The sequence below is a fragment of the Ruegeria sp. YTSA075 genome (assembly GCF_059610245.1).
The window spans coordinates 1-111,031 of the sequence record NZ_JBXWNG010000003.1; the positions used below are offsets into that span (position 1 = coordinate 1).

Consider the following 111,031-nt stretch of genomic DNA (forward strand, 5'->3'; position numbering starts at 1 on the left):
CGGTTGTAGCTCAGTTGGTTAGAGTACCGGCCTGTCACGCCGGGGGTCGCGGGTTCGAGCCCCGTCAACCGCGCCATCACTGCCAGCCTTTGATCCGGGCAAACGGATCGGACATAGACCCAAAATGCGCGGTTGTAGCTCAGTTGGTTAGAGTACCGGCCTGTCACGCCGGGGGTCGCGGGTTCGAGCCCCGTCAACCGCGCCATTTTCCTTCGATCATATCATGTCATCAAAACGCAGGCCGCGCCCTGCGCGTTTGCATTGCATCCTGTCAGGATGTGTCGGCAATAATCCGAAAGTTCTACCTTTGTTCTAACTTTTCTGTTGGAGACTCAGCGCCGCTCGCCTATTTCTAGGACACTTATGTGGTTGGGGGCCTGAATGGCTGAGCTGAAGAACATCGAAGTGCGCGGTGCGCGCGAACATAACCTCAAGGGGATCGACGTCGATATCCCTCGGGATCAGCTGGTGGTGATCACCGGCCTGTCCGGTTCGGGCAAGTCCTCACTGGCCTTTGATACGATCTATGCGGAAGGGCAGCGCCGGTATGTCGAAAGCCTGTCCGCCTATGCGCGTCAGTTCCTGGATATGATGGAAAAGCCGGATGTGGACCACATCAGTGGTCTTTCGCCGGCAATCTCGATTGAGCAGAAGACCACGTCGAAAAACCCGCGTTCGACCGTGGGGACCGTAACCGAGATTTACGACTATCTGCGCCTGTTGTTCGCTCGGGCAGGGACGCCCTATAGCCCCGCAACGGGTCTACCGATCGAAGCACAACAGGTCCAGGACATGGTCGACCGGATCATGACGATGGAGGAGGGGACGCGGGGATACCTGCTGGCCCCCATCGTGAGGGACCGGAAAGGCGAATATAAGAAAGAGTTTCTGGAACTGCGCAAGCAGGGCTTTCAGCGTGTAAAGGTCGACGGTGACTTTTACGAGCTGGACGAACCACCCACATTGGACAAAAAATTCCGTCACGATATCGACGTGGTGGTTGACCGTCTGGTGGTCCGCGAAGGGATGGAGACCCGGCTGGCCGACAGTCTGCGCACCGCTTTGGACCTGGCGGATGGCATTGCCGTTCTGGAAACGGCTCCGCGTGAAGGTGACCCAGAGCGTATCACGTTCAGCGAGAATTTTGCCTGCCCGGTTAGTGGCTTCACTATCCCTGAGATCGAACCCCGGTTGTTTTCCTTCAACGCGCCGTTTGGCGCTTGCCCGGATTGTGACGGCTTGGGGGTGGAGCTGTTCTTTGACGAACGGCTGGTTGTGCCGGACCAGACATTGAAACTGTATGATGGAGCCTTGGCCCCGTGGCGGAAGGGTAAGTCTCCGTACTTTCTGCAAACTATCGAGGCCATCGCACGGCATTATGAGTTCGACAAGAACACCCCCTGGAAAGATTTACCTAAGAAGGTGCAACAGGTGTTCCTGCGAGGATCGGGGGATGAGGAGATTCAGTTCCGCTATGATGAAGGCGGGCGGGTTTATCAGGTCACCCGTAGTTTTGAGGGCGTGATCCCGAATATGAAGCGCCGCTATCGCGAGACCGACAGTGCATGGATTCGCGAAGAGTTCGAGCGGTATCAGAACAATCGTCCCTGTGGCACCTGTGAAGGCTATCGCCTGCGCCCCGAAGCGCTGGCCGTGAAGATCGCCGGTCTGCACGTGGGGCAGGTTGTTGAGATGTCAATCCGAGAGGCGCTGGCCTGGGTTGAGGATGCACCAAACCATCTTTCCGCCCAAAAGAATGAGATCGCGCGGGCTATTTTGAAGGAAATCCGTGAACGGCTGGGGTTCTTGAATAACGTCGGTTTGGAATACCTTACGCTGTCACGTTCAAGTGGAACTTTGTCCGGTGGTGAAAGCCAGCGTATCCGGTTGGCCAGCCAGATCGGCTCGGGCCTGACCGGCGTTTTGTATGTGCTGGATGAACCCTCTATCGGGTTGCACCAGCGCGATAATGATCGGTTGCTGGGGACGCTCAAGAACCTGCGGGATCAGGGCAATACCGTGATTGTGGTCGAGCATGACGAAGAGGCCATCCGCGAGGCGGATTACGTCTTCGACATCGGCCCTGGTGCTGGCGTTCATGGCGGACAGGTTGTCAGCAAAGGTACTCCGGGCGAAATTGCGGCAGATGCGGCCTCGGTCACCGGGCAATATCTGGCTGGAACACGCGAGATTGCGGTCCCGACCGAACGGCGCAAAGGCAACGGCAAGAAACTGACCGTTGTGAAAGCGACGGGCAATAACCTCCAGAATGTGACCGCAGATTTTCCACTGGGCAAGTTTGTCTGTGTCACGGGCGTGTCTGGCGGGGGGAAGTCGACACTGACGATTGAGACATTGTTCAAAACCGCCTCGATGCGGTTGAACGGCGCGCGGCAAACTCCGGCCCCTTGCGAGACGATCAAAGGGTTGGAGCATCTGGATAAGGTTATCGACATTGACCAGCGACCGATTGGGCGTACGCCGCGGTCCAATCCAGCGACCTACACCGGGGCGTTCACCCCGATCCGTGATTGGTTCGCCGGACTGCCTGAGGCGAAGGCCCGCGGGTACAAGCCAGGGCGGTTCAGCTTCAACGTCAAAGGGGGGCGGTGTGAGGCCTGCCAGGGCGACGGCGTCATCAAGATCGAGATGCATTTTCTGCCTGATGTCTATGTCACCTGCGAAACCTGCAAAGGCGCACGGTACAACCGCGAGACGCTGGAGATAAAGTTCAAAGGCAAATCCATCGCTGATGTACTCGATATGACCGTGGAGGATGCGCAGGAGTTCTTCAAGGCGGTGCCATCGATCCGGGACAAGATGGACGCTCTGGCGCGCGTGGGGCTGGGTTACATCAAGGTTGGTCAGCAGGCCACAACCTTGTCGGGCGGCGAGGCACAGCGGGTGAAGCTGTCAAAAGAACTCAGCAAACGCTCGACCGGGCGGACGCTGTATATTCTGGATGAACCGACGACAGGTCTACATTTCGAGGATGTGCGTAAGCTACTGGAAGTGCTGCATGAATTGGTTGATCAAGGGAACACCGTTGTCGTGATCGAACACAATCTGGACGTTGTGAAAACCGCAGACCACATCATTGATATCGGCCCTGAAGGCGGCGATGGGGGGGGTGAGATCGTGGCGACCGGTACACCGGAAGACGTGGCCGAGGTGAAACGCAGCCATACAGGGCGGTATCTAAAGCCTATGCTGTCTGGGACACGTGTGGCGGCCGAATAGGGCGCGCGTTTCTTTGAGAGGGAAGGCAGCGAGGCTCTGCCTCGCGCTCCGGGATATTTTTGGCCAGATGAAGAATGGATCGCAGCAGTTAACTGCGACCTCGTTTTTCAAATCGCGGTAGCATGGCTGAGAAATCCTGGCCAAGGCCGTTTTCTGCTTCGACAAATTGCTCGTAAAGGGCGGTGGCGGCTTGGCCCATTGGGGTATCCGCATCGGCGTTGTCGGCGGCTTGCTGACTGAGGCGCAGGTCTTTCAACATCAGCTCGGCAGCAAAGCCGGGTTGGTAGTTGTTATCGGCAGGACTGGTCGGGCCGACGCCGGGGGCTGGGCAATAGGCGTTCATGGTCCAGCTGTAGCCGGATGAGGTGCTGACCACGTCGAACATCTTTTGACGGTCCAGTCCCAATTTGTCGGCCAAGGCAAAGGCTTCGCAGGTGGCGATCATGGTAACGCCAAGGATCATGTTGTTGCAAATCTTGGCTGCCTGTCCGGCCCCGGCCTCGCCGCAATGCACCGCCTTTTGACCCATTATGTCGAATAGAGGGGCGGCTTTGGCAAAGGCGTCATTGGTTCCGCCTGCCATGAAAGTAAGCGTACCGGCTGAGGCGCCGCCGATCCCGCCTGAAACGGGCGCATCGACCGATAGCAAGCCAGCGCTACCGGCTTGATCAGCCACAGCGCGCGCGCTGTCGACATCAACGGTGGAGCAATCGATCAGAGCAGCGCCAGATAGCATATGGGGGATGATTTGATCGGCAACAGCCCGCAGGATGGTGCCGTTTGGTAGCATCGTTATGACAGCATCGGCTCCAGACACGGCATCGGCGGCGGTTTCTGCCTTTGCCACACCATCGACACTGACCCCGGCGGTATCGAACCCGCGCACCTGATAGCCTGCTTTGGCCAGATTGGCCGCCATGGGCGCGCCCATGTTGCCCAGCCCGATGAACCCGATTTGCATGTCTTATTCCTCCTCGAAAGTCAGGGCGTCCTTGCCCAAGGGCTGCAACATCTTTGAAACCGCGACCGCAGGCACGATCATATCCGCGTATTGCCAGCGGGGGTTGCGATCCTTGTCGATGATCTGCGCCCGAATGCCTTCCAGAAGATCACCGTGCTGCATGGCGCGGAAGGTGAAGCGGTATTCCATTTCCAGCGCCCGATGCATGGTCAGCGCGGCCCCGCGCAGGCGGTGCAGCATCTCGACCGTGCAGGCGGTTGACAGCGGCGCGTTGCGCTCGAGCTTGGCAAGCGCTTTCGCCGCGAACTCTGATCCGTTTCCACGCAGGTTGGTGAGGATATCGCCAAGTGTTTCACCGCCAAAGCTGTCATCGATTTCGGATTGCAGATCGGCAAGGTCGCCGTTGGGCGGTGTTACCGCGTGTTCTGCGATCAAATCGGTATTGCCGGAGGCTTCCAGCATTTCGATCAGGTCTGCCCACTGATCCTGTGGGATGAAGTGATCGGCGAAGCCTGCAAGGATCGCATCGGCAGGCCCCATGCGATGGCCTGTGGTGCCCAGGAACTCTCCCAACCGGCCAGGGGCGAGAGCCAGCATCAGGGTGCCGCCAACATCAGGAACCAGCCCGATAGAACATTCCGGCATAGCGATCTGGGAACTTTCGCCAACAATCCGGTGGCTGCCATGGCAGCCAATGCCAACGCCGCCGCCCATGGTGAACCCTTGCAGGAAGCTGACGACAGGTTTGGGATATTCAAAGATAAGTGCGTTCAGCCGGTATTCATCACGCCAAAAGGTCTGTCCATAGGTGAAATTGCCCTGCGTTCCTGTCTGATAAAGTTCGGCAATGTCCCCGCCCGAGCAAAATGCTTTGTCACCCTCGGCATCGAAAATGATCAGATCAACCGCATCATCCTCACGCCAGTTGCGCAGGGCAGTGTCGATGGCCATGCACATGTCATAAGTCATGGCGTTCAGCGCCTTAGGGCGGGTCAGTGTGATGCGCCCGGCGCGCCCGGTTGTGCGAATGTCGATATCGGACATAGACCCTTTAGCCTTATGCAATCATCTGGCGCGCAACGATCACGCGCATGATCTCGTTCGTGCCTTCCAATATCTGGTGCACCCGCAGATCGCGCACAAGCTTTTCGATGCCATAGTCGGCCAGATAGCCGTAGCCGCCATGAAGTTGCAGACATTGATCCACGACCTTCGACCCGGTCTCGGTCACGAATTTCTTGGCCATGGCGCAGAACTTGGTTGCGTCAGGCGCGCCCTGATCCAGTTTCCAGGCTGCTTGGCGCAGAAAGGTGCGTGCGGCCTGCAGTTCAATCTCCATATCCGCAAGGCGGAATTGCAGGGCCTGAAACTGATCGATGGATTTTCCAAAGGCCTTGCGTTCTGACATGTATTGCAAGGTCATGTCCAACCCGGCCTGTGCCGCGCCCAGGGAACATGAGGCGATGTTCAGACGACCACCGTCCAAGCCCATCATGGCATATTTAAACCCGTCGCCTTCGACCCCGACCAGATTGCCCGACGGGATTTTGCAATCGTCGAACTGAACCTGTGCAGTGGGCTGACTTTTCCAACCCATCTTCTGCTCCAGCGCGCCAAAGCTAAGACCCGGTGTGCCATCCTCGACATAGACGGTAGAGATTCCCTTGGGGCCGTCCTGACCGGTGCGGACCATGCAGACATAAGCATCTGAATACCCTCCGCCTGAAATGAATGCCTTAGTGCCGTTCAGCGTGTAGCCTTCGTTCGTGCGTTCTGCGCGGGTTTTCAAGGCGGCGGCGTCCGAACCCGAACCCGGCTCGGTCAGGCAGTAGCTGAGGACTGTGTTGAGGCTTAGCACCTCGGGCATGATGCGGGATTTCAGGTCATCGCTGGCAAAACTGTCCAGCATCTTGGCGCACATATTGTGGATCGAGAGGAACGCAGCAACCGAGGGGCAGGCCATCGACAAAGCCTCGAACACCAGCGTGGCGTCCAACCGGGTCAGGCCCGAGCCGCCGCTATCCTCGGACACATAGAGCGCGCCGAATCCAAGTTCGCCGATCTGGGGCCAAAGCTCTTTTGGGATGGTGCCGTCGCTTTCCCATTGCCGTGCGAATGGGGCGATGTTTTCCTGCCCAAACCCATAGGCCATATCGAAAATCGCGGTCTGTTCCTCGGTCAGCCCGAAATCCATTGCTACCCTCCCGTCGGCATTGAATTGAACGGTTGTTTATTTCTCAATCGTTACAGAAATTTTTCAAGATCGGCAATCGCTCAGGCGTTAAGCCACATCGGCGCAGCGTGGTTTCACAGGTCCGCGTGGAATTCTTCGATCAGGTGCCGCACAACCGCCTGGCCTGGGTCCTCTCCCTTGGCGACAGCCTCGGCATGGACGCGGCGCTGGCGGGTGGCTGAGGTTCCGGTTTCGGCGACCTGACGCAAACGGGCAAGTTCGGTCATGGTGCCTAGGGCCTCGGCGTCTTCGGCCAGCAGCCCCATCAAATCTCCCACCAGATCAGCCATGGGTTTGATGGACCGATCCCCAAAATCGATCAGGCCCTCGCCGACCCCATAGCGTTGTGCCCGCCAGCGGTTTTCGCCGATCAGGAAACGATCATATTGCCGCCAGCGCAGATTCCGTGCTTTCAGGCGGCATAGCATCCGGGTCAGGGCCTGAACCAAAGCGGCCAAAGACAAGGTGTGTTCCAGCCGTGGCTGCACATCCATGATCCGTGTTTCCAACGTAGGGAACCGATGCGAAGGGCGCAGATCCCACCAGATTTTCGACGTGTCCTCGATAACGCCCAGTTCAACCAGAACACCGGTTGTCCGCTCGTATTCCGACCAGCCGCTGAAATCCGGGGGCAGGCCAGTTCGCGGCAGGTTGTCAAAGACCGTCAACCTGTACGAGGACAGGCCAGTATCTTCGCCATTCCAGAACGGCGACGAGGTTGAAAGCGCAAGAAGATGTGGCAGGAAGTAACACAACTGAGGCATCAGATCGGCTCGCAACGCTTGATCTTCGACCCCGACATGCACATGCATTCCGCAGATCAGCATGCGCCGCGCCACGCCGCCCAGTGCGTGTTGAAGGGCATCATAGCGCTCTTTCCGCGTGTGATGCTGGTCTTTCCAATTGGCGAACGGATGACAGGATACGGCGATTGGGCTGAGATTGTAGTGCGCCGCATGTTCCGAGACGCAGGATCGTAAGCGTCTAAGGTCCTCTCGCGCGCTTTTGATGGTGGTATGTGGTCGGGTTCCAACTTCGATCTGGCATTGCAGGAATTCGGGGCTGACCTGACCTTCGAAATCGGTCTGGCAGGCCTCCATCAGGGCGGCGGGTGCCTCGGTCAGTTGCAGGCTGTCGCGGTCGACCAACAGATATTCTTCTTCGATGCCCAGCGTGAAATCCTGCTGCATGGGCGGACCTCTCTTTATCGTGTTGATCCAGTGAATACGGAAATTGGCCTTTTGCCAAGGGTTTGGGGTTCTGCCGCTTGCAGAGGTCGGCCCTGCACAGGTAAGGAGCGGTAACTACCCCTCAGACCGGAGCCCGCCGCGTGAAACCCAGAAAATTCCCCCGGATCAATGCCGCGTTGGACCGTTTTGGCGTCAAACTGATCGACAAGGTCACCGAGCGGGAGGAGCGTGCACGGCTCGAAACCTTTGAACGGGCAGGGGGTCTGACCCGCCCGGCCTATGCCTTATCGCCGGGAATGGAGATGTTTGATATTGAGCCGCTGAAACAGGAATTTGCGCAGCATCGGGAGGCTTTGGCCGCGCTGAAAGACCCCGCGCGCAACACAACCGGCTATCGCATCGGCAATGGCTATTACGACAGCCCGGATGCGGATGCTTTGTATCTGATGATCCGTCGGTTCCAGCCAAATCGGGTGATCGAGGTCGGGTGCGGGAACTCAACCCGTGTGACGCGGCAGGCGATCATCGATGGTGATCTGGACACAAAGATCACGGCCATTGACCCCTATCCCCGCGCCGATATCGCTCATGTGGTCGATGCGTTCGAACAAAAACGGCTGGAGGACGTGGACCCGGCGCTGTTCGACCAGCTTGAGGCAGGAGATGTCCTGTTTATCGATTCCAGCCATGTCGTGCGGATGTCCAACGACGTAGCGCACCTGTTCTGTCGGGTCATTCCTGCTCTGAAACCAGGTGTCGTGATCCACGTGCACGATGTTTTTTTGCCCTATGAATATCCCAAGCGGTTCTTTTATGACTGTCCGGGCTGGGGTGAGCAGTACATGCTACACGCAATGCTGCAATCGGGCGCGTTTTCAATGCTTTGGCCGGGGTATTACCTGCAACAGGATCGTCCCGATGCGGTCGAGGCACTGCCGTTTCTGGCCGATGGTAGGGCGCAGAGCATTTGGGTTCAGATCAAGGAACGGTGATCGCAAAGTGATCCGGCTTGGAACAAGGCCCGTACCCCTTTCCATAACAAGCTGGAGAGGAGAAGACAGCCATGTTTCGTCGTACGTTTATGGGCGCTGCCGCCGCAATCGCACTTGCCATGCCGCTAAAGGCCCAAGCTGCTGACATTGTCGACACCGCCGTTTCGGCCGGATCGTTCAGCACTTTGGTTGCAGCCGTTCAGGCCGCCGGACTGGTCGATACGCTGAAGGGGGATGGCCCGTTCACTGTATTCGCACCAACCGATGAAGCATTTGCTGCGCTGCCCGAAGGCACCGTTGAAAGCCTTCTGTTGCCCGAAAACAAGGATCAACTGGTCGCGATTCTGACCTATCACGTGGTTCCGGCCAAAGTCATGTCGGGCGATATCGCAGGCAAGCGCGCGAAGGTTCTGACCGTGCAGGGCGACCGCCTGAGCGTGAATGCCAGAAACGGCGTCAAGGTCAACGGCGCCGAGGTGATCCAGGCAGATATTGAGGCCAGCAACGGTGTGATCCACGTGATCGACGAAGTGATGCTGCCGGAGTAATCGCCACCACTCACGAAAAAGCCCCGGTCCTGATGGCCGGGGCTTTGCTGATTCTTGGGTATCGCGTTTCAGACCAGACGCACCTGCGTGCCGACCTGCACCAGCGGATACAGTTCTTCAACATGCTGGTTGTAAAGACCAATGCAGCCGGACGAGCTCTGACGTCCGATCTTACGCGTGTCATGCGTGCCGTGCACCAGATAGGCGGGCCAACCCAGATACATTGCGCGGGTGCCCAGTGGATTGCCGGGATCACCGCCATCCATTCGTACAGGCAGCGACGGATCTCGTTCCCGCATTGATGCAGTCGGGGTCCAGCTGGGGTTTTCGGCTTTGCGCACCACTTTGGTATAGCCGCGTTTTGTCAGTTCTTCGCTCATAGGAACGGAGCTTGGGTACAGCTTATAGGTCCCGTCAGGCCCCCAGTAATGCACAGCGCGGCTGGTGATATCCGCCAGTAAGCATCCAGAGCCCAATTCGTCAAAGTGATCCTGCCAATTCTGCTGTGAGAATGAGGATACATTGCGGCGCACCGGGGGTTGCGTGCTGATCGGGTCTTCGGCCTGCGGAAAGGCATCCAGGCTTTGGGCGCGCAACAACGCGGGCGTCGCCAGGACGGACGCTGCGCCCAACAGGGCAGAGCGGCGGGTCATGCGGGAATTGGACAATTCGGCCTCCGATTATTCAAACTGCTCGATCAACAAATCGCGTGTAAGATATTTCCGCAGGGCTTTGAATTCCAGCCCAAGTGGCTTGAATTTATCGTGAGGGCACAGGACTATCCCAATAGTTCGGCAAGTCTTTGCACAAAAAAAACCGGTCCTGATGAGGCCGGTTTCTTTTTTTCGGGATAAACTTTAAAGGCTTAGTCCATGGCCTTGAAGTTAAACTCGCCACCTTCCTTGATTCCCGACGGCCAGCGCGCGGTCACGGTTTTGGTGCGGGTATAGAACTTGAAGCTGTCCGGGCCGTGCTGGTTCAGGTCACCAAACATGGATTTCTTCCAGCCGCCGAAGGTGTGATAGGCCAGTGGAACAGGGATCGGCACGTTGATGCCAACCATCCCGATATTGATCCGGCTGGCAAAATCACGGGCGGTGTCACCATCACGGGTGAAGATCGCGGTCCCATTGCCGTATTCGTGATCCATTGCCAGGCCAATCGCCTCTTCGTAGGAACCGGCGCGGACAGTCGACAAAACCGGGCCAAAGATCTCTTGTTTGTAGATGTCCATGTCGGGCGTCACGTGGTCAAACAGGTGCGGGCCGACAAAGAAGCCATCTTCATAGCCCTGCAGGCTGAAATCACGATTGTCGACAACCAGCTTCGCGCCTTGCTCAACGCCCGAGTTGATCAGGCCGAGGATACGCTCTTTTGCCGCACCGGTTACAACCGGGCCCATATCGACGTCGTCACCCGCAGTGTAAGGGCCAACTTTCAGCTTTTCGACACGCGGGATCAGCTTTTCGATCAGGCGATCCGCGGTTTCTTCGCCAACGGGGACGGCGACTGAAATTGCCATGCAGCGCTCGCCTGCCGCACCAAAACCAGCGCCGACCAGCGCGTCTGCCGCCTGATCCAGGTCAGCGTCTGGCATGACGATCATATGGTTCTTGGCACCGCCAAAACACTGCGCACGTTTGCCGTTGGCGGTTGCGCGACTGTAGATGTACTGCGCGATCGGGGTCGAGCCCACAAAGCTGACGCCTTGAATGATTTCGCTGTCGAGGATGGTATCGACGGCTTCCTTGTCGCCATTGACCACCTGGAATACACCTGCGGGCAAGCCAGCCTCGATGAACAGTTCGGCCAGCATCAGAGGGACAGAAGGGTCACGCTCGGACGGTTTAAGAACCACGGCATTGCCACAGGCCAGGGCGGGACCCACGTGCCACAGAGGCATCATTGCCGGGAAGTTGAACGGCATGATTGAGCCGACAACGCCCAGAGGTTGACGCATCGAATACATGTCAATGCCGGGGCCTGCGCTGTCGGTAAACTCACCCTTCAGCATCTGAGGCGCGCCAATGCAGTATTCAATCACTTCCAGACCACGCTGCAGATCGCCCTTTGCATCCGGAATGGTCTTGCCGTGCTCGCGGCTGAGCGCTTCGGCCAGCTTGTCCATGTCACGGTTCATCAGGCCGACCATAGCCATCATGACACGTGCGCGTTTCTGAGGGTTGGTCGCACCCCATGCCGGTTGCGCTGCGGCGGCGGCCTCAATCGCCGCCGTGGTTTCGGCCGCACTGGCCATCGGGCATTTGTATTGAACTTCGCCGGTTGCAGGATTGAAGACATCGTCAAACCGGCCCGAAGTACCGGCAACATACGCGCCATTCAGGAAATGGGTCAGGTCTTGCATCGAAAACTCCTCTGAATCTGTTGCGCGCAGAATAGGCTTGCAGAAATCACCTGAACAGAGGCAATGTTTCAAAAGGGCTTTGCAAAAATGCAAAAGGTAGATCATGAACCCAAACTGGGATGATATGAGGATTTTTCTGGCCGTTGCACGCGAGGAAAGCCTGTCATCAGCTGGCCGTATTCTGAAAATTGATCCCGCAACGGTTGGGCGCCGCATCGCGCGGCTTGAGGCCAGTCTGGATGCACCATTGTTTACCAAATCTCAGCAAGGCTACATGTTAACGACCGCAGGGGAACGCTTGCTCGATCATGCACAACAGGCCGAAGAGGCGATGCGCGCCGCCACAGGGGCCGTGGTCGGTTCCACCAAATCGCTCAGCGGACAAATTCGGATCGGTGCACCGGATGGATCAGCCAATTATCTGTTGCCTCAGGTCTGTGCACAAATCAGCGATGCGAATCCTGACCTGGATATTCAAATCCTTGCATTGCCTAGGATTATCAACCTGTCCCGGCGCGAGGCGGATATGGCTGTCACGGTCAGCGCGCCGACAGCTGGGAAATTGCTGGTTCAGAAAATCTGTGACTACCAGCTGCACATGGTGGCCGCGCAGGACTATTTGGACCGTCACAACCCGATCTGCTCGGTTGCTGACCTGCAGGGCCATCGCCTGATCGGGTACATACCGGACATGATCTTTGACCGAGAGCTGGACTATCTGAACGACATAGGTATCGACCGCGTTGCGCTGGCGTCGAACTCGGTCTCTGTTCAGTTGCGGCAGGTGTCACTGGGAACCGGTGTGTGCGTCGCGCATGATTTCACGTTGCCGTTCCACCTCAACTTGCGGCAAATCCTAAAGGATCAGGTGAGTTTGACGCGCAGTTTCCACCTGGTTCGGCATCAGGGCGATCAGCGGAATGAGCGTTTGAATCGGTTCGCCGAGGCCCTGACCCAGGGCATTCGAGAAGAGGTCGCCCGGCTAGAAGCTGCCACAGCAGCTTGACAGGTTGCCCTGATCGCGCAACGCTTTGGAACAGATTATTATTCCGGAGGTGTTCTATATGCTCGTTCAGGCCATTCTGAAGTCAAAAGCCACGGAAGGCGTTGTTACCGTCAAACCTTCGGCGACGGTTTCTGACGCGTCGAAAATTCTGGCAGAAAAACGGATCGGTACTGTTATTGTCTCGGAAGATGGTGGTCAAACGGCGGCGGGTATCCTGTCTGAAAGAGATATCGTCCGCGAACTGGCTGCCAGCGGCAGCGGATGTCTGAACGAACCCGTCAGTTCGTACATGACCAAGGAACTGGTGACGACGACGCGACAGGCGACCGTGCAGGACATCATGTCCCGTATGACCGAAGGTCGCTTTCGCCATATGCCGGTGGTTGAGGATGGCAAGCTGATCGGGATTGTCACGCTGGGCGATGTGGTCAAGGCACAGCTTGCAGAACTGGCCATGGAGAAAGACGCCTTGCAAGGGATGATCATGGGTCACTAACGGGATAGGGGTGCTTCAAGCCCTTGCACCTGCGGCAAAGTTATGTTTGCTAGCGCAGAAATTTTATTGCGCGGGAGAGCCTGATGCGGGTTGGATTATATCCAGGAACTTTTGATCCGATAACCTTGGGTCATATTGATATCATCCGTCGGGCCGCTGCGCTGGTGGACAAATTGGTGATCGGTGTCGCGATCAACCGTGACAAAGGACCGTTGTTCACCTTGGAAGAACGTGTGGCCATGATCGAGGCGGAATGCGCCCAGTTGACCCAGCAGACCGGGACCGAGATTGTTGCGCATCCGTTCGAGAATCTGCTGATCGATTGTGCTCGCGATGTCGATGCGCAGATCATCGTGCGCGGGCTGCGGGCCGTTGCGGATTTTGAATATGAATTCCAGATGGTTGGTATGAACCGGGCGCTGGATGATACGATTGAAACCGTCTTCCTGATGGCCGAAGCACGGCACCAAGCGATTGCCTCAAAACTGGTGAAGGAAATCGCGCGGTTGAACGGGGACGTGTCGAAATTCGTCACGCCCCGCGTGAATGACGCTCTGAAAGACCGTTTAGGATAGCGCGCCCATTGCGGCGGCGGTGTCCAGCATACGGTTTGAAAAGCCCCATTCATTGTCATACCAGGCCAGCACGCGCACCAAAGTGCCGTCCGTGACTTTGGTTTCATCCAGCGACACGGTCGAGCTGTGGGCATCGTGGTTGAAATCGATCGAGACCAGCGGGCGAGATTCCGCAGCCAGGACGCCGGGGATCTTTGCTGCTGCCTCGACGAACAGGGCATTCACTTCTTCTTCGGTGGTTGGACGTGACACTTCGGCCACCAAATCAACGACCGAGACATTCGGCGTGGGGACCCGGATCGCCTGACCGGTCAGTTTGCCTGCAAGCTGCGGTAGCACCAGACCGACAGCCGAAGCCGCACCGGTGGTGGTCGGGATCATCGATAGGGCAGCGGCGCGTGAAAGGTAAGGGTCTTTACCCGCGTTATCATGAACGGGTTGACTGGCCGTGTAGGCGTGTACAGTGGTCATATTGCCATGCACAATGCCCAGCCCAGCATCCAGTGCCGCAGCGACCGGAGACAGGCAGTTGGTGGTGCAGGATGCGTTCGAGACGATCGTGTCTGCTGCCGTCAACTCGTGATCATTCACGCCGAAGACGACGGTTTTGACACCCCCATCACCGCGTGCGGGGGCCGAAATCAGTACTTTCTTCGATCCGTTCTTCAGGTGACGTTCTGCCGCCTCACGGGTACGGAAGACGCCGGTGCATTCCAGAACCACGTCGACGTCAGACCAGTTCAGCGCTTCGGGATCGCGCTCGCTGGTCAGGCGGATGGGGCCTGCACCAACATCCAGGCCTGCTTCGGTCAGCGTGACTTTGTTTGGATAGCGGCCATGCACGCTGTCGAATTCGAACATATGCGCGTTCATTTCCGGTTTTCCCAGATCGTTGATTGCGACGATCTGCACATCTGTGCGGCCTGTTTCCATCAAGGCCCGCAGAACACCGCGCCCGATCCGTCCAAAGCCGTTGATTGCCAGTTTGAGTGTCATGTCACGCTCCGTTCGTCAGCTGGCCCCGATACGGGGCTTGGTTAGCGCTAACAATGGCAGATTGGCACGAATGTCAAGCAAAACATCCGTCACCGCCAGAAGGCAATCCAGTCCAGAAACGCGTAAAGCTTTTTGCTGAGAAACACCAAATGTTCAGGGCCGAACAGTGCGTAGTCCAGAATCACCGCGCCAAGGAGCAGAAGCCCAAGCCATATAGCGAGTTGATTTGTCATTCTTTCCCCGAACGAAAAAGGCCCACCCAGATAACCTGAGCGGGCCCGAAGGTACAAGCGATGTGCAAAGGGTCAGTTAAGACGGCCCATTGCAACGGCCACATCGGCCATGCGCACCGAAAAGCCCCATTCGTTATCATACCAGGCCAGCACACGCACCATGCGGTTGTCGACCACGCGGGTCTGATCCGGCGCGAAGATCGAGCTTTCTTCGGTATGGTTGAAATCGGTTGAAACCAGCGGGGCGGGCTCAAAGCCCAGAACGCGTTGCATCGGGCCCTTGGCGGCTTCTTCGACGATGGCGTTAACCTCTTCGACGGTGACATCGCGCGCGGCGCGGAAGCTCAGGTCTACGGCCGAAACATTCGGGGTTGGAACGCGGATCGCCGAGCCGTCCAGACGGCCTTTCAGATTGGGTAGAACTTCACCCAATGCTGCAGCGGCACCGGTCGAGGTCGGGATCATCGACATGGCGGCTGCACGCGCGCGGTACAGGTCGCTGTGGCGGCGGTCCAGCGTCGGCTGGTCACCGGTATAAGCGTGGATCGTGGTCATGATACCATGTTCGATGCCAACACCTTCGTCCAAGACCTTGGCAAGCGGAGCAAGGCAGTTGGTGGTGCAGGAGCCGTTCGAGACCATGTTGTCATTGGCGGTCAAAGTGTTGTGGTTCACACCGAACACGATGGTCTTGTCGACGTTCTTGCCGGGCGCAGACAACAGGACCTTTTGTGCACCACGTTCGAGATGCGTTTTTGCTTTGGTGCCATCGTTGAACTTGCCGGTGCATTCCAGAACGACATCACAGCCTTCCCAGTCCAGTTCGTTCATGTCGTAGGTCGAGAACATCTGCATCGGGCCGCGACCCAGATCCATGGTGTTGCCTTCGATCGAGACGTCGCGGGGGAAACGACCGTGAATACTGTCATATTTCAGAAGATGCGCCGAGGTTTCCAGCGGGCCGGTGGCGTTGACTTTGATTACTTCGATATCGTTGCGTCCCGAGGCGGCGATATGCGATAGGGTACAGCGGCCGATGCGGCCAAAACCATTAATCCCGACCTTGATGGTCATAACATGTCTCCAGAATGCGCTTGCGTTGTTGGGCATATAGCGGTGAAACCCGAGTCTCAAAAGGGCAAAAATAGCATATTTTGAAGGTGTTAGCGCAAACCTGTCCCGATTGCGCTAACGCTTGCGCTAGCTGTTGGATCGGGTAGGGTCCGAAACGCGACAGGTGACAGGAAAGGAAGCGCGATGAGCGGTCTGTTGGCCCTTTTGGACGATGTGGCGGGGATCGCCAAGGTTGCGGCAGCTTCGGTTGACGATGTTGTAGCTGCCGCAGGTAAGGCTGGGGCCAAGACGGCGGGTGTGATTATTGATGACGCGGCGGTGACACCGAAATACGTTCAGGGTTTTGCCCCCGCACGCGAATTGCCAATCATCTGGCGCATTGCGCGCGGGTCTTTTTTCAACAAGCTGATTCTGTTGCTGCCCGTCGCATTGTTGTTGGCCAATTTTGCGCCGTGGCTGATTACGCCGTTGCTGATGATCGGTGGCTCATACTTATGTTTCGAAGGGGCCGAGAAGATATTCCATGTGCTGTTTCCCCATGGCAGCCACGTCATCGACGAGGATATGAAGAATCGCGACCCTGGCCATTTAGAAGAACAAAAGGTCAAAGGCGCGATCAAGACTGATTTCATTCTGTCCGCCGAGATCATGACCATCGCGCTGGCGGCGATTGAGGCCCCCAATCTGTGGATGCAGGCCGCGACCTTGGCCGTTGTCGGGATCGGGGTGACCGTGGCTGTCTATGGTTCGGTCGCACTGATCGTGAAGATGGACGACGTGGGGCTGTTTCTTGCGAGGAATGCGCCAACGCCGATTGGCCGCGGCATCGGTCGCGGATTGGTCAAGGCCATGCCTGTGGTGATGAAGCTGCTGTCGATCATCGGCACTGCCGCGATGCTTTGGGTTGGTGGGTCGATTGTGATTCACGGGCTTGAAGTGCTGGGCTATGGCTGGCTGGGTCACCATATCCACGATTGGGCTCATGCGATTGGTCATATGGTGTCCGAGCAATGGGTCGGAGCAGTGGAGTGGATCTCCAAGGCAACAATGGATGGCATTTTCGGATTGGTCTATGGGCTGGCGCTGATCCCGGTGGCAACCAGGATCGTTGCTCCGTTGATGGGGATGGTTTCAGGGTCGAGCAAACAGCACTGAAAACCCTGTTTGTGACGTTGGGTCGTTGTGGTCGCAAGCCGAACGGCAGATACGCTGTGACCTGAAACACAAGAACTGGAACTCAAATGTCGTCTCATACCCTAACCGAGGTTCTTGAGAGCCGAACGCCGGAGGGCGATGGTCTAAGCTATCCTGTGCCAGTCAACTGGATGCAGGGCCGGACCACTTTTGGCGGGTTCTCTTCTGCGCTTATGCTGGATGCGGTTCGCGCGCTGCATAAGGATTTGCCACCCTTGCGCTCGGCGTTGGTGAATTTTACCGCACCGATTGGAACCTCACCGATCATCGGAACAGAGGTGCTGCGACAAGGGCGGAATGTGACCATCGTCAATGCCCGCGCTCAGATCGACGGGAAAGTCGCAGCCATGGCGACGTTTTCCTTTGGTCATCCTCAGGATAGCCACGTTGCGTTTGACTACCCGGCCAAACCTGCGGAAGACCCTGAGGACACAGGGGCTTACTTCCCGCCAGATTTGCCCAGACCTCCTATCCCGTTCCTTCAGAATTTCGATGTCCGGCTGGTCGAGGGCGCGTTGCCGTTCTCGGGTGCCGAGAAAGGGTACCTGCGCCTTTGGGCCCGACATAAAGACCCGCGTATGTGGGGCCGGATGGAAGGGTTGATATCGGTGGCTGATCTGCCGCCACCTGCCATCTATCCAACGCTGAAGAAACCCGGCCCAAACTCGTCAATGAATTGGATTTTCAATGTGTTGGCCGAAGATATTCAAACACGTGACGGCTGGTTCATGCTGGAGCATCAACTGACCGCCGGGCGCGATGGCTATAGTTCTCAGGTCATGCGGGTCTGGAATACTGACGGTGCTCTGGTCGTTGACGGGATGCAGTCGGTTATCATTTTCGTCTAACAAAAAAGCCCCGGTCTGGACCGGGGCTTTTGACGTTTTCAGGCGGGGATCAGCCCAGCAGATCTTTGACCTTCGCAACTGTCGCCTCAGCCGTAATGCCGAAATGCTTGTACAGCTCACCCGCAGGGGCCGAGGCGCCAAAACTGGACATGCCAATGAAGCCCGCCTTGGCTTCGCGGCCACGTTCACCCAGCAGCCAGCGGTCCCAACCACCGGCACGCACGGCGGCCTCGATACCGACGCGCACAGGGCCCGCAGGGAGAACGCGCTTGCGATAGGTTTCATCCTGCTGCGCGAACAGCTCCATGCAGGGCATCGAGACGACGCGGGTGCCGATACCTTCGCCTTCAAGCAACGCTTTGGCCTCCATCGCCAGCGAAACCTCGGATCCGGTGGCGATCAGGATCGCCTGACGCTTGCCTTCGGCCTCGGCCAGAACATAAGCGCCTTGGGCGGTCAGGTTCTTGGTCTTGTGATCCGTCCGCACGGTCGGTACGCCCTGACGGGTCAGCGACAAGACCGAGGGGCTGTCCTTGAAGGTCAGCGCCAATTCCCAGGCTTCAGCGGTCTCGACCGTGTCGGCGGGGCGGAACACATAGGTGTTCGGTGTCGCGCGGCTGATCGCCAGATGCTCGACCGGCTGGTGGGTCGGTCCGTCTTCACCCAGACCGATCGAGTCATGGGTCATCACAAAGACTGACGGGATTTTCATCAATGCGGCCAGACGCATGGACGGGCGGGCATAGTCGGTGAAGGCCATGAAGGTCCCGCCATAGGGGCGTATGCCGCCATGAAGCGCCATACCGTTCATCGCAGCGGCCATGCCGTGTTCACGGATGCCGTAGTGGATGTAGCGACCCTTGCGGTTTTCGGGCAGGAACACACCCATATCAGCCGATTTGGTATTGTTTGATCCGGTCAGGTCAGCCGAACCACCAACGGTCTCGGTCATGATCGGGTTTACAACGTTCAGAACCTTCTCGGACGAAGCGCGAGTGGCCAGTTTCGGCTGGTCTTCCGACATCTGTTTCTTGAACGAACGGATCGCCCCGGCCAGTTTCTTGGGCGCTTCAAACGCATAGGCCCGGTTGAATTCGGCCTGCTTGCGTTCGGAAAGCTGCGCGAAACGCTCTTCCCAGACGGCACGCTCGGAGGCCCCGCGAGCACCAATGGCTTCCCATGCGGATTTCACATTGGCCGGGATTTCAAACGCATCATGGGGCCAGCCATAAGCTGCCTTGGCCGCCTTCAACTGCTCTTGATCCGTTAACGCGCCATGACCTTTGGAGGTATCCTGCGCCGCATGACCCAGAGCGATATGGCTTTCGCAGGCAATCATGGTAGGCTTTTTTGATGTTTTGGCCTTGGTGATGGCCGCATCGATTGCCTCGGGGTCGTGCCCGTCGATCTCAATCACCTGCCAGCCCGAAGCGGCAAAGCGTTTCACCTGATCGGTGCGATCTGCGATATCAACGGTGCCGTCGATGGTGATGTTGTTGTTGTCCCAGAAGACGATCAGCTTGCCCAACTCGTGACGACCGGCGAGAGTGATCGCTTCTTGGCTGACGCCTTCCATCAGACAGCCGTCACCTGCGATCACATAGGTGTAGTGATCCACAACTTTTTTGCCGTAATGGGCGCGCTGGATTTCCTCGGCCATGGCAAAGCCCACAGCGTTCGAGATACCCTGACCCAGCGGTCCGGTGGTGGTTTCGACACCGTTGATCAGAAAATTCTCCGGGTGGCCCGCAGTTTTGGCACCCAACTGTCGGAAGTTCTTGATCTCATCCAATGTCACATCTGCATGACCGGTCAGATAAAGCAGAGAGTAGACCAACATTGAGCCGTGACCAGCAGACAGGATGAAGCGGTCGCGGTCGGGCCAGCTGGGGTTTGTGGCGTCGAATTTCAGGTGCTTTTCGAACAGCACGGTCGCAACATCAGCCATGCCCATTGGCATGCCGGAATGGCCGGAATTTGCGGCGGCGACGGCGTCAAGGGTCAGGGTGCGTATGGCCGCAGCTTTGTCCCAGTGTTCGGGGTTTGCATTGCGCAGCGCAGTCAGGTCCACGGGCGTTGTTCCTTTGGATTACATGCAGATTGCGGCTCAATACCATCCAGCCCTCAAAGTGCAAGTAGAACCGGGTTTTGCATAGGGTTTGTGCTTCAACAGCGCAGTCCAAGTTGTTGAAACCAAACAGTGGGTATTTTCCATCGCATTCCGCTAGACTAGGCGCAGGCCGGGCGTGATGTTGATTCGGATCGCCCTGCAACAGAACGAACCTTGATAAAGAGGTGACAGGGGCATGAGCCAAATCGAGGAACTACAGCATCGCATCATCGCCGCGATGGAACGTATCGGCGCAGGTGTCGATGCCATGCAGCACGCGGCCCCCGGCGGCGAACCGGTGGATGACAGCCTGAAGATCGCGCTTGAGGAGGAGCGGGTCGCCAATGCCCAATTGCAGGAACGATTGAAGTCCCTGAAAGAACGGCATGATCAGGAAATGGACAGCCTGCGCGCTGAACTGGATCAGGCGCAGGCATCGTCTGGTGACAACGCCGAGGTCGAGGGGCTGCGTGAACAGCTGGCGGAAGCATCGACCAAACTTGCAAGCGTTGAGGCCGCCCGGTTGGAACTGGCCGAGGCCAAAGAGGCGCTGGAAAACTCAGAAGAGCTTGACGCTTTAAAATCCGAGAATGCGCAGCTTCGATCAGAAATGGACATGCTGGCCGATACTGCGCCCATCCAGGCCGAGTTGGATCAGTTGCGGGTGCTGGTGGAACAATCCAAACAGATTGAGGCGGAAAATAGCCGGCTGCGGTCAGAACTTGCCGATACCGAACGGGTGGATGATCTGAACGCCGAACTTGATATGCTGCGTGCCGAACGGGCCAGCCATGGGGCGGCAATGTCGCGTCTGGACAGCGATCTGCAACGGATGCGCAAGGCGAACGCGATGCTGCAAAGCTCGCTCGATGAATTGCGCGGGGCAGCAGAGCAGGGGCTGTCGGTCGTTGAATTGCTGGATCAGGCCACGGCTGCTGAACTGGAGGCGACCCGCGCGGAGCAGGCCTCGGATGCGTCCGAGGCACATGCCATTCTCGCCCGGCTTGAGCCCTTGCTCAGCAAAGCGGAACTGGCAGAAGGTGAGGTAGAGTGATGCCCGAAGTGACCATTCATATCGGCGGACGCGGCTTTGAAGTGTCCTGTCAGGACGGGGAAGAGGCGTTTCTGCACAGCGCCGCCAAGATGCTGGATGACGAAGCGCAGGTTCTATCAGATCAGATTGGCCGGATGCCCGAGGCACGGATGCTGTTGATGGCAGGGCTGATGCTGGCCGACAAAACCGCAGCGACGGATGACAAGGTCAAGGCACTGGAAAGCAAACTGGCCGAGGTTCAGGCCGAGCTGAACACGTTACGCGCCGCACCTGCGCCAGAGCCGGAACGGGTTGAAGTAGCCGTGGTGCCCCCGTCGGTAACTGACACATTGGCCGAACTGGCCGCACGGGCCGAAGCCTTGGCTTCCGTGATCGAGGAGAAGAAATCCCAATGACCATTATGCGATCTTTGGCCTGTACCGCCGTTCTGACCCTGTCTGCATCAGGTGCATCCGCAGAAATCGACATTCTGACCGTGAGCTTCACCTGTGAGAATGGCGTGCCACTGCCTGTGACCTACTTTAACGCCGCAGATGGGTCTGGCGCTGCGGCGACGGTCTTGGACAACACCCTTGTCTCGATGCGTCAGGTCGAAAGCGGGTCGGGCATTCGCTATGAATCCGTCAATACCAACGGGACGTATATCCTGCGCTCAAAAGGATGGGATGCAAGCATAAGCTATGCGGCGACAGAAGGTGCCGCCGACGAGCAGATTATCTATCAGAACTGTACCAGCCGTTAAGGATGGATCAGGCGTTTGCGTCGCGGATTTTGTCTGCGGCGTCTTTGTTGTAGTCAACGCCGTTTTCGTCAAACAGTGTGTCCAGCTCACCTGACAGGGTCATTTCGGTGATGATATCGCAGCCACCGACGAATTCGCCTTTGACATAAAGCTGAGGAACGGTCGGCCAATCGGAATAGTCCTTGATGCCTTGGCGCACCGCTTCATCGGCCAGAACGTTCACATCCGCATAATCGACGCCCATATAATTCAGCACACCGGCCACGCGGGACGAAAACCCACATTGCGGCATCTCTTTGGTGCCTTTCATATACAGCACAACATCATTGGCTTTGACGGTTTCGTCGATCTGGGTTTTAACATCGGTCATTTTGCGTTTCCTTCAAAGATCGCGTCTATGGCTGTCGTTTAATCCTTGTCGCCACGCGTTTTCGTCGTTTGTTTTCTTTACTAGGTCTAGGTCAGTCGCTTCCATTCCCAATGGTGGTTTCTCATCGGGATCGGGCGGATTCCAGCCATCCATTGATTTCAGAACCTTCCAAAGAAACTTGATCACTCCGGCACTTTTGTGGTCAGCGCCAGCGCGTGCAGATCTCCATCTGGACCGTCCATCTTGCCTTTCAAGGCAGCGTAGACAGCGCGTTGCTGCTGCACGCGGTTTTTTCCGCGAAAGCTCTCATCCACGATCATGGCGGACATGTGAACGCCATCGCTGCCGCCAACCTGTATTTCCGCATTCGGAAAGCTCTCGCGCAGCAGGGTTTCAATTTCGTGGGCGCTCATCGGCATGTAGGTTTCTCCTGAAGGTCTTTCCCAAGATGTAGAGCGGCATGTGAGCCCGCGCAAGACGTGCTGCGCAGGATCAGGCGACAGCAGCCGCGAAACTGGTACGGAACGTTTCGGTCAACTCCGCCAACGGCGCTTCAGAGCCGCCAATTTTCACGGTATCGCCGGTAAAGCGCCCGACCGACACCAGCGCCACACCGGCCTGACCGGCGGCAATCATCAGCGCCTCGGCCTGATCAAAGTTGCAGGCGACCAGATAGCGCGCCTGATCTTCGCCAAACAGGAACTCGGTCGGGGCCTCGTCGAGATGTACGCCGACACCGACGGCTTCGGCCAGTTCGAACGCGGCGAGTGCAAGACCTCCATCGCCGAGATCGGTGCAGGCCTTGATCATCTCGCGATTGGCGCGGATGAAATCACCATTGCGCTTTTCGGCATCCAGATCGACATGCGGCGCGTCGCCGTCTTCGCGGTTGAACACCTCGGCCAGCAGGGCGGATTGGCCCAGATGGCCCTGGGTTTCACCAATCATCAGAGCCACATGGCCCTCACGAACCTCGTTGCCGATGATTTCATCACTGTGGCTGAGCAGGCCAACCGCACCGATGGTCGGCGTGGGCAGGATCGCCTGACCGTCTGTCTCGTTATACAGAGAGACGTTGCCTGATACGATGGGCACGTCCAGTGCGCCAACGGCGGCACCGATGCCTTGAATGGCACCGACGAGCTGGCCCATGATCTCGGGTTTTTCGGGGTTGCCGAAATTCAGGTTGTCGGTGGTCGCCAGCGGTTTGGCCCCGACAGCAGTCAGGTTGCGATAGGCTTCGGCCACCGCTTGCTTGCCGCCCTCAACCGGGTTGGCGCGCACATAGCGTGGGGTCACGTCGCTGGTGAAGGCCAGAACCTTGTCGGTACCGTGCACGCGGACCATCCCGGCCCCCAGACCGGGCGTGCGGGCGCTGTCGGCCATGACCATGGTGTCATATTGTTCATAGACCCATTGCTTGCCGGCATAATTCGGTGAGGCGAGCAGGGCGCGCAGACCATCGATGGGATCGATCTGGGGCACATCTGCCAACTCCTCTGCTTCGGGCGTTGGTTCCCATGGGCGGTCGTATTCCGGCGCGGTTGAGGAGAGTTTCGACAGGACCAGATCGGCTTTGACCTCGCCATTATGCATAATCAGGAAGCGGTCTTCGGCGATGGTTTCTCCGACGATGGCGAAATCCAGATCCCATTTTTCGAACACGGCGCGGGCCTCGGCCTCAAGTTCGGGCTTTAGGACCATCAGCATGCGCTCCTGCGATTCCGACAGCATCATCTCATACGCCGTCATGTTCTCTTCACGCTGGGGGACGTTCTCCAGATCCAGACGCACGCCCAGACCACCCTTGTCACCCATCTCAACAGCGGAACAGGTCAGGCCCGCAGCCCCCATATCCTGAATCGAGATCACGGCACCGGTTTGCATCAGCTCCAGCGTGGCTTCCATCAGGCGCTTTTCGGTGAAGGGATCGCCGACCTGAACGGTGGGGCGTTTTTCTTCGATTGTGTCGTCGAATTCGGCCGAGGCCATGGTCGCGCCGCCAACGCCATCGCGCCCGGTTTTCGCGCCCAAATAGACGACCGGCATACCGACGCCCGAGGCGGCGGAGTAGAAAATCTTGTCGCTATCGGCCAGTCCGGCTGCAAAAGCGTTAACCAGACAGTTGCCGTTATAGGCTGGATGGAACCGAACCTCGCCGCCCACGCACGGGACGCCGAAGCAGTTGCCATAACCACCGATGCCCTCGACCACACCATTGACCAGCTGGCGGGTCTTGTGATGGCCGGGCTCGCCAAAGGACAGAGCGTTCATCGAGGCAATCGGGCGCGCGCCCATTGTGAAGACGTCGCGCAGGATGCCGCCGACGCCCGTGGCTGCACCTTGATAGGGTTCGATGTATGACGGGTGGTTATGGCTTTCCATTTTGAAAACCACCGCCTGACCGTCACCAATATCGACCACACCAGCATTTTCGCCCGGTCCACAGATGACTTGGGGCCCCTCGGTCGGAAGGGTGCGCAGCCATTTTTTGGATGACTTGTAGGAACAGTGTTCGTTCCACATGGCAGAAAAGATGCCCAGCTCGGTAAAGGTGGGTTCCCGTCCGATGATGTCGAGGATCATCTCATACTCCTCGGGCTTGAGCCCGTGTGCAGCAATCAGATCGGGTGTGATGGCGGGCTCTTGCATCGTCTGTCCTGTGTCCAAATGGGCTGAGATTGGGCGCCTTTTAGGGCAAGGGGCCGCCTGTGGAAAGGGCCAAGTGGGCGCACCCGAATATGTCCAAAGAAAAACGGAACCGGTATCGCAACCGGTTCCGTCCAGATCCCCTGGTCCCAGAGGTCGAAAGCAATGGCTGTTTGATCGGCTTAGGGCTGCTTCTGTGCGGTGTTGGCCGCATCTGCCGCAGCGGCCCCAACGGCTGCTTTTTGCTCCTCGGTCAGATTTTCAACCTCTTCCAGTCCTGGGATCGCAACGCGCACCTCGCGGCGAGCAAAGTCGATACCGTTTTCCTTGAACGATGCCTTGACCCGGTTGAAGATTTCCTTGCGCAATGTGAACTGCTTGCCCGGCTTGGCCATGAACTTGCCGCGGATGATCATGCCCACATCATCAAAGTCAAAAACGCCCTGAGACTTGAACGGCTGCAGGAAGCCATCCTTGTGGGTCTCGTCCTCCATCATCTCTGCACCGATCTTTTTGAAGATCTTCTTGACCTTGTTGGGGTCGGTATCGAAAGGCACGGTGAATTTCAGTTTCATAATGACCCAGTCGCGGCTGTAATTGGTCAGTTTCTGAATCTCACCATAGGGAATGGTGTGCACCGGCCCGCGGTGGTGGCGCAGCTGCATCGACCGGATCGAGATTTTCTCGACCGTGCCGGTTGTTCCGCCCACGTCCACATATTCGCCGACCCTGAAGGCATCATCGACCAGAAAGAAGATGCCGCCGACGATGTCGGAAACCAGTTTCTGGGCGCCGAAACCGATGGCGAGACCCAGGATACCAGCACCGGCCAGAAGCGGCGTGATATCCAGCCCCAGGGCCCCGAGTGCCAGAAGCGCGAAGATGACCGCGATCGCCACCTGCGCTGTCACACGCAGAAGCGGCAAAACGGTCGCCAGACGAGAGCCACCCGCGCCACCGCCTTCGCCGGCCTCTTCATCCGGGCTCTGCTCGGATGCGGTCATCTCTTTCGCCAGGCGGCGGTTGATCCAAAGCGAGACACCTTCGTTCAGGATGTAACCCACAGCGATGATGATAAAGAACTGGATGACACGACTGCCTTCTTCCCCGCCGCCACCAGCGATTTCACTTAGGTTCAGGTTCCAGGCACGCGCGATCATCAGGATCACGAAAATTCCCGCCACAACACGGCCAATCCGAATGTAGCTGCGCTTGGTGGATTTATACGCTCGTTCCGCTACAGGCCCATCGCCCAGCATTGGTGGCTGAAGGTGGCGGACCAAACCCCTGATCAATGTGTCTAGCGCCGGAGCGATCAACAACCAGAACATGGTCGTGAAATGAGCACCTTGCAGCAAGATAAGTCGGATCGCCGGATCGCGCTGAGCGGCAAGGAATTCCACCAGGAGCCAAATCACCGCCGATACACCGATTGCGAAGTAAGGATAGTAGTGGGCGACTTCCTCGTCGAACTTGGTGTGATCCGGGTCAGTACCCAGCATCATCTGAGATAAGCCTTCGCGCGCTTTCCATGCGATCACACCGATGTAGATGTGGGTGCCAGCATTCAACCAGAAACCGATACGTGTTTCGCCGCTTGTCACGCCGTTCAGGCCGTTGAAATGCAGCAGGAACAAAGTGAAGCCCACGAGGATCAATAGTCCGATCAAATTGCGATGCAGGAATTTCGCCCAATGGTCGTCAATATTGACCAGCCGGAATTCCGCTTTGTTTGGTGCAAGAACGAACCGTGATGCCGCGGCGCCAAGACGTGGGACCCAGATCAAATAGAACACGAACGGAGCAGCGTAGGTTATTTGCTCGGGTGTCAAAAGCCCACGGCCGGCGGCTCGAATAACAACATAGAAGACGACAAGGCCGGCGATTTCCTTGCAGAATCGGACGAAAAGATAGCTGACCGCGCCCCAAAGATCGTTTTCATCCGCGACCTCTGCTTTGGGTTGCCATTTTCGCGTGAGCAAACCAAACAATTTTTCAGCCACAAATCCAACGACCAGAACGCTGGCAATGAGACCGATCAGCAGTAACGCACCATTGCCACCAAACTTCTCGATAAAATTCTCGACTGCATGCGCCTGTGCGCTGAACAAATTCGGTATTGTGGCAATAACATGAGTCCAAGATGCGACCATCTCGGCCCAGATCTCGTTAATCTCGGTGATCGGGTCTTCGTGCTCTTCAGCGTTGGCTGCGTTTTTCTCAGCAACCGCGTCCAGACGTTCCAGCAGGATTGACCTGACCTGATCATCCGACATGCGCGCAACCATATCATCTACCTGTTCCGGTGTCAGGTCGTCTGGGATTGTCACGCTGGTCGGCGTATCCGTTGATGGGGTCCCAGGAACCTGCGCATGAAGCGGGAGGGTGAGGAACACGATTGAGGCCAGCGCCAAAATCAGGCGGAGTGGGTGAAGCATGAATTTTCCCTCGATCTTAGATATGCGATCATTTTTTTGTGATCATAGGGTGCACCTGCCTGTTTTCCCAGATTTATTCGCGCCTTGAGGGATGCAAATGCCGTCAAACCAAAAAAAAGGCCGAGCACTAAGCTCGGCCGTAGTCCAACAGGGAGGTATGAAGATGATGAGCGTTTCAGCATCACCGCCTTCGAGAGATCATTTAGGTGGCAGTTTGCAAACGTTCAAGGAATAACACCCTGTGCATTCAGCATGTCCGATATGCCATCAGCGCATATCTAGAGTTTACCCATCTTTTTCAGCTGTTTACGCTGTTCGATGATCTCGTCCTGTACAAAGTCGCGGAAGGCCGCGACGCGTTTGGAATGCCGCAACTCCTCGGGGTAGGCGAGATAGACAGGGACATCCGCGGTTTCGATATCCGCCAGAACAGGAAGCAAGTGCGGGAAGTCTTGCGTGACATAATCCGGCAGCACGCCGATCCCGAGATTGTGCAAAACACCCTGAAGCACGCCGAAATAGTTGTTCACAGTCAGCAGTGAATGTGGATTGCAGGTCATCAAATGACGCACCATTGCAGCGCTTGCGCCTACCTGCGGGGCGGCTGGGGTCTGGCAGATCAGGCGGTGATCCTTGATGTCCTCCAGCGAACTCAGCATGCCGCCATGTGTTTCAATGTATTCCTGCGTTGCATACAGCATCATCTGAACAGTCATCAGGCGCTTGCGTACCAGATCGGCCTGGCTGGGCTCTTTCATGCGAATGGCTACGTCAGCCTCGCGCATGGGCAAGTCCAGTACACGTTCTTCCAACATCAGGTCGATGTTCAGGTCGGGATATTCCTCGTAAAGCTTGGGAAGACGCGGGGCGAGCCACAATGTGCCAAAGCCAAAGGTCGTGGTGACGCGTAAAACGCCAAAAACTTCTTCTTCGCTGTCGCGGATACGGGCAGCTGCTGTATCAAGACGTTTGGACATGGCCGAGGTGGCGTCAAACAGCAACTCGCCCTGTTCGGTCAAGATCAGGCCGCGGGCATGGCGGTGAAACAGGGTTGCGTCGAGTGATTCTTCCAAAGCGCGGATTTGGCGGCTTACGGCGGATTGAGACAAATTGAGTTTGTCGCCCGCATGGGTCAGACTGCCTGCGTCTGCAACTGCGTGAAATATTCTAAGCTTGTCCCAATCCATCGCCGCAACTTTCGTTATCCTCGGGAAGACCTATATGAAATAGGTAACAAGTTCCACAAACAAACCATGAAATGCTTAGGTTTCAGTGGATAAACTCTATACAGGTCAGTAATTATGACCTAATATGCGCGAAGATAAAGCACACTGATCTGACGAAGGGAGACGTCTGATGAGTCAGCCACAGATTTCGCTGAATGACCGGTTTGATCTTGAGAAATCACCTGTTCTTTTGAACGGGACGCAGGCGCTTGTGCGGCTGATGTTGATGCAGAAGGCGCGCGATCGGCATGCGGGCTTAAATACAGCGGGTCTGGTGACCGGCTATCGTGGTTCGCCGCTAGGCGCGGTCGATCAGCAGATGATGCGCGCGCAAAAGTATCTGAACAAAAGCGATGTGACCTTTCAATTCGGATTGAACGAGGATCTGGCCGCGACCGCGCTATGGGGCAGTCAGCAGGCGGGTCTGCGTGGCGATGGCAAATTCGATGGGGTTTTTGGCCTTTGGTATGGTAAGGGCCCGGGCGTTGATCGGTCCGGCGATGTAATGCGTCACGCGAATATGGCGGGTACAGCGCAGCATGGCGGCGTGTTGATGGCCATGGGCGATGACCACACGGGCGAAAGCTCGACCGTGTTGCACCAATCGGAATGGTCTTTGGTCGATATGTATATGCCGGTGGTCAGCCCGGCGGGCGTTCAGGAAATTCTGGATTACGGCATCTATGGCTTTGCGCTTAGCCGTTTTGCGGGTGTCTGGGTCGGGTTGAAGACCATGAAAGACACGATTGAGGTCACCTCGGTTGTGGATGGCAACCCAGACAGGATGAGGTTGGTTCGCCCGGAATTTGACATGCCCGAGGGTGGGTTGAACATCCGGCTGGGCGATACACCCCATCTGCAAGAGGCACGTGTCATCGACTATAAACGCTTCGCGGCAGAGATGTTCTGCAGGGCCAACAAGCTGGACAAACGGGTTTGGGGCAAGCCCGGTGCCAAGATCGGCTTTGTCGCGGCAGGCAAAAACTGGCTGGACCTGACCCATGCGCTTTCGCTGTTGAATATCGATGAAGCCGAAGCAGTACGTCTGGGCATTACGACCTACAAGATCGGTCAAACCTTCCCGCTGGACATGACCAGTTTCCATGACTGGGCAGAGGGGCTGGACTTGATTGTGATCGTTGAAGAAAAACGAAAACTGATCGAGGTTCAGGTCAAAGAGGCCATCTTTGACGATCGTCGCGGTCGGCGGGTCTATGGCTGGTACAAAGGCGGCGCAGGGGCGTTGCATCGGGAAGAGTTGTTCCCGACCCGGGATGCGCTTGATCCGATCATGATTGCAGAGAAGTTGGGCGAAATCTTGATCGAAGAAGGCCGCGACACAGACGGTGTACGCGCAGGCCTTTCAAAACTGTCCGAGGCGCGCCGGGCTGATAATGCGCAGGAAATCGCAACGCGCCTGCCGTATTTCTGTTCGGGCTGTCCGCATAACAGCTCGACCAAAGTACCTGAGGGCAGCCGCGCTTATGCAGGCATTGGTTGTCACTACATGGTGCAGTGGATGGACCGTCAGACGACCGGTTTCACCCAGATGGGGGGTGAGGGCGCGAACTGGATCGGCGAAGCCCCGTTTTCGACCATCAAACACGTGTTCCAGAACCTGGGCGATGGGACGTATAACCATTCGGGCGTCCAGGCGATCCGCGCGGCTCTGTCGGCGGGTACGAATATGACGTTCAAAATCCTCTACAATGACGCAGTCGCCATGACTGGCGGGCAGGGGAACGAAGGCGATCTGACCGCCGAACGGATCGTGGCCGAGGTCAAGGCCATGGGCGTTCAGCATGTCGCGCTGGTCTATGACGAAAAGGAAGACGTGAATTTGGGCGCTCTGCCTGCGGGCGTGGGAAGTTTTGAACGCGCAGAGTTGATGAAGGTTCAGGACCGGTTCCGCGAGATCGAGGGTGTCTCGGTCATTGTCTATGTGCAGACCTGTGCTGCCGAGAAACGTCGCCGGCGGAAGCGGGGCGAGTTTCCGGATCCGGACAAACGTGTGTTCATCAACACCGATATCTGCGAAGGATGCGGTGATTGCGGGGTGCAATCCAACTGCGTTTCAATCGTGCCGAAAGAGACCGAACTTGGCCGCAAACGTGCGATTGACCAATCCAGCTGTAACAAGGACTTCTCGTGCCTGAACGGGTTCTGCCCGTCCTTCGTGACGCTGGAAGGTGCGAAAATCCGAAAAGAAGCCACGAAGCAGCTTGATCTACCCGATCTGCCAATGCCGAAGCTGCCCGAAATCAACGGGACCCATAACGTTGTTATCACTGGCGTCGGAGGCACCGGGGTTGTCACGCTGGGGGCTATCCTTGCTCAGGCCGCACAGATCGACGGCAAAGGGGCTGGTATGATGGAGATGGCCGGTCTTGCCCAGAAAGGCGGCGCGGTCCACATCCATTGCCGTCTGGCGAACACACCTGAGGATATTAGCGCAATACGCGTGGCCACAGGTGAGGCGCATGCGCTGATTGGCGGCGATCTGGTTGTCTCTGCCGGGGCCAAGACGCTGGGCTTGACACGGACGGGTCAAACCGGCGCTGTAGTGAACAACCACGAAACTGTAACCGGTGATTTCACCCGAGATACCGAATTCCGCATCCCCAGCGATCAGCTGGAACTGGCGTTGCAGGCACGTCTAAAGGATGGGGTGAGCCTGTTTGACGCGACCGATCTGGCCAAAACCGTCATGGGGGACTCGATCTACTCAAACATGATGGTATTCGGGGCCGCCTGGCAGCGGGGCATCTTGCCGGTTAGCCATTCCGCGATCATGGCAGCGATCGAACTGAACGGCACAGCGGTCGAACGGAATAAACGCGCCTTTGATATCGGCCGTTGGGCGGTTCTGTTCCCAGTCGATGTTCAATCCATCCTGTCACCCTCTGTTGCTGAGATGCCAAAGACGCTGGATCAAATGATCGATTTCAGGGCCCAGCACCTGACCGACTATCAATCAGCGCGTCTGGCCAAACGCTATCGCAAGCTGGTCGACGACATTCAGGATGAAACGGTGCGTGAATCCGTGGCAAAAGGCTATCATAAGCTGTTGTCCTATAAGGATGAATATGAGGTCGCGCGGTTGCTGCTGAGCAGTCGTGACAAGGCCACGGCAGAGTTTGATGGCGATTTCAAAATGACCTTCCACCTGGCTCCTCCAATCCTGGGCGGGACGGATGGCAATGGCAGACCCCGCAAACGTGCCTTTGGCGAATGGATGATGGGGCCATTGAAATTGTTGGCCCGAATGAAAACGCTGCGCGGCACGCCGCTGGATATCTTTGGCTATACCTCTGAACGCCGGATGGAGCGTGCGCTGATCAAGCAATATGAAAGTGACATGAAACAAGTTCTGCCTCTTTTATCGCAGGACACGCACGACGCCATCGCAGACTTGGCGCGTTTACCGCTGGACATCCGTGGTTTCGGCCCCGTTTTGCTAGAAAATGAGGCCAAAGCCGCAAAAAGGCGCGAAGAATTGCTGGCAATCATCCGCAGCGGAGGTCCAGAATTGCGCGCTGCGGCGGAATGAGGCGTCACAAATCTGTCACAAGAGCTAGGCAAAAGTGTCGCTTAACTTATAATGCAGGCGAAACAACGGAGTCCGTAAATGCCCTCGCGCCGTCATGTCGTTCGTGACATTTCCTATGCCCATTCTGCCGAAACCAAGGGTGGCCGAATGGTCATCAAGCTTATGGAAAACACAACTGGTCGGATCCGTCTGATCAAACGCGCGGATGGGTACGAAAAAGACGTGGCCAGCGGGCGCGACTTCTGGGCTGTGATGGTTGAACGCTATGGTCTGACCTTGGATATTGTTGGCGGAGCGTTGTCGAACATCCCTAAAGACGGTCCGCTGATCCTGATTGCCAATCATCCCTATGGTATCCTTGACGGGTTGATGATGGGGCACATGCTATCCGAGATGCGTGGTGATTTTCGCATTCTGGCGCATCGGGTTTTTCGCAAGGCGGAAGAGCTGAATCGCATCATCCTGCCTATCTCTTTCGACGAGACGAAAGAGGCGATGAAGCTGAACCTTGAAACCCGTAAAACCGCGCTGAACTATCTAAGCGATGGCGGGGCGATTGGCATTTTTCCGGGGGGTACGGTGAGCACGGCGGTCAACCCGTTTGCCTATCCGATGGATCCGGGCTGGCGTGGGTTCACCGCGCGGATGGTGGCCAAATCAAATGCCACCGTGGTGCCGGTATTCTTTGACGGCCACACTTCGCGCATGTTCCAGATCGCCAGCCATTTGCACAACACTTTGCGCATGGGTCTGCTGATCAAAGAGTTCAAAAAACGTGTGGATACTCCTGTCAAAGTGGTGATTGGCGAGCCCATCGGGCGTGACGTTCTGGACCCGTTGGGCAAGGATACGCGCAAGATGATGGATTTCCTGCGCAAAGCCACGTATGAGCTGTCTCCGAAGCCGTTGAAGTCTTATGACTACGGCTATGAATTCGAGGAACGGCATCGCGCCTGAAGGGGCAAATGGCAGTAGGCATCTTTGATTCCGGTTTGGGTGGTCTGACCGTCCTGAACGCCGCGCAGAAACACCTGCCGGACGTTGATTTCCTGTATTATGCGGACAGTGCGCATGCGCCTTATGGCGTGCGCGATCCCGACGATATCTATCAGCTGACCCGTAAGGCCGTGCACGACCTGTGGGATCGCGGCTGCAATCTTGTGATTCTGGCCTGCAACACCGCAAGTGCGGCGGCGCTGCGGCGGATGCAGGAGGCCGGTGTGCCCGAGGGCAAGCGCGTTCTGGGCGTCTTTGTGCCCTTGATCGAAGCCCTGACCGAACGGCAATGGGGCGACAATTCACCCCCGCGTGAAGTGGCGGTTAAGCATGTGGCGCTATTTGCCACGCCTGCGACCGTGTCCAGCCGTGCGTTTCAGCGGGAACTGGCGTTCCGGGCGATTGGTGTCGATGTCGAAGCACAGGCCTGCGGCGGTGTGGTCGATGCCATCGAAGATGGCGATATGATCCTGGCCGAAGCACTGGTGCGCAGCCATGTGGATGCGCTCAAACGCAAGATGCCAGAGCCTCAGGCCGCCATTCTGGGGTGTACACATTATCCCCTAATGGCCGAGGCTTTTCAGGCCGCATTGGGCCCGGACGTACAGGTGTTCAGCCAGGGCGACCTGGTTGCCGAAAGTCTGGCGGACTATCTGCAGCGCCACCCCAATATGCTGGGCAAGGGCGGCAGCGGGTTTCTGACCACGGGCAAGCCAGGGTTTGTTAGTGACCGCGCGACACAGTTCCTCCGACGACAAATCAAGTTCGAGGCAGCCTGACTTAGGTCAAGGCGTATCCTTTACGATATTCTGAGAATAAAGACCGTCACATCGGCGGTCACATCCTGTGACACATGTAAAGAAGAGGTCTGATATGACCCACAAAATCGCAATTCTGGGCGCTTCCGGTTACACGGGCGCTGAACTGGTGCGGCTGATCTCCGAGCACCCGAATATGGACATCGTTGCCCTGGCAGCCGAGCGCAAGGCAGGATTGTCTATGGCGCAAGTGTTCCCGCATCTGCGCCATATGGACTTGCCGGATCTTTGTAAAATCTCGGAGATCGATTTTTCTCAGATCGATCTGTGTTTTTGTGCGTTGCCGCATAAAACCAGCCAGGAGGTAATCCGGGATCTGCCGAAGGACTTAAAGATTATCGATCTGTCTGCAGATTTTCGGCTGCAGGACCCGAATGAGTACGAGAAATGGTACAGCAACCCTCACAGTGCGTTGGAACAGCAGGAAGAGGCTGTCTATGGCCTGACCGAGTTCTACAGAGACGATATCCGCGCCGCGCGACTGGTCGCTGGCACCGGTTGCAATGCGGCAACCGGCCAATATGTGCTGCGGCCGCTGATCGCCGCCGAAGTGATCGATCTGGATGATATCATTCTGGACTTGAAATGCGCAGTGTCTGGGGCCGGGCGGGCGCTGAAAGAAAACCTTTTGCATGCCGAGCTGAGCGAGGGCGCAAATGCCTATGCTGTCGGGGGAACGCATCGGCATCTGGGCGAGTTCGATCAGGAGTTTTCGAAGCTTGCTGGCCGGACGGTGCACATACAGTTTACGCCCCATCTGATCCCGGCCAACCGGGGGATTCTGGCGACCACCTATGTGAAGGGCGACCCGCAGAGCGTCTATGAGACATTGGTCAAGGCCTACGCCGATGAACCCTTTGTCGAAGTGCTGCCAATGGGCGAGGCACCATCGACACACCATGTGCGCGGCTCGAATTTCTGCCACATAGGTGTGGTTGCGGATCGGATCGAGCGGCGCGCGATTGTTGTTGCGGCACTGGATAACCTGACAAAAGGTAGCAGTGGCCAGGCCTTGCAGAACGCCAATCTGATGTTAGGTGAGGACGAAACCAAAGGCCTGATGATGGCCCCGCTTTTCCCGTGAGGATCGTATGAAATCGCTCAAGAAACGTCGTCGGATACAGGTCATTCTGGTGGCCGCTGTTGCGTTGGTTGCCTCAACGGCGTTGATTGGATGGGCCTTGCAGGACGGAATCAATTTTTTCCGGTCCCCCAGCGATGTGATCGCCGAGCCGCCAGAACCTACGGAAGTTTTCCGGATTGGTGGTCTGGTCGAGGAAGGCTCGATCCTGCGGGGGCAGGGCGAGACTGTACGGTTTATCGTCACCGATGGTGGCGAAAGCGTGCCGGTGGCGTTCACAGGGGTTTTGCCCGATCTGTTTTCGGAAAATCAGGGGATGGTTGGTACGGGTCGCTATGTGAACGGTGTGTTCGAAGCGACTGAAATCCTTGCTAAACATGACGAGACCTATATGCCGAAAGAGGTGATGGACGCGCTGAAAGAACAAGGCGTTTATCAAGATCCCAGCGACAGCTGAACGCAGCGCCGCTGCGTGCCTCCGGCGGAGGTATTTTTGAACAGAAGAACAAGGGGTGTTGCACGTAAAGGGCGGGCAGCGCCCTGTGTCGTTTGGGGATATTAAGTTTACTGCCCGACCGTTTCACCTGACAGAGCATTCAGGGGACGACATGCAGACGGTTCGGGAGATAGCGACAGAGATTGTGGCGCGGGAAGGCGGATTTGTGGATGATCCGGATGATCCCGGTGGCGCGACGAATTTTGGTGTGACCATTCACACCATGCGACGACTGGGGCTTGATCTGACGGGTGACGGTCAGATTGACACAGGTGATGTGCGCGCGCTGAGCAAGCCGCAAGCGATTGACATCTTTGTACGGCATTACTTTGAAAAACCTCGGATTTCAGCATTACCTGCCGTGCTGCACGCGTCGGTTTTTGACATGTATGTCAATGCGGGCAGCCAGGCCGTTAAGATCCTGCAGCGTTTGTTGCGCGAGATGGGGTTTGACGTCGCAGTGGACGGTGTCATCGGGCCGCAGACGATGCGCGCCTGTGCGCAGGCAGCGATACCGGGTGAGGTTGCCTTGCGCGATGCCTATGGGGTGGCGCGGCGGAACTATTACTTTCGTTTGGCAGATCGCAGACCCGCCTCGCGCAAATATGCGCGCAGCCGTGCGGGTGGCAAAGGGGGCTGGATCAAACGGGCCGAGGAGTTTTTGTCGCCAAAATACCACCTGAGCGCGGCGCAGTTTCAAAAGAGGGTCGCGGCATGGGGCTGATATCGGACATCCTGGGTTTTCTGTTTGGTGGCGGGCGAAATGTTGTGCGTGAAACGGCCGAAGTTTTTCAGGAAAACGCCGAAGAGGGTGCGCAGCGGGCATTGACGGTTCAAAGCCAGGCGATGGCGCAATTCGGGGCCGAGTTTCAGGTGCCGCGCAAGGGCGCGTTTGACCGGTTCATGGATGGTTTGAACCGTTTGCCCCGCCCGGCGCTGGCTTTGGGGACGTTGGGCTTGTTCGTGGCTGCGATGATCAATCCCTTGTGGTTTGCGGCCCGAATGCAGGGCATTGCGCTGGTGCCGGAACCGCTATGGTGGCTATTGGGTGTGATCGTTTCATTTTACTTCGGCGCGCGTCATCAGGCCAAGGCGCAGGAGTTACAGCGCGAGATTTCTGATACGATGATACGAGCGCCCAAGGTGCTGGCCAATTTGCGTAGTCTGGCGCAGATGCGTAGTGACAGCCCAGGTATCGCCGATCCGGGCCCGGATGCGGGTTTGCAGATCGAGGTCACACAAGCGGATGACAATCCGGCATTGACCGAATGGCAGCGACTGCAGCGCGCCTGAGCCGCGACACTATGTGCAGAAGAAATAGGCGAAAGTGATTGGCGAACCGCCTGCTTGAGGGATATATCCCGAAGCATGATTACAGAGCTCGGTCACTTCGCCCTCATCCTCGCTTTTATGATCGCGATCGTGCAAAGCGTGGTGCCCCTGATCGGGGCAGCAAAACGCTGGACCGGTTGGATGGTCTTCGCCGAACCTGCGGCGATTTCGCAGTTTTTGCTGACGGCGTTGTCTTTCGGTGCGCTGGTCTGGGCGTTTACGACGTCGGACTTCTCGCTTCGGATCGTGGTGGAAAACAGCCATTCGGCGAAACCGATGATCTACAAGATCAGCGGGACCTGGGGCAATCACGAAGGCTCGATGCTGTTATGGGTTCTGATCGTGACCTTATTCGGCGCCATGGCCGCGCTGTTTGGCGGAGGGCTTCCACCAACCTTGAAAGCGCGGGTTCTGGCGGTGCAATCGGCTGTCGCCGTGGCGTTTTTTGCCTTTATTCTCTTCACGTCGAACCCGTTTGACAGGTTGGCCGTGGCGCCGTTCGATGGGCGCGATCTAAATCCGCTGCTGCAGGATCCCGGCTTGGCGTTTCACCCGCCGTTCCTGTATCTGGGATATGTGGGCCTGAGCATGGCGTTCAGCTTTGCCGTTGCAGCGTTGATCGAAGGCCGTGTCGATGCAGCCTGGGGCCGGTGGGTGCGGCCCTGGACACTGGCAGCCTGGGTGTTTCTGACCATCGGCATCGCACTTGGGTCCTGGTGGGCCTATTACGAGCTTGGCTGGGGCGGGTTCTGGTTCTGGGACCCGGTCGAAAACGCTTCGTTCATGCCGTGGTTGCTTGCAGCCGCATTGCTGCATTCGGCCATCGTTGTTGAAAAGCGTGAGGCGTTGAAAAGCTGGACCATCCTTTTGGCGATCATCGCCTTCGGCTTTTCGCTGATCGGGACATTCATTGTACGTTCGGGTCTTTTGACCTCGGTACACGCCTTTGCCACTGACCCAGAGCGGGGCGTGTTCATCCTGATGATCCTTGTCTTCTTTATTGGCGGCGCACTGACCTTGTTTGCGGCCCGCGCTCAGACGATGGAAGCCAAGGGTGTGTTTGGCGTTGTCAGTCGCGAAAGCGCACTGGTGGTGAACAATGTCCTGCTGGCAGTCAGCTGTTTTGTCGTCTTCGTGGGAACGATGTGGCCGATGGTGGCCGAGATGATGTTTGACCGGACACTTTCGGTCGGGCCGCCCTTCTTCAACTTTGCCTTCACGCCATTCATGGTTCTGCTGGGTCTGGTTCTGCCGATCGGGTCACTGCTGCCTTGGAAGCGCGGCAAGCTTGGGAAAACCGCCTGGTCGTTGCGCTATGCGTTTCTGCTGGCGCTGGCCGTGGCGCTTTTGGTTTGGGCCATGCAGACGGGGCGCAGTGCGCTGGGGCCGGTCGGGCTATTTCTTGGGGTCTGGATTACCTGCGGCGCGATCCTTGATCTTTGGAGCCGAACTGGCCGCAAAGGCAGCTTCAGACGGCTGTTCCGTCTGCCCGGTGCGGATTGGGGCAAGGCCGTTGCCCATACCGGCTTGGGTGTCACGATCTTTGCGATTGCCGGTCTGACCGCGTGGGAGGTTGAAGACATCCGTGTTGCTCAGCCCGGAGCACCCTTTGAGGTTGGACAGTTTACTTTGACGTTGGAAGATGTGCGGCGTGTTCAAGGGCCGAACTATTTCTCGACCACCGCTGATGTTTCAGTCGAGACAAACGGGCGGTCATTGGGGATGCTGCATCCTGAAAAGCGGGACTATCCCGTCGCACGTATGCCCACGACCGAAGCCGCGATTGACTATCGCATTCTTCGGGACCTCTATGTGGTGATCGGGGATCAACAGGCCGATGGGGGCTGGGTCGTGCGGACCTATATCAAACCGTTCGCCAATTGGATTTGGGCAGGATGTATCATGATGGCGCTGGGAGGTGTTCTCAGCCTGTGCGATCGCCGTTTCCGTGTCGCTGCCGGCGCGCGTAAAACGCCAGCGGCCGGGGTGCCGGCGGAATGAAACGCCTGATCCTGATCATGATGCTGTTGGCCGCCCCGGCATATGCTGTGCAGCCTGACGAAGTCCTGGACGATCCGGTACTTGAGCAGCGGGCGCGTGATCTGAGCGCCGAATTGCGGTGTCTGGTGTGCCGGAACGAAAGCATTGATGAAAGCAATGCAGACCTTGCCCGCGATCTGCGCCTTTTGGTGCGCGAACGGCTGGTTGCCGGGGATAGCGACGAAGAAGCGATGGCCTTCATCGTCGACCGCTATGGCGAATATGTGCTTCTTCGCCCACGGCTTTCGGGTTCGAACCTGATGTTGTGGCTTGCCGGCCCGATCATGCTGCTGATCGCGGCAGGCATGGGTTGGAACTTTGTGCGCAACCGCTCGAAAGCCCATGCCTCCGAGGTCAGCGATACCCTCAGCGATGAGGAAAAAGAGCGGCTTAACAAGATTCTCAGCGACTGACGTTCGGTTCTACTTTCCCTTGCGATGTGAATAGTTCAGGTTTCGCAAAATCTGGCGTGAGGAGAGACTTTATATGAACTACGAAACGATCCTGTTGGATATCACGGACGGTCTGGCTGTTCTGACATTCAACCGCCCGGACAAAATGAACGCACTGACCACGCAGATGCGGGCCGAGATTACACATGCGATGAAAGAGGCCGCTCGCAATGCGCGCTGCGTGGTGCTGACCGGGGCTGGACCGGCTTTTTGCTCGGGACAGGATCTGGGCGACGCCTCATCAACCGGAAAGATCGACCTGGAACGGTCCTTGCGCGACGAATATGAGCCGATGCTCGACTCGATCCACGATTGCCCGGTGCCGACCATTGCGGCAGTGAACGGCGCGGCTGCGGGGGCAGGGGCGAACCTGGCCTTATGCGCCGATGTGGTGATCGCAACCGAAAGCGCCTATTTCCTGCAGGCCTTTGCCCGGATCGGTTTGTTGCCGGATGCCGGTGGCACTTGGTTCATGCCGCGCCAGATGGGTTTGGCCAAGGCGATGGGCGCAGCGCTTTTTGCTGAAAAGATCAGTGCCCGTCAGGCCGATGATTGGGGCCTGATTTGGGAGGCGGTCGCCGATGACGATTTCGCCGCGCATTGGCGCAAGCGCGCCGAGTATCTGGCAAATGGCCCAACGGCTGGATTTGCAGCCATAAAAACGGCGCTGCGCGGCACTTATGAAAACACGCTGACGCAGCAGTTGAAGACCGAGGCGAGCCTTCAGGGAGACTGCGGGCGTTCGCGTGACTTTGCCGAAGGTGTCGTAGCCTTTCTGGAAAAGCGCCCCGCCAAGTTCGAGGGGCGCTGAGCCCGATCAGGCCCGGCGGCGCCGACGCGTGCGCCGTTCCGGGGCTGTGTCTTCTCCGGTGCCGTCGGAGGCCGACGAAAATGGCCCCAACGCATCAGCGATCTGATCCAGCGTTGGGCGCTCGGCCCGTGCGGTTGTGTCCAACGCCTCACGCATTTTCTCGACATGGGCAGGCATTGTGCCACAGCAACCACCGATGATCTTCGCGCCTGCATCCCGCGCCATGACGGCGTATTGGGCCATCAGTTCGGGGGTGCCATTGTACTTGATGTTGCCATCTACATACTTCGGGATGCCTGCATTGCCTTTCGACACCAGCGGGCGTTGTGTGCCCTGCGCGACAAAGCCCAGAACAGTGCGCATGATATCCGATGAGCCAGTGCCGCAATTGGCGCCAAAGGCCAGTGGCGGGTTCTCAAAAGTTTCGACCAGTTGTGCCAGATCGGCCGAGGTTACACCCATCATCGTGCGACCGGCGGTATCAAAGCTCATGGTGCCGCACCATGGCATGTCGGCCAGAGCAAACGCCTCGGCCGCGGCGCGGAATTCTTCGGGGGCGCTGATGGTCTCGACCCACAGGACGTCTGCGCCGCCTTCTTTCAATGCGGCGGCCTGTTCGTGGAACATCTCGACCGCGTCGCTGTGTGATAGGCTGCCGACCGGTTCCATGATCTCGCCCGTGGGCCCGACAGAACCGGCCACAATAACGGTGCGCCCGGACGCATCGGCCACTTCGCGGCCAAGCTCGGCCCCGATCCGGTTCAGCTCGGTCACGCGGTTCTGCGCATCATGCAGTTTCAAACGCGCCGCTGTTCCGCCGAATGTGTTGGTCAGGAACAGATCGCTTCCAGCATCGACCCAGCCCTGATACAAAGCCCGGATCTTGTCAGGCGAATCCACGTTCCACAGTTCAGGCGCATCACCCGATTGCAGTCCCATGTTGAACAGGTTGGTCCCCGTCGCACCGTCGGCCAGAATTACATCAGCGGTGTTCAGCAGGTCAGTCAGCGCATTTGTCATGAAAAAAGCCCGAAAACTGGCGCAAAGCGCCATTGTGAATAACAGACGCCCCGTGTCACATGACCGGGGCGTCAAATCAAATTCATAATACTCATGAAGATCATGAGTGGCGCTGCAAAGAGACTTAGATGTCGGCCTCGGCCATCACCTGTTCTTTGGCTTCGACCAGAAGTTCCGCCATCTTCGCACGAATTTTGGCTTCATCGGCAAGATCGCCCAAGTAGCTTTTGACTGCATTGACGACGTCATCTTCATTGACGTGCTTCAGGTCGGTTTGGACCAGTTCCTGACCGTATTTGCGCGCCTGTTCTACGGTTTCACCCTTCAGGGTCGAGGCCCAGACAGCCATGAACCGGTTGCGGCGCATACGGGCGATGAATTGCATTTTTTCGTCATGCGCAAATTTCGTTTCAAACGCATTTTCACGTTCGTCAAAGGTGGTCATGAGACAGGGACCTCTTGGGTTGCGATTACTCTGATGATGATATGACCATACGGCAGCACGGGTGCAAGAGATTTGCGCTGTGTCAAAGTCTCGCTGCCTTGCAAACTTGCGGGGAAGGGGGGCATGGACTATGAGGGCGCCAAACGGCGGGACTCATTTCCGCTGCTCAGACTGGAAAGGTCGCTCATGGCGCGTCGCAAAAAGATCTACGAAGGCAAAGCCAAGATTCTGTATGAAGGTCCGGAACCGGGCACAATCGTGCAGTATTTCAAAGATGACGCCACCGCGTTCAACGCGGAGAAGAAAGACGTGATTGATGGCAAGGGCGTTCTGAACAACCGCCTATCTGAATTCTTCATGAACGGCCTGAACCAGATCGGTGTACCCACGCATTTCATCCGTCGCCTGAACATGCGGGAACAGCTGGTGCGCAATTGCGAAATCGTGCCGCTGGAAATCATCGTGCGCAACTATGCGGCCGGGACGATGTCCAAACGTCTGGGCATTGCCGAAGGCACGCAGTTGCCGCGCCCGATTGTCGAATATTGCTACAAAGATGATGCCCTGGGCGATCCTTTGGTCACCGAGGAACATATCGCCGCCTTTGGCTGGGCCAGCCAGCAGGATATGGACGATATCCTCAGCCTTGCCCTGCGCGTGAACGATTTCATGAGCGGTGTCATGATGGCCGTTGGAATTCGCCTGATTGACTTCAAGATCGAAATCGGCCGCGTCTTTGATGGCGACTATCAGCGCCTGATCGTCGCCGATGAGATCAGCCCCGACAGTTGCCGCCTATGGGACATCGAAACCGGCCAGAAACTGGACAAGGACGTCTTCCGGCGCGATCTGGGCAATCTGACAGACGCCTATTCCGAGGTCGCGCGTCGTTTGGGCGTTCTTCCCAAAAGCAATGTGACCAAGCCGACGCTGATCAACTAGGCGATACTGGTCTGAATTCCGTGAGAGCGCCGCTGATCCTGAGCGGCGCTTTTTCTTTCCAGAGAGTTTGACAGCTTATGCGTTCCTGATCATGTTTGGATCTAAGCAGCCAAATTGCTTGCGGTCGGGGTGATCTAACGAATGACGGAATTGTTTGATCAGGCAGTTTTCCTGAAGTTTTTGGCCGCTGTGCTGGCGATTTTCAACCCTCTCTACAATATCCCGATCTTTCTGAGCATGACCAAGACCTGTTCTGCATCGGAACGGCGTCATGTTGCGATTGTTGTGATGATTTCTGTCACGATAATTGCGTTAGCCGCTGTGCTGATAGGCGAAGAAATTCTTGGGGTTTTTGGCATAGATGTGCCGTCTTTTCGGATCGCGGGCGGTATCATCATTTTCGGAATAGGTATGTCGATGCTGAAATCCGAGGATCGCGCGCCAGGGGATCAGGCCGCCGTAGCGGACGGACATCAAAGAAAGCTGAATTTCGCGGTTGTTCCACTGGCGATCCCTTTGACCATTGGTCCCGGCACGATTGCGATAACCATTGTGTTTTCTCATCAGTTGTCTGACGGCGCGGAAATCCTGACGCTGGGTGCTGCGATATTGATTGCCTGTGCAATTGTCGGGTTGGGATTGTTGTTCGCGGATCAAATCTCGCGCCTTGTAGGCGAGACGATGATCAACGTTGTGACCCGTATCATGGCGATATTGTTGGTGGCCGTTGCAGTCGAAATGGTTTTGACCGGCACATTCCATGCGATTGATGCGCATTATCCTGCTTTATCCAAGGGCGACGGCTAGGAAACCACCTGCGGCAAACTGCGGATCATACAGGGTTGTTCAACGCACCCAACCACGCTATCCCCCGCGCAACGGAATAGGGCCGGCCAGCGGCCCCCAGGTGGAGTTGCGAAAATGAAAGCACGGGTGCATGTGATGCTCAAGAATGGGGTGCTTGACCCTCAGGGTGAGGCGGTACGGCACGCACTAGGCGCCATGGGCTTTGATCAGGTCGAAGGTGTTCGGCAAGGCAAGGTGATCGATCTGGAGCTTGCAGAGGGCGCGACCGAAGCGGATGTGACCGAGATGTGTGAAAAGCTGTTGGCCAATACGGTCATCGAGCGTTACGAGATCGAACTGGTCTGATCCAGACCCAGCAGGAGGGTTCGCCATGCGCGCTGCCGTTATCGTCTTCCCCGGATCGAATTGCGACCGGGATCTTGCCGTGGCTTTCAAGCAAGCCGGTTTTCAGGTCGATATGGTCTGGCACAAAGATGCGACGCTGCCGGACGGCGTTGATATCGTCGGTGTTCCGGGCGGATTTTCCTATGGCGACTATCTGCGCTGCGGAGCCATCGCGGCCCAGTCGCCGATCTGTCAGGCGGTGGTCGATCATACCAAACGCGGCGGGTATGCAATGGGGGTCTGCAATGGATTCCAGATTCTCACCGAAACCGGCATTCTGCCAGGAGCATTGCTGCGGAATGCGGGCCTGAAGTACATCTGCAAGACGGTGGGCCTGAAGGTTGAAACCAGCAGCAGCCCGTTTACCGAAGGCTACAACGCAGGTGACGTGATCGGAATCCCGATTGCCCATCATGACGGCAACTATTTCGCCGATGACGATACATTGTCCACGCTGCGGGACCAGGACCGCGTTGCGTTCACCTATACCGAGAATCCGAATGGTTCGGTCGGGGATATCGCTGGCATCCTGTCGGAAAATCGTCGCGTTCTCGGGATGATGCCGCATCCGGAACGGGCCGCGGATCAGGGGCATGGTGGCACCGACGGTACGGCATTGTTCCGCGCATTGTCGGGCGTTCTGTCGCCAGCGTGACTTGAGGTCAGATCATAGCGCGCGTACCTTCTGGGGATGAGTACAGAGGTTCGCACTGGCTGGTCCAAACTTTTAAGACCCTTTCGCGGCGCGCCGCTGGGCTGGAGATTGCGACTGGCCGTTTTCGTGCTCTTGGCCGCCACTGTTGTGACGGTCTGGACAACGAACCGTTTGCTGACGGATCGCTTTACCGAAGATACGCGAAACAGGGCCGAGCTCAGGCTGACGCTCGACTCAGGCAACCTGGTCAGTGAGCTGCGCCGCAATGCCATCGTGCCGCAATTGCTGGCGCGGGATCCGACGCTGATTTCTGCCCTGCGCTCCAGCGACTATACGCTGTCGACCCAGCGCTTGATTTCATTTGTCGAAGAGATTGGCGCTGCGTCGCTGATGCTGCTGGATAGCGATGGGCGGTCTGTTGCCGCCACTGATCGTAACCGTCTGGGCGAGGCGCATCGTAACGCGCCTTATTTTGTGGATGCGATACGGTCAAATTCGACGATTTTCTCGGTCATCCCGCGTGAGGCCGGTGGCTATAGTTTTGTCTATTCACGCCGTATCCAGGGCAACTCGGACATACTCGGCGTGATCGTGGTCGAGGTCGATCTGCAGAAATTCGAAACTGCCTGGGCGCGGATTGCGCATGCAGTGCTGGTCACCGACAGCACGGGCAACATCATCCTGTCGACCGAACCACAATGGCGCGGATTGAATGAAGAGGCGGCGATGCTGCGTCAACCGCCGCTCAGCGCCATTCAACGCGCGATCCGCGTGACCACGGATTGGACCGCGCTGCCGCCGGATGCCTATCTTCAGGGTGAGGCGGTGATGCGGATGGAAAAACGCATTCCGTTTCGGGGCTGGCAAATGACATCTTTCACCACATTCGAGTCGGTGCGCGAGCGGGTGAACAGTGTTTTGGCGCTCGAGATCATGGGATTTGCGATTCTATTGGCGCTGGCCTTCTATGCGCTCAGCCGTCGGGCCACCTTGCGGATGACGTTGTTCCAGCGCGAGTCGGCAGAGCTTCGCGCATTGAACGCAAGGCTACAGCGGGAAATTGCTGAACGGGAACGGGTTGAAAAGACGCTGGATTTGGCCGAACAGACGCTTGCCCAAAGCTCGAAACTGGCCGCGTTGGGAGAGATGTCGGCAGCGGTGAGTCACGAGTTGAATCAACCTCTGGCTGCAATGAAAACTTATCTGGCCGGTGCACGGCTGCTGTTGCGCCGAAATCGGCCCGAAGAGGCATTGGCCAGCTTTGGCCGCATCGACGGTCTGATCGAGCGGATGGGCGCGATTACCCGGCAACTGAAATCCTATGCGCGCAAAGGGGCGGATGCGTTTTCACCCGTAAATCTTGGAGAAGCACTAGCTTCGTCACTGTCGATGATGGAACCTCAGTTGCGCCAAAGGCATGTGAAGATCACTCAGATCCTGCCCGAGGAACCGGTGCTTGTGAATGGGGATCGGATGCGCATCGAACAGGTCATGGTTAACCTGTTGCGCAATGCGCTCGACGCTACCAAATCGGTGGCTGAGCCGGATGTGGAGATTATCCTGGCTGCAGGCGATACGGCGGTGCTGACCGTGCGCGACAATGGCTATGGGATCGATGATATCGAGAACCTGTTCGAGCCGTTCTATACTACCAAGCAGCCCGGCGATGGCGTCGGGCTGGGGCTTGCCATCTCGTCCGGGATCGTGAACGACCATGGCGGACGGCTGACTGCGCGCAACGGCCAGCACGGCGGCGCGGTGTTTGAAATGCAATTGCCCATTTTGGGCAGTGACGGCCTTGAGGCCGCAGAATAAAAGGGAAGACTATGGCCCAAGCCATGAAGATCGCCATTGTGGATGATGAACAGGACATGCGCCAGTCGATCAGCCAATGGCTGGCATTGTCGGGGTATGACACCGAAACCTTTGCCAGCGCCGAGGACGCGCTGAAGGTTCTGGGCCCCGAATATCCGGGGATTGTGATCTCGGACATCAAAATGCCGGGCATGGACGGCATACAATTGCTGAAGAAGTTGATGGGGGCAGACAGCACTCTGCCGGTCATCATGATCACCGGTCACGGGGACGTGCCCATGGCGGTTGAAGCGATGCGCGTTGGCGCGTTCGATTTCCTTGAGAAGCCCTTTAACCCGGACCGTATGTCGGAATTGGCGAAGCGGGCCAGCAATGCCCGCCGTTTGACCTTGGACAACCGGGCCCTGCGTCGAGAGCTATCAGGCGGCACGCAGATCATGAACAAACTGATCGGGGCCAGCCCCGTGATGGAGCGGTTACGCGAGGATATTCTGGATCTTGGTCAAGCCGATGGTCACGTGCTGATCGACGGAGAAACCGGGACAGGTAAAACCCTTGTTGCGCATGCTTTACATGCGGTGGGTAGCCGGGCGGGCAAGAAATTTGTTCTGGTTTCCTGCGCGGCACTGGAAGAAGAGGCTTTGTCCAAACGCCTGTTTGGCCCGATGATGCCCGAGGACGCCCAATTGCCCGCGATTGAAGAGGCGCGCGGTGGAACACTGGTTCTGGAAGACGTCGAAGCGTTGAGCGATACGCTGCAGGCGCGCTTACTAAGCGTGATGAACGAACAGGGCACCCCGGCAGAAACGCGCATCGTAGCGATTTCGAACCTGCAAGAGGCTGGAAAGACCAGCGAAGACGTGCTGCGCCCTGATTTGTTTTACCGGCTGGCAGCTCTGCGGATCACTATGCCGCCTTTGCGCCAGCGGGGTGAGGATATCCTGACTCTGTTTACCCGTCTCAGCGAGCAGTTTGCCGAGGAATATGGCTGTGATTCACCGCAGGTCAGTGCACAGGAAGCCGCGCAACTGTTGCAGGCCCCTTGGCCAGGGAATGTGCGTCAATTGATCAACATTGCTGAGCGTGCGGTGCTGCAATCGCGGCGGGGGTCGGGGACGATTGCGTCATTGTTGATGTCGGATCACGAGGAAATGCAGCCGGTGATGACCACCGAAGGCAAGCCTTTGAAGGAATATGTCGAAGCGTTTGAGCGGATGCTGATCGACAACACGATGCGCCGCCACAAGGGATCGATCGCGTCGGTCATGGATGAGCTATGCCTTCCGCGCCGGACGTTGAACGAGAAGATGGCGAAATACGGTCTTCAACGATCGGATTATTTGTAAAGGAAGAGAGGGGGCCAGCCCCCTCTTGAGCCTCCGGCTCAATTCACCCCCGAGATATTTTTGGCCAGATGAAGGGGATCCTGCGCTGTGTTGGCGGGCGGGATGCAGTTTGCCCATTGTGTTTTCCACAGGACTGCTTTTATTGTGTCCGGACGGGCCGGACCTTTTTCGTGTCTTTAAGCCCCGATTTTTTGAGTTTCGCTGTTTTGCCAAAGGTGAACGTTGGTTTTCATCGCAAAGCAGACCGATTGTGCCCCGTTACATGGGGCAGTGGAGTGCCTGAGCCCGATGCGTCGGGCGAAAGGAATAAATGGGCAGGCAGCGGTGAGCCGCGCCTGTCGGAGAAGAACCGCGATGACGCGCGCGCAACGTTTGAAAGACCGGGCAGGGGGCCAAAGCGCCAGACCCTGCCGCGCGCCGTCTGATATCGCTCTGACAAGACACCTTCCCAAATGCGCCTGTCCGCCTGGACAGGTCAGGACAACGCGTTTGGCGCGGTGCACCAAGGACACATGGCTAAGAAAATGCTTATCGATGCCACCCACGCGGAGGAAACCCGCGTCGTGGTGGTCGACGGAAACAAGGTCGAGGAGTTCGACTTTGAATCCGAGAACAAACGCCAGCTTGCTGGCAACATCTATCTTGCAAAAGTAACACGGGTCGAGCCTTCGCTGCAGGCGGCCTTTGTGGATTATGGTGGGAACCGGCATGGTTTCCTGGCGTTTTCCGAGATTCATCCCGATTACTACCAAATCCCCGTCGCCGACCGTGAGGCGCTGATGGAGGAAGAGCGCGCTTATGCCGAGGCCATGAAGGCCCGGGATGAGGCGGAGGAGGTCAAGCCGAAAAGGCGCCGTCGCTCGCGGACCAAGGCGGCGGATGTGAAATCCGACGATGCGGTCGAGTCGATTGAAGTGTCGAACGAACCGACCGGCATGGAAACCATCGATCTGGAAGACGGTGAAGAAGCGGATCTGTCGGTTGAGGAAGGAACTTCGCCGGCGGATCGTGTTACCGAAACACCCGTTGAAGAACCGGTTGATGACGTTGAGACCTCTGATGACATGGCTGTCGAAGAGGCTGCGCAAGAGGTGGTGGAAGACGCTGCGCCGGAGGAGGTGTCCGAGGGTGAGGCGGTAACGGATGTCGAGGAGCCCGCGGAACCCGAACAGGCGGAGCCTTCCAGCGAAACCGAAGAGGAAAAAACTGACTCGGATACCGATGAAGGTGAAGAGGGTGAGGCGCGATCGGATGCGACTGAAAAAGACGCATCCATCGAATCTGTGGCTGACGAGGATGACAGCGAAGATATTCGACCGCCACGCAAACCCCGCCCGCGCCGGTACAAAATTCAGGAAGTCATCAAGGTCCGTCAGGTTCTGCTGGTTCAGGTTGTCAAGGAAGAGCGCGGCAACAAGGGTGCGGCGCTGACCACCTACCTGTCGCTGGCCGGTCGTTACTGTGTTCTAATGCCCAACACGGCCCGTGGCGGCGGCATTAGCCGTAAGATCACCAATGCACCTGATCGGAAAAAACTGAAAGAAATCGCCGCTGAGATCGACGTGCCAACAGGTGCTGGATTGATCATCCGGACCGCGGGGGCCAAGCGCACGAAGTCCGAGATCAAACGCGACTATGAGTATTTGCAGCGTCTGTGGGAGCAGATCCGCGAGCTGACGCTGAAATCCATCGCGCCTGCGAAGATCTATGAAGAAGGCGACCTGATCAAACGGTCGATCCGGGATCTGTATAACCGCGATATTGATGAGGTTCTGGTCGAAGGCGAAGGCGGTTACCGCATCGCTAAGGACTTCATGAAGATGATCATGCCGTCTCACGCCAAGAACGTGAAACGGTATGAGGATGCGCTGCCGCTGTTCGCGCGCTATCAGGTGGAAAGCTATCTGGCGGGGATGTTCAACCCGACCGTGCAGCTGAAATCGGGTGGCTATATCGTGATCGGCGTAACCGAAGCGCTGGTGGCGGTCGATGTGAACTCAGGGAGGGCGACCAAGGAAGGCTCGATCGAGGAAACGGCGCTGAAGACCAATCTTGAGGCTGCGGAAGAGGTGGCACGCCAGTTGCGCCTGCGCGACCTGGCGGGTCTGATCGTGATCGACTTCATCGATATGGACGAGCGCAAGAATAACTCGGCTGTCGAGAAGCGCCTGAAAGACAAACTGAAAACCGACCGTGCACGCATTCAGGTGGGCCGCATTTCTGGTTTTGGACTGTTGGAGATGTCGCGCCAGCGTCTGCGCCCCGGCATGCTGGAAGCGACCACGCAGCCGTGCCCGCATTGTCATGGCACCGGTCTGATCCGGTCGGACGACAATATGGCGCTGTCGATCCTGCGTCAGATCGAAGAGGAAGGCACCCGCCGCCGCTCACGCGAGGTTCTGGTGCGCTGCCCGGTTGGCATTGCCAACTTCCTGATGAACCAAAAGCGCGAGCATATCGCTCAGATCGAGGCCCGTTATGGCCTTTCGGTGCGTATCGAAGGGGATCTGCATCTGGTCAGCCCGGATTTCTCGATGGAGAAATTCAAGACGGCCAGTCGGATCGTGCCCGAGGCGACAGCCCCGGTTGTATCCGTCGATGCGTCGCTGATGGATTTGGTCGATGAGACCGATGAGGACGAGGTCGAGGAAGAAACCGTTCAGGCCGAAGAAGAGGTCAAGCCCAAGCGCAAACGTCGCCGCCGTCGCCGTAAGAAGGGCGGCAGCACATCCGAGCAGCAGGATGGGGATAATGACGCGTCCGATGCAGCCGCCGATGACGCGCCTTTGGAAGACAGCACCGAGGAAAGCGCTCAGGAAGACTCGGAGACCACAGGTGAAGAGGAAAAACCGGCCAAGCCGAAGCGCCGCCGGTCGCCACGCCGCAAGAAAAAAGACGTCGAACCTGTTGCGGCGGAGGTCGAGGTAGCGGATGCTGGGGTTCAGCAAGATCCTGAAGTGCAATCGACAGAGGATACATCGGTTGAGCCATCAGAACCTGCGACAGAGCTAGAAGTAGCCGAAGTAGTGGTCGAAGACGCGCCTGCTCCGGCAGCGCCTGAGCCGGAACAGGCTGAAGCTGAAATGGAAGCTGAAGACCCCGTTTCTGCCGAAGAGGTCACAGAACCCGCGGCCGAAGAAGTCCAGGCCGAGCCCGTTTTGGAAACCGTTGCGGAAGAGCCAGAGCAACCGAGCGACCCTGCCAAGCCCAAACGGCGCGGCTGGTGGTCGCTGGGCGGCTAAACCAAACAGAAAAGGCGGGCAATGTGCCCGCCTTTTTCATTGCCGGGGCCGGGCTATAATCAGCCTTGTTTCCGAATCAGATAGACCTGCTGCCCGTCCTCTTCACCTTGTGAGATCAGCTTATGGCCGCTCTCGGCACAGAAATGAGGAATGTCGATGACTGCGGCCGGATCATCGGCCAACACGCGCAGCACCGCGCCATCTGCCATGAATTTCAGCCGCTTGCGTGCCTTCAGCACGGGCAACGGGCAAAGCAGCCCCAAGGCATCAAGGGTCTCGGTTGGATGTGACATATGGGTCAGATATTTCGACTTTGTCATGGTGTCCAGCATGCAACCACGAGGTTGTGACCGAATGGCCCCGTGACGAAGCCGCCTGCATAACATATGTGCTGGTCTATGTTCGGAATAGATATCATCGACGCGGGACTTCTACCCGCCATGTTCATCGCCATGATCGGCGGGTTGATCAGCTTTTTGTCGCCCTGCGTATTGCCGATTGTGCCACCCTATCTGGCCTATATGAGCGGTGTGACCATCAACGAGATGCAGGATGAGGCGCGTGCCCGGCGCAAAGCCACGCTATCTGCGCTGTTCTTTGTGTTGGGTTTGTCGACCGTCTTTTTGTTGCTGGGGTTCACCGCTTCGGCCTTTGGGGCATTTGTTCTGAAGAATCAGGAGCTTTTTGCCAAAGCTTCGGGCGCGGTGGTGATCATCTTTGGCCTGCATTTCCTGAACGTGTTCCGTATCCCGCTTCTGGATCGTGAGGCGCGGGTCGAAACAGGTGATTCCGGAGGATCCGTGTTTGGGGCCTACATATTGGGTCTTGCCTTTGCCTTTGGCTGGACACCCTGCATCGGCCCGCAGCTTGGCGCGATCCTGTCGCTGGCCGCGTCCGAGGCTTCGGTGGCACGCGGCACGCTTCTGCTGGGCGTATATGCGGCGGGCCTGGGTATTCCGTTCTTGTTGGCCGCGATGTTCCTGAACCGCTCGATGAGCGTGATGAACCGGATCAAACCCTATATGGGTACGATTGAGAAAGTGATGGGTGGGCTATTGCTGTTCGTCGGAATCATGCTGATCACCGGTCTGTTCACCGAATTCAGCTGGTGGCTGCTGGAAACCTTCCCGGCGCTGGCGGTACTGGGCTGATCCATCTTACCTTGGCCGCAATGCTGCGTTAACCTGCGCAGCAGAAGGTAAGGCCATGAGCAGTCAGACAAAACAGCCACAGGTGCGCAGGCGGCGGGTGTTCTACATCCCTGGCTACGACCCGATTCCTGCCCGACGCTATCGAGAGCTGTATCGGACCGAATCCCAGCAGCAGGCCGAGATTTCGGGATATGACATCGCAATTGCGCCGAAATCGGGCGATGGGCCTTTTGGCTGGCAAGTCACCTCAACTCAAGACGGGGTTGAAGTAAAGACAGAGTTCGAGGTTCTGGTCTGGTCCGATATCGTTCGTGACAGCATGTCCGGGTCGATCTTGGAGACCTATCTACAGCTTGCCAGCACGGCCTGGATTTACATTTCGACTGGTACATTGCGGCGTCTGCGCAAGCTTCGAAAAGGGCCGGTGATTGCAGCGCTTTATCCTGTCGGGATGCTGCTTTTGCAACTGCTTGCTGCATTTGGCGTTGCGGCCGTTACAATCGCGCTGCTGCAGATCTGGATTGGTGCGTGGGCGTTATTGCCCGCACTTGCAGTCGCCTATGCGCTGCTGCGCTGGTTCCGAAAGATCGACAATCGCCTGTTTGCCTACTACCTGATGCATGACTACGCTTATTCCGCGCGGTTGAACGGGGAAACACCGGCCGAGTTGCAACAGCGTCTGGATGAATTCGCCGCGTTGATCAGTGCTTCCTTGCAGGACGATGTGGATGAGGTTCTGATCGTCGGCCACAGCTCCGGAGCGCATTTGGGCGTGTCAGTCCTGGCCGATGTCATCCGTACCAACCAGGGCGCGCGGCGCGGTCCAACTCTGTCATTCCTGAGCCTGGGGCAGGTGGTCCCTATGGTTTCTTTCCTACCTGATGCCACGAAACTGCGGGGCGATCTGCGGTTTCTTTCAACGCAAGACACGGTGACCTGGGTGGATGTCTCGGCCCCCGGAGATGGGTGTTCCTTTGCGCTTTGTGATCCGGTCGCGGTCAGCGGCGTTGCCGGGCCGGATAAGATCTGGCCTTTGGTCCTATCAGCGGCCTTCACACAAACGCTTTCACCCGCGCGCTGGCACGCGCTGCGCTGGAGGTTTTTCCGACTGCATTTTCAGTATCTCTGCGCGTTCGACCAGCCCGGCACCTATGACTACTTCCGCCTTACCGCCGGGCCACAGACGCTGGGTGCGCGGTTCGCAGACCGACAACCATCGAAAACCCGCATCGAAACCCCTGTTTCCAAATACAGAAACGTCACTCCATGACGCCGCCCAAGCCAAAATCCCGCCCGGATCGCGTCTCGCTATGGCGTTACCTAAAACTGTTTCGGCAGGATTTGCTCTCGGCGCAACCTCAACGCCTCTATCGAGCCTGGATGGCTGAGTTTCGCACGCCGTTCTTCCGATCCTACATGATCAACCAGCCTGATCTGGTTGATACGGTTCTCAAAAAGCGACCGGATGATTTTCCGAAATCCAGCCGGATCAGCGAAGGGTTAAAGCCCTTATTGGGGAACTCAGTATTCCTGACCAATGGCGAGACGTGGAAACGCCAGCGACGCATTATTGATCCGGCCTTTGAAGGTGGCCGTCTGAAAGATACCTTTCCGGCGATGCGCGCTGCGGCTGAGGCTTGCGTGGATCGGCTGCGCAACCACACAGGTCAGCAGATCGAATGTGAGGAAATCACCAGCCACGCCGCAGCCGATGTGATTTTTCGCACGTTGTTTTCCGTGCCGATCGAGAATGAAATCGCCACAGAGGTCTTTCAGAAGTTCCGCGCCTATCAACGTGCACAACCTTTGTTGAACCTGGCCGCCTTTGTGCCTTTGCCGCGTTGGCTGCCACGGTTTCATTCCAGGAGCACCCGCCGTAATGCGCGGGATATACGCGCTCTGATTGGTCGGCTGACATCAGAACGGGCCAACGCGATCAAACAGGGGCAGGCCCCGGATGATCTGGTCACGAAAATCATGACCACATCTGATCCGGTCACGGGTGAGCGGTTCAGTACTGATGAAATGGTCGATCAGGTTGCGATCTTCTTTCTGGCGGGGCATGAAACCAGTGCCTCGGCCCTGGCTTGGGCTCTCTACCTGATGGCGCTTTATCCCGAATGGCAGGAGAAACTCGCATCCGAGGCCAAGGCGCTGGACGATGCTACATTCTCGGCCATGTCACGCCTCAAGATCAGCAGGGATGTCTTTCGCGAGGCGCTGCGCCTTTATCCGCCTGTCCCGATGATGGTGCGACAGAACACGTGCCCCGAACAGTTCCGCAACCGCGAGGTTCGCAAAGGCTCACAAATCGTCATCAGCCCCTGGCATCTGCATCGACAGGAAAGGTTATGGGACAATCCGGATGCGTTCGACCCCGCCCGCTGGAACACCGAGAATGGCAAGACCTGTCAGCGAGAGGCTTACATTCCCTTTTCGGCCGGTCCCCGCGTTTGCACAGGTGCCGGGTTTGCGATGGTCGAGGGGCCGTTGATCCTGTCTATGCTGCTGCGCACCTACAAATTCGAAACAATCCCCGGCAAAACGCCTGTTCCCGTCGCACATCTGACCGTCAGATCAAAGGATGGTATCTGGTTGCGCTTGGTTGAGCGCTAACAAACTACCATCCCCCTACGCCGTACTGTATTCGAAGGACAACGGAATCAGGTTTGAACGGGAAAGCATTATGTCCAAGGCAGAACAGCGCGCGCAGATGTCCACAGGCGCAGGGTTTATCGCAGCACTGGATCAAAGCGGTGGATCAACACCAAAAGCGCTGGCGCTTTATGGCGTGGATGCTTCGCACTATGGTTCGGACGAAGAGATGTTCGGGGAAATCCAGAAGATGCGTGCGCGGATCATTCTGGCGAATGATTTCACCAAGGACAAAGTGATTGGCGCGATCCTGTTTGAACGCACGCTGGGTGAGCAGATCGAAGGCCGGAAAGTGGCTGATTACCTGTGGTCGGTCAAAGGCATCGTACCGTTTTTGAAAATCGACAAAGGCCTGGAAGATCAGGCAAACGGTGTTCAGTTGATGAAACCGATTCCGGGTCTCGCTGAAACTCTGGGCAAGGCAGACGGTGTGTTCGGCACCAAGGAACGATCGGTTATTCATGAGGCAAACGCCGAGGGTATCGCAGCCGTGGTCGCGCAGCAATTCGACGTTGCACGCGAAGTTCTGGCCGCTGGAATGGTTCCGATCATCGAGCCCGAGGTGAACATCCATTCCGAGACCAAGGCCGAGGCCGAAGACCTTCTGAAGGCTGAAATCTTCAAGAACCTCGACCAGCTGGATGTAGGTCAGGATGTGATGCTGAAGCTGACGATCCCCAGCGTTGCGGGTTTGTATGATACGGTCGCGGATCACCCGCGTGTTGTACGTGTTGTTGCCCTGTCTGGCGGCTACTCGACCGAACAGGCCTGTGATCTGCTGGGGCAGAACGGTAAGATGATCGCGTCCTTCTCGCGCGCGCTGACCGAAGGGCTGTCAAAGCAACAGTCTGATGCGGAGTTCAACGCAGCCCTGAGCGGGAACATCGACAAGATTTTTAACGCTTCCTGCTAAGTACTAGATATGTTTGACAAAATCGCGGCGCATCTGCGCCGCTTTTTTGCGCAAGGCGCAGCCTTCGGCGTGATCATTGATCAATCCCATCGCCTGCATAAACGCAAAAACTGTCGTGGGCCCCACGAATTTCCATCCGCGTTTCTTCAAATCCTTCGACATAGCGATGGATTCCGCTGATGTTGAGGCGGTTTGCGGTGGCGGAGGGGTCTGAGGCTCGAACCGCCAGACATAGGCCGCAAAGGAGCCTTCGGAGGCCACCAGTTCCTGCGCGCGGCGGGCGTTGTTGATCACGGCTTCGATTTTGCCACGATGGCGGATGATGCCAGTGTCTTGTATCAGACGCTCGACATCTGCATCAGAAAACGCCGCCATCTTGTTGAAATCAAAGCCACAAAAAGCCGCGCGAAAATTCTCGCGCTTGCGCAGGATCGTCAGCCAGCTGAGGCCAGATTGAAAGCTTTCGAGGCAGATTTTTTCGAACAACCGTTGGTCATCGGCCACGGGGTATCCCCATTCATTGTCGTGATACTCCAAAAACTCCGGCGCGGCCTTGGCCCAGGCACATCTGGGATTACCATCCGGGCCGATAAATGTGTCGCTCATGCATGTACTCTTTTTGTTCCTATCTGACGCTATACCGATTAGCGCAGGGCTGGCAAGGATCAAAGCTTGTTGCGATACCAGTTGAGGATAAATACGCGAATGGCCGAAGCGAGACCCGTTTCCGGGTCACGCTCGACATCAATATCGGCCGCCAAGGCGTTGATTGGTTGATTTTTTTCAAGCGCAATGTCCCGAAAGGCACGCCAGAATTCATCTTCTAAAGACACCGATGTGCGGTGCCCTTTGAGAGTCAAAGAGCGTTTGACGGGGCGACCGCTCATTCATCCAACTCATGATTGTTATGATCGCGTTTCTGCTTATCCTGCTGCAGTTTCACGACCTCTTTTTCAGCTTTGGTGCGCCCAAAGGCGACTGCGTCTTGATCTGCACGGGCCTTTTTCTCGGCCCGTGCTTTCTCTTTCCGATACCGGTTCAGATTGACCGGCTTACCCATCAGTCTTTCGGGCCAATCATCTGTTCGGGCCGCACGACGGCGTCAAAGGTTTCTTCATCGACAAAGCCCAGCGCGATGGCCTCTTCCTTAAGCGTCGTGCCGTTCTTATGCGCGGTTTTCGCAACCTTGGTGGCGTTGTCATAGCCGATCGTCGGGGCCAATGCCGTCACCAGCATCAACGATTCCTTCATCAGCTTGTCGATCCGCGGCTCGTTGGCCTTGATGCCCAGCAGCATACGCTCTGTAAAGCTGTCGGCGGCATCGCCCAGCAATTGGATCGACTGCAGAAGGTTGTAAGACATCATCGGGTTGTAGACGTTCAGTTCGAAATGCCCCTGCGATCCGGCAAAGGTCATCGCGGCGTTGTTGCCCATCACATGGGCCGCGACCTGTGTCAGTGCCTCGGCTTGTGTCGGGTTTACTTTGCCAGGCATGATCGACGAGCCGGGCTCATTCTCGGGCAGGATCAGCTCACCCAGACCGGACCGGGGGCCAGAGCCCAGAAAACGGATGTCATTGGCGATCTTGTAGCAGCTACCGGCAATCGTCGCCAAAGCACCGGACAAGAAGACCATGGCGTCATGGGCGGCCAGCGCCTCGAACTTGTTCGGAGCGGTTACAAAGGGCAGGCCGGTGATCTCGGCCATATGCCCGGCCACTGCCTCACCCCAGCCGTTCTGCGTGTTCAGGCCGGTGCCAACCGCCGTTCCGCCCTGCGCCAGCTCATAAATCCCGGGCATCGCGGCATGAACGCGGGCAATACCCTGACGGATCTGATGGGCGTACCCGCCAAATTCCTGACCCAATGTAAGGGGCGTCGCATCCTGTGTATGAGTCCGGCCGATCTTGATGATGTCTTTGAATTCTTCGGCCTTTTGTTCCAAGCCCGATGCCAGCTTCTCAAGGCCGGGCAGCAGAACATCACGCACGCTCATGGCCGTGGCGATATGCATGGCGGTGGGGAATGTATCGTTCGACGACTGGCCCATGTTGCAGTGATCGTTCGGGTGCACAGGGTCTTTCGAGCCGATAATGCCGCCCAGAATCTCGATGGCGCGGTTGGCGATGACCTCATTTGAGTTCATGTTCGATTGCGTGCCCGATCCAGTCTGCCACACGACCAAAGGGAAGTTGTCGTCAAACTTGCCTTCAATCACCTCACCTGCGGCCTGGATGATCGCATCGGCGATCTTGGCATCCAGCTTGCCGGTTGCCTTATTCTCGGTTGCGCAGGCTTTCTTGATCACGCCCAGCGCCCGCACGATGGCCACGGGCTGTTTTTCCCACCCGATGGGGAAGTTCATGATCGAGCGCTGCGTCTGTGCGCCCCAATATTTGTCGGCAGGAACCTCAAGCGGGCCAAAGCTATCGGTTTCGGTGCGGGTCTGAGACATCGGGTACTCCGTCTGGTATGCAGTCGTATGCCGTTTAGCTGCCATAAGCGTATCGCGCAATCGGCCAGTTGCGCGCACCTTAGCCCTATGGCTGCCAAAGGTATAGCGCCGGACTGCGTCATTTTGTTTATGCCCCGTGGTTTTGTGCCATTGTGCCCTGGGCCTGCTTAGCTAGAATAAACAGGCTTCGGTCGAGGAGGACGAGATGCCCGGTTCCATACGGTTTATGCCCTTGAAATCCATCGCGGCGGCTTTGGTCGCAACACTGTGGTTCGCGCTATTCAGCAGTGTCGCTCAGTCCGCTGAAATCGAGCCCTTCATCGGTGACTACATCGGATCCGCAAATGTGGTCGATACAGATGGCACATCAACCCCGCGCGATATGAGCGTTTCCATCCATGAGACCAGAAACGGTTTTAATGTCAGTTGGAAAACCACGACCTATAAGCTTGACGGGCGCGTGAAGGAGCAAAAATTCTCGATCGATTTCCGTGCCTCGGATCGGCCGGATGTGTTCTCAGCTGCGATGAAACGCAATGTGTTCGGGCATGAGGTGCCATTGGATCCGATGCAGGGCGAGCCCTTTGTCTGGGGTCGGATCGAAGGCGATACTCTGACTGTGTTTTCACTGTTTATCAATGAATCCGGCGGGTACGAACTTCAACAATATGACCGGACACTTGCTGAAGGCGGTCTGAACCTGTCATTCTCGCGCTTTATCGATGGTCAGAAATCTCGCTCGGTTGAAACCTTCCTGAAAAAGCAGTAAACCCCGCGTTGCGGCGGGGTTTAGAAGACTATTTACGGAAGCTGTCCAGCGAGACCACATCAGCGTTGTGATGTTCTTCGAGGTCTTCAACCTCGATCGATTCTTCGACCAGATCATCCTCATCCAGCTCATCCTCGGGGCTTTCAAAGCGCAGGCCAAATTCAACCGAAGGGTCAACAAAGGTTTTGATCGCCGCATAAGGGATATACAGCGGTTCGGGCGCGTCGCCGAAATTCAGCGTGATGGCAAAACCAGTATCCCCGACCTCAAGGTTTTCGAACCAATGCTGCATGACAATTGTCATCTCTTCGGGATAGCGATCATGCAGCCAGTCCGCGATTTGAACACCCGGTTCGCGAGTGTCGAAGGTGATGAAAAAATGATGGGCACCGGGCAGCCCGGTTTCGGACACATCGGTCAGAACAGTTTTGATAAGACCGCGCATGGCGGTGTGCATTAGGTTTCCATAGTCAATGTCTTGCGACATGGGGTATCCTCGAAAGTGGTCGTCCCTAGCATAGGCGTTTTGATGGGAAACGAAAGAGCCGGAATTGATGGATTGATCAAAGAAGATGCAGGCAAATTCCAGCGCCCATCATGATCGATAACACCGCTGCCATTCCCAATTTTATCCTAAAAACCAAGACCGCAGCGGCACTGGCCAGCAACAGCGCTGTGATGTCCAATGACCCAAGGGCGGGAACCGGAAGCGAAAGCAGCCCCCATTGAATCTGGGACACGTCCCGGAACAGAACATTCAGGGCAAACCACAGTGACAAGTTCAGAATCACACCCACGACCGAAGCCGTGATTCCCTGCAACGCTGCGGCCAGTCTAGGCCTCTCCGCGAGCCGATCCAGATAGGGGGCAGCCAGGAAAATCCAAAGAAAGCAAGGCACAAAAGTCGCCCAAAGCGCCACCGCACCCGCAGCAAGTGCCAGAGAGAGCCCACCGCTGATTTGACCCGTCAGCATAGCCACAAACTGCGTAACCAGGATCAACGGGCCTGGGGTGGTTTCTGCAAGGCCCAGCGCGTCAATCATCTGACCTGTGCTGATCCAGTTGTATTGGTCGACGACTGTCTGGGTCATGTAGGCCAGCACAGCATAGGCCCCGCCAAAGGTCACAACGGCAAGACGGGCAAAGAACCAGCCCAAATCGCTAAGCAATTGGTGCCCGGACAGCGACAGCGCGAACAGTGGGCTCAGCCACAGCGTTAGCCAGATCGCGGCAGTGCGAAAGGGATTGGCAAGGGTCGGAGCAGGGGCTGTCACCTCCTGCGGTGCTGCGCCTTTGAATGAGGCATAACCCCAACAGGCCGCTGCCAGAATAATCAGCGGAAACGGTATGTTGAACAGGAATATCCCCAGGAACCCCAACCCGGCGAGGACGCGGTGCTGCCTATCCGACAAAGCCTTGCGCGACAGGTTCCGAAGGGCTTGCAGAACAATGACGATCACCGTGGCCTTGATCCCAAGAAAACCAGCCTGAACCAAAGGTAGATTACCGAACGCCGCATAAAGCATAACCAGAACAGCAATGACCGCAGCACCGGGCAACACAAACAGGGTTCCGGCGATCAAACCGCCTGTGACGCCGCGCAGCCTCCAACCTGCATAAGTGGCAAGCTGCATGGCTTCGGGCCCCGGCAACAACATGCACAGCGACAAGGCTCTCAGGTAGGTTTGCTCGTCCAGCCAGGGTCTGCGCTCGACCAGTTCCTGATGCATCAGCGAGATCTGAGCCGCTGGCCCCCCGAAGGACAGCAACCCGATCCTGCCGAACACGCCAATCAGTTCGCGGAGCGTTGGTGTCATGACTTCCGGTCCGTCGGCCAATCGTGGGTTTCGTCAAACCCGTCGCGGGCCCAGCGATAGAGCGCATCATACAGATGCATTCCCGCCGTCAGGTTTTCGTGATCGTCGCGGTACTGCCGGGACAGGCCAACCGAAACGGCCAGCAAGCCGGCAGCCTCGGGGGCGAGGTCGTGGCGATTGGTATCCGCGGCCCGCACAACTGTCGCAAGCCGGTCCAAAGCATCCGACCGCAGGCGCAGCTCGTCCAGTAGTGTGTCGAATGTACAGCTGTTGCCTCGGTGGCTCCAGAATGTGTTTTCGATATCAAACGGTGTTGCGTTGAATTTCTCTGCAACGCTTTCCACTTCGGAGGGTGCGACGAATAAAAACCTGGCCTTCGGATCGACAAAACGCCGGATTAACCAGGGGCAGGCGATGCGGTCTATTTTGGGCCGATGGCGTGTGACCCAGACTGTGTGACCGTTGAGGACGGACGGCAAGGACGTAGTAGGGATGCGCAGGCTTTCGGGAAGGTCGCGCCAGCCATACATGCCACCTTCAAGATATTCTGCGGCACAGCCTTCACTGCGCAGCCATGAAACGACCCCTTGGCTGAGTTTCTTTCCTTTTTGGCAGATAATCACGCTGGGGCTATTCGACACACGTTGAATGAGGCCGGCAATATCAGTGGCTGGATGACGGGCTGACCCGGCGATCAGATAGGGGTCGGCCTCAAAATCTGCGTCCAGGCAGATATCCACAAGCATCGGAGCTTGGGGTGTTCCAATCAAGCGCAACAGTTGCTTTGGGGTAATGGAGTTTGGCGATGCCATAGCATGTTTCCTTGCAATCTCGGATACATGCGAAACTTGGGCTTGCGCCTCACGGGGCGTTCGCAATCTTACCCCATGGCCCTTGCTAACGTGCAAGCGGCCAAAGGGTCAAGATTGTGCGGGTTAGATTTAAACCCAATCCAATCGCTGCCCCGTCATGCATACCGGCAGCGTATCCTCTGGGAACTGACCAAGCTGTTCGAAAAGAGAGACAAAATCGAACTGGTTATAAGCCTCAACCATCTTGTCACCTTTGAAGCGTGCCATCACCTGACCTGTCACCTCCAGCGGGGCGCCATTGTCGGCGCGGAAGGTTTTGACATGAAGGATTGCCGATACCCAATCACCGTTTTCGATGATCTTGGGCATCTCAACTGAAATCTCGCCCAGAATATGCCGAAAGGCCATGACGAGATCACGGAAGTCATCCGCACCGACTTGCATTTCAGGGATCAACCCTTCTGCCATTGTGTCGGGCGCGAAATACTGATCAATCGCATCGGTGTTTCCTTGTTCCCAAACCTCGGCATACCAGGCTTTGAGTGTATCTGTATGAGTCATCCCGGCTCTCCTATCTGTTTGAGACGACAGTGAGCAAAAGGAATGAAGAAACTCTAAATCTGCGCAGAAAAAGAATTAAACTCAGACATAAGATGAATTGGAAATGCAGGTTTCTGTTGCCAGGTACCTGCGAACCCCGCCTTACGCGGCTAGGCGCAAGGGCTTAAGTTTCGGTCTTGCTACTGCTTACGCAGCAACTGCAACCGGAGCACGATTGTCGTTTGCAATTGTACTAGTTTCGCCGGTAACGGTGGCAGACAGCCGAGACAAAGCTAACCCCTTTAGACGTTCGTCGATCCTATTTCGGCCCCAAAATCCTCAAACGAAGGATGGTTGGTGGAGCCGCCGGGTACCGCCCCCGGGTCCGATCCGCTTATTACGAGCGCGTTTATGTCCATAGTCCCGAAGGACATACCCTATATAGGTGAGGTTTCTTCGGGTTGCAAATCCTGAATGAATGAAGGCTGTCCATTATTTTACAGTATGTTACGCAGCTTTGTTGAAGTTCGCTGCAATCAGCCAGATCGCCAACACAAGTTCGATTCCACCAAACGTCGCGGCTTTAACAAACGGTGGGTTGTCCAGCACTAGAGACACGAACCGCCCCAATGCGGCCCCGGCATAGACCACGCCCAGCATGGCATAGGCCATCGGTGCGTTCAGCCAGATCACCGCGATCCCGGTGACGACAAACAGCCCACCGACCGAAGCGCGTAGCTCGCTTAACCCCATGTTGCTGTTCGTGGGCGCAAGATCTAACGCGTTGGCCGTATAGGCCGGGGCCAGAAACCCGAAAAGGCCAAAGCCAATAGTAAGCAACGCGGCAATTACGTTCAGGGTGGTGATCATGTCGGCCTCAGAAATAATACTGTCTGCTACAGATAATCTGTTGGTTTGCAAAGGAAAGGTAAAGGAAAGGTATTGTTTGATCAGGCGGGTTTGCGTTTGCGTTCGGCCACATCCTGGGCCAGTTGCCGTGTATAGGTTTCCAGTTCGACCAATGCGGAATCGACGGTTTCAGCGTTCATGGCTTCCAGCGCATCTGCAATTTTCAAATGATATTCTATGATCGCTTCGCGGGATCGGGCAGTAAAGGTGATCATGTTCATCAAGGGCTGCATGGCCTCGACCGCGCCAGCCAGCTGATAGGACAGAACCGGATTACCAGCACCATCGACAAGCGCCCGGTGAAAAGCCACATCTGATGCGCAGAACGCTTCGTCTGTCAGACCGGGCTGGGCTTGTCGAAAAATCTCGGCCCGCATCGTGGCCAGTTGGTCCGCCGTGCGACGCTTCGCCGACAAGGGTGCGCAGGCGCGTTCCAGCGCATACCGCGCCTCACACGCCGTATCGAACCGCACTGCATTCATCGACAAAAGCAATGTCGAGGTGGTGATTTGCTGAGAATAGGCATCCTCAAAGCTGAGTCGATTGACAAAGGCACCGCCGGTCGCGCCGCGCTGGGTCCTGATCAGAGACTGTGCCGCCAGTCGTTTCAGTGCCTCACGCACGGTCGGGCGCGACACCTGAAATTGTTCTGCAAGCTCTGATTCCGACGGCAGACGCTCATCGACAATCAATTGGCCGGATACGATCGCGTCCCTGATGGCCTGCGCGATTTGGGCCGACAAATCAGCTGGTTTCTGAGGGTCGATCTTCATGTCTGCACGCCTGAGGGTCAGATTTTATTTGTCTGACATTTAAAAGTCTGACATTTGAATTGCAAGGACTGAGTCGGGAGGGGCGCATGAGTCGCGCGGTTCTACGCACTGGAACATGGCTGGGCTTTTACGCAGCCATTCTATGGGCGTGGTGGATAATGTTTTCGATGAGCCGCGAGATGGATCTGGATTGGATCGGTCGGCCCGGCCCAATGGGGCAGGCCATGGCGGCGATGGACCCGCGGATGGACATGTACATGCCCATGGCAGAGTTCGCTCCGCTGTTCTGGATGTGGGCCATCATGATGGCCGCGATGATGCTGCCAACCTTGGTTCCAACCCTGCGCAGCTATGATGATCTGATCCACAGCGCCAACGGAACGCGTGCCGGGTGGCTGGGTGTTCTGGCCGGGTACGCGGTTGTCTGGGTTGGGTTTGCGGCTCTGATTACAGGGATTCAGCTTATTTTGCTGTTCGGCGGGGTGGTCGATATGCTGGGGATTGCCAAATCCGGCTGGGTCGCCGGTGGGTTGATGATTGTTGTCGGTGCATTCCAGTTCTCACGCGTAAAAGAGGTGTGTCATGGGGTGTGCCACGCACCAATGACTTACTTTCTGGGACATTGGAAAACAGGCTTCACCGGCGGTGTGCGTATGGGCTTGGGCTTGGGTGCGTTCTGTGTCGGATGTTGCTGGGGCTTCATGGTGCTTGGCTTCGTCGGTGGCGTCATGAGCTTGCTTTGGATGGGTCTGGCGACGGTGTTCATGGTGTTGGAGAAACTTCCCCAAATCGGGCATCGCGTGACGCGGCCCATGGGGTTTCTATTAATTGCAGGTGGTGTGCTGTTGCTGGCGTTCCCCTTGAACTACGGAGGATAAGCGAATGGCTAAGAACAGAAAGATTGATGCCGATAGGCTGCCAATCAGCCAGCGGATCGACAGTCGGATGCCCAATCCCAAGCGGCGCGAGATGAGCCCGACGGAGTGGGGCATCAAAGGCGAGCTGATCCTGAACTGTTCCTGCGATGTGTTTTGTCCTTGTGTTGTCTCACTGGGCGCACATCCCCCGACCGAGGGCCATTGCCATGCGTGGATGGGCGTGATCATCGACGAGGGGCATTACGAGGGCGAAGACCTCAGCGGTCTGAACGTGGGTCTGCTGGTCGATATTCCCGGTCGCATGGGCGAGGGGCAATGGAAGGTTGCCGCCTATGTTGACGAACGCGCCAGCGGCAAGGCCTATAACGGGTTGCTGCAGATATTCAGCGGTCAAGCGGGCGGCACTACGGGCTTGTTTACCATGCTGGTGAGCGAGATTATCGGGGCCGAGCGTGCTCCGGTCCAGATCGAACGCGATGGGACCAAGCGCCGGATTGTGATCGGCCGTAAAATTCAGGGCGAGATTGAAATGCTGGCCGGGAAAGACCCCGAACATCCGGTGATGGTCTCGAATTCGAAATACTGGATGGGGCCGGATATCATCGTTGCGCGTGGATTGAAATCCAAGGTTCGGGACTATGGTCGCGTTTGGGATTTCGGAGGCAAATCCGCCGAGATTTGCCCCATCGACTGGCATGGACCAAAGTGATGATCACCGGAGCCTACGCCCAAGAAATGGCGCGGTATAATCATTGGCAAAACAACCAGTTGTCAGAGTTCCTTGAGGCGCTTACCGAAGAAGAGTTGACCCGCGAACGCGGCGCGTTCTTCGGCTCGATCCTGGGTACCGCGAACCATCTTCTCTGGGGCGATTGGATCTGGATGTCACGTTTCGACAAGGGCGATGGGCCCGAGGCCAATATTCATCGTCCCGGCGGCGGGATCCATGAAAGCGTATATCTGTGCCCTGATCTGGAAAGCTGGCTAAGCCTGCGAAACACTATGGACACCCGTATCTCAGACTGGGCAGAGACGCTGGGAAATGATCCCATATCAGGGCTGTTTACCTGGTATTCGACGTCAAAAGAAGCCGACGTTACATTGCCTTACGCGCAATGCATCATGCATTTTTTCAACCATCAGACGCATCACCGCGGTCAGTTACACAAAATGCTGACCGAGACCGGCTCTGGCGCGCCGGTCAGCGATCTGTGTTTCATGCCAACGGAGGGCTGAATGCCGCAAATATCGTTGTCTCGCCGTCTGCGGCGCACACCATTCTCGGAAGGTGTCGAGGCCGCAGGGGTCAAAGGCTATACGGTCTATAACCGCATGCTGTTGCCGACGGTGTTCGAAAGCGTCGAGGCAGACTACCGTCATCTTAAGTCCCATGTGCAGGTTTGGGATGTCTCCTGCGAGCGACAAGTGGAACTGCGCGGGCCGGACGCTGCGCGACTAATGCAGATGCTGACGCCGCGCGATCTGCGGGGCATGCTGCCGGGGCAGTGCTACTATGTGCCTATCGTGGATGAGACCGGCGGTATGCTAAACGATCCGGTGGCGGTGAAACTGTCTGAAGATCGCTGGTGGATATCCATCGCTGACAGCGATTTGCTGTTGTGGGTCAAAGGCTTGGCCAATGGCTACCGGCTGGACGTGTTGGTGGATGAGCCGGACGTATCACCTCTGGCCATTCAGGGGCCCAAGGCCGAAGAGTTGTTGGCGCGGGTGTTCGGGGACCGGGTGCGCGATATTCGGTTCTTCAAATTCGATATGTTTGAATTCGAGGGGCGCGATCTGGCCGTTGCCCGCTCGGGTTATTCCAAGCAGGGCGGGTTCGAGATTTATGTCGAGGGTGGTGATATCGGGATGCCGCTGTGGAATGCGATTTTTGATGCGGGCCAAGATTTGCAGGTGCGCGCAGGGTGCCCGAACCTGATCGAACGGATCGAGGGCGGGTTGTTGTCTTATGGCAATGACATGACAGACGACAACACGCCGCATGAATGCGGATTGGGCAAGTTCTGCAATACGCATACGGCGATTGGCTGTGTCGGCAGGGACGCTTTGTTGCGCGTTGCCAAGGAAGGCCCGGTGCAGCAAATTCGCCCGATTGCGATTGAGGGCGACGCGGTACCGCCCTGCGTGGAGCCTTGGCCCGTTTATGCAGACGGAAAACAGGTCGGTCAGGTGACATCGTCTGCCTGGTCACCTGATTTCGCGACCAATGTTTCCATTGGGATGATGCGATTGAGCCATTGGGACACAGGAACCAAGCTTGAGGTGGAAACGCCTGATGGGATGCGGAACGCAACGGTACAGGGGCATTTTTGGATCTGACACGGGGGAAGGGGGCTCTGCCCCCGTCGCTGCGCGACTCCCCCGGGATATTTTGGGCCAGGTGAAATGATGGGCCGGGCCAGAGAGAACGAAAGGACTATGAATATGTTCAATGCATTGGTGATGGATAAGGATGAAGAAAGCGGCCTGGCGAACGCTTCGGTCAAGCAATTTTCGACCGAAGATCTGCCGCATGGCGAGGTGACCGTTGCCGTTGAGTATTCGACGGTGAACTACAAGGACGGGCTGTGCCTGTCGCCGAAAGGGGGTGGTTTGGTCCGGAACTACCCACATGTGCCAGGGATCGATTATGCCGGAACGGTCGAGGCCTCATCGGACGACCGCTACAAGCCGGGCGACAAGGTTGTTCTGACTGGTTGGCGTGTGGGAGAGGCTCATTGGGGTGGGTATTCACAGAAAGCCAATGCGCGGGCCGATTGGCTGGTTCCCTTGCCGGACGGTCTGGATGCACGGCAGGCGATGGCGGTTGGTACGGCGGGCTTTACCGCGATGCTGGCCGTCATGGCGCTGGAAGATCATGGGCTGACACCGGATCACGGGCCTGTGCTGGTAACAGGGGCCGCGGGTGGTGTTGGGTCAGTGGCGACCGCGATCCTGGGGCAGCTTGGCTATGAGGTTGCGGCTGTAACCGGGCGACCCGAGACTGGGGATTATTTGAAATCGCTGGGGGCAACGACGATTGTACCGCGCGAAGAGCTCAATGAAACCACCAAACGCCCGTTGGAAAGCGAAACCTGGGCCGGGTGTATTGATGCCGTTGGCGGTGACATGCTTGCGCGCGTCTTGGGTCAGATGAAGTATGGCTGTTCGGTCGCGGCTGTGGGTCTTGCAGGCGGCGCGGCCCTGCCAACCACGGTGATTCCCTTCCTGCTGCGCGGCGTGAACCTGTTGGGCATCGACAGTGTGATGCAGCCCTATGACAACCGCGTTCGGGCCTGGCAGCGGATCGCAAGCGATCTGCCAATGGAGAAGCTTGAGGCGATGGTGCATCCCGCAACCTTGTCTGATCTGCCAACACTTGGCGCAGATATCCTGAAAGGTCAGGTTAAAGGGCGCGTTGTGGTCGACGTCAACGCCTGATTTGATACCACGGTAAGGGCAGGTCATGTTATGGGCCTGCCCTTGCTGATTAAAAGCTGGCGAAAACGACCGAAACTCTGCTGGTCATTGCCGCAATTCCTGCCCATGATTGCTATACATCCCAAATGTGATGGCGTAAGACCCATCCAAACAGCACTTGAAGACGGGGAGTGAGCAGCATGTCTGACGACTTCGAACTGGACACCGATGATCTGAAACGCCGCATGGATGGCGCCATGTCCAACCTCAAAACAGAATTTGCATCATTGCGGACGGGTCGGGCCTCGGCTTCGATGCTGGAACCGGTGATGGTGGACGCCTATGGGTCGATGACACCGATCAACCAGGTTGGCACGGTCAATGTGCCGGAACCGCGGATGGTAACGGTCAATGTCTGGGACAAAGGCCTTGTAGGCAAAGTCGAAAAAGCGATCCGCGAAAGTGGTTTGGGGATCAATCCTCAGTTGAATGGCACGATCATCATGTTGCCGATCCCGGAACTGAACGAAGAACGCCGCCGCGAGCTGGGGAAGGTTGCGGGGCAGTACGCCGAAAGCGCGCGGGTTTCGATCCGCAATGTGCGCCGTGACGGGATGGACCAGATCAAAAAGGCCAAATCGGACGGCATGTCCGAGGATGACCAGAAGTTCTGGGAAAGCGAAGTTCAGGACCTGACGGATGCGATGATTAAGGCTGTTGATGCAGCGCTTGAGACCAAGCAGTCCGAAATCATGCAGGTCTGAGCTTATCTTATGCCCAAGGATCCCCAAACTGAGCCAGGACCTGGTCCGCGCCATGTGGCGATCATTATGGATGGTAATGGCCGCTGGGCGCAGGCACGTGGGCGACCCCGATTGTTCGGTCATCACGCTGGCGCGCGTCGCGTGCGCGAGGTGGTCGAAGCCTGTCCGGGGCTGGGGATCAAGTACCTGACCGTCTTTGCCTTTTCGACCGAGAACTGGAAACGAACTCAGGTCGAAGTGGCGGGGCTTATGAGCTTGTTTCGCCGCTATATCATCAAGGAAACCAAGACGCTGGCCGAAAATGGCATCCGCGTGCGGTTTATCGGGGATCGCGTTCGGCTGGATTCAAAGCTCATCGAGCTGATGGATTCTCTGGAAGAAGAAACCAAGAACAACGATCTGGTGCATTTGACCGTCGCCCTGAACTATGGCGGTCGGGATGAGGTTGCCCGCGCGACCAAACGGCTGGCGCGCGATGTGGCCGAAGGGCGATTGCATCCCGATGATGTGGACGAAGAAACGCTGCCCAAATACCTGGATACGCGGGTTCTGCCGGATCCTGATCTGGTGATCCGTACCAGTGGCGAGGCGCGTATTTCGAACTTTTTGCTGTGGCAATCCGCCTATTCTGAATACGAGTTCATCGACACGCTGTGGCCTGACTTCACCGCGGCCGAGCTGGAATGCCTGTGCAACAACTTTGGATCGCGCGAGCGGCGTTTCGGAGCAGTTATCGCATGAGCGATGGCCGATGGTCTGATCTGACGACGCGCGTTCTGTCTGCCATCGTGCTTGTCGCCATCGGTGCGATTGAGGTTTGGCTGGGCGGAATCTGGTTTGAAAGCTTCATCGCGGTGGCCTGCGGGTTGATGGCTTGGGAACTGGTTCGGATGATCGAGCCACAACGCGCAAGCGTTGCGGTGCAATTGGGTATTCTGACCTGCGCGGTGGTTTTTGGTGTCGCAGAGCTTTGGCGTTTTGAATTTTCGCAGGTTTACACGCTACCGATCATAGCCGCGCTTGCTTTGGTTTCTGCCGGGCAGGTCAAGCAATCGCGCGGGTTGTGCGCGGTGTTTATGCTATGGATTGCCGGGGCAGGGCTGGGTTTTATTTCGATCCGAGAGACGATGGGCTTTACAGCGATGATCTGGCTGATTGCCTTGGTCGCGGCAACTGATGTGGCGGGATATTTCGTGGGCAAGGCCGTGGGTGGACCGAAGTTCTGGCCCAAGGTCAGCCCCAAGAAAACATGGTCTGGTACAGCAGGGGGCTGGGCAGCAGCTGCAATGGTTGGCATCCTGTTCGCCGTCCAGGGCGGGTTTGGCGTGATGTTCGTGGTGATTTCAGTACTGGCTTCGATGGCCAGTCAGGCTGGTGACATTGCTGAAAGCGCGGTCAAACGCAGGTTTGGGATCAAGGACAGCTCGAATCTGATCCCCGGCCATGGCGGGTTTCTGGACCGGTTTGATGGAATGATGGGTGCGGCGCTGTTCGTGCTTTTGGCGGGTTTGATCTATTCCCCCGGGGCGATGTGATGCGCAAGGTTTCGATTTTCGGTGCGACCGGTTCGATTGGCCAGAACACAATTGATTTGATCGCTCGTGCACCCGATCACTATGACGTGGTCGCCCTGACCGGGGGCACCAATATCGCTCAGCTGGCCGCAGATGCCCTCAAGTTACGCGCCGATATCGCTGTGACGGCTTATGAGGACCGGTTGCCCGACCTGCGCGATGCGCTGGAAGGTTCAGGCGTCGAAGCGGCCGCTGGTGCGCAGGCGCTGTCCGAAGCGGCGGCGCGGCCTGCAGATTGGGTCATGTCAGCTATCGTGGGGGCGGCCGGGCTGGCCCCGGGGATCGAGGCGTTGAAGCAAGGCGCGACGCTGGCACTGGCCAACAAAGAAACGCTCGTTTGTGCCGGGGCCTTGGTGCTGGACACAGCCAAAACGCATGGCGCGCGCCTGCTGCCGGTGGACAGTGAGCATTCAGCTGTTTTTCAGGCACTTGTGGGCGAGGATATTGGCGCGGTTGAGCGGATCATCATCACAGCCAGTGGCGGGGCCTTTCGGGATTGGCCCGTCTCAGACTTGGCCAAGGCAACGGTTGAACAGGCCTCAAGCCACCCGAACTGGGATATGGGGCAGCGGATCACCATCGACAGCGCCTCGATGTTCAACAAGGCGCTTGAGGTGATCGAGACCAGAGAATTCTTTGGGGTAGACCCGCAGCGGATCGAAGTTCTCGTACATCCTGAATCTATCGTGCATGCGCTGGTTGGGTTTCGGGATGGTGCGGTGATGGCCCATATGGGCGCGCCCGATATGCGCCACGCCATTGGCTACGCGCTGCATTGGCCGCACAGACAGCGGCTACCGGTCGAACGGCTCGACCTGGCGGCGATTGGGCAGCTGAATTTTCAAAAGCCCGATCTGACTCGTTACCCCGCGCTCAAACTGGCGTGGGATGTCATGGAACGCGGAGGACTATCGGGCGCTGTTTTCAATGCCGCCAAAGAGCGGGCGCTGGATCACTTTATCGCGCGTCGGATCGGATTTCTGGACATGGCAGATTGTGTTGCCATGGTTCTGGACAGATTTGATGCGGAACAATGTCTTATTGATGCCCCTTTGACACTTGATAACGTACAGCAAACGGACCATCTGGCACGGCAATGGGCAGATGACGCCGTGCACAAACGAGCAGGATAGAATATTGGACGTACTTTCCCTGATCCCGCAATTCGGAAATTTGCTTTGGACGATTGTGGCCTTTGTGATCGCTTTGTCCGCCATCGTGGCTGTGCATGAATACGGGCATTACATCGTTGGTCGCTGGTCTGGCATTCATGCCGATGTGTTTTCCATTGGGTTCGGCCCGGTGTTGTGGAGCCGGTTCGACAAGCGTGGCACAAAATGGCAGATCGCGCTGCTGCCGTTTGGGGGCTATGTCAAATTCAAGGGTGATTCCAACGCGGCCTCGGGTAAGGACGAAGAGGCGATGGAAGAGATCGCCGAACAAAGCCCTGAAGAGCTGCGCAGTACCATGCATGGCGCGCCGCTTTGGGCCCGTGCCGCAACCGTTGCGGCTGGCCCAATATTCAATTTTGCCATGTCGATCATCGTTTTCGGGATGATCTTTTGGTCGCAAGGTGTGTCACGCGAACCTCTGACAGTGGGTGAATTGCAACCGTTGCCGGGAACCGTTCAGGGCCTTCAGGTGGGGGATGAGATCGTCGCCATTGCCGGTATCACGACACCGGATTTTGATGAGGAGAGCAACTGGAGCGAATTCACCGGGTCGCTGCCTGTTGAACCTGTTCTGGACTATACCGTAATCCGCGATGGTGAAACGCTGGATGTCGAAGCGCCTTGGTTGTTCCCACCGCTGATCCGTCAGGTTGCACCGCGCAGTGCCGCGATGGACATCCAGCTTGAAGCGGGGGATGTGATCACCGCCGTCAACGGGCAGCCAATCTTTGCCTTCGACCAGCTTAAGGAATTTGTCGAAAGCTCGGATGGTCGCGTATTATTGCTGAACGTTTGGCGCGACGGGGCTGATCTGGAATTTGCTCTGGCCCCACGGCGCACGGATGAGCCCCAGTCCGAAGGCGGCTTTATCACTCATTGGCGTATCGGGATCGTGGGCGGCATGATGCTGGAACCTGCGACTCAGCCCGCTGGCATTTGGGATTCGCTGACGGGCGGTGTCAGGCAGACCATCCGCATTATCGACGGATCGCTGTCGGGGATGTGGCACATGATCACCGGCGCGATCAGTACCTGCAATATCTCCGGCCCGATTGGCATTGCCGAAACCTCGGGTGCGATGGCCAGTCAGGGTGCGCAGAACTTCATCTTCTTTATTGCGGTTTTGTCGACCGCTGTTGGACTGCTGAACCTGTTCCCAATTCCGGCTTTGGATGGCGGGCACCTGGTCTTTTATGCTTATGAAGCCGTTGCCGGAAAGCCGCCCAGCGACCGGGCGCTCCGGATTTTGATGACGGTGGGAATCACCCTGATTCTCAGCCTGATGCTGTTTTCGGTAACAAACGATCTGTTCTGCTGATTGTGACACCGCGCGCACAACAAAGCCGCATTCTTGCCTCAATCTGGCGTTAGTGTTTTCGCCAAATTGAGGGCCGACCATGACACAAGCACTGCGCAAATCCTATCAAAGCTTCAGCTTCCTGTTCATGTTGAACCGGGACGTCTTGCTGAGTTTTGCGGTCACCGCTTTGGCCCTTGGTTTAGGTGCTTATCTGGCCGGATTCTGATTCTGGCTCGGCACAACAGCGCAGAGTAGGCGCGATCAAATGCCAGATGGGCGTTTTGGCCTTTTGACAAGCACATCCAGACCCGTTACTCAGCATTAAAGTCTTAGAATTCTGGGTTGAGATAAAAATGACCGACGGGCGAGGCGCGGGCACATCCTGCGGGGGGCGTAAGTCTTCAAACAAGATTTTGTGGCAAACGCTCACGTTTCTTTTCCTTTTTGTTGCGGCAAGTTTACTGGCAGTGCCAAACGTTGCGACCGCGCAAAGCTTTACGATCAATTCGTTTGACGTAGATGGAAACCGGCGTATTGAGACCGGCACGATCATCGCAAGAACCGGGATCGAACCGGGCCAGACGGTGACAAGCGGTCAGCTGAACGATGCCTATCAGCGTTTGCTTGACAGTGGTGTTTTTGAAACAGTCGAATTGACACCGCGCGGCACAACCCTGGTGATCGAGGTTCAGGAATACCCGACGATCAACCAGATCAGCATCGAGGGGAATCGGCGTGTCAAAGACGACGTCTTGCTCGAAGTGATTTCGTCGCAGCCCCGTCGTGTGTTCACGCCTCAGGCCGCCGAAGCGGATGCCGATCTGATCGCTGAAGTCTATTCGGCACAAGGTCGTGTGGCTGCGACCGCGATCCCCCGTATCATCCGCCGCAGCGAAAACCGGGTGGATCTGGTATTCGAAGTCTCTGAGGGCACCACGATTGAGGTGGAGCGTGTCAGCTTTGTCGGCAACCGCGCCTATTCCGACCGTCGCTTGCGCCGCGTGCTTGAGACGAAACAGGCCACCATTCTACGTACCTTTTTCCGCAGCGATACATTCATCGGTGACCGGATCGAGTTCGACAAGCAGGTCATTCGTGATTTCTACCTGTCGCGTGGCTATATCGACTTCCGTGTAAACAGTGCCAATGTTGAGTTCACCCGCGAACGCGATGCGTTTTTCCTGGTGATGAATGTAACCGAGGGACAGCAATTCTCATTCGGTAAGATCACCACTGTCAGCGAGATTCCAGGCGTGGACGCCGCAGCCTATCAGGCTGCGCTGAAAATCAAGCCGGGTGTTACGTATTCACCCACGCTGATCGAAAACTCGATCGCTCGGCAGGAACGGTTGGGCGTGAAACAAGGCGTCGATTTTCTGCGGGTCGAGCCGCGTGTCACCCGGAATGATCGCGACCTGACGCTGGATATCGAATTCGTCCTAAGCAAGGGCCCCCGCGTCTTTGTTGAAAGGATTGATATCGAAGGGAACACCACAACGCTGGATCAGGTGATCCGTCGCCAGTTCGACACGGTCGAAGGAGATCCGTTCAATCCGCGTGCGATCCGTCAGGCATCTGAGCGCATCAACGCTTTGGGTTTCTTCGCCACAGCAAGTGTTGAGCCGCGCGAAGGGTCAAGCCCAAGCCAGGTCATTCTGGACGTGGATGTTGAAGAACAGCCCACGGGTTCACTTTCGCTGGGCGGTAGCTACTCGGTATCGGACGGTATCGGGCTTGCTGTTGCGTTGAACGAATCCAATTTCCTTGGGCGTGGTCAGAATCTTGGTTTTTCCATCTCGACTGCGCAGGAATCCGAACAATACACCATCAACTTTGCAGAACCTTACCTGTTGGGTCGCAGATTGCGCTTTGATCTTGGGCTTGGTCTCTCGGGGACCAACTCTGGGTTTGCAAGCTACGATACCCAACGCCTGTTCTTTAATCCTCAGCTGACCTACTCAATCGGTGAGCTGTCCGCATTGCGCCTCCGATATGGTTGGGAGCGCAGTGAAATGACTCAGCAGGATGATGAAATCAACGGTGCCGTTATTTCATCTGAAATCGAGCAAGGTAAGCGTACGACAAGCTCTCTCGGTGTATCCTATGTATATGACAGCCGTATCGGTGGATTGAACCCCAATGCCGGCGTTTTGTTCGAGGTCGGCGTGGATGCCGCGGGTCTTGGCGGAGATAATCAGTTCTTCAAAACGACGGCCCGCGGGATTGCGCAGACGCGCGTGTTGAGTGAAGAGGTGACCTTGCGTGCGACGCTTGAACTTGGCGCTTTGCATTGGTCCGGAGATGATTTCAGCCGTACAGTCGACCGATTTCTGCTAGGGCCGAGTGTGTTCCGAGGGTTCGAACCTGCCGGTCTTGGCCCACGCGATCTGTCCAACGGTCAAGATGACGCTATTGGCGGCAATTATTACTGGGTCGCTCGCTTTGAATCCGATTTCCCATTGGGCCTGCCAGAGGAACTGGGTCTCCGTGGAGGCGTGTTCTATGATGTTGGGAACCTCTACAATATTGACAATGTGAACACAGCTGGCGCGAACATCGTTGGCGCAGATGGTTCAATTCGCCATGTCATTGGTCTTTCTGTCCTCTGGGAAACACCCTTCGGTCCGCTGCGGTTCAACTTCTCGAAAGCTCTAAAAAAAGAAGAATTCGACAAAGAACGGAGCTTCGACCTAACCGTTCAGGCAAGGTTCTGATCTTTCATGGCTGACCACGGTCTCAACCTTCTGCAGGGCCCCCTTCGGGCCCTGTGTGTTTTTCTGGCCTGTGTTTGGGCTCTCCCAAGCTCGGCGCAGCAATTGGGTGTGTCTCAAAACGTCGTAGTGACGATCTCCAGTGATCGCCTGTTTACGGAATCCCAGTTTGGTCAGCGCGTCTTGCGCGAGATTGAGCAGGAAGGTGCGTTGCTGGGCGAGGAAAATGAACGCATCATTGCTGAACTGAGCGCTGAAGAACAAATGCTTACCGAAAGACGTGGTGAACTGACACCGGAAGAATTTCGTCCGCTGGCGGAAGCCTTTGACACAAAGGTTCAGTCTCATCGCGCGGGGCAGCGTGCCAAACTGGACGCGCTGGCCCGTCTTAGCGAAGACAGTCGTCAAAGGTTCTATGAGTTGGCGCGTCCGGTACTGATCGATCTTTTGCAGGAAAGCGGCGGCTCGATCATTCTGGAACGCTCGAATGTGCTGCTCAGCTCGGACGCGTCGGACATCACCGATGTTGCGATAGACCGGATCGATGATGCAATCGGAGACGGAACCGGCCTGCAGGACGGCCAGGGCGAATAGACGGGTCCGCTTGCCCTTATGCGCCTGTATTGCTAACCACGCGAGAACTGAGACTTCCAAGACGGGATTTGTGACTTATGACCTCGGAAACCAAAAGCGCCGACATTCAGCTGATCCAGCGCATATTGCCGCATCGCTATCCGTTTCTTTTGGTCGACAAGGTGGTTGATATTGACGGCTATCAATCAGCCGTTGGTATCAAGAATGTCACCATGAACGAGCCGCATTTCCAGGGTCATTTCCCCGGTACTCCGATCATGCCAGGCGTCACCATCGTCGAAGCGATGGCGCAAACTGCCGGTGTCATGCTGGGCGTTGGCATGGACGTGATTGATACCGAACTGCTGATCTATTTCATGAGCATTGATAAGTGCAAATTCCGCCGCAAGGTTGTGCCTGGCGATGTTCTGGAGATGCATGTGGAAACCCTGCGCGGCAAGAAAGGCGGCAAGCTGTTCAAGTTCAACGGCCGGGCCACTGTCGATGGTGAAGTTGCCGCCGAAGCCGAGTTTTCGGCCTATGTTGATTGGGACATGGAAAAAACGGCATGAGCGGCATTCATCCCAGCGCAGTCATAGAAGAGGGCGCTCAGATCGGGCAGGGCTGCTCGATTGGCCCGTTCTGCCATATCGGGCCTCAGGTGCGGTTGGGCGATCGGGTGGAACTGAAATCACATGTTGTCGTGACTGGCGACACCTCTGTCGGTGACGATACGGTTATCTTCAACTTCTCGGTTATTGGCGAAATCCCTCAGGACCTGAAATTTGGCGGCGAGAATACGCGGCTGGAAATCGGCCAGCGCAACCGGATACGAGAGCATGTGACCATCAATACCGGCACCGATGGTGGCGGTGGTGTGACGCGTATTGGTGACGATTGCCTGCTGATGGCGGGCGTGCATGTGGCCCACGATGTTCAGATGGGCAATCGGGTGATCATGGTGAACCATGCGGGTGCAGCCGGCCATTGTATCATCGAGGATGATGTGATCATCGGGGGTATTTCGGGCCTGCATCAATGGGTGCGGGTTGGTCGCGGTGCCATCATCGGCGCGCTGACCATGGTGCCCAATGACGTGATTCCCTACGGTCTGGTCCAGGCCCCACGCGGGGAACTGGACGGGCTCAACCTGGTTGGCCTGAAACGGCGCGGCGTTTCGCGCGAAGATATCTCGGCGCTGCGGGCGGCCTTCAAGGAACTGACTGTAGGTGATGGGACGTTTCAGGAGCGCGCCCATCGCGCGGGTGAAGGCACTGACAGTGAATATGTCCGGCGCATTGTTGAATTTGTGACCGGTGACACGGATCGTTCTTTCCTGACACCAAGGAAGTAAGCGCATGCTGGCTTTGATCGCAGGCACAGGTGTCTTGCCGGATGAGGTTGTGGCCGCTTTGGCGGAGCGCCCGTTGATCTGCGCGATGGAGGGGTTTGAGCCCGATACGCTCAGACCAGACATCGTGTTTCCGCTGGAACAGCTGGGCAGCTTTGTCGCCGAGTTGAACGCGCGCGGTGTAACTGCGCTTTGCATGGCTGGTGCAATTCAGCGACCGGGCGTCGATCCTGCGCGGATTGATGCGGCGACTTTGCCATTGGTTCCGATCTTGCAGAAGGCGATGACCTCTGGCGACGATGGCGCGTTGCGCGCGGTCATCGGTATCTTTGAAGATGCGGGCCTGACGGTCAATGCCGCTCATGAGATCGCACCGGAGCTGCTTCTGTCAGTTGGCTGCCAGACCGAGGCGCAACCATCTGAGGCAGATCTGGCCGATGCGGACCGGGCAGCCGGTGTTCTACGTGCCATGGGCAACGCCGATATCGGGCAGGCGTGCGCCGTGTCCAAAGGGCAGGCTTTGGCCGTTGAAAGCATTTTTGGCACCGCGTGGATGTTGCAATCCTTGACCCAACGTCCGGATGCAGGCGGCGGTATTCTGTTCAAAGCCCCAAAGCCTGCGCAGGATCGGCGGGTAGATTTGCCCGCAATAGGCCCCGAGACGGTGACCAGCGCCGTGGCAGCCGGATTGACCGGTATTGTCATTGAAAAGGGCGGTGTGATGGTGTTGCAGCGCGACCAAGTGATTGCCGAATGTAATCGTCTGGGTCTGTTCTTGTTCGTGCGCGAAAGGGCGGTTTGATGCGCGTCTTTCTGGTCGCCGGTGAACCTTCGGGCGACCGGTTGGGCGGTGCGCTGATGGAAGGGTTGAAGACCCTGCTTCCAGATGTGGAGTTTGACGGGGTCGGCGGGCCACTGATGCAGGCAGAGGGCTTGAACAGTCGGGTCCCGATGTCCGAGCTTAGCGTTATGGGCCTGGTCGAGGTCCTGCCCAAGTTCTTTCATCTGAAACGCCGGATCGCTGAAACCGCACAAGACGTGCTGGACACGCGGCCAGATGTGTTGATCACCATCGACAGCCCAGATTTCTCGCTGCGCGTGGCCAAGATCGTCAAGGCTTCCAGCAACATTCGCACCGTGCATTACGTGGCCCCAAGCGTCTGGGCCTGGCGTCCGGGGCGCGCGGACAAGATGGCCAAGGTGATCGACCACGTTCTGGCGTTGCTGCCCTTTGAGCCGCCCTATATGGAGCGCGCGGGGATGGAGTGTGATTTCGTGGGCCATCCGGTGGTGAACGAACCGGTTGCATCCGAAAAAGACATCCAAGGATTTCGCGCGGATCATGATCTTGGCGACGCGCCCATCGTGCTGGCTTTGCCTGGCTCTCGGCGAGGTGAAGTCGAGCGGCTGGCCCCGATCTTCGGTGCGGCACTGGACCAGTTCCTGAAAGATCGTACCGACACCCGCGTCGTGGTTCCGGCGGTTGCACATATGGTCGATGCGGTTACGGACCACATCAAGGATTGGCCCGGTCGGCCGGTTGTTGTTGATCCGCGCAATTTGCCATCAAACGAGGCGCAGGTGCAGAAAAGAGCAGCCTTTGCCGCCGCCGATCTGGCATTGGCGGCCTCTGGTACGGTCTCGTTGGAATTGGCAGCTCAGGCGACGCCTATGGTGATCGCCTACAATCTGAACTGGCTAACCACGCTGATCGCCAAACGCATGGTCAAGCTGGATACGGTCACTCTGGTCAATCTGGTCTCGGACAGCCACGCAGTGCCTGAATGCTTGCTTGAAGACTGCATCCCCGAAAAGATCGCAGCTGCGTTGGAGCAGGTATCCACAGCGCCAGATACACAGGATCAAGCCATGGCAACGACTATGGAGCGGCTTGGGCGAGGCGGCGAGGCGGCGGGTCTGCGCGCAGCAAGGGCCGTTTTGAACAGAATGAACACGTGATGTTGGATCATGCGATCTTTGCTGCTTCAGCCTTTGTGGCGCAGATCTTGACCAATCTCGACAATCTTGCCGTCTTGGTTGCGCTAATGATGGTATCTGGTCCGCGCCGCGCCATTGCAGGGTTCCTGTTTGCGCAGATGATCGTGATCACCATCGCTTTCCTGCTGGCATTGGGGGTCGATGATGTGGTGCCGCACTGGGCAGGCTATTTGGGAGTGATCCCTTTGGGTCTTGGCTTCATTGGAGTTGTTCGCCAATTCCAGGGAGAAGAGACGCCGCAGGGCGCACACATATCTGCGGGTGCGTCGACCTTGGTGACCATGCTGCTGTTTGTCAGCCTGTCCATGGACACGTTTGCTGTTCTCGCGCCGCTCTTGGCGGATTCCACCCCGAGCTATCGCTTTGCCGGGGTCGCTGGGGCTGTAGCGGCGGCGCTTACCCTGTGCGCGCTTGCACTTTTGGGCGCACGCGCGCCAATCATGGCCGGAGGTTTGGCGCAACGGCTTGAGACGCTTGTGCCTTACGTGATGATCTGCGCCGGGATCTACATCCTCAGCAACTCATGGACTGACGCGATCTAGTACCCGCGCCAGATCCAGCCACCGCCAAAAATGCGGCTGCCTTCATTGGCGTAGAACACACAGGCCTGACCCGGCGAGATCCCTTCCTCGGGCGTCAGCAGCTCCACCTCGGCGGTCGTGTCGGACAGCGGGCGGATAATCGCCTCACGCGGGGGGCGGGTCGAGCGGACTTTGACCGACAGGTGCCATTCGCTGCGCGCGGTGAAGGGCTCATCCCCCAGCCAGTTGATCTCGCGCACCGGAATGGTTCTGGTCGCCAGCATTTCTTTGGGTCCGACGACAACCTGTTTCTTGTCCACGTCCAGCTTGACCACATAAAGCGGGTCGCTGAGGCCGCCGATGCCCAGGCCGCGGCGCTGACCGATCGTATAGTGAATGACACCATTATGCTGCGCCAATACGCGACCGTCGGCATGTACGATCTCACCCGGTTCCGCCGCACCGGGGCGCAGCTTTTCGATCACGCTGGCATAATCGCCGTTGGGCACAAAACAGATATCCTGACTGTCGGGTTTGTCAGCTACGGCCAACCCATATTGCGCTGCCATTTCGCGCGTTGCGTGCTTTGAGGGCAGGTGCCCCAGAGGGAAGCGCAGAAAGTCCAACTGCTCGGGCGTAGTCGAAAATAGGAAATATGACTGATCGCGGTTCGCGTCCTCGGCGCTGTGCAACTCCGGCCCATTCATACCCATCTTTCGCTGGATGTAGTGGCCCGTGGCCATGCAATCGGCTTCAAGATCTTTTGCGGTTTCCAGCAGGTCCTTGAATTTCACCCGCTCATTGCAGCGGATACATGGCACAGGTGTCGCGCCGGCCAGATAGCTATCGGCGAATTCGTCAATCACCGCGTCTTTGAAGATGTTCTCATAGTCCAGAACGTAATGCGGGAAACCACGCTCTTCGGCCACCCGACGCGCATCATGAATGTCGATCCCGGCACAGCACGCGCCTTTCTTGGCCAACGCCGCGCCATGGTCATAAAGCTGCAGGGTGACGCCGACCACGTCATAGCCCTGATCCGCCAGATAGGCGGCAACAACCGAGCTGTCGACACCGCCAGACATGGCAACCACCACCCGCGTTTCCGAAGGCGGTTTGGCAAAGCCAAGCGAATTGAGTTGGGTCTCGGCGGCGACGGCCATGGCGATTCCAGTCCGGGTTAAGAAAGACCGACAGAATATAGGAAAATTCTACACACTCTCAAGGGGCGGTTTCACGCCACATTAAGTAGGCTGATGGCAGCTTTGTCGCAGCAGGAAAAGGGTAGAAAGATGTATTTGCACAAAGTTGAAGGGCCGCGATCTGTCACCCTGCCGGATGGCACGGTTCTGTCGCGCGCCGATCTTCCACCCGCTGATACACGGCGTTGGGTCGCGTCGCGCAAAATCATCGTTGTGCGCGGGGTTCTATACGGCCTGATCACCTTGTCTGATGCCAAAAAACGCTATGGCATCAGCGATGAAGAGTTCAATACGTGGGTTTCTGCCGTTGCCGAACACGGAATCGATGCATTGAAAGTAACCGCGCTAAAAAAATATCGACAACCTAAAGATGAAAGTGAATAAATGATTCAACGGTAACGCCAGATTAACCATTTTTGATCAGGTTTGAATTGAATTGAAGATTTTTGACCTGAATTGGAGCAGTGAAATGAGAATACTTCTTGTCGAGGATGATCCAACCACATCCAAAAGCATCGAATTGATGCTGACGCATGCAAACCTGAATGTATATGCGACGGATTTGGGGGAAGAAGGGATCGATCTGGCAAAACTCTATGATTACGATCTCATTTTGCTGGACCTGAACCTGCCGGATATGAACGGGCATGAGGTGCTGCGTCAATTGCGGATCGCAAGGGTGGAAACCCCGATCCTGATCCTGTCCGGGGCTGATGATACGGAAAGCAAGATCAAGGGCTTTGGATTTGGCGCGGATGATTATCTGACCAAACCGTTCCATCGCGAGGAACTGGTTGCCCGTATCCATGCGATTATTCGGCGTTCGAAAGGGCATTCGCAATCGGTGATCCATACCGGTCGGGTTGCCGTAAATCTGGATGCCAAAACGGTTGAGGTAGATGGCCAGACCGTGCACCTGACCGGCAAGGAATACCAGATGTTGGAGCTTTTGAGCCTGCGCAAGGGCACGACGCTGACGAAAGAGATGTTCCTGAACCACCTTTATGGCGGCATGGATGAGCCAGAGCTGAAGATCATCGACGTATTCATCTGCAAGCTGCGCAAGAAACTCAGCAATGCCACCGGTGGCGACAATTATATCGAAACAGTCTGGGGGCGCGGTTATGTGCTGCGCGATCCTCAATCCGACAGCATGGACGAGACCCGCATCGCGGTCGGCGCCTGACATCCGAACACTTGTGCCGCCGTTGGTCCAGGGCGGCACCCACACTCACGGCTCAGCAAGTCTGGACCTAGCCATGGCCTCGCCCTATCACTGATGTCCAAGAAGACGTGACAGGGCGAGGCCATGAGCAACTCCATTCCAACAGAAGACCTGACCGAAGATCAGGCCCGTGGCGAGCTTGCACGGCTGGCCGAGCTGCTCGTACGGGCCAATCAATTGTATCACGGCGCAGATGCACCCGAGATATCAGACGCGGAATACGATGCGCTGAAACGGCGGAATGCCGAAATCGAGTCGCGGTTCCCACATCTCAAGCGTGCCGATAGCCCCAGTGATCAGGTCGGCGCCCGCGCGGCAGACGGGTTTTCTAAGGTCACCCATGCGGTGCGCATGATGTCGCTTGGCAATGCGTTCGACGATGAGGATGTGGCCGACTTTGACCGGTCGATCCGAAAATACCTCGGGCTGGATGACGATGCGCAGCTTGCGTATACGGCGGAACCGAAGATCGACGGTCTGTCCCTTTCGTTACGCTACGAAAACGGTAAGCTGGTTCAGGCGGCCACACGCGGTGATGGTGAGGTAGGTGAAAACGTTACGGCCAACGCCCGAACGCTGACTGATGTTCCCCAAACCATCGAAGACGCGCCTGCGATTCTTGAAGTTCGGGGTGAGGTCTACATGTCGCACGCAGATTTTGATGCGCTCAACCTGCGTCAAACCGAAATCGGCGGGAAAACCTTTGCCAATCCCCGAAATGCCGCCGCCGGATCATTGAGACAGCTGGATTCGGAAATCACGCGCGCCCGTCCGCTGCGGTTCTTTGCTTATGCCTGGGGTGAATTATCAGAACCGCTTTCTGACACTCAGAAGGGCGCGATTGACCGCTTGAAAGGCTTTGGCTTCTCAACGAATAATCTGACCCGCGAATGCAAAACCACGGATGAGATCCTGGCCCACTACCGGCAGATCGAAGCACAGCGCGCCACGCTGGGCTATGACATCGACGGTGTCGTCTACAAGGTCAACGATCTGGCGCTGCAGGCACGATTGGGGTTCAGGTCAACCACGCCTCGCTGGGCGATTGCCCATAAATTTCCCGCAGAACTGGCCTGGACCCGGCTTGAAGCAATTGACATTCAGGTTGGGCGAACCGGTGCGCTCAGCCCCGTTGCGCGGTTGCATCCGGTGACGGTGGGCGGCGTCGTTGTCTCAAACGCCACATTGCATAACGAAGATTACATCGCAGGCCGTGACGCCAAGGGCGGCACCATCCGGGACGGAAAGGACATTCGGGTCGGTGATTGGGTACAGGTCTACCGTGCCGGCGATGTGATCCCCAAGATCGCAGATGTCGAAATTTCCAAACGCCCAGATGACGCAGTGCCTTACGATTTTCCAACGCGATGCCCCGAATGCGGCAGCGAGGCAATCCGCGAAGAAGGCGATGCGGTACGGCGCTGCACGGGTGGCCTGATTTGCCCCGCGCAAGCTGTTGAAAAGCTGAAGCATTTCGTCTCGCGCAAGGCCTTTGACATTGAAGGCCTGGGCGCAAAGCAGATTGAGATGTTTTATGAAGATCCTGAGTTGCCGATCAAAACGCCAGTCGACATCTTCACGCTGCAACAACGCGATGCGGGCAATCTGACCAAATTGGCCAACCGCAAGGGCTGGGGCGCGCAAAGCGCGGGCAATCTTTGGGCCGCAATTGATGAAAAGCGCAATATCGGGTTCGGGCGTTTGCTGTTTGCTTTGGGCATTCGCCACATGGGTGAGGCCGCGTCGAACCTAATCGCCACTCACTATGGCAGTTGGGCCGAGTTTGAGACTGCCGTGACCGCAGCGGCCACCTTCGAAGGGCCCGAATGGGAAGAGCTGCTGGGCATCGACGGAGTCGGTGAGGTCATGGCCCGCGCGTTGGTTTCAGCCTTTGCGCAACAAGCGGAACGGGCCAGCATCGATGATCTAGTCGCCCAGTTGCAGGTAGAAGAGGCAAAGCGCCCCGACACCACTGACAGCCCGGTTGCGGGTAAAACCGTCGTCTTCACCGGAACGCTTGAAAAGATGACCCGCGCCGAAGCCAAGGCCCGGGCTGAGGCGTTGGGTGCTAAGGTCTCTGGCTCGGTCAGCAAGAAAACGGATCTGCTTGTCGCGGGGCCGGGTGCCGGGTCCAAAGCCAAGAAAGCCGCAGAGCTAGGCATAGAAACACTGGATGAGGATGGCTGGCTACAGCTGATTAACGGCGCATGAGTGGACGGCCCGAACAGCTATTCCCTTTGTTTGCCGGGTTGGAAACGTTAGAGGGTGTCGGCCCCAAAACGGCGCAGGCCATGGCGCAAAGCGGGATCGAAAGCCCGCGTGATGTGCTGTTTGGTCTGCCTTATGCGGTGGTTGACCGGCGTCGGCGCGAAACCATTCAAGGCGTTGATTTACCATCGACTTTGACAGTTGAGGTAACCGTTGGCGTGCACAGACCACCACGTAACAAAGGTGGTGCTTATCGGATTCATGTCGAAGACAGTCAGGCCGATTTCCAACTCGTGTTCTTCCACGCGCGGGGCGATTATCTGAAAAAACTGCTACCGCAGGGATCGCGCCGCGTGATCTCGGGCAAGCTGGAGCTGTTTGATGGTATGGCGCAAATGGTCCATCCCGATCATATGCTGCCGGTTGAGCAGGCACAGGATATCCCTGAATTCGAACCGGTGTATCACCTGACCCAAGGCGTTACCCAAAAGACCGCATTTAAAGCCGTCCGCAGCGCTTTGGCCCGCGCGCCAGACCTGGCCGAATGGGCCGATCCGGCCCAGGTGGCGCAACAGAAGTGGCCAGGTTGGAAGAGCGCTGTCGAGGCAGCGCATAATCCGCAGGGCGCCGATGATGTGGCGGCGTTTTCACCCGCAAGAGAGCGCCTGGCCTATGATGAGCTTCTGGCCCATCAGTTAACGCTGGCTTTGGCGCGCCAGATTGAGCGTAAAGCGCGGGGCATCGTCAGTGCTGGAACCGGCGCGTTGCAATCGAAGGTCTTGGGTAGCCTGCCTTATCGTCCAACCGGGGCTCAGACCCGCGCCATCGAAGAGATTTCTACCGATATGGCGTCGGATGCGCGGATGAACCGTCTGTTGCAGGGCGATGTCGGTGCGGGGAAAACGCTGGTCGCTTTTATGGCGCTTCTGATCGCGGTCGAAGCTGGCGGGCAGGGCGTAATGATGGCCCCGACCGAGATATTGGCGCGGCAGCATCTGGAAGGATTGCGCCCTCTGGCTGAAGAGGCTGGCGTGGTGCTGGAAATCCTGACCGGGCGCGACAAAGGGGCTGAGAGGCGGGCGAAACTGGCTGCCCTGAAAACTGGGGATATTCAGATTCTTGTCGGCACACATGCCGTTTTTCAAAATGACGTGGAGTTCGGCTCTTTGCGGCTTGCCATCGTTGACGAACAGCATCGGTTTGGTGTGCGCCAGCGGATGGAATTGTCAGAAAAGGGGCAGGGCGCGGATGTACTGGTGATGACGGCCACGCCAATCCCGCGCAGCTTGGCATTGGCGCAATATGGCGACATGGATGTCTCGGTATTGGATGAAAAGCCGCCCGGTCGGAAGCCGATCAAGACCGCCATTGTCAGCACGGGCCGTATGGATGAGGTCGTCGCGCACCTACGTCGCGCGATTGATGACGGGCGGCAGTGCTATTGGGTCTGTCCTTTAGTGGACGAATCCGAGGTATCGGACCTGACGGCCGCCGAAGAACGGTTCAAACGCCTGCGTGCTATTCTGGGTGAAGGTGTTGTCGGTCTTGTACATGGCCAGATGCCGCCAGCCGAGAAAGACGCGGCCATGGCGGCCTTTCAAACCGGTGACACCAAAGTTTTGGTGGCCACGACTGTCATCGAAGTCGGCGTAAACGTGCCCAACGCCACGATCATGGTGATCGAACGGGCCGAAATCTTCGGTCTGGCGCAGTTGCACCAATTGCGCGGGCGTGTGGGCCGGGGCGACGCGGATTCAACCTGTTTGTTGATGTATCAACCGCCGCTCAGCGAAGGTGGGCGCAAACGACTGGAAGTGCTGCGAGAAACAGAGGATGGCTTCCGTATTTCAGAAACCGATCTGCAGATGCGCGGCGCAGGTGATCTGATCGGTACCGCCCAATCAGGATTGCCAAAGTTTCGCATTGCCGATCTCGAACGGCAGGCCGGGTTGATGGCGGTGGCGCAATCGGATGCCCGCGCGCTGCTGGGTAAAGACCCAAAACTGACCTCGGACCGGGGTAAGGCCGCGCGCGTTCTGCTGTGGCTGATGAAACAGGATCAAGCGATCCGTTTGATTTCAGTGGGTTAGGTTGATAATCCCTTAAAGTTCACAAATGTTCTCAAAAAGTTCTTTACCGACTCGGAGAAATATGAGAACAAAAGGTCAACAAAGGATTAAATCTTCGACCGGAGGTGACCCAATGCTGACCCAGATCAAGATCGCGATTAGCCGTTCGCACACGACAATCCTGCAGGATGTCGCGGGGGTGGCGTCCTTGGTTGTCATGCTGATGGTTGCCCTTCACCTTCCGGTTGGATTCTAAACCTTTCTGCCTGCGATCTCGTGCCGATCAACCCGCGCCTGTCATCCCCATTACGATCAAGGGTGACCTGCCTGTCCCAAACCCCTTGAAGGGGCCATGCCTCGGCCCCGCGCGGTGTTCCGGACCCCACGCGAGACACGCATAGACTGCCGCCGCCCTTCCCGCCCGGAAGGAGCGGCGGTTTTTTTATAGCTGACCAGTTTTTATGATTTCCAGCATGGCCGACAAAACCGAATTGACGGCGACCGAGGCCAGGATCATGCCCATCACGCGGCTGATGATGGCTGCCCCGGAATGACCGATCAGGCGAATGATCGGCTCTGCCAGCAACATCAGAACAAAGGCGATCACCAGCACAGACAACATGACCAAGGCGGTGATGCCCTGATCTGCCGCGCTGTAGCGGTTGTTGTCGGTCAGAATGACGATCGCCAGCATCGCTCCGGGTGAGGCGAGGGAAGGTACTGCCAGCGGAAAAATCGCCGGATTGTGCTTATGGGTCGTATCCTCTTTGTCATCCTCGGCTGCGCGCTGTTCAATGTCCTGCTTGCTTTCCCCAAAAATCATGGTCAACGCGAACAGGAACAGGATGATGCCACCGGCAACCTGAAACGAGTTCAATCCGATATCCAGCGCTTCGATCAAAAGCTGACCAAAGACCAGGAAGAACAGCAGCACACCGGCACTGATCAGGGCGGCCAGAACGGCGACCCGCCTGCGGGCCGATGCCGCAAGACCTGCGGTCACTGCGATGAAAACCGGGATTGTACCGATGGGGTCAATCACGACCCATAGGGTTACAAAATGCTCAAGTAAATTATTCAAACCAAACCCCTCTAACCAGTTGTGGAGAGGTTAGACGGGAACGTGTGAAAAAGCTACGCTCAGGCGCAGTTGGCCTGTTCGGCAAGTGCAATGGCTTCGGCCGTGGCGTCCAGACACAGCAGGATCGAGGCATGGCGGTTTTTATATTCTCGCGCCGGCATCAGAACCTCTAGCCCATCAAATGGCGCATCAGGAACCGAGCCGTCCTTTTTCAACATCGCTGCAAGCTGATCTCGCGCCGTTTCGATCTGCGCCCGTGTCGCGCCGATCACCGCGTCCCCAACAACCGAGGCCGAGGCCTGACCCAGCGCGCAGGCTTTGACATCCTGCCCAAAGGCACTGACACGCCCATCCTGCAGTTTCACATCCACGGTCACAGTTGACCCGCACAAGGGCGAGCGTTTCTTAACCGTTGCATCGGGATGGTCCAATCGTTCGAGATGGGGGATATCTGCGGCCAGCGCAAGAATTCTTGCCGAGTACAGCTTAATCAGATCGTTTTCGCCACTCATGGCTTTCCCTCGTTGCGTGTTCCCCATACATAGTGGCCAGCCCTTGGGATGCAAAAGGTTTTTCTGATGACTGATCCAATTGTGTTTGACCCCGCAACCTTGAAATACAACGAGGCAGGGCTGGTTCCAGCCATCGCGCAAGATCATGTATCGGGCGAGGTTCTGATGATGGCCTGGATGAACGCACAAGCGATTGAACGCACCCTGGAAACAGGTCGGGTTACCTATTGGTCAAGGTCACGGCAGTCCTTCTGGATCAAGGGCGAGTCTTCGGGTCATACGCAAGAGTTGATCGATTTCCGTGTTGATTGTGACCGGGATTGTCTTTTGGTTCTGGTCGATCAGAAAGGTCCTGCCTGTCACACGAACCGGCGCAGCTGCTTCTATACCGCTATCCGGGACGGGGATGAAACCGAGTTGATGAAACCGATGGAATGAAGGACCCGCACGGCCATCCTTGGGAACGCCTATGCCTAACACTAATTAGGTTGGTCAAAGACCAATCATCGCGCGGATGTCTTCGGGGCTTGCACCGTCGGATTTGTATTTCGATATCGCGCGGGCATCGTCTCGTTTCGCCAGGCGCTTGCCTGCGTCGTCACGGATCAAATCGTGGTGGAAGTATTCGGGTACTGGCAGCTCCAAAAGGGCCTGTAACAGGACGTGGATGCGCGTGGCATCGAACAGGTCCTGACCGCGCACAACCCGCATGATCCCTTGCGTGGCATCATCCAAAACGACGGACAGATGATACGAGGTGCCCATACCGCGGCGGGCCAGAACGACATCTCCGATCGCTGTGATCAACTCTTCCGGCGAGAAACGGACTGTTCCGGTTTCGCCTTTGGGGCCTGTGCCATGTTCGGTGAACTGTCCGGCTAAGGCATTACTGTCAAAAACGTGTTGCGCCGCTTTGGCCATATCCAGGCGCAGCGCTTCGTTTTGTGAGCGGGGTGTATCTTCTGAATTAGGTATGCGGTGCCGACATGTGCCCGGATAGATCACACCATCAGGGCCCAATAAGGGTGCGCCTTCCTGAGGGGCGCTGACCGCTGCGGCGATATCTTTGCGGTTGCAGCTACACGGGTACAGAAAGCCGCGCCGCCAGAGTTCATCCAGCGCTGCATCGTAGATTGCCTGACGCTGGGATTGGCGCATGACGGGCTTGGGCCAGTGCAGGCCGAGCCATGTGAGGTCGTCATAGATCTGCGCCTCCCAGTGCGGGCGCGATCTGGATTGATCGATATCTTCAATCCGCAGCAGAAATTCACCACCCTCAGACGCCGCCATATCATGGGCCAGCAACGCCGAATAAGCGTGCCCCAGATGCAAAGGACCCGTCGGAGATGGCGCGAAGCGCGTGGTGAATGTCACGTCTTTTCTAATACATACACGTCGGACTTCATGTCCAGACCCGGCAAATGAGGACCGTGTTCGCGGAACAAAAGTCGTGCCGCACCCATATCCAACCAGTCGTTCAGCCGCGCTGTATAGGTGTGATCCGCGAGTGTGTGATCGTTGAAGGAAAATGACAACATTCCACCTTTGGGCAGCGCATGCATCAGCATATCCAGCGTTTCAGGCGGGGCTGCACCTGCGCCGATAACGCCGATTGCCGTGATCGCGGTATAGGCACTGCTGGTAAGCGGTGCTGGATCGGAGATTTCAAAGCTGGACAGGGTTCTGTACACCCCTTTGGTTTTTGCGACTGCCAGCATGTTCGCGGTTGGGTCCATGCCGTCGATGACTTCGAACCCGGCATTTCGCAACGCGACCCCTGACAGACCGGTGCCGCAGCCGTAGTCCAGAACAGGCGTCTGCGCTTCGGGCTTTTGCGACCAAAGCGCCTGTGCCACGCGATCAGGGGTAGCATAGCCTTGCTCGGCCACTTCGGCCTCATAAGTCGCAGCCCATTTTTGGTAGTGCGCCTCAGTCTGTTCGGGGGTTTCCAGATCGTAGGTGCTTTTGAAGAATTCGTCGTTCATATGCCTATGGTAGGCTGATCCTTCGCGCTTCGTCCAGTCAGCAAGCAGCCAACCAGTTGTTCCATTCCGTTTTGGCGCGGTCTGTGTAGGCTTTGTAACGGTCCTTGCGCCCTCGACGACCGCCTTTCAGGCCATCGACCGGGCGGAACAGGCCGAAATTCACATTCATCGGTTGAAAGGTCTTTGCCTCGGCTCCGCCAGTGATGTGGTGGATCAAAGCGCCCATCGCGCTGTCTTGTGGCACTTCGGGCAGCGCATGCCCCAGAAACTCGGCAGCCGCAAGTCGCCCTGCCAAAAGACCCATCGCGGCGCTTTCGACATATCCCTCGACCCCAGTGATCTGACCGGCAAAGCGGATATTCGGTTTGGATTTCAACCGCATCTGCGCGTCCAGCAAAGTGGGCGAGTTGATAAAGGTGTTGCGATGGATACCGCCCAAGCGCGCGAAGCTCGCTTTTTCCAGGCCGGGGATCATGCGGAACACCTCGGTTTGTGCGCCGTATTTCATCTTGGTCTGGAAGCCCACAATATTAAACAGCGTGCCCAAGGCATTGTCGCGACGCAATTGCACCACGGCATGAGGTTTCACGTCCGGTTGGTGCGGATTGGTCAGGCCAACGGGCTTCATGGGACCGTGGCGCAGGGTTTCGCGACCGCGTTCAGACATGACCTCGATCGGCAGGCAGCCGTCGAAGTAACCGGCTGTCTCGCCTTCGTGGAATTCGGTTTTGTCGGCGGCCAGCAGGGCATCAATGAACGCCTCATACTGATCCCGGTCCATAGGGCAATTCAGATAAGCCGTCCGCTCCTCTTCGGTTTCGCCCTTGTCATAGCGTGACTGCATCCAGGCCTGACTCATGTCGATGCTGTCTGCATAGACGATGGGTGCGATGGCATCAAAAAAGGCCAGCGATTCCGCGCCGGTTTCGGCCCGGATCGCCTCACCCAGAGCCGGAGAGGTCAGGGGGCCGGTGGCGAAGATCCAATGCCCGTCATCGGGAAGGGATGTTACCTCTTCATCCGTCACGGTTATACGGGGGTGGGCGCGCAGCTTGGCGGTGACATCCTCGGCAAACGGATCGCGGTCGACGGCCAGCGCGCCACCGGCGGGCAAGCGGTGCGCATCGGCTGTGGTCATGATCAAACCGTTTGCCGCGCGCATTTCCCAATGTAGCAACCCAACGGCATTCTGCTCATCATCGTCGGACCGGAATGAATTCGAACACACCATCTCTGCCAGATTGCCAGTCTGGTGTGCGAACGTGCCGATAGTGGGGCGCATTTCATGGATGACTACATCCACGCCCATCTCTGCGGCTTGCCATGCGGCCTCGGACCCGGCCATGCCGCCGCCTACGATATGCAAAACTTGTGTCATGCGCTGCCACATAGGGCAGGGGGTAGGCAGACGCAACTCACGCATCTGTATTTAGCGCTGATTTTCAGGAGGGGTCTTGGGGTCGCCGCTGCGGGAATGTCAACGCTGGTGAGAGAAACCAGCTCGGAGGGACCTTCCGCCCACGGCGACCCAAAAGTATGTCTGAGGCCTCGGCCTCGTCTCAGCTTTGCCACAGTGCTGCCCTTTTGAAAAGTGCTAAAATGAAAACAGTGGCAAAAAAAGTGCCTGACAATTGCGTTATTGGGTCCAATTCGGGGGGCGTTTCTCGATAAAGGCGGAAATGCCTTCTTCTGTATCCCGATGCAGCATATTCTGCGCCATTATCTCTCCGGTATAGGCATAAGCCTGATCCAGCGGCATCTGAACCTGTTGATAAAACGCTTCTTTCCCGATTTTCACAGCGCTTCCCAACTTACTGGCCAGCTGCTCTGCAAGCGAGATTGTCTCATGTTCCAGCAGCATTTCAGGGACGACGCGATTGACCAACCCTAGTTCTGCTGCGCGTTCTGCTGTGATGAAATCACCGGTTGTCAGCATCTCAAAGGCCAGTTTTCTAGGAATATTGCGGCTGAGTGCAACCATAGGCGTCGAACAGAACAGGCCGATATTCACGCCATTCACGCCAAACCGGGTGCCTTCGGCTGCAACTGCCAGATCACAGGTCGCCACTAACTGACAGCCCGCCGCTGTCGCAATGCCGTGCACCTGCGCGACAACGGGCTGCGGCAGGGACTGGATCGACATCATCATCTTGGCACAACGTTCAAACAGATCCTGAAAATAGGCCTTGCCGCCATCCTCGGATTGCCGGCCTGCAGTCATCTGTTTCAGGTCATGCCCGGCGCAGAAGGCTTTGCCCGCACCCGACAGGGTAATGGCGCGGATCGATCTGTCCTCGCGCAGTTTGTCGAACTCGGCTTGCAGGGCCGCCAGCATCTCATCGCTCAGGGCGTTCAACCGATCCGGCGCATTCAATCGAAGCTGCGCGACCGCGCCAGTGTCGTTACGTTCCAAAATTGCCATCTTGCCCTCCTGCTGGCTGTTGGGCCAACTCTAGGGTGCAAGATGCAGGAGGGGAAGCATGGGATTGGCGCTGAATAAAGACGAACTGTCACAATACCTGGCCGAGGTATTCCCACAGGTCCATAAGGACTTCGTGGTCGAGGCGCTGGATGAAGACAGCATTACCATGCGCCTTGTTGTGGCAGATCGTCACTTGCGCCCCGGTGGCACAGTGTCTGGTCCTTCGATGTTCGGGCTGGCAGATGTCTGTGTTTACGCCATGGTTCTGGCGCGCAAAGGTCGCCAGTCGCTTGCCGTAACAACCAACAGTTCGCTGGATTTTCTGCGAAAGCCCGAAGGCGGCAAAGATCTGATTGCTACATGTCGGTTGCTGAAACTCGGGCGCAGCCTGGCTGTTGGGGATGTGCTGATCTACTCAGAAGGCTCAGATCAGCCCGTTGCTCGCGCCAGTATGACCTATTCGCTACCACCGGCGGGGTCGGCTGCGGCCAAGTTTGGATAAAAAAAGGCCGGGGATAAACCCCGGCCCAGGAAGAGGTCCCAAAAAAATGGGACTGGGGATCAATCAGAGCTGCCAGAAATGGCGGCTTACTTCACGTTTGGCCTGCATTGGGGTCAGGCCCACATCCTCTAGAAGCCGATCATCAAGATAGCTCAGGTTAATGCGACTGCGACGACGGCGTTCCCATTGAGTGACCGCCGCCGCAAACCGCACGGCCAGCGCGGCGATCAGCGGCAACCGGGGGCTGTCGTTCAGCAGCAAGAGGGCGGGGTTGTGCATTGTGCGTGTCATCTCAGTATTCCTTTCCAATTGTATTGACACAAAGTATTGATGTTCGATATATGTATTTGATACATTCGAGATTGTGTCAAACGCAAAGGAAGAATTGTAATGGATACAATTTGGCCGAACACGCTGCCAAAATCCAAGGGGCCAAAGTACACTCTGGTTGCTGATACAATACGAAAAGCTATTTATAATAAATCCTTAGGTATCGGCGTTAAACTACCGCCGGTGCGGGAACTGGCGTATCGATTGCAGATTACACCCGGCACTGTCGCGCGCGCCTATACGATTCTCACCGATGAGGGTTTGCTACAAGCCGAGGTCGGACGTGGTACATTCGTAGCCCCACCGAAATCACCGATTCTGGATGATGTCTGGTCCAGGCAATTACATCTGGCCGAGGCGCAGAACACCAACCACGTCAGCCTGTTCAGTCCCAGGCTGGTGGATATGGGGCAGGTGTCGTTGATCCGCGAATGTTTGCAGAAAGTCTCTCAATCCGATCCCGCGTTGTTCATGAACTATCCCACGCGCGATGCGTATCAGCCCATGCGCCGGGCGGTGGTTGATTGGCTGTCGGATCTTCCGCTGGGCCCGCTGAACGATGATGACATCGTTCTGACCCATGGGGGGCAGAACGGGCTGTGTCTGGTGTTTCAAACCATCCTGCAAGGCCCTAAACCGGTCGTTCTGGTCGAGGACCTATCGTACGCCGGTTTCCGTCGTGCAGGAGAATTGATGCGCGCCGATGTAGTCGGTATTCGGATGGATAAATGGGGCATTGATCCAGGAGCCATGGAGCATGTTCTGCGCCAGACCCCGGCGCAGGCGGTGTGCGTATCACCTGAGGTTCAAAACCCAACCGCGACGCACACCCCCCTAGAAAGGCGCAAAGAAATCGTCGAGATAGCGCGGAAATTCGATGTGCAGATCGTTGAGGATGATTGCTATCGAATGGGTGATGCCAAAGAACCCAGCTTCCGCGCCCTCGCACCCGAACGTGGTTGGCATGTGTCTTCAATCTCAAAAATTCTAACGCCTGCATTACGGGTCGGCTTTGCCATCGCGCCCAGAGAACGCAGCGTGGGTCTGCGCCGGTCTGCCGAATACGGGTATTTCGGATTGGCTCAGCCACTGGCTGAGTTGACCCGTTTGCTTCTGTCTGATCCACGAACACGCCAGATTGCGCAGAATGTGCGTAGCAAAATGACTGAATATGTTCACATAACGGTAAACGCTCTGGGCGGGTTCGATCTGAACTGGGCGCCCGATGTTCCGTTCGTCTGGCTGAACCTACCATCGGGCTGGCGCGCTGCCGCCTTTAGCCGTGCGGCTGAAAGGGAAGGGATACAGTTGCGTTCTGCGGATGAATTCGCCCTTCGGGACGGTCGCGCACCAAACGCGGTGCGCATTGCCATGAACGGGCATGTCTCGCTGCAGCGATTTGAAGACGCGATGATGCGCCTGCGTGCGTTGCTGGACAATCCGCCGGAACAAATCAGCGTTTAAGTTGGGGTAAAATGATACCTAATTTATAAGATATTGAAATAGAACGATAATAACTTGTTTGTGCGTATTGACCCGGTTGTTGTGTAGGTCTAAACCCCATCCATCGAATTCGGGCCGCTCTGTTCCAGGGCGGTCTTTCACATCAAACAGGACTATCCTGCCATGAAAACCTTTTCTGCAACACCTGCAGACATCGACAAGAAATGGATCCTGATCGACGCCGAGGGTGTTGTTCTGGGCCGTCTTGCCTCGATCGTCGCCATGCGCCTGCGTGGCAAGCACAAAGCGTCGTTCACTCCGAACATGGACATGGGCGACAACGTCATCGTGATCAACGCTGACAAAATCCAGATGACCGGCAAGAAGCGCGAAGAGAACTTCTACTGGCACACTGGCCACCCGGGCGGCATCAAGTCGCGCACCAAACAGCAGATCCTCGAAGGCGCACACCCCGAGCGCGTCGTGACCCAGGCGGTCAAGCGCATGCTGCCGGGCAACCGTCTGGCGCGTCAGCAGATGACCAATCTGCGCGTTTACGCCGGTGCCGAGCATCCTCATGAGGCGCAAGCGCCCGAAGTTCTGGACGTGAAGTCCATGAACAAGAAAAACACCCGGAGCTAATGACCGATGGCTGATCAGATCAATACTCTCGAAGAGCTGAGCGCCGTCGCAGGCGTTGAAACCGTAGCCGAAGAAGCCATCGTGCGCGAACCCGTACGTGACGAGCTGGGCCGTTCCTACGCCACTGGCAAGCGTAAAGACGCTGTTGCCCGCGTTTGGATCAAGCCGGGTTCCGGCAAGGTCACCGTGAACGGCAAAGACCAGGACAAGTACTTCGCTCGTCCGGTTCTGCAGCTGATCTTGCGCCAGCCGTTCCAGGTTGCTGGTGTGGAAGGTGAGTTCGACGTTGTTGCAACCGTCAAAGGCGGTGGCCTGACCGGTCAGGCCGGTGCGGTCAAGCACGGCATTTCCAAAGCGCTGCAGTTGTACGATCCCAGCTTGCGTGGCGCACTGAAAGCCGCTGGCTTCCTGACCCGCGACAGCCGCGTTGTGGAACGTAAGAAATACGGTAAGCGCAAAGCGCGTCGCTCGTTCCAGTTCTCGAAGCGTTAATCGCTGCGAATATTCCAAAAGGAAAGGGCTCGCATCTGCGAGCCCTTTTGCTTTGTTAGTTTGAGTGGTCTACTCCTCATAAACGAGGTTCCAGGCCCCGTTCTCAACCATGTTCACAAAGACTGTATCAGCGCCCTGATGATCGTCCGCGCTGTACGAGATATGATTGCCGACCAACTCATCCGTATAGTCCAGCGTTTCCATCGCGGCGATAAAGCTGTCATGGGTCAGGTCGGGGCCGGCGGCTTCCAACGCTTTGACCATCATTTCCGCAGCGGCATAGCCCAGCATTGCAAAGCCAACCGGGTCTTCGCCTGTGGCAGCCTTGTACTCCTCGATAAACGCGGCAGGGACGGGCTCATCCGCGCGCGCCCATAGGTCCTGCCAGGATGCAGCGGCGTAGAACCCATCGGTTACACCACCTGGAACCTGCGCCACAACGGTCAGGAAACTGGCCGATGTGCCTAGGAATTTCATATCCGTCAGGCCCATCTTCTTGGCCGTTCCCACAACGGTAATCGCCTGACGCACCCCAAGCGCGATGGTGACGATATCACAGCCATCTTCCTTAAGCTTGCTCAGCGAGCCAACAAAATCCGTTTCATCCGGTTTGTGCGTGGTTTCCGAAGCAAATGAGATACCTGCCTCTTCCGCGCCCGATTTGCTACCGTCCAGGATTTCCTCACCAAAATCGGTAGGTAGATACATGGTGCAAACAGTCTGCGATCCGAACTCGCCCGCGAGGTATTTCACGCCAACGCGCGCCTGGTCGTAATAGGTTGAAAACGAAGTGAACTTGTTCCTGACCGGCTCTTGCAGCATTTGCCGTGCAGCGGTCAGGGGGGCAACGTTGGGAATGCCTTTCGGATCCAGCAATTTGAATCCGGCCAGGTTCATCGGCGTGCCCAGCGATTGCAGCATTGCGAATACCTTGTCGCGGTTCAGCAGCTTATTATAGCCCTGCATCGCGCGCGGCATCTGATAGCCGTTGTCCTCGACCACGTAGCGGATCGTGCGACCATGCACGCCGCCCGCTGCATTGACCCGATCAAAGACGACATTCGCGCCTTTGGTGGCCGGAACACCCACGGCGGCGAAAATACCGCTGAGGTCATTGACCGCGCCGATCACGATCTCATCATCGGTCACACCCTGCGTTTGTGCCCAGCCCATTGTGGCCGACGCTGTCAAAGCCGCAACAACTGTTAGCCGGTTTATCAGCTTGCTCATAATTCTCCTCCCGTTTCGTGCTTTGGTTAAGTGTACATGTCTTCAATCAGATGTGCGTGTTTCTTTTCCACTGCGCCGCGTTTCAGTTTCATCGTCGCGGTCAGTTCTTCATCTTCGGCCGTCAACAACACGTCGATCAGCCTGAAATCCTTGACCTGTTCGACGCGGGCGAAATCCGCGTTTACCGAAGCGACCTCGGCTCCGATCAGCTCTTTGATCTCGGGTGCGGCACAAAGTGAAGCGAAGTTCGAGAAGGGAATTTTCCGGTCCTGCGCGAATTTCTCGACATTCTCCTGATCGATCATGATGAGCGCAGTCAGGAACTTGCGCTGATCGCCAACGATCACGGCGTCCGAGATGTAGTGGCTGAACTTCAGCCGGCTTTCGATCTCGGCTGGGGTGATGTTCTTGCCACCGGCCGTGATGATGATGTCCTTCATTCGACCGGTGATCGAGACATAGCCATCCGTGTCAATCGTTCCAACATCGCCTGTGCGCAGCCATCCATCATCGGTGAAGCTTTCAGCCGTCTTGGCGTTGTTGCGCCAATAGCCCTGAAAGATGTTCAGACCTTTGATCTGCAATTCGCCTTCGTCCGAGACCCGGATATCGCAACCTTCGGCGGCGCGTCCGATGGTTCCTATACGGTTCTGATCGGTGGTGTTCAGTGATGCCAGACCTGCGGTTTCAGTCATGCCGAACCCTTCGACCAGCGGTACACCAATGGCCCAGTACCATTTCAACAATTCAGGCGAGATTGGGGCCGCACCAGATCCGCCTCGGCGCATTTTGTCCATGCCCAGCATCCGCCGCAGGTTGCGCAAAACCAGACGATCCCAAACCCAAAACTGGGCGGCGATACCCGCCGGGACAGGCTGCCCTTTGCTCAGGTACTCAGCCCGCGCCAGACCGGCCTTAACCGCCAGACCAAACGCAATCCGCCCTAAGGGTGTTGCGTCCTGTGACATGATTTGAACCTGAGCATAAATCTTCTCCCACACGCGCGGCACAGCAGTGAACGTGGTGGGTGAGACCTCTTGCAGGTTCGCAAAAACCGTTTCCGGGCTTTCCGCGAAGTTTACCGTGCATTTGGAGGCTAGCGGGAAGTAAACTGAAACATCACGCTCCAGAATATGGCATAACGGCAGGAAACACAGCTGTTCATCGCTGGCCTTGGCAGGCAGCGCCCGCGCGCCGCTTTCCATGGCGGCCAGAATATTCTCATGGCTCAGCATCGCGCCCTTGGGCTGGCCGGTGGTCCCCGATGTGTAGACCAGCAAGGCGGTGTCGGATGGTCGGGCTTGGGCGATTTCTGCTTCGAACCGGCCCGGTTCCTCTGCCTCGGCCTGCTGGCCAAGGGCATAAAGCTGATCGATCATCATACAGCGCGGGTGGTCGAGGTCATGCAGGCCCTCATCTTCGAGGATAATGACCTTTTGCAACTCGGGAACCGCGTCTTTGATCTCAAGAAACTTGTCCAGTTGCTCTTCGTTTTCGACAATCAGAAAGCGGCTGGTACTGTCGGTGATCAGATATTGCACCTGACTGGCTGCATCGGTCGTATAAATACCGGATGAAATCCCGCCGACGCATTGAATGCCCATGTCGAACCAGGCCCATTCCTTGCGGTCCTCGGAGAGGATCGAGACGACCTGACCGCGCTCAAGCCCTAACTTACGCAAGCCAAGCCCGATCCACTTGGCGTGCTGCCAATAGTCGGCCCAGGAGTAGGATCTCCAGATCCCAAGATCTTTTTCCCGATGCGCCGTGCGTTCTTCAAGATCTGCACAGCGGTTCTGGAACAGCTCCGAAATCGTGACCGCACCGTCGACCCGCACGGGGCGCTGCCCAGCGGTTGCGTTAAACTGAACGCCATTGATGTCGATCTGCGGGGGCAGGGGGGTGCTGTCCATCCGCGTCACCTCCACGTCTTTTTGCGTTTCCAACGGCGGTTTTCACGTGCGCCTTCTTCCTGCACGCCCAGATAGAAGTTCTGGATGTCCTCGGATTGCAAAAGCTTATCGGCCGCACCGTCCATCACGATCCGCCCGACCTCCATCACATAACCATGATGGGCCAGTTCCAACGCCGCGTGAGCGTTCTGTTCGACCAGCATCATTGTCATGTTCTGTTCTTCGTTCAGACGTTTCAGAATGCCAAAGATTTCCTGCACCAGCAGCGGTGACAGACCTAGCGAGGGTTCGTCGAGCAGCATGATCTTGGGGCTCGCCATCAGCCCCCGGCCGATCGCCAGCATTTGCTGCTGCCCACCTGACAGCGTCCCGGCCTCTTGCCCGCGACGCTCTTTGAGAACCGGGAAGTAGCTGAACACCATCTCTCGGTCCCGTTCGATCTGGGACTTGTCCTTGGCCGTGTAGGCCCCGAGGCTGAGGTTTTCATTGACCGTCAGCAGGGGAAACACCTCGCGTCCTTCGGGGACATGCACGATACCCTGTTGCACGACCTTATGCGGCTCGGATCCCTGAATATCCTGCCCGTCAAAGGTGATCTTGCCTTTTTCGGGGTCCATGACACCCGAAACCGTTTTCATCAGCGTGGTCTTGCCCGCGCCATTGGCCCCCAGGATCGACACGATCTGACCCGGATGCACATCCAGCGAAACGCCTCGAATGGCCATGATCGGGCCATAGAAGCTTTCGATATTGCGGATTTTCAGGATCGGCTCTCTCATGAGGCTTTTCCCAGATAAGCCTCGACCACGGCAGGGTGGGATTGTACCTCAGCCGGAGTGCCGAGGGCCAGTTTGGCACCGTCGGCCATAGCCAACACGCGATCAGATACGCCCGAAACCAACCCCATATCATGCTCGACCATCAAAACGGTGATCCCCATCTGACGCCGAATGTCATCGATCCACCAGCGCATGTCGATGGTTTCCTCAACCGACAGCCCCGAAGCGGGTTCGTCCAGCAGTAACAACTTGGGATCGGTGGCCAGCGCGCGGGCCACCTCGACCACTTTGCGAACCCCATAAGGCAGGCCCGAGATCATCTTGTCGCGATAGGCTTGCAGATCGAGGAAATCGATGATCTGTTCGGCTTTCTCGCGGTTTTCCAGCTCTTGCCTGCTGGCAGAGGGCAGAAACAAAACCTCGGACAGAAGGTTGGTTTTGCGATGCCGGTGCCGACCGACCAGCAGGTTCTGAAGCACCGTTGCATGTTCGAACAGTTCGATATTCTGGAACGTCCGTGCCACGCCAAATGCAGCCACGCCCGACGGTTTGACCCGCAACAGATCATGATCGTCAAACCGGATCGAGCCTGCGACAGGGTCGTAGAAGCGTGAGATCAGGTTGAATACCGTCGACTTGCCCGCGCCATTGGGGCCGACGATGGCAAAAACTTCGCCTTCTTCAACCTCGAAGGAAAGATTATCGACCGCCGTGACACCGCCGAATTTCAGGGTGACGTTTTCAAACTCAAGCAGGCTCATCTCAGACGCTCCGTCTTGAGATAGGATTTCTGCCGTTTGAACATGTCCTTGCGGTAGAAGGGGAACAACTCGAACCATGTACGGATTTTCAGCCAGCGGCCATACATGCCCAAGGGTTCGAACAGGATGAAGGCGATCAGGATCATGCCGAAGATGCCGAATTCCAGCCCCGGAATGGCGACTGTGCTACCGCCAAAGATCGCGCCGACATATTCCTTGGAAATCGACAGGAATTGCGGCAGGAAGCCAATCACGATGGCCCCCAGAAACGCGCCATGGATCGAGCCCAACCCGCCGATCACGATCATCATCAACAACTGAATCGAAATCAGGACCGAGAAGGTTTCGTTATTGAACGCCCCGGAAAACATACCCATCAGCGCACCGGCCCAACCAGTGACAGCACAAGATAAGGCAAATGAGATCATCTTGGTGCGCGCGATATCAACGCCCATGGCTTGCGCGGAAACCTCTGAATCCCGTACCGCGATAAAGCTGCGCCCCAATGGCGCGCGCAGCAGGTTGATGTAGCCGAGCGTGACCAGAACTGCGACGCAAAGCACCAGCCAGAAGAACGGGGCGGGGGTGCCCCAACGATCGACGCTCAAGCCAAAGATATCGACGCCTCCGATGAATTTGCCCGCGACACCACCGGTTAAGGGTTCGCTCAGAACAATCACGTCATCCATCAGGATCGACAGCGCCATGGTGAAGATCGCCAGATAGATGCCATGCAAGCGTAGGGCAGGGATGGCGACGGTGACTCCGGCTACTCCGGTCAACACACCGGCAAGCGGGAACGCGATCAAAAAGGGCACCCCCGCTTCGATCAGTATCACGTTGGCATAGCAGCCAAACGCCAGAAACGCAGCGTGGCCGAGGCTAACCTGCCCGGTATGCCCCGTCAGGATCATCAGGCCCAAACCAGCGATGGCCCAGATCAGAACATTGGTCAACTCACCAAGATAGAAGTCGTCTAGCCACCACGGGGCCGCTGCGACGACAACAAGCAAGATCAGATAGAGGCTCAGCTGATAGCTGTCTTTCCAAGGGCGGATATCCTGCATGTAATCGGTTTTGAAAACGATACGCATGGCTCAGACTTTCTTGACCCGAACCTGGCTAAACAGGCCATTGGGTCGGAAAATCAGCACGGCCAGCAGCAGCGCATAGGGGGCGACCTGGCTGTATCCGGCGGCGATATAGCGGCTGGCAAAGGGCTCTATCACGCCTACGATCAACCCGCCCGCAAGAGCGCCGGGCAGGCTGCCGAACCCGCCGATCACGGCAGCGGCGAAGGCTTTGATCCCCAACAGGCCGGTGGTCGGGTCCACCGATCCTTTGGCAGCAAAGAGAATGCCCGCGATCCCCGCGACAACCCCGGCAAGCGCCCAGATGAAACCCTGCACGCGCTTGACCGGAACGCCCATATAATAGGCCGCCAACTGGTTCTGCGAGGCACCTTGCATCGCCAGCCCAAGCTTGGTTTTGCTGAAAAACACGTAAAGCCCCCAGGTCAGCAGGATGGTGACGACGATGACGGCCACATCCTCCATCCCCAGAACAAGCCCGCCAAAGCGGACCTCTTTCCCCGCCAGCGGATTTTGCAGGGTATGAGGCTCATGCCCCCAGATCAGCCCCGCGACAAAGCGGATCACAAAGCCCAAGGCGATGGTTAGGATCACAACGGCGGTCTGGCTTTCCCCGAACATGCGGCGGATGATCAGCCGATCCAGCAGATACCCTAGCGCGCCCATGATCCCGAGTGAGATTGGCAACGCCATCCAGAAGGGTAATCCCATATATTCGGTATTCGTCAGGCCAATGGTGACAAAGGCCCCCAACATCATGAAATCGCCCTGGGCGAAATTTACGGCTTCGGTCGCCTTGTAGATCAGAACAAAACCAAGCGCGATCAGGCCGTACACACACCCGTTCGCCAGCCCGCTGATCAGCAGCTGCGCGTTATCCAAGCTTTCCTCCCCATGCCTGTGATCCGGCGTTCGTACTACTATGGCGTGATAATCACCTTCCCGTCACTCTTTTTCAGCGCATCGGCGAGATTTGGGATCAGATTGCGGAGTGTAAGCCGTTCCGATACATCGGTTTTCCACCGCCCGTCGGCAAAGCGCGCTTGCACTTCAGCCACCACGCGCATCTGATCAGCGGGGGGTGTGGACATCATCCATTGGGTCAGCCAGAACCCTTCGATCTGTTTGCCCATAAAGATCAACTGACCGGTTTGTGTCAGGGTTGGGTTCTCGCTGCCAAGTTTACCATAGCAGACCCAACGTGCCTTGTTCGGCATGGAGCAGAAGATCTGTTCCGAGAGTTGATCCATCACCGCATCCAGGAACATGCGGGGTTTGAGTGACGCGCTCAGTTCAGAGAATTTCTGCGCAACATCCGCATCGGTGGTAACCAGCACCTCAGCCGCGCCAAGGTCTTTGAGCATATCAACCGTTTCGGCCCGTCTGACCAGAGCAATGGGCTTCAGACCCAGATCGCGCCCCAGGCTACACATCAGCTTGCCCAACTGGCTGGTCGCAGCAGAAATTATAAAGGCATCGCCTGCCTCTTTCGCCATGTCGACCATCGCCATCGCGGTCAGCGGATTGACGATCTGTGCCGCGCCGTCATCGTCCGAGATATCCGGGCGCAGCGGGATGCACATCTGCATCTGGGTCACGACATATTCGGCCCAAGCACCAGAACCTGCCGCAACAAATGCCACGCGCTGCCCTTGCAGGGCCTCGGCCCCTGTGCCGGAGGCCACGACGTCCCCATAGCCTTCAAACCCGGCTACAGCGCCTTTGATCCGAGGCTGGCCATATTCGCCCTTGATGAAATGCAGATCAGACGGGTTTACCGATGCAGTGCGCAAACGGATCAGGACCTGCCCGGAACCAGGCTGGGGAACGGGCAGTTCCGCCTCGGCCAGCCAGTCACCAGCATTCTCGATCGCCGGACCGGTCATAGTGCCGGAATATCCATCATGTTTGAGAATAGTCGCGAACATCGTTTTGGGAATTTCAGTCACAGATGCGCCCTCAGTTCAGCGCGCTTTCCCGTGAATTCTGAAATCAAATGAAGACGGGCAAAAGCAACGCGGTTGGTTTGAGGGCAAGCCAAACAAATGGGCGGTGCGGCGTCAATCGCGTGTTGTGCTGACGTAACGGAATTGGCAACGTGTTACACAGAAGCAGGGCCAGCCCTCAGGGCTGACCCCATTTTCTTTTACTGTTGCGTCAGCAGGTTGCGCAGGTCCTGGATCTTCTGCAGCAGAGTTTCTGGCGACGCTTTGATTTCGTCAAAAATCTGGATCGCCTGCGTTTTCAACTCTTGCGTCAGGTCGCTGTCCTGAACAGATGTCACCATCGCATCATAGTCGAACTCTCCGGCGGTCAGCAGCCCGTCCTGCAGCCAGGAATTGAACAGTTCCTGCCCCTGATTGGCCAGCGCAGCGACTTCCTCTCCCGCCTGATCCGCGGCATCCGAAACCGATGACGCGGCTTCGTTGGCCTGATCTGCGGCGGTGTCCAATGCGTCAGATGCAGCATCCTGAGCGGTGTCTACAGCATCACTGACAGCCTCCTGCGCGTCCGTGACCGCGTCATTTGCTGCGTCGCCAGCAGCATCAGCAGCGTCATTTACAGCATCGGCCGTATCCTGCACAGCGTCCTGCAATGTCTCACCCGGAGTTTGCTCTGCCTGGTTGAAATAGAAATAACCGCCAGCGCCGATTGCAGCGATGACAATGGCCAGAATAAGTGTACGCGACATGTGTGTCTCCTTTGAAATATGTGTCGCCGAGATGGGATAAAACTATCTGTTCTTAAAGGGGAATTCTTTGTGCTTTTCTGCAACTGCGAGATATGGGCCAAGCTACGCTGATCCCGTGTCATCTGCGCGGCAAGAACACGCCCAACACGAGAAAGAACTGCAGTTTGTTGTGGTAGTGTCTTATAAAGAAAGCTGCGCTGTACCGAGCAAAACAAGCTGGCGGAGAGACAGGGATTCGAACCCTGGGTGGGCTTGCACCCACAACGGTTTTCGAGACCGCCCCGTTCGACCACTCCGGCACCTCTCCGCGGGGGTCTGTGAGGGGGGGATTTAGTTAGGAACGGGCAGGGGTGCAAGCAGAAAATTCCGGAATTCGGCAAAGCCGCGTTTTTCCATTGCCTATAGGGGTAAAACACCTAGGCTCATCCCTATGACACATCAACCACGCCGCTTCGCCCCTGCCTTTTTCGCCCCGTTTGTCGCGCTGATCCTTTTGCCATCACTTGTTATGGCCGCCAATCGGGATCGGATTGAGGCTTTTCTTACAACTACCGGATTTGACGTCGCACTGGAAAGCATCGCTTTGGCATCCGGTTCGGCACCGCAAATGCTGGGAATTGATCCAGAAGGGTTCGGGTCTGATTGGACACGCTTGACGGAAGAGGTTTTTGACACCGAAGGCATGCATGAAACCGCTGTGTCGATCCTTGAGGAAACCCTAAGCGATGATGCGCTGAAACATGCGGTCGAGTTTTATGCCTCGGATCTGGGTCAGCGCCTGGTAGAAGCTGAAAACGCCTCGCACATGGAGAAAGATGAAGACGGCAAACAACTGCAAGGGCAGGAGATTTTTGCCGCGCTGGTCCAGGCTGGATCGCCGCGGGTTGAAAGCTACAAACGGATGAATAGTGCCATCGACTCCTCGGGAACCGCCTTGCGAGCGCTGCAGGAGATTCAGGTGCGGTTTTTGCTGGCTGCAAGCGCTTCTGGCGTGATCGAATTGCAGTTGAGCGCTGATGAGCTGAGGCAAATGTTGAAAAGCAATGAAGCCGGCATGCGACAATCCTTGCAACTTTCGGGTTTGGCGGGGGCGGCCTATACGTATCAGGCGTTCTCGGATTCCGAAGTTGACCACTATGTGGACGCTTTGGAACATCCGCTTATGCAGGAGGTGTATGAGCTGTTGAATGCCATACAGTATGAAATCATGGCCATGCGCTTCGAAGTGCTGGCCGCTCGCATGGCTGAACTGCACCCCGCTCAGGATATTTGATGCGCCTTTTGTACCTGTTGTCAGTGCTGCTTGCCGGGGCTTGGCCTGCGTTCGCGAGTGAGAAAGCCGAAGAACTGGCTGAGGCTATGCGGCTTGACCAAGTGGCGCAAATTCTTGCGGAAGAAGGTGACATATATAGGCGCGAAGTGGATGAAACGCTGCTGGACAATGCGGGCGGAGATTTCTTTCAGGCCCAAGTTCAGGACATCTATGATCCGACCTGGATGCGCAACCAGATGCGTGACGCGTTTGCCGCCCAGATGTCCGACGCACAGATGGATCAAGCCATCGTCTTTTACCAAAGCGATCTGGGTCAGATGGTCGTTTCGCTTGAAAACTCGGCCCGGCGCGCCTTTCTGACCCCCGAAATCGAAGAGATGGCGCAGGAGAGGTTCAAGAACACTCAGACTGACTCGGTTTTGTACGAACTTGTGGCAGAGTTCATTCGGGTTAATGATCTGATCGAACAGAATGTGCAGGGCGCGCTGAGCGCCCAATACAGTTTCTTCAAAGGGATGACACTGGGCCAGCCCGGCGACGATGCCGAGTTGTTGGCGCTGCTTTTGGCCGAACAGGACGCCAAAACAGATGACACGACCGAGTGGCTCTATTCCTTTCTGCTGATGGCTTATGCACCGCTGGACGAGGCTGAGATGCGCGAGTATATCGCCTTTTCCAGAACCAAGACCGGGCAGGCGCTGAACACCGCGTTGTTCGATGGGTTTGACCGGATGTTTGACACCATTTCGTTCCAGTTGGGCGAGGCTGTGGCGCAGGTTTTGAACGGGTCCGATCTTTAGCCCGCTTGGGTGTTGACTTTGCCCCCCAATCCATGGATAAGCGCGCAACCCGGCCGGAATACCGCGCCGGGTATCGTTATTATTTGACCCTTGGTTCTCCCGAAGGTCATTCATCACAGCCCGAAAAGGGCGCGCTGTTCGAGGTGGCGTAAGCCGAAAACACCCATGCGGGGACCACAGAACGCGGTTTGGAAAAGGAAAGACGCATGTTTGCGGTCCTCAAGACTGGCGGCAAGCAGTACAAGGTTCAGGCGGGCGATGTGCTCCGCGTTGAAAAGCTGGCTGCCGACGCAGGTGAAAAAGTTCAATTCAACGATGTTCTGATGCTGGGCGGCGACGCTCCGGTTGTTGGCTCACCTTTCGTTGAAGGTGCAGGCGTTCAGGCCGAAGTGATCGACCAGATCAAAGGTGACAAGGTCATCAAGTTCGTCAAACGTCGTCGTAAGCACAGCTCGAAGCGTACCGTTGGCCACCGTCAGAAGCTGACCCTGGTCAAGATCACCGACATCCTGTCGTCGGGTGCTGACAAGTCGGGTATCAAAGCTGCAACCGGTTCGGTTTCTGCCGCGGCTGTCGAAGCGGCTGCGCCGAAGAAAGCACCGGCCAAGAAAGCTGCTGCACCGAAAGCCGAAGCACCCGCTGCTGACGCAGGCGCAGACGATCTGAAAAAACTGTCCGGTGTTGGCCCGGCGCTTGAGAAAAAGCTTCTCGAAGCGGGCGTCACCACCTTTGCCCAGATTGCGGCATGGACGGAAGCAGACGTTGCTGCTATGGACGAGAAACTGTCGTTCAAAGGCCGGATCGAGCGTGAAGGCTGGATCGAACAGGCTAAAGAACTGGCTAAAGGCTAAGGAGAGAGAGAATGGCACATAAAAAAGCTGGCGGTTCCTCCCGTAACGGTCGCGACTCAGCGGGTCGTCGCCTTGGCGTGAAACTCTACGGCGGCCAGGCCGCCATCGCAGGCAACATCATCGTACGTCAGCGCGGCACCAAGTTCTGGCCGGGCGAAGGCGTTGGCATGGGTAAAGATCATACCATTTTTGCAACCACCGATGGCGCCGTGAAGTTCCACAAGGGACTTAAAAACCGCACCTTTATTTCGGTCCTGCCAGTGGCGGAGGCCGCAGAGTAAGCCGAGACCCAGAAGGTTTAAGAAAAATTCATGGGGGACCGGCACAACGTGCCGGTCCCTTTTTCGTTTTAACGCAGTCGTGATCAAAACAAGATGACAGTCGCAACCACCAGTTTCCTTCTGTTTGCCGCCAGTCAGGTCGGCACACCGGGACCAGCCAATATGGTCCTGCTGGGGACAGGTGCGCGCTATGGCTTTCGGGCTGCCTTGCCATTTGTTGCAGGGGTTATCCTGGGCAAGCAGTTGATCATCTGGCCTGTAGGATATGGCCTGATGCAATTGGCGGATCGGATGCCCTTGGTCTTTGAGGTGCTCAAATACGCCTCGGCGGCTTATATCATCTGGCTGGCCTGGAAAATCGCGAACCTGCGCTTGTCGCGTGGACAAAGCGATGTTGCAGTGCCGGGTTTCTGGGCGGGGCTGATCGTGCATCCGCTGAACCCGAAAGCCTGGGCCATGATCATAGCAGGCTTCACCGGCTTTGTTGCGGCTGGAACATCGACGTTTCAGGCGACTTTAACAATCGCGCTTTGTTTATTGTTTTGTCAGGCAGTTCTTCACCCAATCTGGACTTTTGCAGGCGATCGGATCGCTCATGCGGTTGAAGGACGGCCTATGGAAAAATATCTGATGTGGACGTTGGCGAGTGTCACAGTTGCGTCCGTACTTTTCGTGTTGTTCGGAGGAGGAGCACAGACATGAAACTTGAGATGATAATCAACCAGCCGGTCATCGAAACCGAGCGGTTCGACCTGCGCCCCCTGCGCCGGTCGGATATGGGTCTCATTGAATATTATGCAGGCGATGAGCGCGTGGCGCGTATGACCACGACAATTCCACATCCTCTGCCACCCGGTTCGACCGAGGCTTTTGTAACCCGTTCCATGGCAGATGAACGGGATGAGGATGTATGGGCGCTGGATGCCACCAAGGATGGCGGACCGGAACTGATCGGCCTCATCTCACTGCAAAGGCTGGATCGCAACCAGGCCGAGGTCGGCTATTGGGTCGCACCGGTTTACTGGAATACCGGCATTGCCTCATTGGCCGTTGAGGCGCTGGTTCTGGCCAACCCATTGCAGCATTCCAGCATGTTCGCCAGCGTATTTCAGGACAATCCAGCCTCGGCGCGGGTGCTGATCCATTGTGGTTTCGAATATCTTGGCGACGCCGAGACATATTCGGTCGCACGCGACGCAAACGTGCCCACCTGGACATATAGTAAAAAACTCTGACTTGTGGCCGATGGGGCCTTTGCAGTAGGGGACAGTCATGAAATTTCTCGATCTTGCAAAGGTCTACATCCGGTCCGGGGCCGGCGGTAGCGGCTGCGTCAGCTTTCGGCGCGAAAAATACATCGAATATGGCGGTCCCGATGGCGGGGACGGCGGCAAAGGGGGTACAGTCTGGGCTGAGGTCGTCGATGGGCTGAACACCCTGATCGACTTTCGCTATCAGCAGCATTTCTTTGCCCAGAACGGGCAGCCCGGCCGTGGGCAGCAGCGCACAGGTAAGGATGGTGACGACATTATCCTGCGCGTGCCGGTCGGGACAGAGATCCTCGATGAAGACGAAGAAACCGTGATCTGCGACCTGACTGAGGTCGGACAGCGGTTCCTGCTGGCCAAGGGCGGCAATGGCGGGTTTGGCAACCTACACTTTAAATCGGCCACCAACCAAGCTCCGCGCCGCGCCAATCCGGGGCAGGCCGGGATCGACCGCACGATCTGGTTGCGGCTGAAGCTGATTGCCGATGTAGGACTGCTGGGTATGCCAAATGCAGGCAAATCAACCTTCTTGGCCGCCACGTCGAATGCGCGCCCCAAGATTGCCGATTATCCGTTTACGACCCTGCATCCGAACTTGGGCGTGGTCGGCGTCGACAATGTCGAATTCGTTGTGGCCGACATCCCTGGCCTGATCGAAGGCGCGCATGAAGGGCGCGGGATCGGAGACCGCTTTCTGGGTCACGTGGAGCGCTGCGCCGTGCTGCTGCATCTGGTTGATGGCACCTCGGAAACTGTGGCCGAAGACTATCGCACCATCATTCATGAGCTTGAAGCCTATGGCGGTGAACTGGCCGACAAGCCGCGGATCACCGTGCTGAACAAGGTCGACGCGCTGGATGAAGAAGAACGCGAGCTCGCCAAGGCTGAACTGGAGAACGCCGTTGGCGGCCCTGTCATGACCATGTCCGGCGTCGCCCATCTGGGCGTGACCGACGTGCTGCGGGCCCTACGCGCTCAGATTGATGAAAACCGGCTACGCCAGAAACCCGTGGAGGAGGCCCAATCGTGGCAACCCTGACTGCAGCCCGTCGTTTGGTGGTCAAAATCGGGTCGGCCTTATTGGTGGACCGGCACTCAGGCGTGTTGCGTTCGGACTGGTTGAAATCGCTGGCACAGGATGTGGCCTGGCTGAAGGGGCAGGGCGCGGATGTCATTCTGGTGTCGTCAGGCTCGATTGCGTTGGGCCGCGGTGTTTTGGGCCTGCCCACCGCGACACTGCCATTGGAGCAATCTCAGGCCGCCGCAGCGGTGGGTCAAATCCGACTGGCCCGCGCCTATGAAGAAGCGCTGACCCCGCATGAGATCACTACGGCGCAGGTTCTGGTCACTTTGGAAGACAGTGAAGACAGGCGCCGCTATTTGAATTCGCGCGCGACCCTGGAAACCCTGTTGGGGCTTGGCGTTGTTCCGATCGTCAATGAAAACGACACCGTGGCAACTGATGAAATCCGCTATGGCGACAATGACCGTCTGGCCGCTCAGATCGCGGTCACGGTTGGCGCGGATCAATTGATCCTGCTTTCAGACGTAGATGGGTTCTACTCGGGCAATCCGAACGAAGATGCCTCGGCCACGCGCTATGACACCATCGACACCATCACCCCCAAAATTGAGGCGATGGCCGGCGATGCCGGGTCTGGCCTGTCAAAAGGCGGGATGAAGACCAAATTGTTGGCGGCCAAGATGGCAACGGCCGCTGGATGCGATATGGCGATTACTGAAGGGTCACCTCTTAACCCTCTGCAATCGCTTGAGAATGGCGCCAACTGCACATGGTTTACGGCCAAGCTGGATCCCCACGCGGCGCGCAAGCGTTGGATTTCGGCGATGAAACCAAGGGGTGAGATCACCGTGGATGAGGGTGCGGCCAAAGCGCTTGCAAACGGCAACAGCCTTTTGCCGGCTGGGATTGTCGAAGTCACCGGGGATTTCGGGCGCGGCGACCCGGTCGCGGTGCTTGATCCGCAAGCGCGGCGGTTGGCTCAGGGCATCAGTCGCTACACGGCGCAAGAAGCGGATGCGATCAAAGGGCGGAAATCGTCGGAGATTGAGGCCACGCTGGGTTATCCCGGCCGCGCGGCGCTGATCCACAGGGATGATTTGGCGCTTTAACGGCGCAGAAAGGGGCACA

Annotated in this window: 112 protein-coding genes, 2 tRNA genes, 1 other RNA gene and 1 pseudogene; 70 read left to right on the top strand and 46 right to left on the bottom strand. The window is 57.1% G+C overall.

The annotated features are described in order from the left end of the window. Positions 1-128 precede the first annotated feature (128 nt). Together AC2FGE_RS05980 and uvrA are read left to right on the top strand one after the other, a co-directional pair. A tRNA-Asp gene (locus AC2FGE_RS05980) sits at positions 129-205 on the top strand. Positions 206-381: 176 nt separating this feature from the next. Continuing rightward, positions 382-3,240 (top strand): excinuclease ABC subunit UvrA, encoded by a 2,859-nt coding sequence (gene uvrA, locus AC2FGE_RS05985; protein ID WP_496818308.1) that lies wholly within the window; start codon positions 382-384, stop codon positions 3,238-3,240. 88 nt (positions 3,241-3,328) lie between these two features. Here the strand turns inward: uvrA and mmsB are convergent, their stop codons facing one another. The 4 genes from mmsB to AC2FGE_RS06005 form a co-directional block, all read right to left on the bottom strand. Next, positions 3,329-4,201: a 3-hydroxyisobutyrate dehydrogenase gene (gene mmsB, locus AC2FGE_RS05990; protein WP_496818309.1), complete on the bottom strand. Its 873-nt coding sequence runs from the start codon at positions 4,199-4,201 to the stop codon at positions 3,329-3,331. Positions 4,202-4,204: 3 nt separating this feature from the next. After that, complete coding sequence (locus AC2FGE_RS05995; protein ID WP_496818310.1) at positions 4,205-5,245, bottom strand: enoyl-CoA hydratase/isomerase family protein; 1,041 nt, start codon at positions 5,243-5,245, stop codon at positions 4,205-4,207. A gap of 13 nt (positions 5,246-5,258) precedes the next feature. Continuing rightward, entirely contained in the window at positions 5,259-6,395 is a 1,137-nt protein-coding gene (locus tag AC2FGE_RS06000) for an acyl-CoA dehydrogenase family protein (protein ID WP_496818311.1), read from the bottom strand. 113 nt (positions 6,396-6,508) lie between these two features. Continuing rightward, the gene (locus AC2FGE_RS06005) at positions 6,509-7,624 is read right to left on the bottom strand and encodes a carboxylate-amine ligase (protein WP_496818312.1); all 1,116 of its coding nucleotides are present in this window, start codon (positions 7,622-7,624) and stop codon (positions 6,509-6,511) included. 140 nt (positions 7,625-7,764) lie between these two features. Here AC2FGE_RS06005 and AC2FGE_RS06010 point away from each other — a divergent pair, with 140 nt between their 5' ends. Continuing rightward, positions 7,765-8,616: a class I SAM-dependent methyltransferase gene (locus AC2FGE_RS06010; protein ID WP_496818313.1), complete on the top strand. Its 852-nt coding sequence runs from the start codon at positions 7,765-7,767 to the stop codon at positions 8,614-8,616. 71 nt (positions 8,617-8,687) lie between these two features. Then, positions 8,688-9,164 carry a fasciclin domain-containing protein gene (locus tag AC2FGE_RS06015; protein WP_480549395.1) on the top strand — a complete coding sequence of 159 codons (477 nt, stop codon included), beginning with the start codon at positions 8,688-8,690 and terminating at the stop codon, positions 9,162-9,164. 68 nt (positions 9,165-9,232) lie between these two features. Here the strand turns inward: AC2FGE_RS06015 and AC2FGE_RS06020 are convergent, their stop codons facing one another. Further along, a complete protein-coding gene (locus AC2FGE_RS06020) occupies positions 9,233-9,817 on the bottom strand; it encodes a L,D-transpeptidase (RefSeq protein ID WP_480541763.1) in 585 nt (194 codons plus the stop codon). Positions 9,818-10,029: 212 nt separating this feature from the next. Beyond that, positions 10,030-11,529, bottom strand: a complete 1,500-nt coding sequence (locus AC2FGE_RS06025; RefSeq protein WP_496818315.1) for a CoA-acylating methylmalonate-semialdehyde dehydrogenase — start codon at positions 11,527-11,529, stop codon at positions 10,030-10,032. 103 nt (positions 11,530-11,632) lie between these two features. Here AC2FGE_RS06025 and AC2FGE_RS06030 point away from each other — a divergent pair, with 103 nt between their 5' ends. The 3 genes from AC2FGE_RS06030 to coaD all read left to right on the top strand — a co-directional run bounded on the left by AC2FGE_RS06030 (position 11,633) and on the right by coaD (position 13,606). Continuing rightward, on the top strand, positions 11,633-12,535 hold the full coding sequence (locus tag AC2FGE_RS06030; RefSeq protein WP_496818316.1) for a LysR family transcriptional regulator: 903 nt from the start codon (positions 11,633-11,635) through the stop codon (positions 12,533-12,535). A 58-nt stretch (positions 12,536-12,593) separates the two neighbouring features. Continuing rightward, entirely contained in the window at positions 12,594-13,031 is a 438-nt protein-coding gene (locus AC2FGE_RS06035; protein WP_496818768.1) for a CBS domain-containing protein, read from the top strand. A gap of 83 nt (positions 13,032-13,114) precedes the next feature. Beyond that, a complete protein-coding gene (gene coaD, locus AC2FGE_RS06040) occupies positions 13,115-13,606 on the top strand; it encodes a pantetheine-phosphate adenylyltransferase (RefSeq protein ID WP_480549388.1) in 492 nt (163 codons plus the stop codon). On the opposite strand, the gene gap (AC2FGE_RS06045) is transcribed toward coaD, so the two are convergent. The 3 genes from gap (AC2FGE_RS06045) to gap (AC2FGE_RS06055) all read right to left on the bottom strand — a co-directional run bounded on the left by gap (AC2FGE_RS06045) (position 13,598) and on the right by gap (AC2FGE_RS06055) (position 15,909). Further along, positions 13,598-14,602, bottom strand: a complete 1,005-nt coding sequence (gene gap, locus AC2FGE_RS06045; protein ID WP_496818317.1) for a type I glyceraldehyde-3-phosphate dehydrogenase — start codon at positions 14,600-14,602, stop codon at positions 13,598-13,600. The two genes, coaD and gap (AC2FGE_RS06045), sit on opposite strands and share 9 nt — an antisense overlap. A gap of 89 nt (positions 14,603-14,691) precedes the next feature. Continuing rightward, positions 14,692-14,835 (bottom strand): hypothetical protein, encoded by a 144-nt coding sequence (locus AC2FGE_RS06050; protein WP_496818318.1) that lies wholly within the window; start codon positions 14,833-14,835, stop codon positions 14,692-14,694. Between the two features lie 72 nt (positions 14,836-14,907). Beyond that, entirely contained in the window at positions 14,908-15,909 is a 1,002-nt protein-coding gene (gene gap, locus AC2FGE_RS06055) for a type I glyceraldehyde-3-phosphate dehydrogenase (RefSeq protein WP_496818319.1), read from the bottom strand. 183 nt (positions 15,910-16,092) lie between these two features. Here gap (AC2FGE_RS06055) and AC2FGE_RS06060 point away from each other — a divergent pair, with 183 nt between their 5' ends. Together AC2FGE_RS06060 and AC2FGE_RS06065 are read left to right on the top strand one after the other, a co-directional pair. Continuing rightward, positions 16,093-17,064, top strand: a complete 972-nt coding sequence (locus tag AC2FGE_RS06060; protein WP_496818320.1) for a DUF808 domain-containing protein — start codon at positions 16,093-16,095, stop codon at positions 17,062-17,064. A gap of 86 nt (positions 17,065-17,150) precedes the next feature. Further along, a complete protein-coding gene (locus AC2FGE_RS06065; RefSeq protein WP_496818321.1) occupies positions 17,151-17,951 on the top strand; it encodes a thioesterase family protein in 801 nt (266 codons plus the stop codon). A 49-nt stretch (positions 17,952-18,000) separates the two neighbouring features. On the opposite strand, the gene tkt is transcribed toward AC2FGE_RS06065, so the two are convergent. Beyond that, a complete protein-coding gene (gene tkt / locus AC2FGE_RS06070; protein WP_496818322.1) occupies positions 18,001-20,022 on the bottom strand; it encodes a transketolase in 2,022 nt (673 codons plus the stop codon). A 235-nt stretch (positions 20,023-20,257) separates the two neighbouring features. Between tkt and AC2FGE_RS06075 the strand changes: the two genes are divergently transcribed. From AC2FGE_RS06075 to AC2FGE_RS06085, 3 genes are read left to right on the top strand one after another with little or no spacing between them, the layout of a single operon-like run. Next, the gene (locus tag AC2FGE_RS06075; RefSeq protein ID WP_480827375.1) at positions 20,258-21,115 is read left to right on the top strand and encodes a hypothetical protein; all 858 of its coding nucleotides are present in this window, start codon (positions 20,258-20,260) and stop codon (positions 21,113-21,115) included. Beyond that, positions 21,115-21,510 (top strand): cell division protein ZapA, encoded by a 396-nt coding sequence (locus AC2FGE_RS06080; RefSeq protein WP_496818323.1) that lies wholly within the window; start codon positions 21,115-21,117, stop codon positions 21,508-21,510. Before AC2FGE_RS06075 ends, AC2FGE_RS06080 begins: the two co-directional genes overlap by 1 nt. Beyond that, positions 21,507-21,857, top strand: a complete 351-nt coding sequence (locus tag AC2FGE_RS06085) for an MliC family protein (protein ID WP_496818324.1) — start codon at positions 21,507-21,509, stop codon at positions 21,855-21,857. The genes AC2FGE_RS06080 and AC2FGE_RS06085 overlap by 4 nt, the downstream gene beginning before the upstream one ends. Positions 21,858-21,864: 7 nt before the next feature. Here the strand turns inward: AC2FGE_RS06085 and grxD are convergent, their stop codons facing one another. The 5 genes from grxD to AC2FGE_RS06110 form a co-directional block, all read right to left on the bottom strand. Continuing rightward, the gene (grxD, locus tag AC2FGE_RS06090) at positions 21,865-22,227 is read right to left on the bottom strand and encodes a Grx4 family monothiol glutaredoxin (protein ID WP_496818325.1); all 363 of its coding nucleotides are present in this window, start codon (positions 22,225-22,227) and stop codon (positions 21,865-21,867) included. A 182-nt stretch (positions 22,228-22,409) separates the two neighbouring features. Next, the gene (locus AC2FGE_RS06095; protein WP_480827379.1) at positions 22,410-22,646 is read right to left on the bottom strand and encodes a BolA/IbaG family iron-sulfur metabolism protein; all 237 of its coding nucleotides are present in this window, start codon (positions 22,644-22,646) and stop codon (positions 22,410-22,412) included. Between the two features lie 73 nt (positions 22,647-22,719). After that, entirely contained in the window at positions 22,720-24,879 is a 2,160-nt protein-coding gene (gene purL, locus AC2FGE_RS06100) for a phosphoribosylformylglycinamidine synthase subunit PurL (protein ID WP_496818326.1), read from the bottom strand. A gap of 179 nt (positions 24,880-25,058) precedes the next feature. Beyond that, positions 25,059-27,314: a mechanosensitive ion channel family protein gene (locus AC2FGE_RS06105; protein WP_496818327.1), complete on the bottom strand. Its 2,256-nt coding sequence runs from the start codon at positions 27,312-27,314 to the stop codon at positions 25,059-25,061. A 278-nt stretch (positions 27,315-27,592) separates the two neighbouring features. Further along, positions 27,593-28,501, bottom strand: coding sequence for a LysR family transcriptional regulator (locus tag AC2FGE_RS06110; protein WP_496818328.1), 909 nt, complete (start codon positions 28,499-28,501; stop codon positions 27,593-27,595). A gap of 169 nt (positions 28,502-28,670) precedes the next feature. Between AC2FGE_RS06110 and AC2FGE_RS06115 the strand changes: the two genes are divergently transcribed. From AC2FGE_RS06115 to AC2FGE_RS06160, 10 genes are all read left to right on the top strand, one after another. Continuing rightward, a complete protein-coding gene (locus tag AC2FGE_RS06115) occupies positions 28,671-32,090 on the top strand; it encodes an indolepyruvate ferredoxin oxidoreductase family protein (protein ID WP_496818329.1) in 3,420 nt (1,139 codons plus the stop codon). Between the two features lie 78 nt (positions 32,091-32,168). Continuing rightward, complete coding sequence (locus AC2FGE_RS06120; RefSeq protein WP_496818330.1) at positions 32,169-33,047, top strand: lysophospholipid acyltransferase family protein; 879 nt, start codon at positions 32,169-32,171, stop codon at positions 33,045-33,047. 8 nt (positions 33,048-33,055) lie between these two features. Next, the gene (locus AC2FGE_RS06125; RefSeq protein ID WP_496818331.1) at positions 33,056-33,865 is read left to right on the top strand and encodes a glutamate racemase; all 810 of its coding nucleotides are present in this window, start codon (positions 33,056-33,058) and stop codon (positions 33,863-33,865) included. Positions 33,866-33,959: 94 nt separating this feature from the next. Next, on the top strand, positions 33,960-34,988 hold the full coding sequence (gene argC / locus AC2FGE_RS06130; RefSeq protein WP_496818332.1) for an N-acetyl-gamma-glutamyl-phosphate reductase: 1,029 nt from the start codon (positions 33,960-33,962) through the stop codon (positions 34,986-34,988). A 7-nt stretch (positions 34,989-34,995) separates the two neighbouring features. After that, positions 34,996-35,442 (top strand): cytochrome c maturation protein CcmE, encoded by a 447-nt coding sequence (ccmE, locus tag AC2FGE_RS06135; protein ID WP_496818333.1) that lies wholly within the window; start codon positions 34,996-34,998, stop codon positions 35,440-35,442. A 151-nt stretch (positions 35,443-35,593) separates the two neighbouring features. Next, complete coding sequence (locus tag AC2FGE_RS06140; protein ID WP_496818334.1) at positions 35,594-36,205, top strand: holin-associated N-acetylmuramidase; 612 nt, start codon at positions 35,594-35,596, stop codon at positions 36,203-36,205. Continuing rightward, on the top strand, positions 36,196-36,774 hold the full coding sequence (locus AC2FGE_RS06145; protein ID WP_496818335.1) for a holin family protein: 579 nt from the start codon (positions 36,196-36,198) through the stop codon (positions 36,772-36,774). The genes AC2FGE_RS06140 and AC2FGE_RS06145 overlap by 10 nt, the downstream gene beginning before the upstream one ends. 75 nt (positions 36,775-36,849) lie before the next feature. Continuing rightward, complete coding sequence (locus tag AC2FGE_RS06150; protein WP_496818336.1) at positions 36,850-38,814, top strand: heme lyase CcmF/NrfE family subunit; 1,965 nt, start codon at positions 36,850-36,852, stop codon at positions 38,812-38,814. Next, positions 38,811-39,266: a cytochrome c-type biogenesis protein gene (locus AC2FGE_RS06155; protein ID WP_496818337.1), complete on the top strand. Its 456-nt coding sequence runs from the start codon at positions 38,811-38,813 to the stop codon at positions 39,264-39,266. The genes AC2FGE_RS06150 and AC2FGE_RS06155 overlap by 4 nt, the downstream gene beginning before the upstream one ends. Before the next feature lie 73 nt (positions 39,267-39,339). Then, complete coding sequence (locus AC2FGE_RS06160) at positions 39,340-40,116, top strand: enoyl-CoA hydratase-related protein (RefSeq protein WP_496818338.1); 777 nt, start codon at positions 39,340-39,342, stop codon at positions 40,114-40,116. Between the two features lie 6 nt (positions 40,117-40,122). On the opposite strand, the gene bmt is transcribed toward AC2FGE_RS06160, so the two are convergent. Together bmt and AC2FGE_RS06170 are read right to left on the bottom strand one after the other, a co-directional pair. Continuing rightward, on the bottom strand, positions 40,123-41,136 hold the full coding sequence (gene bmt / locus AC2FGE_RS06165) for a betaine--homocysteine S-methyltransferase (RefSeq protein WP_496818339.1): 1,014 nt from the start codon (positions 41,134-41,136) through the stop codon (positions 40,123-40,125). Positions 41,137-41,260: 124 nt separating this feature from the next. Beyond that, complete coding sequence (locus tag AC2FGE_RS06170; RefSeq protein ID WP_480549341.1) at positions 41,261-41,581, bottom strand: DUF1476 domain-containing protein; 321 nt, start codon at positions 41,579-41,581, stop codon at positions 41,261-41,263. A 186-nt stretch (positions 41,582-41,767) separates the two neighbouring features. Between AC2FGE_RS06170 and purC the strand changes: the two genes are divergently transcribed. From purC to AC2FGE_RS06205, 7 genes are all read left to right on the top strand, one after another. Further along, entirely contained in the window at positions 41,768-42,523 is a 756-nt protein-coding gene (purC, locus tag AC2FGE_RS06175) for a phosphoribosylaminoimidazolesuccinocarboxamide synthase (RefSeq protein WP_480498424.1), read from the top strand. A gap of 141 nt (positions 42,524-42,664) precedes the next feature. Then, the gene (locus tag AC2FGE_RS06180; protein ID WP_496818340.1) at positions 42,665-43,330 is read left to right on the top strand and encodes a MarC family protein; all 666 of its coding nucleotides are present in this window, start codon (positions 42,665-42,667) and stop codon (positions 43,328-43,330) included. 114 nt (positions 43,331-43,444) lie between these two features. Next, positions 43,445-43,675, top strand: a complete 231-nt coding sequence (gene purS, locus AC2FGE_RS06185) for a phosphoribosylformylglycinamidine synthase subunit PurS (RefSeq protein WP_170374301.1) — start codon at positions 43,445-43,447, stop codon at positions 43,673-43,675. A 25-nt stretch (positions 43,676-43,700) separates the two neighbouring features. Next, complete coding sequence (purQ, locus tag AC2FGE_RS06190; protein ID WP_353007408.1) at positions 43,701-44,369, top strand: phosphoribosylformylglycinamidine synthase subunit PurQ; 669 nt, start codon at positions 43,701-43,703, stop codon at positions 44,367-44,369. A 36-nt stretch (positions 44,370-44,405) separates the two neighbouring features. Further along, the gene (locus AC2FGE_RS06195) at positions 44,406-46,184 is read left to right on the top strand and encodes a sensor histidine kinase (RefSeq protein ID WP_496818341.1); all 1,779 of its coding nucleotides are present in this window, start codon (positions 44,406-44,408) and stop codon (positions 46,182-46,184) included. A gap of 11 nt (positions 46,185-46,195) precedes the next feature. Then, the gene (locus tag AC2FGE_RS06200; protein ID WP_496818342.1) at positions 46,196-47,530 is read left to right on the top strand and encodes a sigma-54-dependent transcriptional regulator; all 1,335 of its coding nucleotides are present in this window, start codon (positions 46,196-46,198) and stop codon (positions 47,528-47,530) included. Positions 47,531-48,042: 512 nt separating this feature from the next. Next, positions 48,043-50,772, top strand: coding sequence for an Rne/Rng family ribonuclease (locus AC2FGE_RS06205; RefSeq protein ID WP_496818769.1), 2,730 nt, complete (start codon positions 48,043-48,045; stop codon positions 50,770-50,772). 59 nt (positions 50,773-50,831) lie between these two features. Here the strand turns inward: AC2FGE_RS06205 and AC2FGE_RS06210 are convergent, their stop codons facing one another. After that, positions 50,832-51,065 carry a sulfurtransferase TusA family protein gene (locus AC2FGE_RS06210; RefSeq protein WP_496818770.1) on the bottom strand — a complete coding sequence of 78 codons (234 nt, stop codon included), beginning with the start codon at positions 51,063-51,065 and terminating at the stop codon, positions 50,832-50,834. Between the two features lie 105 nt (positions 51,066-51,170). Here AC2FGE_RS06210 and AC2FGE_RS06215 point away from each other — a divergent pair, with 105 nt between their 5' ends. The 4 genes from AC2FGE_RS06215 to AC2FGE_RS06230 all read left to right on the top strand — a co-directional run bounded on the left by AC2FGE_RS06215 (position 51,171) and on the right by AC2FGE_RS06230 (position 55,491). Continuing rightward, on the top strand, positions 51,171-51,923 hold the full coding sequence (locus tag AC2FGE_RS06215) for a cytochrome c biogenesis CcdA family protein (protein ID WP_496818343.1): 753 nt from the start codon (positions 51,171-51,173) through the stop codon (positions 51,921-51,923). Between the two features lie 55 nt (positions 51,924-51,978). Next, positions 51,979-53,193, top strand: a complete 1,215-nt coding sequence (locus tag AC2FGE_RS06220; protein ID WP_496818344.1) for a hypothetical protein — start codon at positions 51,979-51,981, stop codon at positions 53,191-53,193. Then, complete coding sequence (locus AC2FGE_RS06225; protein WP_496818345.1) at positions 53,190-54,539, top strand: cytochrome P450; 1,350 nt, start codon at positions 53,190-53,192, stop codon at positions 54,537-54,539. Before AC2FGE_RS06220 ends, AC2FGE_RS06225 begins: the two co-directional genes overlap by 4 nt. 70 nt (positions 54,540-54,609) lie before the next feature. Next, complete coding sequence (locus AC2FGE_RS06230) at positions 54,610-55,491, top strand: fructose bisphosphate aldolase (RefSeq protein ID WP_496818346.1); 882 nt, start codon at positions 54,610-54,612, stop codon at positions 55,489-55,491. Positions 55,492-55,494: 3 nt separating this feature from the next. On the opposite strand, the gene AC2FGE_RS06235 is transcribed toward AC2FGE_RS06230, so the two are convergent. The 4 genes from AC2FGE_RS06235 to fumC are packed head-to-tail and all read right to left on the bottom strand — an operon-like array spanning position 55,495 to position 57,945. Beyond that, positions 55,495-56,097 (bottom strand): DNA-3-methyladenine glycosylase I, encoded by a 603-nt coding sequence (locus tag AC2FGE_RS06235; RefSeq protein WP_496818347.1) that lies wholly within the window; start codon positions 56,095-56,097, stop codon positions 55,495-55,497. A 59-nt stretch (positions 56,098-56,156) separates the two neighbouring features. Then, entirely contained in the window at positions 56,157-56,378 is a 222-nt protein-coding gene (locus AC2FGE_RS06240; RefSeq protein ID WP_496818348.1) for a ribbon-helix-helix domain-containing protein, read from the bottom strand. Further along, positions 56,375-56,551: a DUF4169 family protein gene (locus AC2FGE_RS06245; RefSeq protein ID WP_496818350.1), complete on the bottom strand. Its 177-nt coding sequence runs from the start codon at positions 56,549-56,551 to the stop codon at positions 56,375-56,377. Before AC2FGE_RS06245 ends, AC2FGE_RS06240 begins: the two co-directional genes overlap by 4 nt. Further along, positions 56,551-57,945 carry a class II fumarate hydratase gene (gene fumC / locus AC2FGE_RS06250; protein ID WP_496818351.1) on the bottom strand — a complete coding sequence of 465 codons (1,395 nt, stop codon included), beginning with the start codon at positions 57,943-57,945 and terminating at the stop codon, positions 56,551-56,553. The genes AC2FGE_RS06245 and fumC overlap by 1 nt, the downstream gene beginning before the upstream one ends. 205 nt (positions 57,946-58,150) lie before the next feature. Here fumC and AC2FGE_RS06255 point away from each other — a divergent pair, with 205 nt between their 5' ends. Continuing rightward, entirely contained in the window at positions 58,151-58,714 is a 564-nt protein-coding gene (locus AC2FGE_RS06255) for a hypothetical protein (protein WP_496818352.1), read from the top strand. A 28-nt stretch (positions 58,715-58,742) separates the two neighbouring features. Here the strand turns inward: AC2FGE_RS06255 and AC2FGE_RS06260 are convergent, their stop codons facing one another. The 7 genes from AC2FGE_RS06260 to AC2FGE_RS06290 form a co-directional block, all read right to left on the bottom strand. Further along, the gene (locus AC2FGE_RS06260) at positions 58,743-59,201 is read right to left on the bottom strand and encodes an SspB family protein (protein ID WP_496818353.1); all 459 of its coding nucleotides are present in this window, start codon (positions 59,199-59,201) and stop codon (positions 58,743-58,745) included. Between the two features lie 76 nt (positions 59,202-59,277). Next, positions 59,278-60,531 carry a chromate efflux transporter gene (gene chrA / locus AC2FGE_RS06265; protein ID WP_496818355.1) on the bottom strand — a complete coding sequence of 418 codons (1,254 nt, stop codon included), beginning with the start codon at positions 60,529-60,531 and terminating at the stop codon, positions 59,278-59,280. Continuing rightward, on the bottom strand, positions 60,528-61,343 hold the full coding sequence (locus tag AC2FGE_RS06270; protein ID WP_496818356.1) for a chromate resistance protein ChrB domain-containing protein: 816 nt from the start codon (positions 61,341-61,343) through the stop codon (positions 60,528-60,530). Before AC2FGE_RS06270 ends, chrA begins: the two co-directional genes overlap by 4 nt. Positions 61,344-61,472: 129 nt before the next feature. Beyond that, positions 61,473-61,904 (bottom strand): ester cyclase, encoded by a 432-nt coding sequence (locus tag AC2FGE_RS06275; RefSeq protein WP_496818357.1) that lies wholly within the window; start codon positions 61,902-61,904, stop codon positions 61,473-61,475. Positions 61,905-62,006: 102 nt separating this feature from the next. Further along, positions 62,007-62,354, bottom strand: a transfer-messenger RNA (tmRNA) gene (ssrA, locus tag AC2FGE_RS06280). Between the two features lie 36 nt (positions 62,355-62,390). Beyond that, entirely contained in the window at positions 62,391-62,753 is a 363-nt protein-coding gene (locus AC2FGE_RS06285) for a DUF4345 family protein (protein ID WP_496818358.1), read from the bottom strand. Positions 62,754-62,833: 80 nt separating this feature from the next. Continuing rightward, positions 62,834-63,565: a FadR/GntR family transcriptional regulator gene (locus AC2FGE_RS06290; protein WP_496818359.1), complete on the bottom strand. Its 732-nt coding sequence runs from the start codon at positions 63,563-63,565 to the stop codon at positions 62,834-62,836. 86 nt (positions 63,566-63,651) lie between these two features. Between AC2FGE_RS06290 and AC2FGE_RS06295 the strand changes: the two genes are divergently transcribed. The 18 genes from AC2FGE_RS06295 to AC2FGE_RS06380 all read left to right on the top strand — a co-directional run bounded on the left by AC2FGE_RS06295 (position 63,652) and on the right by AC2FGE_RS06380 (position 79,848). Further along, positions 63,652-64,443 (top strand): DUF2182 domain-containing protein, encoded by a 792-nt coding sequence (locus AC2FGE_RS06295; RefSeq protein ID WP_496818361.1) that lies wholly within the window; start codon positions 63,652-63,654, stop codon positions 64,441-64,443. Between the two features lie 4 nt (positions 64,444-64,447). Beyond that, positions 64,448-65,152, top strand: coding sequence for a DUF1326 domain-containing protein (locus tag AC2FGE_RS06300; RefSeq protein WP_496818362.1), 705 nt, complete (start codon positions 64,448-64,450; stop codon positions 65,150-65,152). Continuing rightward, positions 65,152-65,679, top strand: a complete 528-nt coding sequence (locus tag AC2FGE_RS06305; RefSeq protein WP_496818363.1) for a DinB family protein — start codon at positions 65,152-65,154, stop codon at positions 65,677-65,679. Before AC2FGE_RS06300 ends, AC2FGE_RS06305 begins: the two co-directional genes overlap by 1 nt. Then, positions 65,680-66,783 (top strand): dimethylsulfoniopropionate demethylase, encoded by a 1,104-nt coding sequence (locus AC2FGE_RS06310; protein ID WP_496818364.1) that lies wholly within the window; start codon positions 65,680-65,682, stop codon positions 66,781-66,783. A 105-nt stretch (positions 66,784-66,888) separates the two neighbouring features. Beyond that, positions 66,889-67,884: an acryloyl-CoA reductase gene (gene acuI, locus AC2FGE_RS06315; RefSeq protein ID WP_496818365.1), complete on the top strand. Its 996-nt coding sequence runs from the start codon at positions 66,889-66,891 to the stop codon at positions 67,882-67,884. 179 nt (positions 67,885-68,063) lie between these two features. Then, positions 68,064-68,627: a ribosome recycling factor gene (frr, locus tag AC2FGE_RS06320; RefSeq protein WP_496818366.1), complete on the top strand. Its 564-nt coding sequence runs from the start codon at positions 68,064-68,066 to the stop codon at positions 68,625-68,627. A gap of 9 nt (positions 68,628-68,636) precedes the next feature. After that, positions 68,637-69,368 (top strand): undecaprenyl pyrophosphate synthase, encoded by a 732-nt coding sequence (uppS, locus tag AC2FGE_RS06325; RefSeq protein ID WP_496818368.1) that lies wholly within the window; start codon positions 68,637-68,639, stop codon positions 69,366-69,368. After that, on the top strand, positions 69,365-70,162 hold the full coding sequence (locus tag AC2FGE_RS06330) for a phosphatidate cytidylyltransferase (protein WP_496818370.1): 798 nt from the start codon (positions 69,365-69,367) through the stop codon (positions 70,160-70,162). Before uppS ends, AC2FGE_RS06330 begins: the two co-directional genes overlap by 4 nt. Next, positions 70,162-71,334, top strand: a complete 1,173-nt coding sequence (gene dxr / locus AC2FGE_RS06335; protein ID WP_496818371.1) for a 1-deoxy-D-xylulose-5-phosphate reductoisomerase — start codon at positions 70,162-70,164, stop codon at positions 71,332-71,334. The genes AC2FGE_RS06330 and dxr overlap by 1 nt, the downstream gene beginning before the upstream one ends. A gap of 4 nt (positions 71,335-71,338) precedes the next feature. Further along, complete coding sequence (gene rseP / locus AC2FGE_RS06340; RefSeq protein WP_496818373.1) at positions 71,339-72,691, top strand: RIP metalloprotease RseP; 1,353 nt, start codon at positions 71,339-71,341, stop codon at positions 72,689-72,691. A gap of 79 nt (positions 72,692-72,770) precedes the next feature. After that, positions 72,771-72,899 carry a hypothetical protein gene (locus AC2FGE_RS06345; protein WP_496818374.1) on the top strand — a complete coding sequence of 43 codons (129 nt, stop codon included), beginning with the start codon at positions 72,771-72,773 and terminating at the stop codon, positions 72,897-72,899. A gap of 127 nt (positions 72,900-73,026) precedes the next feature. Further along, the gene (gene bamA, locus AC2FGE_RS06350) at positions 73,027-75,387 is read left to right on the top strand and encodes an outer membrane protein assembly factor BamA (protein ID WP_496818375.1); all 2,361 of its coding nucleotides are present in this window, start codon (positions 73,027-73,029) and stop codon (positions 75,385-75,387) included. Between the two features lie 126 nt (positions 75,388-75,513). Further along, positions 75,514-75,978 (top strand): OmpH/Skp family outer membrane protein, encoded by a 465-nt coding sequence (locus tag AC2FGE_RS06355; protein WP_496818376.1) that lies wholly within the window; start codon positions 75,514-75,516, stop codon positions 75,976-75,978. A gap of 77 nt (positions 75,979-76,055) precedes the next feature. After that, positions 76,056-76,529, top strand: a complete 474-nt coding sequence (fabZ, locus tag AC2FGE_RS06360) for a 3-hydroxyacyl-ACP dehydratase FabZ (RefSeq protein WP_496818377.1) — start codon at positions 76,056-76,058, stop codon at positions 76,527-76,529. After that, positions 76,526-77,311 (top strand): acyl-ACP--UDP-N-acetylglucosamine O-acyltransferase, encoded by a 786-nt coding sequence (gene lpxA, locus AC2FGE_RS06365; protein ID WP_496818378.1) that lies wholly within the window; start codon positions 76,526-76,528, stop codon positions 77,309-77,311. The genes fabZ and lpxA overlap by 4 nt, the downstream gene beginning before the upstream one ends. 4 nt (positions 77,312-77,315) lie before the next feature. Next, on the top strand, positions 77,316-78,110 hold the full coding sequence (locus tag AC2FGE_RS06370) for an LpxI family protein (RefSeq protein WP_496818379.1): 795 nt from the start codon (positions 77,316-77,318) through the stop codon (positions 78,108-78,110). Further along, a complete protein-coding gene (gene lpxB / locus AC2FGE_RS06375) occupies positions 78,110-79,267 on the top strand; it encodes a lipid-A-disaccharide synthase (RefSeq protein WP_496818380.1) in 1,158 nt (385 codons plus the stop codon). The genes AC2FGE_RS06370 and lpxB overlap by 1 nt, the downstream gene beginning before the upstream one ends. After that, a complete protein-coding gene (locus AC2FGE_RS06380; protein ID WP_496818381.1) occupies positions 79,267-79,848 on the top strand; it encodes a cadmium resistance transporter in 582 nt (193 codons plus the stop codon). Before lpxB ends, AC2FGE_RS06380 begins: the two co-directional genes overlap by 1 nt. On the opposite strand, the gene mnmA is transcribed toward AC2FGE_RS06380, so the two are convergent. After that, positions 79,845-80,990, bottom strand: a complete 1,146-nt coding sequence (gene mnmA, locus AC2FGE_RS06385) for a tRNA 2-thiouridine(34) synthase MnmA (protein WP_496818382.1) — start codon at positions 80,988-80,990, stop codon at positions 79,845-79,847. The two genes, AC2FGE_RS06380 and mnmA, sit on opposite strands and share 4 nt — an antisense overlap. A 129-nt stretch (positions 80,991-81,119) precedes the next feature. On the opposite strand from mnmA, the gene sciP reads away from it, so the two are divergent. From sciP to AC2FGE_RS06410, 5 genes are all read left to right on the top strand, one after another. Then, positions 81,120-81,413 (top strand): CtrA inhibitor SciP, encoded by a 294-nt coding sequence (gene sciP, locus AC2FGE_RS06390; RefSeq protein WP_170536838.1) that lies wholly within the window; start codon positions 81,120-81,122, stop codon positions 81,411-81,413. Between the two features lie 85 nt (positions 81,414-81,498). After that, positions 81,499-82,215, top strand: coding sequence for a response regulator transcription factor CtrA (gene ctrA, locus AC2FGE_RS06395; RefSeq protein ID WP_496818383.1), 717 nt, complete (start codon positions 81,499-81,501; stop codon positions 82,213-82,215). A gap of 123 nt (positions 82,216-82,338) precedes the next feature. Then, positions 82,339-84,465: an NAD-dependent DNA ligase LigA gene (gene ligA, locus AC2FGE_RS06400; protein WP_496818385.1), complete on the top strand. Its 2,127-nt coding sequence runs from the start codon at positions 82,339-82,341 to the stop codon at positions 84,463-84,465. Beyond that, on the top strand, positions 84,462-86,552 hold the full coding sequence (recG, locus tag AC2FGE_RS06405) for an ATP-dependent DNA helicase RecG (RefSeq protein ID WP_496818386.1): 2,091 nt from the start codon (positions 84,462-84,464) through the stop codon (positions 86,550-86,552). The genes ligA and recG overlap by 4 nt, the downstream gene beginning before the upstream one ends. Positions 86,553-86,664: 112 nt before the next feature. Continuing rightward, positions 86,665-86,787 (top strand): hypothetical protein, encoded by a 123-nt coding sequence (locus AC2FGE_RS06410; RefSeq protein ID WP_496818387.1) that lies wholly within the window; start codon positions 86,665-86,667, stop codon positions 86,785-86,787. A 186-nt stretch (positions 86,788-86,973) separates the two neighbouring features. On the opposite strand, the gene AC2FGE_RS06415 is transcribed toward AC2FGE_RS06410, so the two are convergent. Next, positions 86,974-87,612, bottom strand: coding sequence for a MarC family protein (locus tag AC2FGE_RS06415; RefSeq protein ID WP_496818388.1), 639 nt, complete (start codon positions 87,610-87,612; stop codon positions 86,974-86,976). Positions 87,613-87,671: 59 nt separating this feature from the next. Continuing rightward, positions 87,672-88,124, bottom strand: coding sequence for an iron-sulfur cluster assembly scaffold protein (locus AC2FGE_RS06420; protein ID WP_496818389.1), 453 nt, complete (start codon positions 88,122-88,124; stop codon positions 87,672-87,674). A gap of 48 nt (positions 88,125-88,172) precedes the next feature. On the opposite strand from AC2FGE_RS06420, the gene hisI reads away from it, so the two are divergent. Then, positions 88,173-88,562, top strand: coding sequence for a phosphoribosyl-AMP cyclohydrolase (gene hisI, locus AC2FGE_RS06425; protein WP_496818390.1), 390 nt, complete (start codon positions 88,173-88,175; stop codon positions 88,560-88,562). Positions 88,563-88,616: 54 nt separating this feature from the next. On the opposite strand, the gene gluQRS is transcribed toward hisI, so the two are convergent. The 4 genes and pseudogenes from gluQRS to AC2FGE_RS06445 form a co-directional block, all read right to left on the bottom strand. Further along, positions 88,617-89,498 carry a tRNA glutamyl-Q(34) synthetase GluQRS gene (gene gluQRS / locus AC2FGE_RS06430; RefSeq protein ID WP_496818391.1) on the bottom strand — a complete coding sequence of 294 codons (882 nt, stop codon included), beginning with the start codon at positions 89,496-89,498 and terminating at the stop codon, positions 88,617-88,619. Next, a complete protein-coding gene (locus AC2FGE_RS06435) occupies positions 89,495-90,109 on the bottom strand; it encodes a class I SAM-dependent DNA methyltransferase (RefSeq protein ID WP_496818392.1) in 615 nt (204 codons plus the stop codon). Before AC2FGE_RS06435 ends, gluQRS begins: the two co-directional genes overlap by 4 nt. A 37-nt stretch (positions 90,110-90,146) precedes the next feature. Continuing rightward, complete coding sequence (trmFO, locus tag AC2FGE_RS06440; protein WP_496818393.1) at positions 90,147-91,487, bottom strand: methylenetetrahydrofolate--tRNA-(uracil(54)-C(5))-methyltransferase (FADH(2)-oxidizing) TrmFO; 1,341 nt, start codon at positions 91,485-91,487, stop codon at positions 90,147-90,149. A gap of 258 nt (positions 91,488-91,745) precedes the next feature. Next, positions 91,746-92,540 (bottom strand): annotated as a pseudogene (locus AC2FGE_RS06445) (enoyl-CoA hydratase); the annotation flags it as partial. Between the two features lie 49 nt (positions 92,541-92,589). Between AC2FGE_RS06445 and AC2FGE_RS06450 the strand changes: the two are divergent. Then, positions 92,590-93,033: a PaaI family thioesterase gene (locus tag AC2FGE_RS06450; protein WP_496818394.1), complete on the top strand. Its 444-nt coding sequence runs from the start codon at positions 92,590-92,592 to the stop codon at positions 93,031-93,033. Between the two features lie 63 nt (positions 93,034-93,096). Here the strand turns inward: AC2FGE_RS06450 and AC2FGE_RS06455 are convergent, their stop codons facing one another. Further along, positions 93,097-93,324: a DUF1127 domain-containing protein gene (locus tag AC2FGE_RS06455; RefSeq protein WP_170536815.1), complete on the bottom strand. Its 228-nt coding sequence runs from the start codon at positions 93,322-93,324 to the stop codon at positions 93,097-93,099. A gap of 99 nt (positions 93,325-93,423) precedes the next feature. Between AC2FGE_RS06455 and AC2FGE_RS06460 the strand changes: the two genes are divergently transcribed. From AC2FGE_RS06460 to rpsI, 3 genes are all read left to right on the top strand, one after another. Beyond that, complete coding sequence (locus AC2FGE_RS06460; protein WP_496818395.1) at positions 93,424-94,827, top strand: aminotransferase-like domain-containing protein; 1,404 nt, start codon at positions 93,424-93,426, stop codon at positions 94,825-94,827. Between the two features lie 162 nt (positions 94,828-94,989). Further along, positions 94,990-95,448 carry a 50S ribosomal protein L13 gene (rplM, locus tag AC2FGE_RS06465; protein ID WP_039536983.1) on the top strand — a complete coding sequence of 153 codons (459 nt, stop codon included), beginning with the start codon at positions 94,990-94,992 and terminating at the stop codon, positions 95,446-95,448. 6 nt (positions 95,449-95,454) lie between these two features. Then, on the top strand, positions 95,455-95,940 hold the full coding sequence (gene rpsI, locus AC2FGE_RS06470) for a 30S ribosomal protein S9 (protein ID WP_496818396.1): 486 nt from the start codon (positions 95,455-95,457) through the stop codon (positions 95,938-95,940). 69 nt (positions 95,941-96,009) lie between these two features. On the opposite strand, the gene AC2FGE_RS06475 is transcribed toward rpsI, so the two are convergent. The 9 genes from AC2FGE_RS06475 to AC2FGE_RS06515 all read right to left on the bottom strand — a co-directional run bounded on the left by AC2FGE_RS06475 (position 96,010) and on the right by AC2FGE_RS06515 (position 104,713). Then, a complete protein-coding gene (locus AC2FGE_RS06475) occupies positions 96,010-97,170 on the bottom strand; it encodes an ABC transporter substrate-binding protein (protein WP_496818397.1) in 1,161 nt (386 codons plus the stop codon). 26 nt (positions 97,171-97,196) lie between these two features. Continuing rightward, on the bottom strand, positions 97,197-99,083 hold the full coding sequence (locus AC2FGE_RS06480) for an AMP-dependent synthetase/ligase (protein WP_496818398.1): 1,887 nt from the start codon (positions 99,081-99,083) through the stop codon (positions 97,197-97,199). Between the two features lie 5 nt (positions 99,084-99,088). Next, positions 99,089-99,862 (bottom strand): ABC transporter ATP-binding protein, encoded by a 774-nt coding sequence (locus AC2FGE_RS06485; RefSeq protein WP_496818399.1) that lies wholly within the window; start codon positions 99,860-99,862, stop codon positions 99,089-99,091. Next, positions 99,859-100,623 carry an ABC transporter ATP-binding protein gene (locus AC2FGE_RS06490; protein ID WP_496818400.1) on the bottom strand — a complete coding sequence of 255 codons (765 nt, stop codon included), beginning with the start codon at positions 100,621-100,623 and terminating at the stop codon, positions 99,859-99,861. The genes AC2FGE_RS06485 and AC2FGE_RS06490 overlap by 4 nt, the downstream gene beginning before the upstream one ends. Further along, positions 100,620-101,717, bottom strand: coding sequence for a branched-chain amino acid ABC transporter permease (locus AC2FGE_RS06495; protein WP_496818401.1), 1,098 nt, complete (start codon positions 101,715-101,717; stop codon positions 100,620-100,622). Before AC2FGE_RS06495 ends, AC2FGE_RS06490 begins: the two co-directional genes overlap by 4 nt. A 3-nt stretch (positions 101,718-101,720) precedes the next feature. Further along, entirely contained in the window at positions 101,721-102,596 is an 876-nt protein-coding gene (locus AC2FGE_RS06500) for a branched-chain amino acid ABC transporter permease (protein WP_480549248.1), read from the bottom strand. 38 nt (positions 102,597-102,634) lie between these two features. Beyond that, positions 102,635-103,642 carry an alcohol dehydrogenase catalytic domain-containing protein gene (locus AC2FGE_RS06505; protein ID WP_496818403.1) on the bottom strand — a complete coding sequence of 336 codons (1,008 nt, stop codon included), beginning with the start codon at positions 103,640-103,642 and terminating at the stop codon, positions 102,635-102,637. 218 nt (positions 103,643-103,860) lie between these two features. Beyond that, positions 103,861-104,406 (bottom strand): hypothetical protein, encoded by a 546-nt coding sequence (locus AC2FGE_RS06510; RefSeq protein WP_496818404.1) that lies wholly within the window; start codon positions 104,404-104,406, stop codon positions 103,861-103,863. A gap of 217 nt (positions 104,407-104,623) precedes the next feature. After that, positions 104,624-104,713: transfer RNA gene (locus AC2FGE_RS06515), tRNA-Ser, on the bottom strand. 123 nt (positions 104,714-104,836) lie between these two features. Here AC2FGE_RS06515 and AC2FGE_RS06520 point away from each other — a divergent pair. From AC2FGE_RS06520 to proB, 8 genes are all read left to right on the top strand, one after another. Beyond that, entirely contained in the window at positions 104,837-105,679 is an 843-nt protein-coding gene (locus AC2FGE_RS06520) for a DUF2059 domain-containing protein (protein WP_496818405.1), read from the top strand. Then, positions 105,679-106,479, top strand: a complete 801-nt coding sequence (locus tag AC2FGE_RS06525; protein ID WP_496818406.1) for a DUF2059 domain-containing protein — start codon at positions 105,679-105,681, stop codon at positions 106,477-106,479. The genes AC2FGE_RS06520 and AC2FGE_RS06525 overlap by 1 nt, the downstream gene beginning before the upstream one ends. A gap of 206 nt (positions 106,480-106,685) precedes the next feature. Next, positions 106,686-107,330, top strand: a complete 645-nt coding sequence (locus tag AC2FGE_RS06530; RefSeq protein ID WP_496818407.1) for a 50S ribosomal protein L21 — start codon at positions 106,686-106,688, stop codon at positions 107,328-107,330. A gap of 11 nt (positions 107,331-107,341) precedes the next feature. After that, positions 107,342-107,611, top strand: coding sequence for a 50S ribosomal protein L27 (gene rpmA, locus AC2FGE_RS06535; RefSeq protein ID WP_039535512.1), 270 nt, complete (start codon positions 107,342-107,344; stop codon positions 107,609-107,611). A 93-nt stretch (positions 107,612-107,704) separates the two neighbouring features. Beyond that, positions 107,705-108,313 carry a LysE family translocator gene (locus tag AC2FGE_RS06540; protein ID WP_496818408.1) on the top strand — a complete coding sequence of 203 codons (609 nt, stop codon included), beginning with the start codon at positions 107,705-107,707 and terminating at the stop codon, positions 108,311-108,313. After that, a complete protein-coding gene (locus AC2FGE_RS06545; protein WP_496818409.1) occupies positions 108,310-108,846 on the top strand; it encodes a GNAT family N-acetyltransferase in 537 nt (178 codons plus the stop codon). Before AC2FGE_RS06540 ends, AC2FGE_RS06545 begins: the two co-directional genes overlap by 4 nt. A gap of 37 nt (positions 108,847-108,883) precedes the next feature. After that, positions 108,884-109,918 carry a GTPase ObgE gene (obgE, locus tag AC2FGE_RS06550; RefSeq protein WP_496818410.1) on the top strand — a complete coding sequence of 345 codons (1,035 nt, stop codon included), beginning with the start codon at positions 108,884-108,886 and terminating at the stop codon, positions 109,916-109,918. Then, complete coding sequence (gene proB, locus AC2FGE_RS06555; protein WP_496818411.1) at positions 109,906-111,012, top strand: glutamate 5-kinase; 1,107 nt, start codon at positions 109,906-109,908, stop codon at positions 111,010-111,012. The genes obgE and proB overlap by 13 nt, the downstream gene beginning before the upstream one ends. Positions 111,013-111,031: the final 19 nt, after the last annotated feature.

Bases quoted from the DNA above. Each gene is read 5' to 3' on its own strand.
- uvrA (WP_496818308.1), top strand. From the start codon at position 382: ATGGCTGAGCTGAAGAACATCGAAGTGCGCGGTGCGCGCGAACATAAC.
- mmsB (WP_496818309.1), bottom strand. From the start codon at position 4,201: ATGCAAATCGGGTTCATCGGGCTGGGCAACATGGGCGCGCCCATGGCG.
- AC2FGE_RS05995 (WP_496818310.1), bottom strand. From the start codon at position 5,245: ATGTCCGATATCGACATTCGCACAACCGGGCGCGCCGGGCGCATCACA.
- AC2FGE_RS06000 (WP_496818311.1), bottom strand. From the start codon at position 6,395: ATGGATTTCGGGCTGACCGAGGAACAGACCGCGATTTTCGATATGGCC.
- AC2FGE_RS06005 (WP_496818312.1), bottom strand. From the start codon at position 7,624: ATGCAGCAGGATTTCACGCTGGGCATCGAAGAAGAATATCTGTTGGTC.
- AC2FGE_RS06015 (WP_480549395.1), top strand. From the start codon at position 8,688: ATGTTTCGTCGTACGTTTATGGGCGCTGCCGCCGCAATCGCACTTGCC.
- AC2FGE_RS06020 (WP_480541763.1), bottom strand. From the start codon at position 9,817: ATGACCCGCCGCTCTGCCCTGTTGGGCGCAGCGTCCGTCCTGGCGACG.
- AC2FGE_RS06025 (WP_496818315.1), bottom strand. From the start codon at position 11,529: ATGCAAGACCTGACCCATTTCCTGAATGGCGCGTATGTTGCCGGTACT.
- AC2FGE_RS06030 (WP_496818316.1), top strand. From the start codon at position 11,633: ATGAACCCAAACTGGGATGATATGAGGATTTTTCTGGCCGTTGCACGC.
- AC2FGE_RS06035 (WP_496818768.1), top strand. From the start codon at position 12,594: ATGCTCGTTCAGGCCATTCTGAAGTCAAAAGCCACGGAAGGCGTTGTT.
- coaD (WP_480549388.1), top strand. From the start codon at position 13,115: ATGCGGGTTGGATTATATCCAGGAACTTTTGATCCGATAACCTTGGGT.
- gap (WP_496818317.1), bottom strand. From the start codon at position 14,602: ATGACACTCAAACTGGCAATCAACGGCTTTGGACGGATCGGGCGCGGT.
- AC2FGE_RS06050 (WP_496818318.1), bottom strand. From the start codon at position 14,835: ATGACAAATCAACTCGCTATATGGCTTGGGCTTCTGCTCCTTGGCGCG.
- gap (WP_496818319.1), bottom strand. From the start codon at position 15,909: ATGACCATCAAGGTCGGGATTAATGGTTTTGGCCGCATCGGCCGCTGT.
- AC2FGE_RS06060 (WP_496818320.1), top strand. From the start codon at position 16,093: ATGAGCGGTCTGTTGGCCCTTTTGGACGATGTGGCGGGGATCGCCAAG.
- AC2FGE_RS06065 (WP_496818321.1), top strand. From the start codon at position 17,151: ATGTCGTCTCATACCCTAACCGAGGTTCTTGAGAGCCGAACGCCGGAG.
- AC2FGE_RS06075 (WP_480827375.1), top strand. From the start codon at position 20,258: ATGAGCCAAATCGAGGAACTACAGCATCGCATCATCGCCGCGATGGAA.
- AC2FGE_RS06080 (WP_496818323.1), top strand. From the start codon at position 21,115: ATGCCCGAAGTGACCATTCATATCGGCGGACGCGGCTTTGAAGTGTCC.
- AC2FGE_RS06085 (WP_496818324.1), top strand. From the start codon at position 21,507: ATGACCATTATGCGATCTTTGGCCTGTACCGCCGTTCTGACCCTGTCT.
- grxD (WP_496818325.1), bottom strand. From the start codon at position 22,227: ATGACCGATGTTAAAACCCAGATCGACGAAACCGTCAAAGCCAATGAT.
- AC2FGE_RS06095 (WP_480827379.1), bottom strand. From the start codon at position 22,646: ATGCCGATGAGCGCCCACGAAATTGAAACCCTGCTGCGCGAGAGCTTT.
- purL (WP_496818326.1), bottom strand. From the start codon at position 24,879: ATGCAAGAGCCCGCCATCACACCCGATCTGATTGCTGCACACGGGCTC.
- AC2FGE_RS06105 (WP_496818327.1), bottom strand. From the start codon at position 27,314: ATGCTTCACCCACTCCGCCTGATTTTGGCGCTGGCCTCAATCGTGTTC.
- AC2FGE_RS06110 (WP_496818328.1), bottom strand. From the start codon at position 28,501: ATGGATTGGGACAAGCTTAGAATATTTCACGCAGTTGCAGACGCAGGC.
- AC2FGE_RS06115 (WP_496818329.1), top strand. From the start codon at position 28,671: ATGAGTCAGCCACAGATTTCGCTGAATGACCGGTTTGATCTTGAGAAA.
- AC2FGE_RS06120 (WP_496818330.1), top strand. From the start codon at position 32,169: ATGCCCTCGCGCCGTCATGTCGTTCGTGACATTTCCTATGCCCATTCT.
- AC2FGE_RS06125 (WP_496818331.1), top strand. From the start codon at position 33,056: ATGGCAGTAGGCATCTTTGATTCCGGTTTGGGTGGTCTGACCGTCCTG.
- argC (WP_496818332.1), top strand. From the start codon at position 33,960: ATGACCCACAAAATCGCAATTCTGGGCGCTTCCGGTTACACGGGCGCT.
- ccmE (WP_496818333.1), top strand. From the start codon at position 34,996: ATGAAATCGCTCAAGAAACGTCGTCGGATACAGGTCATTCTGGTGGCC.
- AC2FGE_RS06140 (WP_496818334.1), top strand. From the start codon at position 35,594: ATGCAGACGGTTCGGGAGATAGCGACAGAGATTGTGGCGCGGGAAGGC.
- AC2FGE_RS06145 (WP_496818335.1), top strand. From the start codon at position 36,196: ATGGGGCTGATATCGGACATCCTGGGTTTTCTGTTTGGTGGCGGGCGA.
- AC2FGE_RS06150 (WP_496818336.1), top strand. From the start codon at position 36,850: ATGATTACAGAGCTCGGTCACTTCGCCCTCATCCTCGCTTTTATGATC.
- AC2FGE_RS06155 (WP_496818337.1), top strand. From the start codon at position 38,811: ATGAAACGCCTGATCCTGATCATGATGCTGTTGGCCGCCCCGGCATAT.
- AC2FGE_RS06160 (WP_496818338.1), top strand. From the start codon at position 39,340: ATGAACTACGAAACGATCCTGTTGGATATCACGGACGGTCTGGCTGTT.
- bmt (WP_496818339.1), bottom strand. From the start codon at position 41,136: ATGACAAATGCGCTGACTGACCTGCTGAACACCGCTGATGTAATTCTG.
- AC2FGE_RS06170 (WP_480549341.1), bottom strand. From the start codon at position 41,581: ATGACCACCTTTGACGAACGTGAAAATGCGTTTGAAACGAAATTTGCG.
- purC (WP_480498424.1), top strand. From the start codon at position 41,768: ATGGCGCGTCGCAAAAAGATCTACGAAGGCAAAGCCAAGATTCTGTAT.
- AC2FGE_RS06180 (WP_496818340.1), top strand. From the start codon at position 42,665: ATGACGGAATTGTTTGATCAGGCAGTTTTCCTGAAGTTTTTGGCCGCT.
- purS (WP_170374301.1), top strand. From the start codon at position 43,445: ATGAAAGCACGGGTGCATGTGATGCTCAAGAATGGGGTGCTTGACCCT.
- purQ (WP_353007408.1), top strand. From the start codon at position 43,701: ATGCGCGCTGCCGTTATCGTCTTCCCCGGATCGAATTGCGACCGGGAT.
- AC2FGE_RS06195 (WP_496818341.1), top strand. From the start codon at position 44,406: ATGAGTACAGAGGTTCGCACTGGCTGGTCCAAACTTTTAAGACCCTTT.
- AC2FGE_RS06200 (WP_496818342.1), top strand. From the start codon at position 46,196: ATGGCCCAAGCCATGAAGATCGCCATTGTGGATGATGAACAGGACATG.
- AC2FGE_RS06205 (WP_496818769.1), top strand. From the start codon at position 48,043: ATGGCTAAGAAAATGCTTATCGATGCCACCCACGCGGAGGAAACCCGC.
- AC2FGE_RS06210 (WP_496818770.1), bottom strand. From the start codon at position 51,065: ATGTCACATCCAACCGAGACCCTTGATGCCTTGGGGCTGCTTTGCCCG.
- AC2FGE_RS06215 (WP_496818343.1), top strand. From the start codon at position 51,171: ATGTTCGGAATAGATATCATCGACGCGGGACTTCTACCCGCCATGTTC.
- AC2FGE_RS06220 (WP_496818344.1), top strand. From the start codon at position 51,979: ATGAGCAGTCAGACAAAACAGCCACAGGTGCGCAGGCGGCGGGTGTTC.
- AC2FGE_RS06225 (WP_496818345.1), top strand. From the start codon at position 53,190: ATGACGCCGCCCAAGCCAAAATCCCGCCCGGATCGCGTCTCGCTATGG.
- AC2FGE_RS06230 (WP_496818346.1), top strand. From the start codon at position 54,610: ATGTCCAAGGCAGAACAGCGCGCGCAGATGTCCACAGGCGCAGGGTTT.
- AC2FGE_RS06235 (WP_496818347.1), bottom strand. From the start codon at position 56,097: ATGAGCGACACATTTATCGGCCCGGATGGTAATCCCAGATGTGCCTGG.
- AC2FGE_RS06240 (WP_496818348.1), bottom strand. From the start codon at position 56,378: ATGAGCGGTCGCCCCGTCAAACGCTCTTTGACTCTCAAAGGGCACCGC.
- AC2FGE_RS06245 (WP_496818350.1), bottom strand. From the start codon at position 56,551: ATGGGTAAGCCGGTCAATCTGAACCGGTATCGGAAAGAGAAAGCACGG.
- fumC (WP_496818351.1), bottom strand. From the start codon at position 57,945: ATGTCTCAGACCCGCACCGAAACCGATAGCTTTGGCCCGCTTGAGGTT.
- AC2FGE_RS06255 (WP_496818352.1), top strand. From the start codon at position 58,151: ATGCCCGGTTCCATACGGTTTATGCCCTTGAAATCCATCGCGGCGGCT.
- AC2FGE_RS06260 (WP_496818353.1), bottom strand. From the start codon at position 59,201: ATGTCGCAAGACATTGACTATGGAAACCTAATGCACACCGCCATGCGC.
- chrA (WP_496818355.1), bottom strand. From the start codon at position 60,531: ATGACACCAACGCTCCGCGAACTGATTGGCGTGTTCGGCAGGATCGGG.
- AC2FGE_RS06270 (WP_496818356.1), bottom strand. From the start codon at position 61,343: ATGGCATCGCCAAACTCCATTACCCCAAAGCAACTGTTGCGCTTGATT.
- AC2FGE_RS06275 (WP_496818357.1), bottom strand. From the start codon at position 61,904: ATGACTCATACAGATACACTCAAAGCCTGGTATGCCGAGGTTTGGGAA.
- AC2FGE_RS06285 (WP_496818358.1), bottom strand. From the start codon at position 62,753: ATGATCACCACCCTGAACGTAATTGCCGCGTTGCTTACTATTGGCTTT.
- AC2FGE_RS06290 (WP_496818359.1), bottom strand. From the start codon at position 63,565: ATGAAGATCGACCCTCAGAAACCAGCTGATTTGTCGGCCCAAATCGCG.
- AC2FGE_RS06295 (WP_496818361.1), top strand. From the start codon at position 63,652: ATGAGTCGCGCGGTTCTACGCACTGGAACATGGCTGGGCTTTTACGCA.
- AC2FGE_RS06300 (WP_496818362.1), top strand. From the start codon at position 64,448: ATGGCTAAGAACAGAAAGATTGATGCCGATAGGCTGCCAATCAGCCAG.
- AC2FGE_RS06305 (WP_496818363.1), top strand. From the start codon at position 65,152: ATGATCACCGGAGCCTACGCCCAAGAAATGGCGCGGTATAATCATTGG.
- AC2FGE_RS06310 (WP_496818364.1), top strand. From the start codon at position 65,680: ATGCCGCAAATATCGTTGTCTCGCCGTCTGCGGCGCACACCATTCTCG.
- acuI (WP_496818365.1), top strand. From the start codon at position 66,889: ATGTTCAATGCATTGGTGATGGATAAGGATGAAGAAAGCGGCCTGGCG.
- frr (WP_496818366.1), top strand. From the start codon at position 68,064: ATGTCTGACGACTTCGAACTGGACACCGATGATCTGAAACGCCGCATG.
- uppS (WP_496818368.1), top strand. From the start codon at position 68,637: ATGCCCAAGGATCCCCAAACTGAGCCAGGACCTGGTCCGCGCCATGTG.
- AC2FGE_RS06330 (WP_496818370.1), top strand. From the start codon at position 69,365: ATGAGCGATGGCCGATGGTCTGATCTGACGACGCGCGTTCTGTCTGCC.
- dxr (WP_496818371.1), top strand. From the start codon at position 70,162: ATGCGCAAGGTTTCGATTTTCGGTGCGACCGGTTCGATTGGCCAGAAC.
- AC2FGE_RS06345 (WP_496818374.1), top strand. From the start codon at position 72,771: ATGACACAAGCACTGCGCAAATCCTATCAAAGCTTCAGCTTCCTGTTC.
- bamA (WP_496818375.1), top strand. From the start codon at position 73,027: ATGACCGACGGGCGAGGCGCGGGCACATCCTGCGGGGGGCGTAAGTCT.
- fabZ (WP_496818377.1), top strand. From the start codon at position 76,056: ATGACCTCGGAAACCAAAAGCGCCGACATTCAGCTGATCCAGCGCATA.
- lpxA (WP_496818378.1), top strand. From the start codon at position 76,526: ATGAGCGGCATTCATCCCAGCGCAGTCATAGAAGAGGGCGCTCAGATC.
- AC2FGE_RS06370 (WP_496818379.1), top strand. From the start codon at position 77,316: ATGCTGGCTTTGATCGCAGGCACAGGTGTCTTGCCGGATGAGGTTGTG.
- lpxB (WP_496818380.1), top strand. From the start codon at position 78,110: ATGCGCGTCTTTCTGGTCGCCGGTGAACCTTCGGGCGACCGGTTGGGC.
- AC2FGE_RS06380 (WP_496818381.1), top strand. From the start codon at position 79,267: ATGTTGGATCATGCGATCTTTGCTGCTTCAGCCTTTGTGGCGCAGATC.
- mnmA (WP_496818382.1), bottom strand. From the start codon at position 80,990: ATGGCCGTCGCCGCCGAGACCCAACTCAATTCGCTTGGCTTTGCCAAA.
- sciP (WP_170536838.1), top strand. From the start codon at position 81,120: ATGTATTTGCACAAAGTTGAAGGGCCGCGATCTGTCACCCTGCCGGAT.
- ctrA (WP_496818383.1), top strand. From the start codon at position 81,499: ATGAGAATACTTCTTGTCGAGGATGATCCAACCACATCCAAAAGCATC.
- ligA (WP_496818385.1), top strand. From the start codon at position 82,339: ATGAGCAACTCCATTCCAACAGAAGACCTGACCGAAGATCAGGCCCGT.
- recG (WP_496818386.1), top strand. From the start codon at position 84,462: ATGAGTGGACGGCCCGAACAGCTATTCCCTTTGTTTGCCGGGTTGGAA.
- AC2FGE_RS06410 (WP_496818387.1), top strand. From the start codon at position 86,665: ATGCTGACCCAGATCAAGATCGCGATTAGCCGTTCGCACACGACAATC.
- AC2FGE_RS06420 (WP_496818389.1), bottom strand. From the start codon at position 88,124: ATGAGTGGCGAAAACGATCTGATTAAGCTGTACTCGGCAAGAATTCTT.
- hisI (WP_496818390.1), top strand. From the start codon at position 88,173: ATGCAAAAGGTTTTTCTGATGACTGATCCAATTGTGTTTGACCCCGCA.
- AC2FGE_RS06435 (WP_496818392.1), bottom strand. From the start codon at position 90,109: ATGAACGACGAATTCTTCAAAAGCACCTACGATCTGGAAACCCCCGAA.
- trmFO (WP_496818393.1), bottom strand. From the start codon at position 91,487: ATGACACAAGTTTTGCATATCGTAGGCGGCGGCATGGCCGGGTCCGAG.
- AC2FGE_RS06450 (WP_496818394.1), top strand. From the start codon at position 92,590: ATGGGATTGGCGCTGAATAAAGACGAACTGTCACAATACCTGGCCGAG.
- AC2FGE_RS06455 (WP_170536815.1), bottom strand. From the start codon at position 93,324: ATGACACGCACAATGCACAACCCCGCCCTCTTGCTGCTGAACGACAGC.
- AC2FGE_RS06460 (WP_496818395.1), top strand. From the start codon at position 93,424: ATGGATACAATTTGGCCGAACACGCTGCCAAAATCCAAGGGGCCAAAG.
- rplM (WP_039536983.1), top strand. From the start codon at position 94,990: ATGAAAACCTTTTCTGCAACACCTGCAGACATCGACAAGAAATGGATC.
- rpsI (WP_496818396.1), top strand. From the start codon at position 95,455: ATGGCTGATCAGATCAATACTCTCGAAGAGCTGAGCGCCGTCGCAGGC.
- AC2FGE_RS06475 (WP_496818397.1), bottom strand. From the start codon at position 97,170: ATGAGCAAGCTGATAAACCGGCTAACAGTTGTTGCGGCTTTGACAGCG.
- AC2FGE_RS06480 (WP_496818398.1), bottom strand. From the start codon at position 99,083: ATGGACAGCACCCCCCTGCCCCCGCAGATCGACATCAATGGCGTTCAG.
- AC2FGE_RS06485 (WP_496818399.1), bottom strand. From the start codon at position 99,862: ATGAGAGAGCCGATCCTGAAAATCCGCAATATCGAAAGCTTCTATGGC.
- AC2FGE_RS06490 (WP_496818400.1), bottom strand. From the start codon at position 100,623: ATGAGCCTGCTTGAGTTTGAAAACGTCACCCTGAAATTCGGCGGTGTC.
- AC2FGE_RS06495 (WP_496818401.1), bottom strand. From the start codon at position 101,717: ATGCGTATCGTTTTCAAAACCGATTACATGCAGGATATCCGCCCTTGG.
- AC2FGE_RS06505 (WP_496818403.1), bottom strand. From the start codon at position 103,642: ATGTTCGCGACTATTCTCAAACATGATGGATATTCCGGCACTATGACC.
- AC2FGE_RS06510 (WP_496818404.1), bottom strand. From the start codon at position 104,406: ATGTCGCGTACACTTATTCTGGCCATTGTCATCGCTGCAATCGGCGCT.
- AC2FGE_RS06520 (WP_496818405.1), top strand. From the start codon at position 104,837: ATGACACATCAACCACGCCGCTTCGCCCCTGCCTTTTTCGCCCCGTTT.
- AC2FGE_RS06525 (WP_496818406.1), top strand. From the start codon at position 105,679: ATGCGCCTTTTGTACCTGTTGTCAGTGCTGCTTGCCGGGGCTTGGCCT.
- AC2FGE_RS06530 (WP_496818407.1), top strand. From the start codon at position 106,686: ATGTTTGCGGTCCTCAAGACTGGCGGCAAGCAGTACAAGGTTCAGGCG.
- rpmA (WP_039535512.1), top strand. From the start codon at position 107,342: ATGGCACATAAAAAAGCTGGCGGTTCCTCCCGTAACGGTCGCGACTCA.
- AC2FGE_RS06540 (WP_496818408.1), top strand. From the start codon at position 107,705: ATGACAGTCGCAACCACCAGTTTCCTTCTGTTTGCCGCCAGTCAGGTC.
- AC2FGE_RS06545 (WP_496818409.1), top strand. From the start codon at position 108,310: ATGAAACTTGAGATGATAATCAACCAGCCGGTCATCGAAACCGAGCGG.
- obgE (WP_496818410.1), top strand. From the start codon at position 108,884: ATGAAATTTCTCGATCTTGCAAAGGTCTACATCCGGTCCGGGGCCGGC.